General features: G+C 63.2%; 92 protein-coding genes (2 of these 92 only partly in view). 52 read left to right on the top strand and 40 right to left on the bottom strand.

Annotated elements, in window-relative coordinates; genetic code table 11:
• The 7 genes in view from HWV67_RS18850 to HWV67_RS18820 are tightly spaced (at most 9 nt apart) and all read right to left on the bottom strand, a layout consistent with a single transcriptional unit that may run on beyond the window.
• Positions 1-873 carry the 5' portion of an MFS transporter gene (locus HWV67_RS18850; protein ID WP_175652323.1) on the bottom strand. It extends 624 nt beyond the left edge of the window, so only the first 873 of its 1,497 coding nucleotides appear in the window; it begins with the start codon at positions 871-873; its stop codon lies beyond the left edge, outside the window.
• Positions 770-1,759, bottom strand: coding sequence for a prephenate dehydrogenase dimerization domain-containing protein (locus tag HWV67_RS18845; RefSeq protein WP_175652322.1), 990 nt, complete (start codon positions 1,757-1,759; stop codon positions 770-772). The genes HWV67_RS18850 and HWV67_RS18845 overlap by 104 nt, the downstream gene beginning before the upstream one ends.
• A gap of 2 nt (positions 1,760-1,761) precedes the next feature.
• A complete protein-coding gene (gene pabB / locus HWV67_RS18840; protein WP_175652321.1) occupies positions 1,762-3,771 on the bottom strand; it encodes an aminodeoxychorismate synthase component I in 2,010 nt (669 codons plus the stop codon).
• A 3-nt stretch (positions 3,772-3,774) separates the two neighbouring features.
• Complete coding sequence (locus tag HWV67_RS18835; RefSeq protein ID WP_175652320.1) at positions 3,775-4,083, bottom strand: chorismate mutase; 309 nt, start codon at positions 4,081-4,083, stop codon at positions 3,775-3,777.
• Positions 4,084-4,092: 9 nt separating this feature from the next.
• Positions 4,093-5,355 carry an aminotransferase class I/II-fold pyridoxal phosphate-dependent enzyme gene (locus HWV67_RS18830; RefSeq protein WP_175652319.1) on the bottom strand — a complete coding sequence of 421 codons (1,263 nt, stop codon included), beginning with the start codon at positions 5,353-5,355 and terminating at the stop codon, positions 4,093-4,095.
• Positions 5,352-6,197, bottom strand: a complete 846-nt coding sequence (locus tag HWV67_RS18825; RefSeq protein ID WP_175652318.1) for a N5-glutamine methyltransferase family protein — start codon at positions 6,195-6,197, stop codon at positions 5,352-5,354. Before HWV67_RS18825 ends, HWV67_RS18830 begins: the two co-directional genes overlap by 4 nt.
• A complete protein-coding gene (locus HWV67_RS18820; protein WP_175652317.1) occupies positions 6,194-7,624 on the bottom strand; it encodes an NAD(P)/FAD-dependent oxidoreductase in 1,431 nt (476 codons plus the stop codon). Before HWV67_RS18820 ends, HWV67_RS18825 begins: the two co-directional genes overlap by 4 nt.
• A gap of 541 nt (positions 7,625-8,165) precedes the next feature.
• Here HWV67_RS18820 and HWV67_RS18815 point away from each other — a divergent pair.
• Genes HWV67_RS18815 through pdeM form a run of 7 tightly spaced genes read left to right on the top strand, consistent with a single transcriptional unit; the run spans position 8,166 to position 15,530 of the window.
• On the top strand, positions 8,166-8,948 hold the full coding sequence (locus HWV67_RS18815; protein WP_095154911.1) for a transporter substrate-binding domain-containing protein: 783 nt from the start codon (positions 8,166-8,168) through the stop codon (positions 8,946-8,948).
• Between the two features lie 60 nt (positions 8,949-9,008).
• Positions 9,009-9,737 (top strand): ABC transporter permease, encoded by a 729-nt coding sequence (locus HWV67_RS18810; protein ID WP_095154910.1) that lies wholly within the window; start codon positions 9,009-9,011, stop codon positions 9,735-9,737.
• Positions 9,734-10,444, top strand: a complete 711-nt coding sequence (locus HWV67_RS18805) for an ABC transporter permease (protein ID WP_095154909.1) — start codon at positions 9,734-9,736, stop codon at positions 10,442-10,444. The genes HWV67_RS18810 and HWV67_RS18805 overlap by 4 nt, the downstream gene beginning before the upstream one ends.
• A gap of 8 nt (positions 10,445-10,452) precedes the next feature.
• Positions 10,453-11,568, top strand: a complete 1,116-nt coding sequence (locus HWV67_RS18800) for a succinylglutamate desuccinylase/aspartoacylase family protein (RefSeq protein WP_175652316.1) — start codon at positions 10,453-10,455, stop codon at positions 11,566-11,568.
• Between the two features lie 10 nt (positions 11,569-11,578).
• A complete protein-coding gene (locus tag HWV67_RS18795; protein WP_175652315.1) occupies positions 11,579-12,343 on the top strand; it encodes an ABC transporter ATP-binding protein in 765 nt (254 codons plus the stop codon).
• 60 nt (positions 12,344-12,403) lie between these two features.
• Positions 12,404-14,887 carry a ligase-associated DNA damage response DEXH box helicase gene (locus HWV67_RS18790; protein ID WP_175652314.1) on the top strand — a complete coding sequence of 828 codons (2,484 nt, stop codon included), beginning with the start codon at positions 12,404-12,406 and terminating at the stop codon, positions 14,885-14,887.
• Entirely contained in the window at positions 14,871-15,530 is a 660-nt protein-coding gene (pdeM, locus tag HWV67_RS18785) for a ligase-associated DNA damage response endonuclease PdeM (RefSeq protein WP_175652313.1), read from the top strand. The genes HWV67_RS18790 and pdeM overlap by 17 nt, the downstream gene beginning before the upstream one ends.
• Position 15,531: 1 nt before the next feature.
• On the opposite strand, the gene HWV67_RS18780 is transcribed toward pdeM, so the two are convergent.
• Together HWV67_RS18780 and dcd are read right to left on the bottom strand one after the other, a co-directional pair.
• Positions 15,532-15,762, bottom strand: coding sequence for a hypothetical protein (locus tag HWV67_RS18780; protein ID WP_095154905.1), 231 nt, complete (start codon positions 15,760-15,762; stop codon positions 15,532-15,534).
• Positions 15,763-15,861: 99 nt separating this feature from the next.
• On the bottom strand, positions 15,862-16,428 hold the full coding sequence (dcd, locus tag HWV67_RS18775; protein WP_042122772.1) for a dCTP deaminase: 567 nt from the start codon (positions 16,426-16,428) through the stop codon (positions 15,862-15,864).
• Between the two features lie 345 nt (positions 16,429-16,773).
• Between dcd and HWV67_RS18770 the strand changes: the two genes are divergently transcribed.
• Positions 16,774-16,983 (top strand): cold-shock protein, encoded by a 210-nt coding sequence (locus tag HWV67_RS18770; protein ID WP_010221054.1) that lies wholly within the window; start codon positions 16,774-16,776, stop codon positions 16,981-16,983.
• A 107-nt stretch (positions 16,984-17,090) separates the two neighbouring features.
• On the opposite strand, the gene apbC is transcribed toward HWV67_RS18770, so the two are convergent.
• The gene (gene apbC, locus HWV67_RS18765) at positions 17,091-18,185 is read right to left on the bottom strand and encodes an iron-sulfur cluster carrier protein ApbC (RefSeq protein ID WP_175652312.1); all 1,095 of its coding nucleotides are present in this window, start codon (positions 18,183-18,185) and stop codon (positions 17,091-17,093) included.
• A gap of 155 nt (positions 18,186-18,340) precedes the next feature.
• On the opposite strand from apbC, the gene metG reads away from it, so the two are divergent.
• From metG to HWV67_RS18730, 7 genes are all read left to right on the top strand, one after another.
• Positions 18,341-20,383: a methionine--tRNA ligase gene (gene metG / locus HWV67_RS18760; protein ID WP_175652311.1), complete on the top strand. Its 2,043-nt coding sequence runs from the start codon at positions 18,341-18,343 to the stop codon at positions 20,381-20,383.
• 90 nt (positions 20,384-20,473) lie between these two features.
• Complete coding sequence (locus HWV67_RS18755; protein ID WP_175652310.1) at positions 20,474-21,055, top strand: Rnf-Nqr domain containing protein; 582 nt, start codon at positions 20,474-20,476, stop codon at positions 21,053-21,055.
• Positions 21,052-22,035: an RnfABCDGE type electron transport complex subunit D gene (locus HWV67_RS18750; RefSeq protein WP_175652309.1), complete on the top strand. Its 984-nt coding sequence runs from the start codon at positions 21,052-21,054 to the stop codon at positions 22,033-22,035. The genes HWV67_RS18755 and HWV67_RS18750 overlap by 4 nt, the downstream gene beginning before the upstream one ends.
• Positions 22,032-22,643: an RnfABCDGE type electron transport complex subunit G gene (locus HWV67_RS18745; protein WP_175652308.1), complete on the top strand. Its 612-nt coding sequence runs from the start codon at positions 22,032-22,034 to the stop codon at positions 22,641-22,643. The genes HWV67_RS18750 and HWV67_RS18745 overlap by 4 nt, the downstream gene beginning before the upstream one ends.
• Positions 22,636-23,196 (top strand): Rnf-Nqr domain containing protein, encoded by a 561-nt coding sequence (locus tag HWV67_RS18740; RefSeq protein WP_175652307.1) that lies wholly within the window; start codon positions 22,636-22,638, stop codon positions 23,194-23,196. Before HWV67_RS18745 ends, HWV67_RS18740 begins: the two co-directional genes overlap by 8 nt.
• Positions 23,197-23,199: 3 nt before the next feature.
• Entirely contained in the window at positions 23,200-23,838 is a 639-nt protein-coding gene (gene nth, locus HWV67_RS18735; protein WP_175652306.1) for an endonuclease III, read from the top strand.
• A gap of 105 nt (positions 23,839-23,943) precedes the next feature.
• Positions 23,944-24,123: a PA3496 family putative envelope integrity protein gene (locus HWV67_RS18730; protein ID WP_095154898.1), complete on the top strand. Its 180-nt coding sequence runs from the start codon at positions 23,944-23,946 to the stop codon at positions 24,121-24,123.
• Positions 24,124-24,189: 66 nt separating this feature from the next.
• Here HWV67_RS18730 and HWV67_RS18725 read toward each other — a convergent pair whose 3' ends face one another.
• Positions 24,190-24,816 (bottom strand): response regulator transcription factor, encoded by a 627-nt coding sequence (locus tag HWV67_RS18725; RefSeq protein ID WP_095154897.1) that lies wholly within the window; start codon positions 24,814-24,816, stop codon positions 24,190-24,192.
• A 469-nt stretch (positions 24,817-25,285) separates the two neighbouring features.
• On the opposite strand from HWV67_RS18725, the gene HWV67_RS31780 reads away from it, so the two are divergent.
• Positions 25,286-25,813 (top strand): hypothetical protein, encoded by a 528-nt coding sequence (locus HWV67_RS31780; RefSeq protein WP_256680149.1) that lies wholly within the window; start codon positions 25,286-25,288, stop codon positions 25,811-25,813.
• Between the two features lie 29 nt (positions 25,814-25,842).
• Here HWV67_RS31780 and HWV67_RS18715 read toward each other — a convergent pair whose 3' ends face one another.
• Positions 25,843-27,060, bottom strand: a complete 1,218-nt coding sequence (locus HWV67_RS18715; RefSeq protein ID WP_095154896.1) for an argininosuccinate synthase — start codon at positions 27,058-27,060, stop codon at positions 25,843-25,845.
• Between the two features lie 128 nt (positions 27,061-27,188).
• Entirely contained in the window at positions 27,189-28,208 is a 1,020-nt protein-coding gene (locus tag HWV67_RS18710; protein WP_175652305.1) for a flagellar protein MotY, read from the bottom strand.
• A gap of 131 nt (positions 28,209-28,339) precedes the next feature.
• Here HWV67_RS18710 and pyrC point away from each other — a divergent pair, with 131 nt between their 5' ends.
• Together pyrC and rnt are read left to right on the top strand one after the other, a co-directional pair.
• Positions 28,340-29,386 (top strand): dihydroorotase, encoded by a 1,047-nt coding sequence (pyrC, locus tag HWV67_RS18705; protein WP_095154894.1) that lies wholly within the window; start codon positions 28,340-28,342, stop codon positions 29,384-29,386.
• Positions 29,383-30,051 (top strand): ribonuclease T, encoded by a 669-nt coding sequence (gene rnt / locus HWV67_RS18700; protein ID WP_095154893.1) that lies wholly within the window; start codon positions 29,383-29,385, stop codon positions 30,049-30,051. The genes pyrC and rnt overlap by 4 nt, the downstream gene beginning before the upstream one ends.
• Positions 30,052-30,110: 59 nt before the next feature.
• Here rnt and HWV67_RS18695 read toward each other — a convergent pair whose 3' ends face one another.
• Positions 30,111-30,713, bottom strand: a complete 603-nt coding sequence (locus HWV67_RS18695; protein WP_175652304.1) for a peroxiredoxin — start codon at positions 30,711-30,713, stop codon at positions 30,111-30,113.
• A gap of 227 nt (positions 30,714-30,940) precedes the next feature.
• Between HWV67_RS18695 and HWV67_RS18690 the strand changes: the two genes are divergently transcribed.
• Together HWV67_RS18690 and bfr are read left to right on the top strand one after the other, a co-directional pair.
• Positions 30,941-31,162, top strand: a complete 222-nt coding sequence (locus HWV67_RS18690) for a bacterioferritin-associated ferredoxin (RefSeq protein WP_175652303.1) — start codon at positions 30,941-30,943, stop codon at positions 31,160-31,162.
• A 208-nt stretch (positions 31,163-31,370) separates the two neighbouring features.
• Positions 31,371-31,841: a bacterioferritin gene (gene bfr, locus HWV67_RS18685; protein WP_095154890.1), complete on the top strand. Its 471-nt coding sequence runs from the start codon at positions 31,371-31,373 to the stop codon at positions 31,839-31,841.
• Positions 31,842-31,982: 141 nt separating this feature from the next.
• Here the strand turns inward: bfr and grxD are convergent, their stop codons facing one another.
• Positions 31,983-32,318, bottom strand: coding sequence for a Grx4 family monothiol glutaredoxin (gene grxD / locus HWV67_RS18680; protein WP_095154889.1), 336 nt, complete (start codon positions 32,316-32,318; stop codon positions 31,983-31,985).
• A gap of 91 nt (positions 32,319-32,409) precedes the next feature.
• Positions 32,410-34,518 (bottom strand): molybdopterin oxidoreductase family protein, encoded by a 2,109-nt coding sequence (locus HWV67_RS18675; protein WP_175652302.1) that lies wholly within the window; start codon positions 34,516-34,518, stop codon positions 32,410-32,412.
• Positions 34,519-34,913: 395 nt separating this feature from the next.
• On the opposite strand from HWV67_RS18675, the gene argF reads away from it, so the two are divergent.
• Together argF and HWV67_RS18665 are read left to right on the top strand one after the other, a co-directional pair.
• Positions 34,914-35,834 carry an ornithine carbamoyltransferase gene (argF, locus tag HWV67_RS18670; RefSeq protein WP_110971852.1) on the top strand — a complete coding sequence of 307 codons (921 nt, stop codon included), beginning with the start codon at positions 34,914-34,916 and terminating at the stop codon, positions 35,832-35,834.
• The gene (locus tag HWV67_RS18665; RefSeq protein WP_175652301.1) at positions 35,831-36,940 is read left to right on the top strand and encodes an ABC transporter ATP-binding protein; all 1,110 of its coding nucleotides are present in this window, start codon (positions 35,831-35,833) and stop codon (positions 36,938-36,940) included. The genes argF and HWV67_RS18665 overlap by 4 nt, the downstream gene beginning before the upstream one ends.
• 60 nt (positions 36,941-37,000) lie before the next feature.
• On the opposite strand, the gene ybaK is transcribed toward HWV67_RS18665, so the two are convergent.
• Positions 37,001-37,471 carry a Cys-tRNA(Pro) deacylase gene (ybaK, locus tag HWV67_RS18660; protein ID WP_095154886.1) on the bottom strand — a complete coding sequence of 157 codons (471 nt, stop codon included), beginning with the start codon at positions 37,469-37,471 and terminating at the stop codon, positions 37,001-37,003.
• A 297-nt stretch (positions 37,472-37,768) separates the two neighbouring features.
• Here ybaK and HWV67_RS18655 point away from each other — a divergent pair, with 297 nt between their 5' ends.
• The 11 genes from HWV67_RS18655 (at position 37,769) to HWV67_RS18605 (ending at position 49,971) form a co-directional block, all read left to right on the top strand.
• Positions 37,769-38,617 carry an MIP/aquaporin family protein gene (locus tag HWV67_RS18655; protein WP_175652300.1) on the top strand — a complete coding sequence of 283 codons (849 nt, stop codon included), beginning with the start codon at positions 37,769-37,771 and terminating at the stop codon, positions 38,615-38,617.
• Between the two features lie 57 nt (positions 38,618-38,674).
• Positions 38,675-40,174: a glycerol kinase GlpK gene (gene glpK / locus HWV67_RS18650; protein ID WP_175652299.1), complete on the top strand. Its 1,500-nt coding sequence runs from the start codon at positions 38,675-38,677 to the stop codon at positions 40,172-40,174.
• A gap of 127 nt (positions 40,175-40,301) precedes the next feature.
• Positions 40,302-41,057 carry a DeoR/GlpR family transcriptional regulator gene (locus tag HWV67_RS18645; protein ID WP_095154883.1) on the top strand — a complete coding sequence of 252 codons (756 nt, stop codon included), beginning with the start codon at positions 40,302-40,304 and terminating at the stop codon, positions 41,055-41,057.
• Positions 41,058-41,242: 185 nt separating this feature from the next.
• The gene (glpD, locus tag HWV67_RS18640) at positions 41,243-42,775 is read left to right on the top strand and encodes a glycerol-3-phosphate dehydrogenase (protein WP_175652298.1); all 1,533 of its coding nucleotides are present in this window, start codon (positions 41,243-41,245) and stop codon (positions 42,773-42,775) included.
• 378 nt (positions 42,776-43,153) lie between these two features.
• A complete protein-coding gene (locus HWV67_RS18635; RefSeq protein WP_175652297.1) occupies positions 43,154-44,077 on the top strand; it encodes a glutamate/aspartate ABC transporter substrate-binding protein in 924 nt (307 codons plus the stop codon).
• Between the two features lie 98 nt (positions 44,078-44,175).
• A complete protein-coding gene (locus HWV67_RS18630; protein ID WP_175652296.1) occupies positions 44,176-44,922 on the top strand; it encodes an amino acid ABC transporter permease in 747 nt (248 codons plus the stop codon).
• Positions 44,922-45,593, top strand: coding sequence for an ABC transporter permease subunit (locus HWV67_RS18625; RefSeq protein ID WP_175652295.1), 672 nt, complete (start codon positions 44,922-44,924; stop codon positions 45,591-45,593). Before HWV67_RS18630 ends, HWV67_RS18625 begins: the two co-directional genes overlap by 1 nt.
• Positions 45,590-46,324, top strand: coding sequence for an amino acid ABC transporter ATP-binding protein (locus HWV67_RS18620; RefSeq protein WP_175652294.1), 735 nt, complete (start codon positions 45,590-45,592; stop codon positions 46,322-46,324). Before HWV67_RS18625 ends, HWV67_RS18620 begins: the two co-directional genes overlap by 4 nt.
• Positions 46,325-46,390: 66 nt before the next feature.
• Positions 46,391-48,298: a sensor histidine kinase gene (locus HWV67_RS18615; protein WP_175652293.1), complete on the top strand. Its 1,908-nt coding sequence runs from the start codon at positions 46,391-46,393 to the stop codon at positions 48,296-48,298.
• Positions 48,295-49,620 carry a sigma-54-dependent transcriptional regulator gene (locus HWV67_RS18610; RefSeq protein ID WP_110971861.1) on the top strand — a complete coding sequence of 442 codons (1,326 nt, stop codon included), beginning with the start codon at positions 48,295-48,297 and terminating at the stop codon, positions 49,618-49,620. The genes HWV67_RS18615 and HWV67_RS18610 overlap by 4 nt, the downstream gene beginning before the upstream one ends.
• Before the next feature lie 24 nt (positions 49,621-49,644).
• The gene (locus HWV67_RS18605; protein WP_175652478.1) at positions 49,645-49,971 is read left to right on the top strand and encodes a GlpM family protein; all 327 of its coding nucleotides are present in this window, start codon (positions 49,645-49,647) and stop codon (positions 49,969-49,971) included.
• Here the strand turns inward: HWV67_RS18605 and HWV67_RS18600 are convergent.
• Positions 49,968-50,960, bottom strand: coding sequence for an alpha/beta fold hydrolase (locus HWV67_RS18600; protein WP_175652292.1), 993 nt, complete (start codon positions 50,958-50,960; stop codon positions 49,968-49,970). The genes HWV67_RS18605 and HWV67_RS18600 overlap by 4 nt on opposite strands.
• A gap of 202 nt (positions 50,961-51,162) precedes the next feature.
• Between HWV67_RS18600 and HWV67_RS18595 the strand changes: the two genes are divergently transcribed.
• Complete coding sequence (locus tag HWV67_RS18595) at positions 51,163-56,709, top strand: dermonecrotic toxin domain-containing protein (RefSeq protein ID WP_175652291.1); 5,547 nt, start codon at positions 51,163-51,165, stop codon at positions 56,707-56,709.
• A 149-nt stretch (positions 56,710-56,858) separates the two neighbouring features.
• Positions 56,859-57,776: a transcriptional regulator MetR gene (gene metR / locus HWV67_RS18590; protein ID WP_175652290.1), complete on the top strand. Its 918-nt coding sequence runs from the start codon at positions 56,859-56,861 to the stop codon at positions 57,774-57,776.
• A gap of 237 nt (positions 57,777-58,013) precedes the next feature.
• On the opposite strand, the gene HWV67_RS18585 is transcribed toward metR, so the two are convergent.
• Positions 58,014-58,412 (bottom strand): NUDIX hydrolase, encoded by a 399-nt coding sequence (locus HWV67_RS18585; RefSeq protein WP_095154871.1) that lies wholly within the window; start codon positions 58,410-58,412, stop codon positions 58,014-58,016.
• Between the two features lie 105 nt (positions 58,413-58,517).
• Here HWV67_RS18585 and HWV67_RS18580 point away from each other — a divergent pair, with 105 nt between their 5' ends.
• From HWV67_RS18580 to HWV67_RS18560, 5 genes are all read left to right on the top strand, one after another.
• A complete protein-coding gene (locus HWV67_RS18580) occupies positions 58,518-62,810 on the top strand; it encodes a DEAD/DEAH box helicase (RefSeq protein WP_175652289.1) in 4,293 nt (1,430 codons plus the stop codon).
• Between the two features lie 92 nt (positions 62,811-62,902).
• Complete coding sequence (locus HWV67_RS18575) at positions 62,903-63,799, top strand: hypothetical protein (protein WP_175652288.1); 897 nt, start codon at positions 62,903-62,905, stop codon at positions 63,797-63,799.
• 2 nt (positions 63,800-63,801) lie between these two features.
• Entirely contained in the window at positions 63,802-64,791 is a 990-nt protein-coding gene (locus HWV67_RS18570) for an MBL fold metallo-hydrolase (RefSeq protein ID WP_175652287.1), read from the top strand.
• A 69-nt stretch (positions 64,792-64,860) separates the two neighbouring features.
• Entirely contained in the window at positions 64,861-66,477 is a 1,617-nt protein-coding gene (locus tag HWV67_RS18565; protein ID WP_175652286.1) for an FMN-binding glutamate synthase family protein, read from the top strand.
• Between the two features lie 146 nt (positions 66,478-66,623).
• Complete coding sequence (locus tag HWV67_RS18560) at positions 66,624-67,748, top strand: OpgC family protein (protein WP_175652285.1); 1,125 nt, start codon at positions 66,624-66,626, stop codon at positions 67,746-67,748.
• 50 nt (positions 67,749-67,798) lie between these two features.
• Here the strand turns inward: HWV67_RS18560 and HWV67_RS18555 are convergent, their stop codons facing one another.
• Positions 67,799-69,217 (bottom strand): amino acid permease, encoded by a 1,419-nt coding sequence (locus HWV67_RS18555; RefSeq protein WP_175652284.1) that lies wholly within the window; start codon positions 69,215-69,217, stop codon positions 67,799-67,801.
• Positions 69,218-69,659: 442 nt separating this feature from the next.
• On the opposite strand from HWV67_RS18555, the gene HWV67_RS18550 reads away from it, so the two are divergent.
• The 3 genes from HWV67_RS18550 to HWV67_RS18540 all read left to right on the top strand — a co-directional run bounded on the left by HWV67_RS18550 (position 69,660) and on the right by HWV67_RS18540 (position 74,253).
• A complete protein-coding gene (locus tag HWV67_RS18550; RefSeq protein WP_175652283.1) occupies positions 69,660-72,815 on the top strand; it encodes a transglycosylase domain-containing protein in 3,156 nt (1,051 codons plus the stop codon).
• 116 nt (positions 72,816-72,931) lie between these two features.
• The gene (locus tag HWV67_RS18545; RefSeq protein WP_110972504.1) at positions 72,932-73,489 is read left to right on the top strand and encodes a PadR family transcriptional regulator; all 558 of its coding nucleotides are present in this window, start codon (positions 72,932-72,934) and stop codon (positions 73,487-73,489) included.
• Positions 73,486-74,253 (top strand): siderophore-interacting protein, encoded by a 768-nt coding sequence (locus HWV67_RS18540; protein ID WP_175652282.1) that lies wholly within the window; start codon positions 73,486-73,488, stop codon positions 74,251-74,253. Before HWV67_RS18545 ends, HWV67_RS18540 begins: the two co-directional genes overlap by 4 nt.
• Positions 74,254-74,259: 6 nt before the next feature.
• On the opposite strand, the gene HWV67_RS18535 is transcribed toward HWV67_RS18540, so the two are convergent.
• Together HWV67_RS18535 and HWV67_RS18530 are read right to left on the bottom strand one after the other, a co-directional pair.
• Positions 74,260-74,910, bottom strand: a complete 651-nt coding sequence (locus tag HWV67_RS18535; RefSeq protein ID WP_175652281.1) for a Pr6Pr family membrane protein — start codon at positions 74,908-74,910, stop codon at positions 74,260-74,262.
• 4 nt (positions 74,911-74,914) lie between these two features.
• Positions 74,915-75,148: a VF530 family protein gene (locus HWV67_RS18530; RefSeq protein WP_095154862.1), complete on the bottom strand. Its 234-nt coding sequence runs from the start codon at positions 75,146-75,148 to the stop codon at positions 74,915-74,917.
• 182 nt (positions 75,149-75,330) lie between these two features.
• On the opposite strand from HWV67_RS18530, the gene HWV67_RS18525 reads away from it, so the two are divergent.
• From HWV67_RS18525 to HWV67_RS18515, 3 genes are all read left to right on the top strand, one after another.
• Positions 75,331-77,388: a TonB-dependent receptor gene (locus HWV67_RS18525; protein ID WP_175652280.1), complete on the top strand. Its 2,058-nt coding sequence runs from the start codon at positions 75,331-75,333 to the stop codon at positions 77,386-77,388.
• A gap of 232 nt (positions 77,389-77,620) precedes the next feature.
• Entirely contained in the window at positions 77,621-78,958 is a 1,338-nt protein-coding gene (locus tag HWV67_RS18520; RefSeq protein WP_175652279.1) for a carbohydrate porin, read from the top strand.
• 44 nt (positions 78,959-79,002) lie between these two features.
• Positions 79,003-81,420 (top strand): glucose/quinate/shikimate family membrane-bound PQQ-dependent dehydrogenase, encoded by a 2,418-nt coding sequence (locus HWV67_RS18515; RefSeq protein ID WP_175652278.1) that lies wholly within the window; start codon positions 79,003-79,005, stop codon positions 81,418-81,420.
• Between the two features lie 60 nt (positions 81,421-81,480).
• On the opposite strand, the gene HWV67_RS18510 is transcribed toward HWV67_RS18515, so the two are convergent.
• Complete coding sequence (locus tag HWV67_RS18510) at positions 81,481-81,930, bottom strand: ubiquitin-conjugating enzyme family protein (protein WP_175652277.1); 450 nt, start codon at positions 81,928-81,930, stop codon at positions 81,481-81,483.
• Positions 81,931-82,111: 181 nt separating this feature from the next.
• On the opposite strand from HWV67_RS18510, the gene lon reads away from it, so the two are divergent.
• Together lon and HWV67_RS18500 are read left to right on the top strand one after the other, a co-directional pair.
• Positions 82,112-84,535 (top strand): endopeptidase La, encoded by a 2,424-nt coding sequence (lon, locus tag HWV67_RS18505; RefSeq protein ID WP_175652276.1) that lies wholly within the window; start codon positions 82,112-82,114, stop codon positions 84,533-84,535.
• A 107-nt stretch (positions 84,536-84,642) separates the two neighbouring features.
• Positions 84,643-85,041: a protease inhibitor I42 family protein gene (locus HWV67_RS18500; protein ID WP_175652275.1), complete on the top strand. Its 399-nt coding sequence runs from the start codon at positions 84,643-84,645 to the stop codon at positions 85,039-85,041.
• Here the strand turns inward: HWV67_RS18500 and HWV67_RS18495 are convergent.
• Together HWV67_RS18495 and HWV67_RS18490 are read right to left on the bottom strand one after the other, a co-directional pair.
• Positions 85,038-86,051: an alpha-xenorhabdolysin family binary toxin subunit B gene (locus tag HWV67_RS18495; RefSeq protein WP_175652274.1), complete on the bottom strand. Its 1,014-nt coding sequence runs from the start codon at positions 86,049-86,051 to the stop codon at positions 85,038-85,040. The genes HWV67_RS18500 and HWV67_RS18495 overlap by 4 nt on opposite strands.
• Entirely contained in the window at positions 86,048-87,259 is a 1,212-nt protein-coding gene (locus tag HWV67_RS18490; protein ID WP_175652273.1) for an alpha-xenorhabdolysin family binary toxin subunit A, read from the bottom strand. The genes HWV67_RS18495 and HWV67_RS18490 overlap by 4 nt, the downstream gene beginning before the upstream one ends.
• 234 nt (positions 87,260-87,493) lie before the next feature.
• On the opposite strand from HWV67_RS18490, the gene cmoA reads away from it, so the two are divergent.
• On the top strand, positions 87,494-88,237 hold the full coding sequence (gene cmoA, locus HWV67_RS18485) for a carboxy-S-adenosyl-L-methionine synthase CmoA (RefSeq protein WP_175652272.1): 744 nt from the start codon (positions 87,494-87,496) through the stop codon (positions 88,235-88,237).
• Positions 88,234-89,190, top strand: a complete 957-nt coding sequence (gene cmoB / locus HWV67_RS18480; RefSeq protein WP_175652271.1) for a tRNA 5-methoxyuridine(34)/uridine 5-oxyacetic acid(34) synthase CmoB — start codon at positions 88,234-88,236, stop codon at positions 89,188-89,190. The genes cmoA and cmoB overlap by 4 nt, the downstream gene beginning before the upstream one ends.
• Positions 89,191-89,284: 94 nt before the next feature.
• On the opposite strand, the gene HWV67_RS18475 is transcribed toward cmoB, so the two are convergent.
• The 4 genes from HWV67_RS18475 to HWV67_RS18460 form a co-directional block, all read right to left on the bottom strand.
• Positions 89,285-89,494, bottom strand: coding sequence for a hypothetical protein (locus HWV67_RS18475; RefSeq protein ID WP_175652270.1), 210 nt, complete (start codon positions 89,492-89,494; stop codon positions 89,285-89,287).
• A 107-nt stretch (positions 89,495-89,601) separates the two neighbouring features.
• Positions 89,602-92,766: a CusA/CzcA family heavy metal efflux RND transporter gene (locus tag HWV67_RS18470; RefSeq protein WP_175652269.1), complete on the bottom strand. Its 3,165-nt coding sequence runs from the start codon at positions 92,764-92,766 to the stop codon at positions 89,602-89,604.
• A gap of 19 nt (positions 92,767-92,785) precedes the next feature.
• On the bottom strand, positions 92,786-94,048 hold the full coding sequence (locus tag HWV67_RS18465; RefSeq protein ID WP_175652268.1) for an efflux RND transporter periplasmic adaptor subunit: 1,263 nt from the start codon (positions 94,046-94,048) through the stop codon (positions 92,786-92,788).
• Between the two features lie 70 nt (positions 94,049-94,118).
• Positions 94,119-95,387, bottom strand: coding sequence for a TolC family protein (locus tag HWV67_RS18460; protein WP_175652267.1), 1,269 nt, complete (start codon positions 95,385-95,387; stop codon positions 94,119-94,121).
• Between the two features lie 223 nt (positions 95,388-95,610).
• Between HWV67_RS18460 and HWV67_RS18455 the strand changes: the two genes are divergently transcribed.
• Positions 95,611-96,285 carry a heavy metal response regulator transcription factor gene (locus HWV67_RS18455; protein ID WP_095154847.1) on the top strand — a complete coding sequence of 225 codons (675 nt, stop codon included), beginning with the start codon at positions 95,611-95,613 and terminating at the stop codon, positions 96,283-96,285.
• Entirely contained in the window at positions 96,282-97,661 is a 1,380-nt protein-coding gene (locus tag HWV67_RS18450; protein WP_175652266.1) for a heavy metal sensor histidine kinase, read from the top strand. Before HWV67_RS18455 ends, HWV67_RS18450 begins: the two co-directional genes overlap by 4 nt.
• Positions 97,662-97,791: 130 nt before the next feature.
• Here the strand turns inward: HWV67_RS18450 and pdxJ are convergent, their stop codons facing one another.
• From pdxJ to HWV67_RS18395, 11 genes are all read right to left on the bottom strand, one after another.
• On the bottom strand, positions 97,792-98,535 hold the full coding sequence (pdxJ, locus tag HWV67_RS18445) for a pyridoxine 5'-phosphate synthase (protein ID WP_175652265.1): 744 nt from the start codon (positions 98,533-98,535) through the stop codon (positions 97,792-97,794).
• A 44-nt stretch (positions 98,536-98,579) separates the two neighbouring features.
• Positions 98,580-99,263: a DNA repair protein RecO gene (gene recO, locus HWV67_RS18440; protein WP_175652264.1), complete on the bottom strand. Its 684-nt coding sequence runs from the start codon at positions 99,261-99,263 to the stop codon at positions 98,580-98,582.
• A gap of 54 nt (positions 99,264-99,317) precedes the next feature.
• Positions 99,318-100,220, bottom strand: coding sequence for a GTPase Era (era, locus tag HWV67_RS18435; protein WP_095154843.1), 903 nt, complete (start codon positions 100,218-100,220; stop codon positions 99,318-99,320).
• Complete coding sequence (gene rnc, locus HWV67_RS18430) at positions 100,213-100,902, bottom strand: ribonuclease III (protein WP_095154842.1); 690 nt, start codon at positions 100,900-100,902, stop codon at positions 100,213-100,215. Before rnc ends, era begins: the two co-directional genes overlap by 8 nt.
• A gap of 241 nt (positions 100,903-101,143) precedes the next feature.
• A complete protein-coding gene (gene lepB, locus HWV67_RS18425; protein ID WP_095154841.1) occupies positions 101,144-101,998 on the bottom strand; it encodes a signal peptidase I in 855 nt (284 codons plus the stop codon).
• A 5-nt stretch (positions 101,999-102,003) separates the two neighbouring features.
• The gene (lepA, locus tag HWV67_RS18420; protein WP_095154840.1) at positions 102,004-103,803 is read right to left on the bottom strand and encodes a translation elongation factor 4; all 1,800 of its coding nucleotides are present in this window, start codon (positions 103,801-103,803) and stop codon (positions 102,004-102,006) included.
• Positions 103,804-103,947: 144 nt separating this feature from the next.
• Positions 103,948-105,255 (bottom strand): hypothetical protein, encoded by a 1,308-nt coding sequence (locus HWV67_RS18415; protein ID WP_175652263.1) that lies wholly within the window; start codon positions 105,253-105,255, stop codon positions 103,948-103,950.
• Positions 105,256-105,291: 36 nt separating this feature from the next.
• Positions 105,292-106,671: a hypothetical protein gene (locus HWV67_RS18410; RefSeq protein ID WP_175652262.1), complete on the bottom strand. Its 1,380-nt coding sequence runs from the start codon at positions 106,669-106,671 to the stop codon at positions 105,292-105,294.
• A gap of 70 nt (positions 106,672-106,741) precedes the next feature.
• Entirely contained in the window at positions 106,742-107,632 is an 891-nt protein-coding gene (locus tag HWV67_RS18405) for a hypothetical protein (RefSeq protein ID WP_175652261.1), read from the bottom strand.
• 75 nt (positions 107,633-107,707) lie between these two features.
• Entirely contained in the window at positions 107,708-111,745 is a 4,038-nt protein-coding gene (locus HWV67_RS18400) for an RCC1 domain-containing protein (RefSeq protein WP_175652260.1), read from the bottom strand.
• A 245-nt stretch (positions 111,746-111,990) separates the two neighbouring features.
• Positions 111,991-115,343, bottom strand: partial view of an RCC1 domain-containing protein gene (locus tag HWV67_RS18395; protein ID WP_175652259.1) — the 3' portion only. It continues 709 nt past the right edge of the window; 3,353 of the gene's 4,062 nt are visible here — the last part of the coding sequence; the start codon falls outside the window, past its right edge; the stop codon is at positions 111,991-111,993.

Here is a 115,343-nt window from a genome sequence, read left to right as displayed (position 1 = left end):
AAAGATGAAGCCGATCAGCAGCCCCAGGCTCACCAGGTTCACCGCAATGCACACGCTGAAGGAGGTGTTGCGGAACAGGCGCAGGTCCAGCAGCGGTTCTTCCAGGCGAAACTGCCGCCGCACGAACAACAGGCCCAGCCCCACGCCGGCCACCAGCAAGAGCAGGGCCTGGAGGTCGATGCCGGTCGTTGCACCATGCTTGAGCGCCAGCATTACGCCGGTCATGGCGCCGAGGCTGAGCAGGATGCTGAGGTAATCCGCCGAGCCTCCGGGCTGCCGTTGCGTTTCATTGAGCGACGGCGCCAGCACCAGGACCGGCAGCAAGAACGGCAAGGCCACGAGGAACACCGAAGGCCAGTCGAAAAACTGCAGCAGCACACCGCCCAGCAACGGCCCCAGGGCCGAACCGAGGGTCAGGCAGGTGGCCCAGACCGCCACGGCCACCCGCCGCTCTTCACGGTCGCTGAAGGCACTGCGGATCAGCGCCAGGGTCGCGGGCAGAATCATTGCCCCGAATATGCCCAGCAAGGCGCGTCCGCAGATCAGTTGCCAGGCGTGCACCGACAGCGCCAGCAGCAGCGAGACCACCGCGAACCCGCCGCACCCGATGAACAACATGCGCCGGTGGCCGACCCGGTCGCCGGTGCCGCCCATGGTCACCAGAAGGCCGGCCAGCACCAGCGAATAGGCATCGATCATCCACAGCTGGCCAGCAGCGGACGGGTTGAGCGCCACGGCAATGCGCGGCAACGCGAAATTGAGAATGGTGTTATCGATAGTCACCAGCAGAACGGGCAGCATGATCGCCAGCAACGCCAGTGCTTTCGTGCGGTTGCCGAGGATCGCGTACAACGGGCTCGCTGCTTCTTGCATGGAGTGCTTCTCCTTGAGGTGTATTCAACAACGTGAAGATTCCGGCACACGCCTGGCCGTAGTGTTCGACCCCAACGCCAAGGTAGCGGCGCACGGCGTCCAGTTCGACGCTGAAATTCTCCGGCGTGTCCTGCCGGCAGAACTGATGCAGCAGGTCCAGCCCCTTGGCCAGTTGTTCGCGCTGACGCGCGGCGTTGCGGTTGTGCTTCTGGATATCCCAGTAGGTCTCGGGCGGGTTTTGCAGGATGCGGGCGGCGAGGCTGAGCAGGGTTTTCATCGGCGGCGGCGCCAGCGCCGCGATCAGCGCCGGATCGCATTCGCTGTGTTGCAGGGCGACGGCGAAGGCGAGGATCGCCGCATGGGGCAGCGTCTGGCAGACCGCCATGGTGCGGTCATGCTCGTCGGGAGCCAGGCGGGTGACAAGCATGCCGCGCTCGACCAGCAGTTGCTCGAACCATTCACCCGCTTCGCTGCGCCCGCGCTCGCAGAGCACCAGCGGCCGCCCGCAGCAATCGAGGGTCGGCGAAAACATCGGGTTCAGGCCCAGCGACGGCACCTCGCAAAACAGCCGGGAGGCGCTTAGCTGGAACGGTGTCTGCACCGAGCAGGTGTTGACCAGCACCCGCAACGCAGGCATGGCACCGGCGTAACGCTCCAGCACCTGCAAGGCCGCTTCTTCCGGCAGAGCGATGATCAGCGTGGTAGCGGCCCTCAGCAGTTCCGGCGCCTGTTCGGTCAACAGCAGCGCGTCCATGACCCGCTGATCGAGGCCCGACGGTGCGGCCACCCGGTCGATGATGATCGGCGCATGGCCGGCGTCCGCCAGAAGGCCCGCCATGAAGTGGCCCACACATCCCGCGCCGCCAATGATCAGAGTTTTTTCCATGTTCATCCCTTGATGCTGTGAAACGGAACGCTCGCTTTCACCAGTGTTTCCTCCATTTCGTCGGCAGGGTCGGAGGCCGCGACGATCGCCCCGCCGATACCGAAAGTGGCCATGCCGTCCCTCACCACCGCCGTGCGGATGACCACACTCAGTTCGGTGTAGCCGTCCATCCCGATCCAGCCCAGGGCGCCAGAGTAAACGCCACGGGCGGAGGCTTCGAGCCGGTCGATGATAGCCATCGTGCGCACTTTCGGCGCGCCGGTCATGGAGCCACCCGGAAAGCACGCCTTGATGGCGGTAAAGGCATCGACGCCCGCACGCAGTTGCCCCTGCACGGTGGACACCAGTTGGTGGACCGACGAATAGCTTTCAATCGAAAAGGCGTCCGGGACCTCCACCGAACCCGCCACGCAGATACCGTTGAGGTCGTGCCGGACCAGGTCGACGATCATCAGGTTCTCGGCACGGTCCTTGGCTGACGCGGCCAGCTCTTCGCGCAGCGCCTGATCCGCCACGGGGCTGCTGCCGCGCGGGCGGGTGCCCTTGATCGGCCTGGAGCGGATACCGCCAGTGGCGTCGATCTTCAGGAAGGTTTCCGGCGAGGCACTGAGGATCGCGAAGGCACCGGTGTCGATATAGGCGCCGTAGGGCACGGGGCTGATAGCACGCATGCGCTTGTAAACAGCCAGCGGCGTATCCGGGCAGACCATACGGGCGCGATTGGTCAGGCAGATCTCGTACGACTCGCCTTCGGTGATTTGCGCCAGGCAGGCCCTGACTTTTTCCTGGTAGGCGCTTGAGCCGTCGGCGAGGTTCAACGCTGCCTCGGCCACCGGGCCCGGCGAAAACGCGGCGTCGGCGGCGCGGCTAACCGGCGGCACGGGCTTGAGCGCCAAACGCTCGCCCCAGAGGTGGCAGAGATAACCGACGCCAAGCTGGTGATCGAACACGATCATGTTTTTCGGCAGGTACAGCAGGCTGTCGGGCAGCGGCGAGACGTGCAGGTTTTCAGCGCCATTGAGCGCCTTGAGTTCATACCCCAGATAACCCACCAGCCCGCCACGAAACGGAAACGGCGCCTGCGGCCAGCACGCGGGACGCAACGAGGCGGTGACCCCGGCCATCAACTCGAAGAAGTCACCCGCCAGCGAGGTCTTCCCCGCCGGCCCTTCGATCGTCAGCAGCCGTTGCTCGACGTTATAGCTGAACACCAGCGCCGCATCGGGATCGCAGGCGCCCATCAGCGAGTAGCGCGCCCTGCTGCGCTCGGCCCGCTCGCTGTCGAGCCAGAACGCCGCCGTGCAGTCGCCGAACTGGTGTTCGAAGGTGGCCAGCGGATCGGCAGCGGGGTCCATCAGCCGATAGTCCGGAGCGAGCGTCGACGGGCCGCCCGCCAGGCGCAGGGCATGGGCCACCTGTTTCTCGATAGCGCCTTTCTGGCACTGCTTCACCATGCGCAGGAAATTGCCGAAGAGCCGCTTGCCGTGCTGCGAGTCGATGGACTCCGGATGAAACTGCACGCCCCAGACCGGGCGCTGCCGATGGGCCAGCGCCATGACCAGCCCACACTCGGAACGGGCCGTCACCTCCAGTGATTCCGGCACTTCGGTGCACACCAGCGAGTGGTAGCGCACCGCCGCGAAGTCCTGCTCGATACCTTCGAACAGGCCGGTGCCGGCGTGGCGGATCCGGGTCCTGTAACCGTGCACCGGCGCCGGTGCGTGCTCCACCTGCCCGCCGAAAAAGCAGTTGATGCCCTGATGCCCGAGGCACACGCCCAGCACCGGGAGACCGGCATGTTCCAGGACCTCCCGGCACACACCGAAATCCCCGGGGCGGCCGGGATGGCCGGGGCCGGGCGAGAGCACCACGGCGTCGTACCGGTCCAGTTTCAGTTGCGCCAGGCTGTGGGTGTTGGGCACCACCACCGGGTGCTCGCCGCAGACCTCATACAGGTACTGGGCGATGTTGTTGGTGAAAGAGTCGAGGTTGTCGATGATCAGTACGCGCATCGCTCATCCCTCGTCCTTTGCCGCGCTGGCCATGATCCGCAGTTCTTCATCGCAGGTTTCATCGATGATCAGACGGAACAACCGGTCGACATAGTCCGGGCGCAATTGCCTCGCGCTGGACAGCGAGCGCACCAGGTCAAGCGTCGAGCTGATGCGCTGCGGTTGCATCATCGAAATGCCATGGGCTGATTTCAGCCTGGCGATGCTTCGGCAGAGCTGCATTCGCTCGGCCAGCAGATCGACCAGTTGCCCGTTGATCCTGTCCAGTTGCGCCCGGTGCGAGCCCAGCACTACAGCGGCATCGTTCGACATGGTTCATTCCTACACGGCCTGCGCGTTCAGGTGCTGGTTGAGCTGCAGCGCCAGGGTGTCGATCTGGGCCGGGGTATGGGCGGCGGACACCGCGCAGCGCAGCATCGCCTTGCCGCTTTCGACGATGGGGTAGAACACCGGAAACATCACCAGTCCCGCCGTCCTCAATCCCTGGGCGGCAGTGACGCCCTGACGCTCGCTGGCGAACAGGGCACCGCGGATCGGCGCGCACAGGTCGGCGTTCATCATCGGCTGTGCGACGCTCTCATCCAGCCGCCGGACATTGCGCCACAGCCTCTGCTGTAACGTGTGGATGTCGGAAGACAGGTGAATCTGCGCGGCCGCCACGTTCGCCGCCAGCATGGGCACCGCGATGCTGTGACCGAACACCAGCGGGTTGGCCAGCGCCTGCAGTTGCCGGGCGTCGTAGCCGGGCCGCAGCACGATGAAGCCTCCCGCCCCACCGAACGCCTTGCTCAGGGAGCCGGCGATCAGGGTGTTGGCCGGCAGCCGGTGGCCCAGGTTTTCGAAGGCGTAGCCGGCGCCATGGCGCCCGGTGATCGAGATGCCGTGGGCGTCATCGACGTACAGGTAGCCGCCGTGGGTGCGCAGCCGTTCGCTTAGCCGGGCCACCGGCAGCAGGCCGGACATCGAGCCCACCCCGTCGATCAGCAGGACCGGTGTCACGCCCTGTTGGTCGCAGCCACGCAGCACCTCTTCGACGGCGTCGATATCCGCGGTGTCGACCCGGCATACCGGACCGAACTGCTCCAGCACCCCGCGCAAGACCTGCATCGAGGCGTGGGCCGTGCGATCCACCAGCCACATGACGCCCTTGTCGCGAACGGGATAGCCCTCCATCACCCCACTGCCCAGCAGCGGCAGGACGCCCAGATGGGCATTGCTGGTGGACGTGAAGACCGTGACGCTCGCCCCGTCGTAGATCTCCGACAGCAGTTGCTCCAACTGGCGCAGGTACACCGGACTCATCGCCCCGCGACTGGCCGACAGGTGGATGCCGATCCGCTCCAGCGCCTCCCGGGCGGCCAGGATCAGCGCCGGGTGACTTTCCAACCCGAGGTAGGAGCAGGACACGAACTCGGTACAGGTCGAGCCATCGGCCAGGGTCAGTTCCTTGCCCTTGCGCGAGACCACATCGAATCCGGTCAGGCCACCGGCGGCGGCCGTGCCCAGTGCATCGCTGGTTCGTTGATGGCGCAGCCCCATCCAGGTGTCGCCCTTGCCCGTGTTGTGCTTGCCGTATTGATTCATGCGCTTCTCCCTACGCTGAAAACGGAGGGTCCGGTCGCATCGCTGAAGTCATCGTCCACGCAATGACTGATCAACTGAAAACCGTGCCTCCTCATTAAGGTTTCAACCTGCTCCACCTGGGCCTCGCCGTGCTCGATGAGCAAGGCGCCCGCAGGCTTCAGCACGGTGCTGGCCAGCCGGGCCGAGGCCTCGATCAATTCGCCACCCTCGTCCCGGGCGTAAATGGCGCCCGGCGGGTGATGACAGCTCCACTCCGGTAACAGGTCGGTGTGCGGTGCGACGTACGGCGGGTTGGCGACGACCACATCGATCAGCCCGCAATCGTGTTCGAAGGGGGCGGCCTGGGTGATGTCCGCCGCCATCAGGCTAAGGTGGCGCTCGGCACCGAGCCGGCCGATATTGCGCTGCAGATAGGCCTGGGCAGTGGGGTCGGATTCAACGCAGGTCACCCGCGCGCCGCTCGCCGACCAGATCGACAACCCCAGCGCACCGACCCCGGCACACAGGTCATACACGCGAGAATGGGAATCCAGCCGCAGGTTGCGCTCGATCCAGCGCAGCATTGCCAGGCTCTGGCACCGGGGCACGAACGTCCCGCTGCCAACCGTCAGGCGCAGAAAGCCGAAATCGGCGTAACCGAGAATGTGCCCCAGCGGAATGCGCGCGCAGCGCTCCGCCACATCGGCGTGAAAAGCCTGCACCCGTTGCTCGTCGAAGCGCTCGACGCCGTACAAGTGCTTCGCCACCAGCGCCGCCGTATCGGCACCGGGATCCCAGACCCCGGCGTCGGCCAGTGCACGCAATGCCGTCGCGCGGTGCCCTGCGATCCATGCCGCGGTCATGACCACGCCTCGTAGTAACGGGCCAGTCGCTGGAACATCGAGGGGTACAGCCAGGAGAAGGCAATCAGCTCCGGCGGCGGCGTGAAGCTCGGGTGCAGTGCCTCGACCAGCCGGGTGTAGTTCTCGTTCATGCCGCGATCCAGCAGCGGCATCCAGTAGGGTTTGATATCCCAACGGTATTCGTAACCGGTGGCGAACATCTGCCGCACGGTTTCCGCGAGGGTGTCGGCGCGCGACGAGACCTGCAGCGGCGCCCGTAGCGGGGTGAAAGCCGACAGGTCGAGCTTGTTGTCGCGGCCCTCGATCTGGTCTGCGATCCAGGCCGCTAGCAACGGCGACTGGTGCAAGCCGTCACGGTAGGTACCGGTGACCATCCACAGGCCGTCGTATCCACACGGCCCTATCAACGGAAATCCATCGGCGGCGATCGGCCGGTTGCCCACCTGGATATCCACGATTTCCGCGTCATGCAGGTCGAGGTTGAGCTGGTCTACAGCGCAGTCGAGGAGGAACTGCACGTCGGAAACCAGGGCCTGGGTGCGCGGTTGTTCCGCGAGGATATTGGTGGCGCCGAGGTAGAGCAGGTCATCGCCCCGGGGCAGACAGTGCAAGCCACAGGCAAAGGCACGATTGGGCGTGCGGATCACGGTTTCAGGCAGTTTTTGCCCGGCCTTGGGCCGCAACAGCAGCGACACGCCATAGCCGGCGAACAGCGGCGGGATTTTGCGCCCCACGTCCTCCAGCTCGTCGAACAGGTCCAGTGACTGCACGCCCGCCGCCACCACTACGTGTTTTCCCGCGATAGAGCGGCCGTCATCCAGCATCACGCCGGTGGCGACGGCCCCTTCCACGAGGATCTTGCGGGCCGTTGCATCGATGATCGTGCCGCCGGTTCCCAGTAATGCCGTATCAAGTTTCTCCAGCAGTAAGTGGGGATCGATTGCGTTTTCATCCGGAATGAACAGCGCGCGCATCGGCCTGACCAGATCATTGGCCTTGATCCACTCAAGTTCATCCGGCGCCACCGAAGTGTGCAGTACCTGGAAGTCGCGCAGGCTCTGTTCAATGGCGGCATAGTTGGCACTGTCAACTTCCGCCATGCCCGCGGAGTTTAGAATTACATGCGTTCCACAAGCTGCCAGTAATCCCTTGTTATTGCTGCTGGCAGTTGAAAGGCGCTCTTCCCACTCGGCCCACAGGCTTTTCGCCTGTATATCCATGACCAACTTCAGGCGCCCATACTCCGAAGACAACAGTGTCTTGGTCACCTCACCGAAACAGCCATTCATCGCCCCCGCAGCCCGGGACGCCGCATTGCGCGGGGCAGTCTCGCCCACGCGGCAGACCGAAAGCCCCCTGCTAGCCAGTTCGAATGCAATGGAGCCACCAATCGCCCCACTCCCGACTACAACAACGTCGTACACCATGGTCATCTCCAACATTAATTTCAAAGAATAAAGTCAGATCCGCCAGTGTTCAGACAGGCAACAACCGCAGCCGGGAGGCACATTCACATCGGCCTTCTGGCCTCTCGCACATCAATAATAAAAACACTGCAAGCCTGGGCAGCACACCTCACGGGAGACCTTAAGAGACTCTGTTCCGGCCGACAATAAACAATCGGCTCGACCATGAACTTTGGGAGATGACCGTCACCCGTTTCGCACACGATATAAACAGTTCAAACATGCAGACTGTTTTAGTGAGTCACATGAGACCCGGCCACGCCGTGCTGCAAGACAGTGCAGTGAGAGGCTCGAACCGCGCGAGGCACGCACTGTAAAAACGCACACCGCCGCCAAACCGCTTTCCCCGCACGACAGGCACCGCCCGAGGTGCCCGGATAAAGCCTCCAGTGCAAGGTATCCCTCAGAGTGGTGCAAAACTTGCTATCACTGTGATGTCGGGCCGCGACCGGTAACGGTGCACGGCCACTCCAATATTTCGCCGCTTCTCAAGGACTACACGATGAAAAAAGCATGGCTGACGCTTTCCGCTGTTGCTCTGTGTCTGGCTGCCGGCAACGCCCTGGCCAAGGAGTACAAGGAGCTGCGTTTTGGCGTCGATCCTTCCTATGCGCCGTTTGAGTCCAAAGCCGCCGATGGCTCGCTGGTGGGCTTCGATATCGATCTGGGCAACGCGATCTGCAAGGAACTGAAAGTCACCTGCAAGTGGGTGGAAAGCGATTTCGACGGGATGATCCCGGGCCTCAAGGCCAACAAGTTCGATGGCGTGATTTCGTCCATGACCGTGACGCCAGCGCGGCAGAAGGTCATCGACTTCTCCGAGGAGCTGTTCTCCGGCCCGACCTCCTTCGTGTTCAAGAAAGGTTCAGGCCTGAGCGCCGATATCGCCTCGCTCAAGGGCAAGACCGTCGGCTACGAGCAGGGCACCATTCAGGAAGCCTACGCCAAGGCTGTGCTGGACAAGGCCGGGGTCAAGACCCAGGCCTACCAGAACCAGGACCAGGTTTATTCCGACCTGATCTCGGGCCGCCTCGATGCCTCGATCCAGGACATGCTGCAAGCCGAACTGGGCTTCCTGAAGTCGCCACAAGGCGCCAACTATGAAGTAAGCCAGCCGGTGGACAGCGAACTGCTGCCGTCGAAAACCGCAGTCGGTATCCGCAAAGGTAACAAAGACCTGCAGGACCTCCTGAACAAAGGTATCAAAGCGTTACACGCCGACGGCACCTACGCCGAGATCCAGAAGAAGCACTTCGGTGAACTGAACCTCTACAGCGGCAAATAACCGCCAACCGGTGCCCATCCCACGGATGGGCATCTTTTTTTCACCCCAAGGGTTCGCTTCATGTTCGACGATCTGCTTGCGCTGCTCGGGCTTTCGGCGTTCAGCCTGAAGGGCTTCGGCCCACTGTTGTGGCAGGGCACCTGGATGACCCTGAAACTGTCTTTCATGTCGCTGCTGGTCGCCGTTGGCCTGGGATTGCTCGGCGCCAGCGCCAAGCTCTCGGCACTGCGCATGCTGCGCCTCCCCGCCCAGCTCTACACCACGCTGATCCGCGGCGTGCCGGACCTGGTGCTGATGCTGCTGATTTTCTACAGCCTGCAAACCTGGCTCACCAGCCTCACCGATTACCTGGAATGGGAATACATCGAGATCGACCCGTTCGCTGCCGGGGTCATCACCCTGGGCTTCATCTACGGCGCTTACTTCACCGAGACCTTCCGTGGCGCGATCCTCGCCGTGCCACGCGGCCAGGTCGAAGCGGCCACGGCCTATGGGCTCAAGCGCATGCAACGCTTTCGCTTCGTGGTCTTCCCGCAAATGATGCGCTTCGCCCTGCCGGGCATCGGCAACAACTGGATGGTGATGCTCAAGGCCACCGCGCTGGTGTCGATCATCGGCCTCGCCGACCTGGTCAAGGCCGCCCAGGACGCCGGCAAAAGCACCTATCAACTGTTCTTTTTCCTGATCGTGGCGGCGCTCATCTACCTGTTGATCACCAGTGCCTCGAACATCGCCCTGCGCTGGCTGGAACGGCGCTATAACGTCGGCACCCGGGAGGCACTGCGATGATCGAACTGCTACAGGAATACTGGCGCGCCTTCCTCTACACCGACGGCACCCACATCACCGGCCTGGCCATGACCATGTGGCTGCTCAGCGCCTCGCTGGCGATCGGCTTCCTCGTCTCGATCCCGCTGTCGATCGCCCGGGTTTCGCGGCGTTTCTGGGTACGCTGGCCGGTGCAGTTCTACACCTACCTGTTCCGCGGCACGCCGCTGTATATCCAGTTGCTGATTTGCTACACCGGCATCTACAGCCTCGCCGCCGTGCGCGAACAGCCGCTGCTGGATGCGTTTTTCCGCGACGCGATGAACTGCACCATCCTCGCCTTCGCCCTCAACACCTGCGCCTACACCACGGAAATATTCGCCGGGGCGATCCGCGGGATGAACCACGGCGAAATCGAGGCCGCCCGCGCCTACGGCCTGCAAGGCTGGAAACTCTATGCTTACATCATCATGCCGTCCGCATTGCGGCGCTCGCTGCCGTTCTACAGCAATGAGGTGATCCTGATGCTGCACTCGACCACCGTGGCCTTCACCGCCACCGTGCCCGACATCCTCAAAGTGGCCCGGGATGCCAACTCGGCCACCTTCCTGACGTTCCAATCGTTCGGTACTGCGGCAATCATCTACCTGTGCGTCACTTTCGCCCTGGTCGGTCTGTTCCGCCTCGCCGAACGGCGTTGGCTGGCCTTCCTCGGCCCCGCTCACTAGGACTTTTCATGCACCACAAGACCCACGACCTTCTGGCCCCGGTCCCCGGCATTTCCCGCCAGATCCACAGTTTCCACTTCGGCCCGCGGGCCGGCGGCAAGATCTACATCCAGGCCTCGCTGCACGCCGACGAACTGCCCGGCATGCTGGTGGCCTGGCACCTCAAGCAACGCCTCGCCGAACTGGAAAGCCAGGGACGCCTGCGCCAGGAAATCGTCCTGGTGCCGGTGGCCAATCCGGTGGGCCTTGAGCAGGTGTTGATGGATGTGCCGCTGGGCCGCTACGAGTTGCAGAGCGGCGAGAACTTCAACCGGCGCTTCGTCGACCTGTCCGACCTGGTCGGTGACCAGATCGAAGGCCACCTGAACCAGGATCCGCAGCACAACGTCGCGCTGATCCGCGAGAGCCTGCGCCGCGCCCTGGCCGGACACCCGGCGCACACGCCGCTGCAATCCCAGCGCCTGACCCTGCAACGGCTGGCCTGCGATGCCGACATGGTGCTGGACCTGCACTGCGACTTCGAAGCCGTGAAACACCTCTACACCACGCCGGAAGCCTGGGCGCAGGTCGAGCCGCTGTCGCGCTACCTCGGGGTGCAGGCCAGCCTGCTGGCCACCGACTCCGGCGGGCAGTCGTTCGATGAGTGCTTCACCCTGGTCTGGTGGCAATTGCAGCAGCGGTTCGGCAAGCATTTTCCGATTCCGATGGGCAGCTTCTCGGTCACCGTCGAGCTGCGCGGCCAGGGCGACGTCAGCCATCCGCTGGCCCAGGCCGACTGCCAGGCCATTCTCGATTACCTGACCCACTTCGGCGCCATCGACGGCGAGCCGGCGCCGCTGCCGCCGCTGCTGTATCCGGCCACGCCGCTGGCCGGCGTCGAGCCAGTCGCCACGCCGCTGGGCGGGTTGCTGGTGTTTCATGTCAGCCCCGGCCAATACCTGGAAGCCGGGCAACTGGTGGCCGAGGTCATCGACCCGCTCAGTGACCGCGTGACCCCGGTGCATACCATCCAGCCGGGCCTGCTCTACGCCCGTTCGCTACGGCGCATGGCCACCGCCGGGATGGTCATCGCCCACGTCGCCGGCCGCGAGGCTTACCGAAGCGGTTATCTGCTGTCGCCATGAGGGCTTGTGCGTGTACAAACTGACCATCGAAGACCTTCACAAGAGCTACGGCGATCACAAGGTGCTCAAGGGCGTCTCGCTCAAGGCGAACACCGGCGACGTCATCAGCCTGATCGGCGCCAGCGGCTCGGGCAAAAGTACCTTCCTGCGCTGCATCAACTTCCTCGAACAACCCGATGACGGGCGCATGACCCTGGACGGCAAGGACATCCGCATGGTCCATGACCGTCATGGCCTGCATGTCGCCGACCCTGACGAACTGCAACGCCTGCGCACGCGGCTGGCCATGGTTTTCCAGCACTTCAACCTGTGGAGCCACCTCAGCGTGCTGGAGAACATCTGCATGGCGCCACGCCGCGTGCTGGGCGTGAGCAAGCACGAGGCCGAAGAACGCGCGCGCCGCTACCTGGACAAGGTCGGCCTGGCGCCGCGAGTCGCCGACCAGTACCCAGCGTTTCTCTCCGGCGGCCAGCAGCAACGGGTGGCCATCGCCCGCGCGTTGGCGATGGAGCCGGAAGTGCTGCTGTTCGACGAACCGACCTCGGCCCTCGACCCGGAACTGGTGGGCGAAGTGCTGCGGGTGATCCAGGGCCTGGCCGAGGAAGGCCGGACCATGATCATGGTCACCCATGAAATGGCCTTCGCCCGTCAGGTCTCCAGCCAGGTGATGTTCCTCCATCAGGGACTGGTCGAAGAACAGGGCACGCCGGCCGACGTGCTCGGCCAGCCGAAGAGCGAGCGGCTGCAGCAATTCCTGCGGGGCAATCTGAAATAAAACCAATGCGTCCGGCCAATGGTCTGTGAAGACACAGCCCTCATCGAGCCGGACGCGCCCATGCCAGTCAGCCCCAACCTCGCCGATGCCTGGTTCGCCGCCCGTGGCTGGACGCCGTTCGCCTTTCAGCGGCAGGTCTGGGCGGCGGTGGGCCGCGGAGAATCCGGCTTGCTGCACGCCAGCACCGGCGCGGGCAAAACCTACGCGGTGTGGCTGGCCGCCTTGCGCGCCTTCGCCGGCAAACCCGTCGTCACCGCCAAACGCCCGCAGCCCGCACCCTTGCAGGTGCTGTGGATCACGCCGATGCGCGCCCTCGCCGCCGACACCGCCCGCGCCCTGCAGGCACCGCTGGACGAGCTGGAACTGCCATGGAGCATTGGCGTGCGCAGCGGCGACACCGGCAGCGCCGAGCGCGCCCGCCAGGCCCGGCGCCTGCCGAGCGCGCTGATCACTACCCCGGAAAGCCTGACCCTGTTGCTGACCCGCGCCCAGGCCGAAGACGACTTCGCCAGCCTGCGCATGGTGGTAGTCGACGAGTGGCACGAATTGCTCGGCAACAAGCGCGGCGTGCAACTGCAACTGGCCCTCGCCCGCCTGCGCCGCTGGCATCCGCAACTGGTGGTGTGGGGGCTGTCGGCGACTCTCGGTAATCTTCCCCACGCCCTTGACGTGCTGGTGCCGGAAAACGGCCGGCTGATCGAAGGTCGCCAAGACAAACGCCTGCTGGTGGACAGCCTGCTGCCCGCCGCAATTGAACGTTTTCCCTGGGCCGGGCATATGGGCCTGAATCTGGTCGAGCCGGTCTGTCGGGAGATCGATGACTGCCACAGTTGCCTGGTCTTCACCAACACCCGCGCCCAGGCCGAACGCTGGTATCAGGCGCTGCTGGAAGCCCGTCCGCAGTGGGCCGGGCTGATCGCCCTGCATCACGCTTCGCTGGCCCGCAGTACCCGCGAGTGGGTCGAGCGCAGCCTCAAGGAAGGCGGGTTGAAAGCGGTGGTGTGCACTTCAAGCCTGGACCTTGGGGTGGATTTCCTGCCGGTGGAACGGGTTCTGCAAATTGGCTCGGCCAAGGGCGTGGCGCGGCTGATGCAGCGCGCCGGTCGCTCGGGCCACGCGCCGGGGCGGGCGTCGCGCATCACCCTGGTGCCGACCCACAGCCTGGAACTGGTGGAAGCCGCCGCCGCGCGCCAAGCCCTGGCGGCCGGGCATATCGAGGCACGACAATCGCCGCGGCTGTGCCTGGACGTACTGGTGCAGCATCTGGTGAGCATGGCGCTGGGCGCGGGCTTCAGGCCGCAGGAACTGCTGGAGGAAGTGCGCACCACCTTCGCCTTTCGCGACCTGCGCGACAGCCAGTGGCAATGGGCGCTGGATTTCGTCCGGCATGGCGGCAGCTCCCTCAGCGCCTATCCCGATTACCAGCGGGTCGAGGCCCATGCCGACGGGATCTGGCGGGTCGCCAGTGAGCGTTTGGCGCGACGGCATCGCATGGGCATCGGCACCATCGTCAGCGACGCAAGCATCCAGTTGAAGTTCTGGAGCAAGGGCGGCGGCGGCACCAACCTGGGCAGCGTCGAGGAAGCCTTTATCGCCCGCCTGCGGCCCAACGACGCCTTCGTCTTCGCCGGGCGGGTGCTGGAGCTGGTGCGGGTCGAGAACATGACCGCCTATGTGCGGCGCAGCACCGCGCGCAAGGCCGCACTGGCGCGCTGGAATGGCGGGCGCATGCCGCTTTCCAGCGAACTGGCCGACGCCTTGGTGGAGCAGCTCGATGCCGCCGCCAAGGGGCAATTCAGCGGCGCGGAAATGCAGGCCGTGCGCCCGCTGCTGGAATTGCAGGCCGCGTGGTCGGCGCTGCCGACGCAACACAGCCTGCTCGCGGAAACCTGGCACTCGCGGCAGGGCTGGCACCTGTTTCTCTACCCCTTCGCCGGGCGCATGGCCAACCTCGGGCTGGCCAGTCTGATCGCCTGGCGGGCGAGTCGCGAGCAGCCGCTGAGTGTGTCCATCGCGGTCAACGACTACGGCTTCGAACTGCTGAGCCCGACCGCCGTGGACTGGGCCAGCGTCCTGCCGGCAGCGTTGAGCGCCGACAACCTGCTCGAAGACGTGCTCGCCAGCCTCAACGCCGGGGAGATGGCCCAGCGGCGTTTTCGCGAGATCGCACAGATTTCCGGGCTGGTGTTCGGCGGCTACCCCGCCGCGCAGAAAAGCACCCGGCAGATCCAGGCCTCCAGCGGGCTGTTTTTCGAAGTGTTCCGCCGTCACGACGCCGACAACCTGCTGCTGGGCCAGGCACGGGATGAAGTGTTGCGTGAGGAGCTGGAAATCGAGCGGCTGCATCGCCAGTTGCTGAATATGAGCGGCCAGCGCCTGGACCTGCACGCGCTGCGCCGGCCGGGGCCGTTGGCCTTCGCGCTGGTGGTCGAGGGCATGCGCGAGACCATGAGCACGGAAAAGCTCGCCGACCGCATCGCACGGATGGTCGCCGACCTGGAAAAAGCTGCGGACGGGAGTCGCCGGAATGCACGAGCACTATGAAATCGAACTGTGCGGCGAGCGTCTGTGGCTGCTCGCCGATCGCGCGCTGTATTGGCCTGCGCGCAAGGCGCTGCTGCTGGCCGACGTGCACATCGGCAAGGCCGCCAGCTACCGTGCCCAGCATCAGCCGGTACCGCGCGGCACCACCGCGGCAACCTTGCAGCGGCTGGACGCCCTGCTGGCAAGTTACCCAAGCGAGCAACTGGTGGTGCTGGGGGATTTCATCCATGCCCGCCAAGGCCGCGCGCCGGCAACCCTGGCGCTATTGCAGGCCTGGCGTGAGCGTCACCCCGCGTTGCACATTCGCCTGATTCGCGGCAATCACGACCGGCATGCCGGCGATCCGCCGCCTAGCCTGGGCATCGAGATGCTGGACGAACCCTGGTTGCTGGAGCCCTTCGCCTTGCAGCACGACCCCGTGGCCCACCCGACCCATCCGGCGCTGTGCGGGCATGTGCATCCAGTCTGCGTACTGCATGGCAAGGCACGGCAAAGGCTGCGCCTGCCGTGCTTCGTGATCGACGAGCAAGTGAGCCTGCTGCCGGCGTTCGGCGAATTTACCGGCGGTTGGCGGGTAACCCCGGCCGCACCGGCCAGGATTTTCCTGGCGGGCGCCGGCCGGGTCTGGCCGCTGGCGCGCTGAATCAGGCTACCGGAGCGGGCGGCGGTTCATCGGGAAGGGTCGGTTCGCCGGGTTCCATCGGTGGGTTTTCACCGGGTTGCGGCGGTTGCGGAGTGTCCGGGTCGGGCTGGCCGGGGACACCGCCAGCGTGCATCGCCGGATGCGGATGGGCCAGCAGCGACCATACCGGCAGCCCGATGTGGTTGGGCTGCAGCACGGCCAGCTTGGCGCTGATTGCGGGATCGAGTTTCATTGGCTGCTCCTGACGAGGTCCGGCGCACGTCATGCGCGCCGGGACGGTTCATCTTCTTGGAGTGCCACAAGGCGGCGGAATTCCCACCAGTTCGTCGGTTCAGGTACGCGGCAGGGTGACGCCGCGCTGGCCCTGGTATTTGCCGCCACGGTCCTTGTAGGAGACTTCACATTCCTCGTCGGACTCCAGGAACAGCATTTGCGCCACGCCTTCGTTGGCGTAGATCTTCGCCGGCAGCGTGGTGGTGTTGGAGAATTCCAGGGTCACGTGGCCTTCCCATTCCGGTTCCAGCGGGGTGACGTTGACGATGATGCCGCAGCGGGCGTAGGTGCTCTTGCCCAGGCAGATGGTCAGCACGTTGCGCGGAATGCGGAAGTACTCGACCGTGCGGGCCAGGGCGAAGGAGTTCGGCGGGATGATGCAGACGTCGCTCTTGACGTCGACGAAGCTGCCGGCGTCGAAGTTCTTCGGATCGACGGTGGCCGAATTGATGTTGGTGAACACCTTGAATTCATCGGCGCAGCGCACGTCGTAGCCGTAGCTGGAGACACCGAAGGAGATCAGCTTGTCGTTGCCGTCATTACGCACCTGGCGCTCGACGAACGGCTCGATCATGCCGTGTTCCTGCGCCATGCGGCGAATCCACTTGTCCGATTTGATGCTCATGGCGGGGTGTCCTGAAGTAGCGTGGTGAAAAAGGTGAGCGGCATCTTACCGGGACGAGCGCCCGCTTCAAAGAATTAGCCTGCATCCGGCCGTCGATCCGTTAGTGGCGAATGGCTACAGGCCGCAAACGACGCCGTCAGTCATGAATTGTGCAAAAGCCGCGCAAGACCATTGGCACCTCGAAGAAAAACCGGTAAGGTGCCGACACTGTGCTGCACGCTGTCACTGAGAATCTCTACTCGATGCAAGATCTCGATCAACCATCCATGAATTTTCTGTCTTTTTGCACTCAGTCTCGGCCAGGGCGTTCCTGAGCCGGAAAACTTTTGTCCAAGGAGACAGACCATGTCCAATCGCCAAACCGGTACCGTTAAGTGGTTCAACGATGAAAAAGGCTTCGGCTTCATCACCCCACAATCCGGTGACGACCTGTTCGTACACTTCAAAGCCATCAAGGCTGACGGCTTCAAGAGCCTGAAAGAAGGCCAAGCGGTCTCTTTCATCGCTACCCGCGGTCAGAAAGGCATGCAAGCTGAAGAAGTTGAAGTTATCTAACTTCTGCTTCATCGCTTGAAAAAACCCCGCTCTCGAGCGGGGTTTTTTTATGGGCGATCGGTTCTTGCAAGCCCGCCGCGCAACAGCGCAGCGGGCCGGGCCAGCACTCAGTCGTCGCTGACCGTGATATTCGGCATCGCCGGGGCGGCCGCTTCCTGCAACACCAGGCGCGCACCCACCGAGCGGGCCAGTTCCTGATAGACCATGGCGATCTGGCTTTCCGGCTCGGCGATCGCGGTCGGCTTGCCGTTATCGGCTTGCTCGCGGATCAGCATCGACAGCGGCAGCGAAGCCAGCAGTTCGACACCGTACTGCGACGCCAGCTTCTCGCCGCCACCTTCGCCGAATAGGTGCTCGGCATGACCGCAGTTCGAGCAGATGTGCACGGCCATGTTTTCCACCACACCCAGCACTGGAATGTTGACCTTGCGGAACATTTCCACGCCCTTCTTCGCATCGAGCAAGGCCAGGTCCTGCGGCGTGGTGACGATCACGGAACCGGCGACCGGCACCTTCTGCGCCAGGGTCAACTGGATGTCGCCAGTGCCCGGCGGCATGTCGATCACCAGGTAGTCGAGGTTGTCCCAGGCGGTCTGGGTCACCAGTTGCAGCAGCGCGCCGGACACCATCGGGCCGCGCCACACCATCGGCGTGTTGTCGTCGGTGAGGAAGGCCATCGACATGACCTCGACACCATGGGCCTGCAACGGCACGAACCACTTCTGGTCCTTGACCTGCGGCCGCGTACCTTCGGCAATGCCGAACATCACGCCCTGGCTCGGGCCATAGATGTCCGCGTCGAGAATGCCCACCCGGGCGCCTTCACGGGCCAGTGCCAACGCAAGGTTGGCGGCGGTGGTGGACTTGCCGACACCGCCCTTGCCCGAGGCCACGGCGATGATGTTCTTGACGTTGGCCAGCCCCGGAATCTGTGCCTGGGCCTTGTGCGGCTCGATCACGCAATCGATGCTCACCTTCGCCGCGCTCACGCCGTCCAGCCCTTCGATCGCGGTCTGCAGCACCTGGGCCCAGCCGTTCTTGAACAGGCCAGCGGCATAGCCGAGTTGCATCTGCACGCTGACGCGGCCGTCCTCAATCTCGATGGCGCGGACGCTGCCGGCGCTGACGGGATCCTGGTTCAGGTATGGGTCGGTGTATTGACGAAGGACGGCTTCAACCGCTGCGCGAGTGACGGCGCTCATGGAGACTCCCGATAAAAAGACTGAGTAAAACAGGCCGCTATGCTAACCCGCGAGCCACCGCCGGGACGTCCACAGGGTGAAATATATTTCCCGGCGCTTTATAGTGGCCGATCACGTTTTCCTCCTGTTTAGCCGAATAAAGTAGCCGAGCCCCCATGTCCGAGCCACGCCAGATCCTTGTCACCAGTGCCCTGCCCTATGCCAACGGTTCCATCCACCTTGGCCACATGCTTGAGTACGTCCAGACCGACATGTGGGTGCGCTTCCAGAAACACCGTGGCAACCAGTGCATCTATGTATGCGCCGACGATGCTCACGGCTCGGCGATCATGCTGCGCGCGGAAAAGGAAGGCATTACCCCGGAACAGTTGATCGACGGCGTCCAGAAGGAACATGCCGGCGACTTCGCCGACTTCCTCGTCGATTTCGACAACTTCCACTCGACCCACGCCGAAGAGAACCGTGAGCTGTCCAGCCACATCTACCTGGCACTGCGCGACGCTGGCCATATCGCCACCCGTTCGGTGACCCAGTACTTCGACCCGGACAAGAAAATGTTCCTGGCCGACCGCTTCATCAAGGGCACCTGCCCGAAATGCGCGGCGGAAGACCAGTACGGCGACAACTGCGAGAAGTGCGGCGCCACCTACGCGCCCACCGAGCTGAAGAACCCCAAGTCGGCCATCTCCGGCGCCACTCCGGTGCTCAAGGACTCCCAGCACTTCTTCTTCAAGCTGCCGGACTTCCAGGCCATGCTCCAGGAGTGGACCCGCAGCGGCACCCTCCAGGACGCCGTGGCCAACAAGCTCGCCGAATGGCTGGATTCCGGCCTGCAGGAGTGGGATATCTCCCGCGACGCGCCGTACTTCGGTTTCGAGATTCCGGACGAGCCGGGCAAATACTTCTACGTCTGGCTGGACGCGCCGATCGGCTACATGGCCAGCTTCAAGAACCTCTGTGCCCGCCGCCCCGAACTGGACTTCGACGCCTTCTGGAACAAGGATTCCAAGGCCGAGCTGTACCACTTCATCGGCAAGGACATCGTCAACTTCCACGCCCTGTTCTGGCCTGCCATGCTGCAGGGCGCCGGCTACCGCAAGCCGACCGCGATCAACGTGCACGGCTACCTGACCGTCAACGGCCAGAAGATGTCCAAATCCCGCGGCACCTTCATCAAGGCCCGCACCTACCTGGATCACCTGTCGCCGGAATACCTGCGCTACTACTACGCGTCCAAGCTGGGCCGCGGCGTCGATGACCTGGACCTGAACCTCGAAGACTTCGTGCAGAAGGTCAACTCCGACCTGGTGGGCAAGGTGGTCAACATCGCCAGCCGCTGCGCAGGCTTCATCCACAAGGGCAACGACGGTGTGATGGTCGCGGGCGATGCTGCCCCGGAACTGACCGAAGCCTTCCTCGCCGCCGCGCCGAGCATCGCCGAAGCCTATGAGGCACGCGATTTCTCCCGTGCCATGCGCGAAATCATGGGCCTGGCCGACCGTGCCAACGCCTGGATCGCCGACAAGGCGCCATGGGCCCTGGCCAAGCAGGAAGGCAAGCAGGATGAAGTCCAGGCGGTCTGCGCCCAGGGCATCAACCTGTTCCGCCAACTGGTGATCTTCCTCAAGCCGGTATTGCCGGTGCTGACCGCCGAGGCCGAAGCCTTCCTGAACGTCGCGCCGCTGACCTGGAACGACCACCTGACCCGCCTGGAAAACCACAAGCTGAACCCGTTCAAGGCGCTGATGACCCGGATCGACCCGGTCAAGGTCGAAGCCATGGTCGAAGCCTCCAAGGAAGACCTGGCCGCCAGCCAGGCTTCGTCGGCGCCTGCCGGCAACGGCGAGCTGGCCAAGGACCCGCTGTCTCCCGAGATCGAATTCGATGCCTTTGCTGCGGTCGACCTGCGCGTTGCCCTGATCCTCAAGGCCGAAGCCGTAGAGGGCGCCGACAAGCTGCTGCGCCTGACCCTGGATATCGGTGACGAGCAACGCAACGTGTTCTCCGGCATCAAGTCGGCCTACCCGGACCCGGCCAAGCTCGAAGGTCGCCTGACCATGATGATCGCCAACCTGAAGCCGCGGAAAATGCGCTTCGGCATCTCCGAGGGCATGGTCATGGCCGCCGGCCCTGGCGGCGAAGAAATCTACCTGCTCAGCCCTGACAGCGGCGCCAAGCCGGGTCAGCGCATCAAGTAAAACCAACGCCCCGGCCTCACCCGCCGGGGCGTTCTCATTGAACCGTCATTGCCGGATAATGGCGTCCTGCACCCTGCCGCTGGCACCGCCATGACCGAACTGATCCTCGCCCTGATCGGCGCAGCGCTGATCAACAACATCGTCCTGCAACAGACGCTGGCGCTGGATCCCTTGCTGCGCCCGGACGACCGGACGAGCCGCCAACGCGTCCACGCGCTGGGGCTGGCAACGCTGGTGGCGATGACGCTGATCAGCACCCTCGGGCAACTGCTCCACCATTACCTCCTGCTGCCGCTGCAGCTTGGCTACCTGCGCCTGTTCGTCTTCCTGCCGCTCTGCGTGCTGAGCGCCGGGCCGATTCTTCATGGCTTGCAGCGCTGGCGGAAAAACCCGGCGTTCGACGGGCTCAAGCCGATGCTGATGGGCAATGCCGCGCTGCTTGGCCTGTGCCTGCAACTGGCCGAAGAACAGCGCGGCGTGCTGTTCAGCCTGGCGGTGGGCCTAGGCAGCGGGCTGGGCTTCTGGCTGGTGCTGGCGCTGTTCGATGACCTGCGCCAGCGCAGCCAGCATGACGATATTCCACTGGCTTTTCGTGGTCTGCCCATCGAGTTGATGGGTGCCGGGATCATGGCCATGGCTTTTCTCGGGTTCAGCGGATTGTTCACATCATGAGCGCTGTTGCTGATACCGACCTGCGCCTGCGCAGCGCCATGCGGCAGGTGCTACTGGCCTGTGCGCCGGGTGTGTTGGCGCTGTTCTGGGTCTACGGCTGGGGGGTGTTGTTCAATCTGCTGCTGGCTGGCAGCGCCGCCCTGCTCACGGAAGCGTTGTTGCTGCGCCTGCGCCAGCGCCCGGTGCTCGCCGCGTTGAACGATGGCAGCGCGCTGGTCAGCGGGACCCTGCTGGCGGCCGCCCTGCCCGCTCACAGCCCCTGGTGGCTACCGGTGATTGCCGCCGCCAGCGCCATCGCCCTCGGCAAGCAGCTTTACGGCGGCGTTGGTCGCAACCCGTTCAATCCGGCCATGCTCGGCTACGTCGTCGTGCTGCTCTCGTTCCCGGTGCAAATGACCCATTGGCCAGCGCCCCAGCCGCTGGACCTGGGCCACAGCCTGAATGCGCTGCTCGGCCTCGGCGAACGCCCCGACGCCTGGGCGCAGGCCACGGTGCTGGACGGTTTGCGCCAGAACAAGAGCCTGACCATCGATGAGCTGTTCGCCAGCCATCCGGGCTTTGGCCACTTCGCCGGCCGCGGTAGCGAATGGGCCAGCCTGGGCTTCCTGCTCGGCGGCCTGTTCCTGCTGCAACGCAAGGTGATCACCTGGCAGGCGCCGGTCGCCATGCTGGGCGCACTGTTCGTGATCAGCCTGTTCTGCTGGAACGGTTCGGGGTCAGATTCCAACGGCTCGCCGCTGCTGCACCTGCTGGCCGGCTCGACCATGCTGGGCGCGTTCTTCATCGTTACCGAACCGGTCAGCGGCCCGAAAACCCCGTGGGGGCGGCTGCTGTTCGGTGCGGCGGTGGGCGTGCTGGCCTACCTGATTCGCACGTGGGGCAATTATCCGGACGGCACCGCCTTTGCCGTATTGCTGATGAACCTCTGCGTACCGGCGCTGGACCGCTGGGCGGAGCGTCGCCAAACGGAGGCGACATGAGCGCGCGCAGCGTCGTGCTGATCGCCGTCCTGGCGCTGCTGGGCGTGGGTGCCAGTGTCACCTGGCAACAGCTTTTGGCCCCACGCATCAGCGCAGCCGAAGAACACCTCAAGGCACGCACCTGGCTCAGCGTGCTGCCCGCAGGCAGCTACGATAACGAGCCGCTGCGACAGCCACTCACCCTCCCCGACCCGCAGCTGGCCCAAAGCACCCTGCTGGGCGGCTATCTCGCCACCCTGGCCGGCAAGCCCACCGCGGTGGTGCTGCACAGCCGTGTGCAAGGCTATGCCGGCCCCATTCAACTGTTGATCGCCATCGGCCCTGATGGCCGGGTGATCTCCAGCCATGTCCTGCAGCATCAGGAAACCCCCGGGCTCGGCGCTCGCCTGACAGAACCTGGCAACCGCTGGCTGCAGGGTTTCGATGGCCACAGCCAGGCCAACACGCCAGAGGCAGCCTGGGCCCTGAAGCGCGACAACGGCCGGTTCGACCAGTTGGCCGGCGCCAGCGTGACCTCCCGGGCGGTGATCCACGCCATCCAGGACGCCCTGCGCTACTTCGACGAACACGCCCAAGGCTGGCTGACGGAGGGCCCCGCCCATGAATAGGTCCTGGCTGGCAGCCCTCAGCCTGGCGCCACTGCTCGGCGCGAGCCAGACACTGCTCCAGGCCAGCGCCATGGCCGGGCTTACCCTGTCGGCGGTGCTGGTTCATCTCGCCGGCATGACACCCCTGCGGCGCTGGCTCGATGGGGTCGCGGGCGAGATCACCAGCATTCTGGTCGCCGCTACCCTGGTCACGTGCCAGACCCTGGCCCTGCACGCCTGGGGCCTGGACATGCGCAATGCGCTCGGCATCTATCCAGAACTGATCGCCCTGCAGTGCCTGCTCGTCGAACAAAGCCTCGGCAAGACCGGGCAATGGCGCAAGGCTTGCGCATTGCTGGGTGGGTTCTGTGTGTTGTACCTGCTGCTCGGCACGGCGCGCGAACTGCTGGCGAGCGGCACCTTGCACCTGACATCCATCAGCGGGCCGGACATTACCGGCCTGCGCCTGGCCAGCCTCGCACCCGGCGCCCTGCTGCTGCTCGGCGTGCTGCTGGCCCTGATCAAACGAGCCTGTCCGAAACAGGCCACACCAGACCGTGAAGGAAATAGCTGATCCATGAATGCCGCCAAACGCCTGGAGATTTTTCGCCGGCTACACGAAGACAACCCCGAGCCGAAAACCGAGCTTGCCTACAGTTCGCCCTTCGAGCTGCTGATCGCAGTGATCCTCTCCGCCCAGTCCACCGACGTGGGCGTCAACAAGGCCACCGCCAAGCTGTACCCGGTCGCCAACACGCCCGCCGCGATTCATGCGCTCGGTGTGGAAGGCTTGTCCGAGTACATCAAGACCATCGGTCTGTACAACAGCAAGGCGAAGAATGTCATCGAGACCTGCCGGATTCTGGTGGAGCAACATGGCGGTGAAGTCCCGCAAACCCGCGAAGCGCTGGAAGCTTTGCCGGGCGTGGGCCGCAAGACCGCCAACGTGGTGCTCAACACCGCATTCCGGCAACTGACCATGGCCGTGGATACGCATATTTTCCGGGTGAGCAATCGCACCAACATCGCCCCTGGAAAGAATGTTGTGGAAGTGGAGAAGGCATTGTTGAAGTTCGTTCCCAAGGACTATCTGCTGGATGCGCATCACTGGTTGATCCTGCTTGGCCGTTATGTGTGCCAGGCGCGCAAACCCCGTTGCGGAAGTTGCCGGATCGAAGACTTGTGCGAGTACAAGCACAAGACCTCCGACGATTGAGAACATAGTGAAAACCTTCACAGGGTGATTGAAAAAATCTTTTTTACCCGCTTCAGGAATATCGTTATAAGGAGCGCGAATGGCCCTCTTGTAACGGAGTGACTCATGAGCACTGAAAAAGAAGACCTTGATGTTGATGACGAAGCCCCGGCGTCCGACGAGTTTGTCAACGACACCCCGGTTGAAGCTGCAAAAACCAATCTGAGCAAGCGCCGCACCATCGACAACCTGCTGGAAGAACGCCGTTTGCAAAAGCGACTGGCTGATTACGACTTCGATCTTTGAGACGTTACGGGCCTGGAAAAACAAAAGCCTCCATTGCGGAGGCTTTTTGCGTTTTGGGGGAGGCGGTCAGACCAGGCCGTTGCGCTGCGCCAACTCGATCAGATCGACCAATGAGCGAGCATTGAGCTTGAGTAACAGACGCGTCTTGTAGGTACTTACCGTCTTGTTGCTGAGAAACATGCCGTCGGCGATCTCCTTGTTGGACTTGCCCCGGGCCAATTGCTGCAACACCATCATTTCCCGCCCTGACAGACGCCCCACCATGTCCGCCTCGCTGGAACCGCCGAGATTGGCGCGTACCGAGTGCAGCGCCTGGTTGGGAAAGTAGCTGTAGCCCGAGAGCACGGCCTTGATTGCACTGAGCAGCTCGGTAAGGTCCTGCTGCTTGCACACATAGCCTGCAGCTCCCGCCTGCATGCAACGCATCGAAAAATGTCCCGGCGCCTGGGAAGTCAGTACGAGCACCTTGATGACGATTCCATTGGCCGTGAGGCGACCAATCACCTCAAGCCCGTCAAGCTTTGGAATCCCGATATCCAGAATCACGATATCCGGCAAATGCTCCCTGGCCAGTTGCAGCGCATCCACCCCGTTATCCGTTTCCCCAATCACTTCATAACCATGCCGATCCATCAGCATGCGCACGGCCAAGCGAATGACCGGATGGTCATCGACGATCAGCACTTTATTCATGGGCAAGATCCATTCTTTACTATTCGACTTGTTAGAAGCCCGCACAATAGCCCAGTCAGCTTGTTCATTGCAGGGCGTATGTTCTGAACACCCGCACACTCAGACATGGACTACAAAAATAAAAGAAGCTTCTTACAGAAGATTCCTACAGGCAGCGTATTTACCGTTATTGCGAACCTTAATTTGAAGATCAAAAAAGGCATCTCTGGATGCTAGCCTCGCGCGCAGAAAATATCGCTACGAATAACGGAAAAACATATGAAGGAAATATCCTTAATATTCGCCAAACAAGTCCTAGTGACAGACCGTTCACGCCGCAAGGAAACAAATTCCCCCTGAAATGCTTCTTCAATAAGACCCATCACCCTGTGATTGCTGGATCCCATTTGCGGCACACTGCGTCCGCGCCCCTTGTACTCCCTGCCCGAGAGCCGGCAGACGAACGCTCACCGCACGCAGAGATCTCACCATGAGCAGCCAGGAACCGAAAAGCCCGCTGACCACTATCGCTATCTTCGCCGGCATTATCGAAGCGTCGGCATTGGCCTCGTTACCCTTTCTCGGGGAAAGTAGCCAGAGTATCTACACGTGGTTCCTGGTCGGTTTTCCGCCTTTTCTCACGCTATTGTTCTTCCTTACACTCAACTTCAATACCAAAAGTCTGTACGGCCCCGATGAACATTCGGGCACAACGGAAACACCTGAAACCAATAACGTTACACAAGAGCCATCGCCCATAACAAGTAGCTCAACAACTCCGCTATTACTTCCGCCCGCAGCTTCGCAAATATCTGAAGTTACAATATCGACGGTTATCATTTCCGGACCCAACACCCAGGTCCTACTCGAACTACTGGCCCGACATGCTGTAACGCGGCCAAGTTCGAACCGCCTGATCCTGCAAAACCTGGAGGCCGGCACTCACACAACCATCATTACCGAGTGGCCCAACAATCACTCGCCACCTTCGGATGGGCAAAAAAAACCCCGGCACTAGTGCCGGGGTTCTTTATCAACGAGGCGCGATCAGACCAGCGAACGACCTTTGTTCGCAGCGATCCGCATACGCAGGGCGTTGAGCTTGATGAAGCCCGCCGCGTCCGCCTGGTTGTAGGCACCGCCGTCTTCTTCGAAGGTGGCGATGTTGGCATCGAACAGCGAATCGTCGGACTTGCGGCCGGTAACGATGACGTTGCCCTTGTACAGTTTCAGGCGAACGACGCCGTTCACGTTGACCTGGGAAGCGTCGATCATTTTTTGCAGCATCAGACGCTCAGGGCTCCACCAGTAGCCGGTGTAAATCAGGCTGGCGTACTTCGGCATCAGCTCATCTTTCAGGTGAGCGACTTCGCGGTCCAGGGTGATCGACTCGATGGCGCGGTGGGCGCGCAGCATGATGGTGCCGCCCGGGGTTTCATAGCAGCCACGAGACTTCATGCCGACATAACGGTTCTCGACGATGTCCAGACGGCCGATGCCGTTGGCGCCGCCGATGCGGTTCAGTTCGGCCAGAACGGTAGCCGGGGACATCTCGACGCCGTCGAGGGCGACGATGTCGCCGTTACGGTAGGTCAGTTCCAGGTAGGTGGCCTGGTCAGGGGCGTTCTCAGGCGAGACGCTCCAACGCCACATGTCTTCCTCGTGCTCGGTCCAGGTATCTTCCAGGACACCGCCTTCGTAGGAAATGTGCAGCAGGTTTGCATCCATCGAGTACGGCGACTTCTTCTTGCCATGACGCTCGATCGGGATGGCGTGCTTCTCGGCGTAGTCCATCAGCTTCTCGCGGGACAGCAGGTCCCACTCGCGCCATGGAGCAATGACCTTGACGCCCGGCTTCAGCGCGTAGGCGCCCAGCTCGAAACGAACCTGGTCGTTACCCTTGCCGGTAGCGCCATGGGAAATGGCGTCGGCGCCGGTTTCGTTGGCGATTTCGATCAGGCGCTTGGCGATCAGCGGACGGGCGATGGAAGTACCCAGCAGGTACTCGCCTTCGTAGACGGTGTTGGCGCGGAACATCGGGAACACGAAGTCTCGGACGAACTCTTCGCGCAGGTCATCGATGTAGATCTCTTTGACGCCCATGGCCTGAGCCTTGGCGCGGGCCGGCTCGACCTCTTCGCCCTGACCCAGATCGGCGGTGAACGTCACCACTTCACAGTCGTAGGTATCTTGCAGCCACTTGAGAATCACCGAAGTATCAAGGCCGCCGGAATACGCCAGTACGACCTTTTTTACGTCCGCCATGCCATCACTCCACGGGGTTGTACGGAAAACCCCGGATTCTACCGCTCTTGGTGCGGAATTTACAGTGGGGCGACAGCTTGTGACGACAAAGCGACAGGAACTGTCGTGAGCGCGACGGACGGTCGCACTCAGGACTTCAACGACGTTTTGCCTGGCGTCAGCTGCGTGGCGGGGGCATTCGACTTCGCCGGCGCCACCGGGGTTGCCGCAGGCGCCGAGGCCGCCGGTGCGGCGGGAGCAGGAGCTGGCGTCGGCGCTGGCGCTGCGGGTTTCTCCGCTGCTGGCGTTTCGACCGGGGTCACGCGGTCCAGCTCGATATTCACCCGCCGGTTGCGCGCACGGTTGCCCGCCGAATTGTTGGCTGCAAGCGGATAACGCTCGCCATGGAAACGCACGACGATGTTGCTTTCCGGCACGCCATGGGCCTTGAGGTATTCCATCACCGCCAGCGCACGACGGCGGGACAGGTCACGGTTGGTCAGGCGGTTGCCGCTGTTGTCGGAGTGGCCGTCCAGCTCGATATGGTTGACGGTGGGGTCAGCCTTGAGGAAGTCGAGGATCACGTCCAGGCGGGCGCGGGCATCGGCGTCCAGGTCGATGCCATTGCCGGGGAACCCGATGCGCGCCTGGCGGATCTGGTCGAAGTTCATCGGCAGCAGCTTGGCGGTGCAGGCCTGGTAGTCAGCGAAGGCCTTGTTGAACTTCACCGGCAGCAGGCGGACTTCCATGGTCCGCCCGGCTTCCCCGGCGTAGTTGCGGACCACCGTGCTGCGACCATCCATCAGTCCGTTGATCAGGCGGCTGGCCTGGCCCTGAGAGCTGTTGAACAGCACGCCGCTGCCGGACATGCGGATCGACCCCAGGTTGATGTCGCCGCGCCCCGGCTGCCACGGCGCGGCCGCAGCCAGCAGGGTCGCCGACCCGGCGCCGAGCATGTTGCTGGACGAGCGCAGGCGGAACGTCGCCTGCTCGCCGGCGCGACGCACGAACTCGCCGCTGCCGAAATCGGCAATCGGCTGGATCAGGCGACACTCGAACTGATCGCCTTCGACCTTCCACTCGATATTTTCCACGCGCGTCTGGAACGTGAGCGCGGCGGCCGGAAGGCTGACGAAGATGCTGAACAGGGCTAGATAACGCTGGCGCACGGGCGGCTCCACAAAATTCTTTCGACTTACCAGCAGGCTATCGGACGGCTTTGGCAAAACTTGATAGCGAGTGCTCGGCCCAGGCTTTTCCGGTAGCATTCGCCCAGAGTTCGAACCGCCTGGAATCCCCAATGTCCGACCGCCTGACCCTCCTGCGTCCCGACGACTGGCACATCCATCTTCGCGATGGAGCCGTCCTGCCTCACACCGTCGCTGACGTGGCGCGCACCTTTGCCCGCGCCATCATCATGCCTAACCTGGTCCCGCCGGTACGCAATGCCGACGAAGCCGGCGCCTATCGCCAGCGCATCCTTGACGCCCGTCCGGCCGGCAGCCGCTTCGAGCCACTGATGGTGCTGTACCTCACCGACCGCACGCAGCCGGAAGAAATCCGCGCCGCCAAGGCCAGCGGCTTCGTCCATGCTGCCAAGATGTACCCGGCCGGTGCCACCACCAACTCGGATTCCGGCGTTACCAGCATCGACAAGATCTCCCCGGTGCTCGAAGCCATGGCCGAAGTCGGCATGCTGCTGCTGGTGCACGGTGAAGTGACCCGCAGCGAGGTCGACGTGTTCGACCGCGAGAAGCTGTTCATCGACGAGCACCTGCGTCGCGTGGTCGAGCGTTTCCCGACGCTGAAAGTGGTCTTCGAACACATCACCACCGCCGACGCCGCGCAGTTCGTCAGCGAAGCCCCGGCCAACGTCGGTGCGACCATCACCGCCCAGCACCTGCTGTACAACCGCAACCACATGCTGGTTGGCGGTATTCGCCCGCACTTCTATTGCCTGCCGATCCTCAAGCGCAATACCCACCAGGTCGCCCTGCTCGACGCCGCCACCAGCGGCAACAGCAAGTTCTTCCTCGGCACCGACTCGGCACCGCACGCCCGTCACGCCAAGGAAGCCGCCTGTGGCTGCGCCGGCTGCTACACCGCCTATGCGGCGATCGAGATGTACGCCGAGGCTTTCGAACAGCGCAATGCCCTGGACAAACTCGAAGGGTTCGCCAGCTTGCACGGCCCGGCGTTCTACGGCCTGCCGGCGAACACCGACACCATTACCCTGGTCCGCGAAAGCTGGACCGCACCCGACAGCCTGCCCTTCGGTGAGCAGACTGTCGTCCCGCTGCGCGCCGGTGAGCAACTGCGCTGGCGCCTGCTGGAGGAAAACGCGTGAGTGACGATCAGTTCGACGACCAGGAAGGTCTTGGCGGTGGTTCGCGCCACCCGATGGCAGAACGTTTCCGTGGCTATCTGCCCGTCGTGGTGGATGTCGAGACCGGCGGCTTCAACAGCGCCACCGACGCGCTGCTGGAAATCGCTGCTGTGACCATCGGCATGGACGAAAAGGGCTTCCTGTTCCCGGAACACACCTATTTCTTCCGCGTCGAGCCCTTCGAAGGCGCCAATATCGAACAGGCGGCCCTGGAATTCACCGGGATCAAGCTCGATCACCCGCTGCGCATGGCAGTGAGTGAAGAAGCCGCGCTGACCGATATCTTCCGCGGCGTGCGCAAGGCGCTGAAGGCCAATGGCTGCAAGCGGGCGATCCTGGTCGGCCACAACAGCAGTTTCGACCTCGGCTTCCTCAACGCCGCCGTAGCGCGCACCGACATGAAACGTAACCCGTTTCATCCGTTCTCCAGCTTCGACACCGCCACCCTCGCCGGCCTCGCCTATGGCCAGACCGTCCTGGCGCGAGCCTGCCAGAGCGCCGATATCGACTTCGATGGTCGCGAGGCGCATTCCGCCCGCTACGACACCGAGAAGACCGCCGAGCTGTTCTGCGGCATCGTCAACCGCTGGAAAGAAATGGGCGGCTGGCACGATTTCGACGAGTGAGTCGTTTTCAACGCACAAAAAAACCGGCCACATGGGCCGGTTTTTTTATGCGTGGCGGATTACAGCTTGCCAGCGTTCTCGCTCAGGTAAGCAGCAACGCCTTCTGGCGAAGCGGTCATGCCTTTGTCGCCTTTTTTCCAGTTGGCAGGGCAGACTTCGCCGTGCTCTTCGTGGAATTGCAGGGCGTCGACCAGACGCAGCAGCTCGTCCATGTTACGGCCCAGTGGCAGGTCGTTGACGATCTGCGAACGGACGACACCGTTGGTGTCGATCAGGAACGCGCCACGGAAGGCTACCCCGCCTTCGGACTCAACGTCGTAGGCTTTGCAGATTTCGTGGGAGATGTCGGCTGCCAGGGTGTATTTGACCTGGCCGATACCGCCGTTGTTGACCGGGGTGTTACGCCAGGCGTTGTGGGTGAAGTGCGAGTCGATCGAGACGCCGATGACTTCGACGTTGCGCGCCTGGAAGTCAGGGATGCGGTGGTCCAGCGCGATCAGCTCGGACGGGCAGACGAAAGTGAAGTCCAGCGGGTAGAAGAACACCAGGCCGTACTTGCCCCTGATAGCCGAAGCCAGGTTGAAGCTGTCGACGATTTCGCCATTGCCCAGTACTGCGGCGACGGTGAAGTCCGGGGCTTTTTTGCCAACGAGCACGCTCATTCGATTTCTCCTGATGGTGTGAAACTAACTACGCAGGCGATCGAAGTCGCCTGACACGAGTTGGGCATCATACACCGCGCTGCGCGGGACGCCGAGTAATGGCGATCAGACAGTTTTACCTACCGGCGGTCGCTCTATCTCGCGGCTCACAAGAAGAGTTTTGACAAGCATTCTCATTAACATTAAGCTTCGTTCCATTGAGTCCGCCACCCTGATGGTCTTCTTCTATGTATGTGTGTCTTTGTGTTGGTGTAACCGACGGACAGATCCGCGATGCGATCTATGAAGGATGCTGTAGCTACAAGGAAGTCCGCGCCGCCACCAACGTGGCCAGCCAGTGCGGCAAGTGTGCGTGTGTTGCCAAGCAGGTCGTCCGCGAGACCCTGACTGAAATCCAGGCCAGCCAGGCTGCTGCCCTGCCTTATCCCGTGGAATTCTCCGCCGCCTGAAAAAATCTTTTCCCCATTTATAAAGAACCGGACCTAGTGTCCGGTTTTTTTATTCCCATAATTCAACTAGTTAGGTGTAAAACGCGGAACACAAACATTCTTATTCCGATTAATTTTCACTTATTATTCAATAACTTAGGTTTGACAGAGAAAGTTGCCAGGCTCAAACTCCTGCTTATTGGCACACTTGAAGAGCAGGACCTCAATCATGAAAGGCGACGTAAGCGTCATCCAGCATCTCAACAAGATCCTCGGAAACGAGCTGGTCGCGATCAACCAATACTTCCTGCATGCGCGCATGTACGAAGACTGGGGCCTGGAAAAACTCGGCAAGCACGAATACAAAGAATCCATCGACGAGATGAAACACGCTGACAAACTGATCAAGCGTATTCTCTTCCTCGAAGGCATCCCCAACGTCCAGGACCTGGGCAAGCTGCTGATCGGCGAGCACACCCGCGAAATGCTGGAATGCGACCTGAAGATCGAGCAGAAAGGCCTGATCGACCTGAAAGCCGCCATCGCTCACTGCGAAACCGCTGGCGACTTCGGCAGCCGCGAACTGCTGGAAGACATCCTCGAGGCCGAGGAAGAGCATATCGACTGGCTGGAAACCCAGTTGAGCCTGATCGACAAGGTTGGCCTGGAAAACTACCTGCAATCGCAGATGGGTGAATAAAGCAGCCGCGAGCTTCCAGCTTCGAGTTGCAAGATAAAAGCGCCGCGCGCCTTCAAGGCCCGCGGCGCTTTTTTTCATTCAGAGGCACCAGATATGAAAAAGCCCCGCATCGCGGGGCTCTTCATGACGGCTGGCAGGTACTCAGGCTTCGGAAGCCTTGGCCTTGGCAGCAGCTTCTTTGATCAGGGTCTGCAGCTCACCGTTGGCGGCCATCTCGATCATGATGTCGCTACCGCCGACCAGCTCACCGGCCACCCACAGTTGTGGGAAGGTTGGCCAGTTGGCGTACTTCGGCAGGTTGGCGCGAATTTCCGGGTTCTGCAGGATGTCCACGTAAGCGAACTTCTCGCCGCAGCCCATTACGGCTTGCGCCGCTTTTGCCGAAAAGCCGCACTGCGGGGCATTCGGCGAGCCTTTCATGTAAAGCAGAACGGTGTTGTTGGCGATCTGCTCTTTGATTGTTTCGATGATATCCATGAAGCACCTCGGCTGAACTTTCCGACCTGGTTGTCGGCACGGTGGCGAATTGTATCGGAAAGCCGAGCATGACGCTCGGCCTTGCCGACAATCATGCAGCAACCACCTCCACGGGCACACCGTTGAGCACTGCATTGCCGGACAGTGCGTCGAGCAGACGGTCATCGGTCAGGTCGTTGGCGCTGGCCCCGGACTGTGTCCGCGCGATGTCCAGCAACACGCCGGGGCGGGCGTGACCGAAACCGTGGGGAAGACTGACCACGCCAGGCATCATGTCGGTACTGGCCTGCACGTCCACCTCGACGCTGCCGACCCGCGAGGTCACCCTCACCCGCTGCCCATCCTGCAACTGGCGCCCGGCCAGATCCTCCGGGTGCATCAACAACTGGTGACGGGGCTTGCCTTTGACCAGCCGATGAAAGTTGTGCATCCAGGAGTTGTTGCTGCGCACATGGCGTCGGCCAATCAGCAGCAACTGCGCGGCGCTGGGTGGTTGTTGCGCGGCAAAGCGCTGCAGGTCGGCGAGGATCTCCGGCGGGGCCGCTTCAATGCTCGCGCTGGCGGTTTTCAGGCGCCCTGCCAGATTGGGCTGCAAAGGCCCCAGATCGATGCCGTGCGGATACTGGTCGAGAGTTTCTACCGACAGGCCGAACGCCGAACCTTCACCATAGCGGCCACCGCGAAGGCCCAGGTCGATCATTTGTGCGGGCGGCAAGGTCGGCTTGAGTGGTTTGTCGCTGATCGCCGCGAAGGCCCGCGCCAGGCCGACGAAAATCTCCCAGTCATGCAACGCGCCCTGGGGCTTGGGCAAGATCGCCCGGTTGAAGCGGGAAACGTTGCGCACCGCGAACAGGTTGAACGTGGTGTCGTAGTGATCGTTTTCCAGTGCGGAGGTCGATGGCAGGATGAGGTCGGCGTAGCGCGTGGTCTCGTTGATGTAGAGATCGATGCTGAGCATGAACTCCAGGCCGTCCAGCGCTTGTTCGAGCTGTCGGCCATTGGGCGTGGACAACGCCGGGTTGCCGGCCACGGTCACCAGCGCGCGTACCTGTCCTTCGCCTTCGGTGAGCATTTCCTCGGCCAGGGCTGACACCGGCAGCTCGCCGCCATACTCAGGCAGCCCGGAGACCCGGCTCTGCCACTGATTGAAATGCCCGCCGCTGGTTGTCGCCACCAGATCCACCGCAGGTTCGGTGCAGAGCGCGCCGCCGACGCGGTCGAGGTTGCCGCTGACCAGGTTGATCAACTGCACCAACCAGTGACAAAGCGTGCCGAACGCCTGGGTCGACACCCCCATGCGTCCATAACACACCGCCTTGTCCGCCGCCGCGAAGTCCCGCGCTAGTTGCCGGATCAGCCCCGCATCGATACCGCACAGCAGGCTCATGATCTCCGGCGTGAACGACTGCAGGGCCTCGCGAACCTGATCCAGGCCGTTGACCGGCAAATGCGTCACGCGGGTCAGGTTTTCCTCGAACAGGGTGTTGAGCACGCCACAGAGCAGCGCCGCGTCGCCTCCCGGACGGACGAACAGATGCTGGTCCGCCATCGCCGCGGTTTCGCTGCGCCGCGGATCGACCACCACCAGCTTGCCGCCGCGCGCCTGCAATGCTTTCAGCCGCTTCTCGACATCCGGCACGGTCATGATGCTGCCGTTGGAGGCCAGCGGGTTGCCGCCGAGGATCAACATGAAATCGGTGTGGTCGATGTCCGGGATCGGCAGCAACAGGCCGTGCCCGTACATCAGGTAGCTGGTCAGGTGATGCGGCAATTGATCGACCGAGGTCGCGGAAAAGCGGTTGCGGGTCTTGAGCAGGCCCAGGAAGTAGTTGCTGTGGGTCATCAGCCCGTAGTTGTGCACGCTCGGGTTGCCCTGGTATACCGCGACGGCATTCTGGCCGTGGCGCTGCTGAATGTCGTACAGCTTGCGCGCGGCCAGTTCGAAGGCTTCTTCCCACGGAATCGGCAGCCATTGGTCGCCCACGCGCACTACCGGCCCGCGCAGGCGATTGGGATCGTTCTGAATGTCCTGCAGCGCCACCGCCTTGGGGCAGATGTGGCCGCGGCTGAAACTGTCGTGGGCATCGCCCTTGATCGAGGTAATACGCGGGACGCCGCCCTCGTCGGTATCGAGCTCGAAGGTCAGGCCGCAGATGGCCTCGCACAGGTGACAGGCTCGGTGGTGCACGGTCTTGGTCATGGCCGCCTCTTGTTCTCGGATCGGGGGGAGTGCCGTCCCCGACTATGGCCCCGGCATGCGCGGGCTGCCAGCGACCTTCGCGGCGTGAATCCCCGTCCATCAGGAGGAACGATGGTTCCAGATGGCCGACAAAGCCTTGTCGCTTCATTGCCAAGCCCGTCTGGGGCAGTGTAAAAAGCTCTCTTGCTCTGGAAAAAGAAGCAGACCAACGGCTCGCGCAAATCCACGGCTCACGCCATGGATGCAGCCCCACTTGGTAAGACGCGACATTTAATTATAGTATTGCGCCTTCCCCTATTTCGTCGCCCCGTGCGGCTTTCGCCGCAGGTCTCATCCGTGTTTCCGAAAAACCGGTTTTTGCTGATCTGCGGTCTGTTGCAAAAAGGTAGTCAATGATGAGCGCTAGGCACTTTCTCTCCCTGATGGATTTCACCGCCGAAGAACTGGTCAGTGTGATCCGCCGAGGGATCGAGCTGAAAGACCTGCGTAACCGCGGCGTACTCTTCGAGCCCCTGAAAAACCGCGTGCTGGGCATGATCTTCGAGAAATCCTCGACCCGTACCCGGCTGTCCTTCGAAGCCGGCATGATCCAGCTCGGCGGCCAGGCCATCTTCCTGTCCCCGCGCGATACCCAACTGGGCCGTGGCGAGCCGATCGGCGACTGCGCCATCGTCATGTCGCGCATGCTCGATGCGGTGATGATCCGTACCTTTGCCCACAGCATCCTCACCGAATTCGCCGCCAATTCGCGGGTTCCGGTGATCAACGGCCTGTCCGACGACCTGCACCCGTGCCAGTTGCTGGCCGACATGCAGACCTTCCTCGAACACCGCGGCTCGATCCAGGGCAAGACCGTGGCCTGGATCGGCGACGGCAACAACATGTGCAACAGCTATATAGAAGCGGCCATCCAGTTCGACTTCCAATTGCGCATCGCCTGCCCGGAAGGCTACGAGCCGAACCCGAAATTCGTCGCCCAGGCCGGTGACCGCGTGCAGATCGTCCGCGATCCGAAGGAAGCAGTGCGTGATGCCCACCTGGTCAGCACCGATGTCTGGACTTCCATGGGCCAGGAAGAGGAAACTGCACGGCGCCTGGAGCGGTTCGCGCCTTATCAGGTCAACCGCGCACTGCTCGACCTGGCAGCCCCCGATGCCCTGTTCATGCACTGTCTGCCTGCCCACCGTGGCGAGGAAATCAGTGTGGACCTGCTCGACGACCCTCGTTCGGTCGCCTGGGACCAGGCGGAAAACCGTCTGCATGCACAGAAGGCGCTTCTCGAATTCCTTGTTGAACCGGCCTATCACCACGCATGAGTCGTCCCCTATTGCTCAACCTGCGCAACCTCGCCTGCGGCTATGGCGAGGCGCGCATCGTCCAGAACCTCAACCTGCACCTGAACGCCGGTGACATCGGCTGTCTGCTTGGCTCCTCGGGTTGCGGCAAGACCACCACCCTGCGCGCCATCGCCGGCTTCGAGCCGATCCACGATGGCGACATCCAGTTGGCTGGCGAGACCATTTCCAAGGCCGGGTTCACCCTGGCTCCGGAGAAGCGCCGGATCGGCATGGTGTTCCAGGACTACGCGCTGTTCCCCCACCTGACGGTGGCGGAGAACGTCGCGTTCGGCATCGGCAAACACCCGCACAAACAGCAGGTGGTCAAGGAGATGCTCGAACTGGTCAAGCTCGACGGCCTCGGCGGGCGCTACCCGCACGAGCTTTCCGGTGGCCAGCAGCAACGGGTCGCCCTGGCCCGCGCCCTGGCACCCGAGCCGCAGTTGCTGCTGCTGGACGAACCCTTCTCCAACCTCGACGTGGAACTTCGCCGGCGCCTCAGCCACGAAGTCCGCGACATCCTCAAGAGCCGCGGCACCAGTGCGATCCTGGTGACACACGACCAGGAAGAAGCCTTCGCCGTCAGCGACCATGTTGGCGTCTTCAAGGAAGGCCGGCTGGAGCAGTGGGATACGCCCTACAACCTGTACCACGAGCCGGCGACCCCGTTCGTTGCGAGCTTCATCGGTCAGGGCTATTTCATTCGCGGCCAGTTGCTCGACCCGGAGACGGTCCAGACCGAACTCGGCACGCTGCGCGGCAACCGCGCTTATGCGCTACCGGTCGGCAGCGCAGTGGATGTGCTGTTGCGGCCCGATGACATCATCCATGCCCCGGACAGCACCCTGAGCGCGCGGATCAACGGCAAGAGCTTCCAGGGCGCCTCGACGCTGTACCGCCTGCAACTGGGCACCGGCACCCAGCTCGAAGCGATCTTCCCAAGCCATATCGATTACCAGATCGGCCAGGACGTCGGGATTGCCGTTGCGGCGGATCACCTGGTGCTGTTCGCTGCTTCAGGCAGTGTCGAAGCCAGATTGCCGGACGGCGAGAGCGGCGTACGCCGATACGGCTCGGTAAGCTGATACTGATACAAAAAAGGCCGCCACAATCGTGGCGGCCTTCTCGTTTGGGCATCCCCGTTTCTATTCGCGACCGATATCCGCGAACTTGCCCTGGGTATGTTCGGCAAGCACCGCAGCAGCCAGTTCCACCTCCAGCCCACGCCGTCCGGCGCTGACATGAATCGTCTCGTGAGCCTCGGCCGATTGGTCGATAAAAGTGCGCAGACGTTTCTTCTGACCCAGCGGGCTGATTCCGCCCAACAAGTAGCCCGTTGAACGCTGCGCCGCGGCGGGGTCAGCCATTTCGCACTTCTTCACACCCGCCGCCTGGGCCAGTGCCTTCAGATCGAGGCTGCCGCCCACCGGCACCACCGCCACCAGCAACTCGCCCTTCTCGCTGCTGGCCAGCAGGGTCTTGAACACCCGTTTGGGGTCCAGACCCAGTTTTTCAGCAGCCTCCAGGCCGTAGGACGCGGCCTTGGGGTCGTGTTCATAACTGTGAATGCGGTGTTCGGCGCGAACTTTCTTCAACAGGTCCAGAGCAGGGGTCATGCGGGGCTCCAACATTCGTTCTGTATTCGGCGGCTACTGTAGGACAAATCGTGTGCCACAACCATTGGCCTGTAGGACACGAACATGACAACTCGTAGGCCGACAGTCAGATTATGAATGACAGTTCACTTTCGACCTTTGACATCAGCGTTTCTTGTCTATATTTTTTCGAATCTGAATATTGGTGATGCCCTTATAAGGTGCATTTCTATCGTCTGCCTGACCGAAATGGGGATTTCGCTCGGGTTTCTGTCGAGCGCTCACTGCGCCTCACAACAACAAAAACCGAGGTAACGAATGACGACTGCTCTACAACAACCGACGTTGTCCAGCCAATGCATGGCCGAATTCTTCGGCACCGCACTGTTGATCTTCTTCGGTACTGGCTGTGTTGCCGCGCTCAAGGTGGCGGGTGCCAGCTTCGGCCTGTGGGAAATCAGCATCATCTGGGGGGTGGGCGTCAGCATGGCGATCTCCCTCACCGCCGGTATTTCCGGCGCGCACCTGAACCCCGCCGTGAGTATCGCGCTGTGCCTGTTCGCCGGTTTCGAGAAGGGCAAGCTGCCGTTCTACATCGTCGCCCAGATCGCCGGCGCCTTCTGCGGCGCGGCGCTGGTCTACACGCTCTACAGCAGCCTGTTCTTCGATTACGAACAAACCCACCAGATGATTCGCGGCAGCCAGGCCAGCCTCGAGCTGGCCTCGGTGTTCTCCACCTACCCGCACCCGGCGCTGTCCACCGGCCAGGCGTTCCTCGTTGAAGTGATCATCACCGCGATTCTCATGGCCGTGATCATGGCCCTCACCGATGACAACAACGGCCTGCCGCGCGGCGCCCTCGCCCCACTGCTGATCGGCCTGCTGATCGCCGTGATCGGCAGCGCTATGGGCCCGCTGACCGGCTTTGCGATGAACCCGGCGCGTGATTTCGGCCCCAAACTGATGACATTCCTGGCTGGCTGGGGCGAAGTAGCCTTCACCGGCGGCCGTGATATTCCCTACTTCCTCGTTCCGGTTTTCGCGCCGATCATGGGAGCGAGCCTTGGCGCCGCCCTGTACCGCGGCGTGTTCGCTCGCAGCCTGCCCAGCGCCGCTGCCAGCACCCCGACCGACGACAAGACCCAGGGCAAGACCCAGACTTCCTGATCCGCACGCGGACAGAACTGCCCTGACTCCAACCTATTTCACTGCAAGGCCAACGACATGACAGACCGTCAGAACAAGAACTACATCATTGCCCTCGACCAGGGCACGACCAGTTCGCGGGCCATCATTTTCGACCGCGATGCCAACGTGGTCGGCACCTCCCAGCGCGAGTTCGCCCAGCACTACCCGCAGGCCGGCTGGGTCGAGCACGACCCGATGGAAATCTTCGCCACCCAGAGCGCAACCATGGTCGAAGCCCTGGCCCAGGCGGGCATCAGCCACGACCAGGTCGCCGCCATCGGTATCACCAACCAGCGTGAAACCACGGTGGTCTGGGACAAGGAAACCGGTCGCCCGGTGTACAACGCCATCGTCTGGCAGTGCCGACGCAGCACCGAGATCTGCGAACAGCTCAAGCGCGACGGTCTGCAGGACTACATCCGCGAAACCACCGGCCTGGTCACCGACCCCTACTTCTCCGGCACCAAGCTCAAGTGGATCCTCGACAACGTCGAAGGCGCCCGCGAGCGCGCCGAGCGCGGCGACCTGCTGTTCGGCACCGTCGATAGCTGGCTGATCTGGAAATTCTCCGGCGGCAAGGTTCACGTCACCGACTACACCAACGCCTCGCGCACTCTGCTCTTCAACATCCACACGCTGCAGTGGGATGACAAGATGCTGGAAGTCCTGGGCATCCCGCGGCAGATGCTGCCCGAGGTGCGTTCGTCCTCGGAAATCTACGGCAAGACCAAGAGCGGTATCGACATCGCCGGTATCGCCGGCGACCAGCAGGCTGCGCTGTTCGGCCAGATGTGCGTGGAGCCGGGCCAGGCCAAGAACACCTACGGCACCGGCTGCTTCCTGCTGATGAACACCGGCGACAAAGCCGTGCAGTCCTCCCACGGCCTGCTGACCACCATCGCCTGCGGCCCGCGTGGCGAAGTGGCCTACGCGCTGGAAGGCGCGGTGTTCAACGGTGGCTCCACCGTGCAGTGGCTGCGCGACGAACTGAAGATCGTCAACGACGCCCACGACACCGAGTACTTCGCCAGCAAGGTCAAGGACAGCAACGGCGTGTACCTGGTGCCGGCCTTCACCGGCCTCGGCGCGCCCTACTGGGACCCGTACGCCCGTGGCGCCCTGTTCGGCCTGACCCGCGGGGTCAAGGTGGACCACATCATCCGCGCCGCACTGGAGTCGATCGCCTACCAGACCCGCGACGTCCTCGACGCCATGCAGCAGGATTGCGGCCAGCGCCTCAGCGCCCTGCGCGTGGACGGCGGCGCGGTCGCCAACAACTTCCTGATGCAGTTCCAGGCCGACATCCTCGGCACCTGTGTCGAGCGTCCGCAGATGCGCGAAACCACCGCCCTCGGCGCCGCCTACCTGGCGGGCCTGGCCTGTGGCTTCTGGAGCGGTCTGGACGAATTGCGCGGCAAGGCGCTGATCGAGCGCGAATTCACCCCGCAACTGGCTGAAGCGGAGAAGGAAAAACTCTACAGCGGCTGGCTCAAGGCGGTTGATCGCACGCGCGACTGGGAACCCCACGAAGAGTAAGCAGTGCGTACAGGGCGCATCCGCAATGGATGCGCCCTGTGCTACGCGGCTGCCGCACTCAGGCTGGTCCCCGGCTACTTCCTACGGCATCATTGCAGCATTTTTCGGCCGCCCCTGAAGGACGCCAATGAATCTGCCTCCCCGCCAACAACAAATTCTCGAACTGGTCCGCGAACGCGGCTACGTCAGTATCGAAGAAATGGCGCAATTGTTCGTCGTCACCCCGCAAACCATCCGCCGCGATATCAACCAACTGGCGGAGGTCAATCTGCTGCGGCGCTATCACGGTGGCGCGGCCTACGACTCCAGCATCGAAAACACCGCCTACGCCATGCGCGCCGACCAGATGCGCGATGAGAAACAGCGCATCGCCGAAGCCGTGGCCCAGCAGATCCCCGATAACGCCTCGCTGTTCATCAATATCGGCACCACCACCGAGTCCATCGCCCGCGCCCTGCTCAACCACAATCACCTGAAAATCATCACCAACAACCTGCATGTCGCCTCGATCCTCAGTGCCAAGGACGACTTCGAAGTGCTGCTGGCCGGCGGCAATGTGCGCCGCGACGGCGGTGTGGTGGGCCAGGCCAGCGTCGACTTCATCAACCAGTTCAAGGTCGATTTCGCCTTGGTGGGCATCAGCGGCATCGACGAAGACGGCAGCCTGCTGGACTTCGACTACCAGGAAGTGCGCGTTTCCCAGGCGATCATCGCCAATGCCCGGCAAGTGATCCTCGCCGCCGACTCCAGCAAGTTCGGCCGCAACGCCATGGTCCGCCTCGGCTCTATCAGCCTGATCGACTGCCTGGTGACCGACCAGGCCCCCGTCGCCGCCCTGAGCCAGTTGCTCAACCAGAACAAGATCCGCCTCGAAGTGGTGTGACGGCTCCGCAACCGCCATCGCAAGGGTGGCGGTTTCAATGTTCGGTTTTTTTCACTTATTTGTAACCAGATCAGTATTTTCTATGGAAAGTCACTGGTCGGCGGCTTTCCGTTCGGCTAACATTTTCGAATACGAACATTAATGTTCAGAAAAGATACCAGAACGACTTTACAAGAGGCCGCGCCGTGTCCAATTCCAGCTCCCCCATCCTTGCCGAAATCTATGACGTTGCCGTCATCGGTGGTGGCATCAATGGTGTCGGCATCGCCGCCGACGCTGCCGGACGCGGTCTTTCGGTGTTCCTGTGCGAAAAGGACGACCTCGCCAGCCACACCTCGTCGGCCAGCAGCAAGCTGATCCACGGCGGCCTGCGCTATCTCGAACATTACGAATTCCGCCTGGTGCGCGAAGCCCTCGCCGAACGCGAAGTGCTGCTGGCCAAGGCCCCGCACATCGTCAAACCGATGCGTTTCGTTCTGCCGCACCGCCCTCACCTGCGTCCGGGCTGGATGATCCGTGCCGGCCTGTTCCTCTACGACAACCTGGGCAAGCGCAAGCAACTGGGCGCCTCGCGCAGCCTGCGCTTCGGCCCGGGCAGCCCGCTCAAGCCAGCCATTACCCGCGGTTTCGAATACGCCGACTGCGCGGTGGACGATGCCCGCCTAGTGGTGCTCAACGCCATGGCCGCCCGTGAGCGCGGCGCGCACATCCTCACCCGCACCCGCTGCCTGAGCGCGCGGCGCAGCGGCAAGCTGTGGAACGTGCAGGTCGAACGCGCCGACGGCAGCCAGCAGACCATCCAGGCCCGCTCGCTGGTCAACGCCGCCGGTCCGTGGGTGGCCAAGTTCATCAAGGATGACCTGAAGCTCGACGCGCCCTACGGCATCCGCCTGATCCAGGGCAGCCACCTGATCGTACCGAAGCTGTACGAAGGCGAACATGCCTACATCCTGCAGAACGAAGACCAGCGCATCGTGTTCTGCATTCCTTACCTGGAACGCTTCACCCTGATCGGCACCACCGACCGCGAATACAGCGGCGACCCGGCCCAGGTGGCAATCACCGAAGCCGAAACCGACTACCTGCTCAATGTGGTCAACCAGCACTTCAATCATCAACTCAGCCGGAGCGACATCCTCCACACCTATTCCGGTGTGCGCCCGCTGTGCAACGACGAGTCGGACAACCCGTCGGCGGTGACCCGCGACTACACCCTGGCGTTGTCCTCGGACAACGGCCAGGCACCGCTGCTGTCGGTGTTCGGCGGCAAGCTGACCACCTACCGCAAGCTGGCCGAATCGGCCATGGGCGAACTGGCCCCCTGGTTCACCCAGATGACCGGAAGCTGGACCGCAAGCGCGCCGCTGCCTGGCGGTGAAGGCATGAGCACGCCGCAAGCCCTATGCGACGAAATCCTCGCCCGCCACGGCTGGCTGCCTGCGGCCCTGGCCAACCGCTGGGCGCTGACCTACGGCAGCCGCACCTGGGCGCTGCTGGAAGGCGTGCAGGGCCCGGAAGAACTGGGCGAAGCCATCGGTGGTGGCCTGTTCAGCCGTGAAGTGGATTACCTGTGCCGCGAAGAATGGGCGCTGAATGCCGACGACATTCTGTGGCGTCGCAGCAAACTGGGGCTGTTCCTGAGCGCCTCGGAACAACAGGCGCTGCGTGAGTATCTGCAGCAGGTCGAGCTGAAGCGTGGTCGGGTGCAGGCTGCCTGAGTCAAGCGAAGGCTAGGCCTAATACCGATCGATTAACGTTTCCAGCCTCTTTTGGGGCCGCTTTGCGGCCCTTCGCGAGCAAGCTCGCTCCCACAAGGATCCTGACATTTCCAACGATGCCGCACGAGCCGTGCAATCGTTCGGCTTTCCGAACGCAACCCCTCCTAAGATTCGGCCTACCGTACACAACCCCCTGTCAAACGCCCGTCAAATAACCCTGCTATCCAGTAAAACCGGGCCTTGATGACCGAAGTCAGCGCCTGGCACGACTCATGCTCTACACTCAGTACCCGAATGCGCAAACGCTTTATTGCAGTGTTCGCTGAACGAAACGGCCGACAACGGCCTCATAAAAAAAACAACGTCGAGGAAAATTAGATGCGTATCGTTCGTCATCTGTTGGGCGCCGCTATCGCGGCCGCTGTGATCGCTTCGCCCGTCATGGCCGAAGAACTGACCGGCACCCTGAAGAAGATCAAGGACTCGGGCACCGTTACGCTGGGGCATCGGGACGCTTCCATTCCGTTTTCTTACATCGCCGACGCTTCGGGTAAACCGGTCGGTTACTCCCACGACATCCAGTTGGCCATCGTCGAGACCCTGAAAAAGGATCTGGACCTTCCCAACCTGAACGTCAAATACAACCTGGTCACCTCCCAGACCCGCATCCCGCTGGTACAGAACGGCACCGTTGACGTCGAGTGTGGTTCCACCACCAACAACGTCGAGCGCCAGCAGCAGGTCGCCTTCTCGGTCGGCATCTTCGAAGTCGGTACCCGCCTGCTGACCAAGGTCAAGGACGGTGCACCCGCCTACAAGGACTTCCCGGACCTGGCCGGCAAGAACGTGGTGACCACCGCCGGTACCACCTCCGAGCGCATCCTCAAGGCCATGAACGCCGACAAGCAGATGAAGATGAACGTCATCTCGGCCAAGGACCACGGCGAGTCGTTCCAGATGCTCGAATCCGGTCGCGCTGTCGCCTTCATGATGGACGACGCCCTGCTCGCAGGCGAAATGGCCAAGGCCAAGAAGCCGACCGACTGGGTCGTTACCGGTACGCCGCAATCCTATGAAATCTACGGCTGCATGGTCCGCAAGGACGACGCACCGTTCAAGGCTGCGGTCGACAAGGCCATCGTCGCGCTCTACAAGTCGGGCGAGATCAACAAGATCTACGACAAGTGGTTCCAGCAGCCAGTCCCACCAAAAGGTCTGAACCTCGGCTTCCCGATGAGCGATGAACTCAAGGCGCTGATCGCCAACCCTACCGATAAAGCCGCGGACGACAAGAAGTCCTGAATCCCGTCTAGTTAGTGTCTAACCTTTCATCCGAGGGCGTGCGCGCCCCCGGATGCTCGAAGGTGCCCGTGAAACAACTGATCTGAGGGGAGACCCCGATGAATTACAACTGGGACTGGGGCGTATTCTTCAAGTCCACCGGCGTGGGCGACGAGACCTACCTCGACTGGTACATCACCGGTCTGGGCTGGACCATCGCCATTGCGATCGCCGCCTGGATCATCGCGTTGCTGCTGGGCTCGGTCCTCGGCGTCATGCGCACCGTACCGAACCGCGTGGTATCGGGTATCGCCACCTGCTACGTGGAACTCTTCCGTAACGTACCGCTGCTGGTGCAACTGTTCATCTGGTACTTCCTGGTGCCCGACCTGCTGCCCGAAGGCCTGCAGGAATGGTTCAAGCAGGACTTGAACCCGACGACCTCGGCACTGATCAGCGTGGTCATCTGCCTCGGCCTGTTCACCGCCGCACGGGTCTGCGAACAGGTCCGCACCGGCATCCAGGCCCTGCCCCGCGGTCAGGAAGCTGCCGCCCGCGCCATGGGTTTCAGCCTCTCGCAGATCTACAGCAACGTGCTGCTGCCCCAGGCCTACCGGATCATCATTCCGCCGCTCACCTCGGAGTTCCTCAACGTCTTCAAGAACTCGTCGGTCGCCTCGCTGATCGGCCTGATGGAGCTGCTGGCGCAGACCAAGCAGACCGCCGAATTCTCCGCCAACCTGTTCGAAGCCTTCACCCTCGCGACGCTGATCTACTTCACCCTGAACATGGGCCTGATGCTGCTCATGCGTGTGGTCGAGAAGAAAGTCTCGGTACCGGGCCTGATTTCCGTGGGAGGTAAGTGATGGAACTGGACTTCAGCGGGATCATTCCCGCCCTGCCGGGCCTCTGGAACGGCATGCGCATGACCCTGCAACTGATGGTCATGGGCATCGTCGGCGGTATCGTGCTGGGTACGCTCCTGGCGCTGATGCGGCTGTCATCGAACAAGCTGATGTCGAACCTGGCCGGTGCCTACGTCAACTATTTCCGCTCCATCCCGCTGCTGCTGGTGATCACCTGGTTCTACCTGGCGGTGCCGTTCGTGCTGCGCTGGATCACCGGCGAAGACACCCCGATCGGCGCGTTCACCTCCTGCGTCGTGGCGTTCATGATGTTCGAGGCGGCGTACTTCTGCGAAATCGTCCGTGCAGGCGTGCAGTCGATCGCCAAGGGCCAGATGGGCGCGGCACAAGCGCTGGGCATGACCTACGGCCAGACCATGCGCCTGATCATCCTGCCCCAGGCGTTCCGCAAGATGACCCCGTTGCTGTTGCAACAGAGCATCATCCTGTTCCAGGACACCTCGCTGGTTTACACCGTCGGTCTGGTGGACTTTCTCAACTCGGCACGGGCCAGTGGCGACATCATCGGACGCTCGAATGAGTTCCTGATCTTCGCCGGCGCCGTGTACTTCGTCATCAGCTTCTCCGCTTCCTTCCTGGTCAAGCGTCTGCAGAAAAGGATAACCGTATGATTTCCATCAAGAACGTCAACAAGTGGTACGGCGACTTCCAGGTACTGACCGACTGCAATACCGAGGTCAAGAAAGGTGAAGTGGTGGTGGTCTGCGGGCCGTCCGGCTCGGGCAAATCGACCCTGATCAAGTGCGTCAACGCGCTGGAACCGTTCCAGAAAGGCGACATCATCGTCGACGGCACCTCCATTGCCGACCCGAAGACCAACCTGCCGAAGCTGCGCTCGCGGGTGGGCATGGTGTTCCAGCACTTCGAGCTGTTCCCGCACCTGACCATCACCGAGAACCTGACCATCGCCCAGCGCAAGGTGTTGGGTCGCAGCGAGGCCGAAGCCAGCAAGAAAGGCCTGGCCCTGCTCGACCGCGTAGGCCTCAGCGCCCACGCCAAGAAGCACCCCGGCCAGCTTTCCGGCGGCCAGCAGCAGCGCGTCGCGATTGCCCGCGCACTGGCCATGGACCCGATCGTCATGCTGTTCGACGAACCGACCTCGGCCCTGGACCCGGAAATGGTCAGCGAAGTACTGGACGTCATGGTCCAGTTGGCCAACGAAGGCATGACCATGATGTGCGTGACCCACGAAATGGGCTTCGCCCGCAAGGTCGCCAACCGGGTCATCTTCATGGACAAAGGCAACATCATCGAGGACTGCACCAAGGAAGAATTCTTTGGTGAGCAGAGCGTGCGCGACCAACGTACCCAACACTTCCTCAGCAAGATCCTGCAGCACTAAGCAGACCGCAGCCCGCTGTCCGGTGTTCGCCGGGCAGCGGGCGCTGGTCGTCATAAGGCCACTGTGATGAAATGCGACCCCACGCTCTTTCGCCCAGCCAAGCCTGCCCTTGCCGTGAAACCCCGCCTGATTCGCCAGCTCATCATTCCCCCACTGATCCTCTTGCTGACGATCGGCCTGGGCGTCGCCGGCTTCATGGTCAGCGAGCACAACGGCATCCGCACCTTGAGCGACAACGGCGAGCGCCAGCTCGAGCTGCACGCGCGCACCGTCGAAAGCGAAATCAGCAAGTACACCTACCTGCCCAGCCTGCTGGAGCTGGAAGACAGCGTCTCGAAATTGCTGACCGAACCGGATGGCGAACACCGCCAGGTGGTCAACGAATACCTCGAAGGCCTGAACCGGCGCAGCCGTAGCCGGGCGATCTTCGTCCTCGATACCAGCGGCCGGGTCCAGGCCTCCAGCAACTGGCGCGACGTCGACAGTTTCCTCGGCGAAGACCTGTCGTTCCGCGCCTATTTCCAGGACGCCGTACGCGGCCAGCCGGGACGTTTCTACGGGATCGGCAGCACCACCGGCGAGCCCGGCTACTACCTGGCCCACGGTCTTGAAGAACACGGCAAGATCATTGGCGTGGCGGTGATCAAGGTTCGCCTGGAACCCCTCGAAGAACGCTGGCAACGCGCCCGCCTGGAAGCCTTCGTCAGCGACGAGAACGGCATCATCATCCTCTCCAGCGACCCTGCCCGGCGCCTGAAGTCGGTACGTCCGCTGAACCCCGAGCTCAAGGAACGCCTGGCCCGCAGCCTGCAGTACTACTGGTTCTCGCTCAACGAGCTGCAACCGCTGGGGCGGGAAAAGCTCGGCGACGACCTGGAGAAACTCACCTTCCCGGCCAACGCCCGGCTCGACGACGGCACCCATGAAGTGGCTTACCTGGCGCAGACTCGCCGCCTGGTCGACACGCCCTGGCACTTCACCCTGCTGACGCCGCTGCAGGACCTGCGCCGCGAATCGATCATCCAGGGTGTTCTGGTGGCCGTGGCCTTCGCCCTGCTGGCCATTCTCGCCATCGCCTGGAACGAGCGGCGCAAGGTGATCGCCACCCGCCTGGCTGCCCGCGAGGCGCTGGAAGAAGCCAATAACCAGCTCGAACGCAAGATCGCCGAACGCACTGCCGACCTGCGCGCCAGCAACGACCGCCTCAAGGCGCAGATCCGCGAACGGCGTCAGGCCGAGCAGACCCTGCGCCACGCCCAGGACGAACTGGTGCAGGCCGGCAAGCTGGCGGCCATCGGCCAGATGTCCACCAGCATCGCCCACGAACTGAACCAACCGTTGGCCGCGCTGCGCACCTTGTCCGGCAACACCGTGCGCTTCCTCGAACGCGGCTCGCTGGAAATCGCCAGCGCCAACCTGCTGACCATGAACGACCTGATTGACCGCATGGGCCGCATCACCGCCAGCCTGCGTTCCTTCGCCCGGCGCGGCGACGACCGTGGCCAGGCGTCGCTGAGCAAGGCGGTCGAGGCCACCCTGCAAGTGCTCAACGCGCGGATCGAAGGCTGCCACCTGAAGCTGCACAGCAACTACAGCGATCAGCAACTGGCCATCGACCAGACCCGCCTCGAGCAGATTCTCGTCAACCTCATCGGCAACGCCCTGGACGCCATGGCCACGGTGCCGTTGCCGCAGCTCTGGCTGGAGGGCGAACGCCACGACGACAAGTACCGCCTGCGGGTCCGCGACAATGGCCACGGCATTGACGACGAGGCCCGCAAGCACTTGTTCGAGCCGTTCTTCACCACCAAACCGGGCGAGCATGGCCTCGGCCTGGGCCTGACCCTGTCCGCCAGCCTCGCGGCTGCGGCCGGCGGCAACCTGAGCGTCGAGCACCCCGCCAGCGGCGGCACCGCGTTCGTCCTCAGCCTGCCGCTGGTCAAAACCGCCACTGAACCCGCCGAGTCCTTATGAATTCATCGCCCCTTACCGTCCTGATCGTCGAAGACGACCCGCATGTGTTGCTCGGCTGCCAACAGGCGTTGGCGCTGGAAGACATCGCCAGCGAAGGCGTGAGCAGTGCCGAACAGGCCCTGGAACGGATCGGCGACGACTTCGCCGGGATCGTCGTCAGCGACATCCGCCTGCCCGGCATCGACGGCCTGGAACTGCTCAGCCGCCTCAAGGCCCGCGACAGCAGCCTGCCGGTGGTGCTGATCACCGGCCACGGCGATATCGACATGGCCGTCGGCGCGATGCGCAATGGCGCCTACGACTTCATGGAAAAACCCTTCTCGCCGGAACGCCTGGTCGACGTGGTGCGTCGCGCCCTCGAACAGCGCGGGCTGGCCCGGGAAGTCTTCGCCCTGCGCCGTCAACTGGCCGAGCGCAGCACCCTGGAAGGCCGCATCATCGGCCGCTCGCCGGCGATGCAGAACCTGCGCGAGCTGATCGCCAACGTCGCCGACACTTCGGCCAACGTGCTGATCGAAGGCGAGACCGGCACCGGCAAGGAACTGGTCGCCCGTTGCCTGCATGATTTCAGCCGGCGCCAGTCCCAGCCATTCGTCGCCCTGAACTGCGGCGGCCTGCCGGAAAACCTGTTCGAAAGCGAAATCTTCGGCCACGAAGCCAACGCCTTCACCGGTGCCGGCAAGCGGCGCATCGGCAAGATCGAGCACGCCAATGGCGGCACGCTGTTCCTCGATGAAGTCGAGAGCATGCCGATCAACCTGCAGATCAAACTGCTGCGGGTGTTGCAGGAGCGGACCCTGGAACGCCTCGGTTCGAACCAGAGCATCGCCGTGGATTGCCGGGTGATCGCCGCGACCAAGTCCGACCTCGACGCCCTCGGCCAGAGCGGCCAGTTCCGCAGCGACCTGTATTACCGCCTCAACGTCGTGACCCTGGAACTGCCGCCGCTGCGCGAACGCCGCGAAGACATCCTGCAACTGTTCGAACACTTCCTCCAACTGTCGTCCCTGCGCTTCGACCGCGAGGCGCCGCAACTGGACAGCCAGACCCTGTCGCGCCTGATGAGCCATGACTGGCCGGGCAACGTGCGCGAACTGCGCAACGTCGCCGAGCGCTTCGCCCTGGGCTTGCCGGCGTTCAAGAAGAGCGGCACCAGCCCGTCCCAGGGCGTGGGTTTTGCCGAGGCGGTGGAAGCCTTCGAACGCAACCTGCTCAGCGACGCGCTGCAACGCACCGGGGGCAATCTCAGCCAGGCCAGCCAGGAGCTGGGCATGGCCAAGACCACCCTGTTCGACAAAGTGAAGAAATACGGCCTCGGCTGACAAGGCGGAAACCACATGGACCTGATACTCAAAGCCTGTCTTGGCGCCGCCGTGGTGGTGATCCTCGCGATGCTGGCCAAGACCCGCAATTACTACATCGCCGGGCTGGTGCCGCTGTTTCCCACCTTCGCCCTGATCGCCCACTACATCGTCGGCAAGGGCCGCTCGCTGGACGACCTGAAGACCACCATCGTGTTCGGCATGTGGTCGATCATTCCGTACTTCGTCTACCTCACGGCGTTGTATTTCCTCGTCGACCGCCTGCGCCTGGAGGCCTCACTGGCCTTGGCCGCACTGGCGTGGCTGGTGGCGGCGGCGATTCTGGTCAGCGTTTGGGTGCGCCTTCACTAACGCTGAGCAAGATGGCTGAAATTATTCCGGTGCGCCTGTAGATACGGCAGCACCGCCGCCAACAGCGCCGCCTTGAACGGCTCCTGGAAACGGTGGGCCAAGCCCGGAATCAACGCCAACTGGCTGCCCTGGATGTGCGCCGCCAGATGCACCCCGTGCATCACCGGCAGCAACGGATCGGCGGTGCCATGCACCACCAGGGCCGGGACCCGCAGGCGATTGAGCAGTTCGACCCGGCTGGGTTCGGCGAGAATCGCCATGATCTGGCGCTTGACCCCTTCGGGGTTGAACGCGCGGTCGTAGGACACCGCCGCCTGCTGCAACAACACTTGACGATCATCCTGCACCCGCGGGCTGCCCAGCGCCGCCAGCAAATCCGCCTGCTGCTCGATCGCCACCTCGCGGTTGGGCGCACCGCGTCGCGCCAGTTGCTGGATCAGTGCCGCACTCGGCGCCGGCAGGCCCTGGGCACCGGAACTGGACATGATCAGCGTCAGGCTCTCGACCCGCTCCGGCGCCATCGCCGCCAGGTGCTGGGCAATCATCCCGCCCATGCTCACGCCCAATACATGAAAGCGACTTTCGCCCAGGTACTGCATCAGTTCCAGGCCGTCTTCGGCCATGTCTTCGAGGGTGTAGGGCGCGCTCACCGACAGGCCGAGGCGATAGCGCACCAGCTCGTAGGTCAGGCTGGCATCGGCGGGCGGCTGGTTCCAGCGCGACAGGCCGACATCGCGGTTGTCATAGCGAATCACCCGGAAGCCCTGCTTGCACAGCGCCTCGACCACTTCATCAGGCCAGTGGATCAATTGCCCGCCCAGGCCCATGACCAGCAGCAAGGCCGGATCGGTACTGCGCCCGACGCTCTGGTAGGCCAGGCTGACCTGCTTGAGTTCGGCCTGTTGCACAGGCGCATGCACGTCGCAGCGCGGCGCGGCGAACGACGGAAAGGCGCTCAGCAGCGCCAGAAGAAATAAATAGAACCGCATGGAAAAACACCGAAAACGAAATCCCCAGTAGAGCGCGAGTGTGATGATGTTTGTGCCGGCGCGCTGCCACAGTTCCGTGACAATTTCATGAACCTCGCCGAGCGGATACCTATGTACCGCCCGTCGTCCCCCGGCTTGACCTCAAATCCGCCGACCACAGCCGCCAATACGGCCTGTTTTCGCCGAACCCGAGGTAAACCCGATGCCCACCCCAGACCACGCCGACACCCGGAACGTGATCGACTTCGCTTTTGAACGGAATCCCGACGCGCCCTTCATACAGGATGAAAACCTGTATTCCAGCGCCTCGGCACAGTGGCGTGAATGCCGTGAACGCATGCTCGAATTGCTCGGCGGGCTCCCTGCAATCCGTGCCGCGATCAGGCAGCAGATCAAGCAACGCTGGGACCTGGACAGCCAACTGGCCGGCCTGCGCTTTCACACCGGCCAGCGCCTGTACCTTGATGAAGCCAGCGTATTCGTCCTGCAGTTTCCTCATCTGGATCCGGCCCTGGACCAGGCCAGTGAAGTCTTCGGACTGCCCGCCGCTCACGCGCTGCATGGCTTGTCGCCGATGGCATTGCTGGAAACGCTCAAGCGCCTGGAACTCGGCGAGAGCCTGAATGAGCAATGGATCGCCTACTGGAATGGCCGTGCGACCGGCACGGCGCTGTCCCGGCGCAGTTGGGCGGCCCGGCAATACCACGCGCACTTCCAGGCGGCCGGCGATATCGCCGTGGCCGAGGGCACGCTGACCGTCCGCCAATGGCAAGCGCTGCAAACCGCGCTCCCGCGTCCCGATAGTTCGGCCGTGCCCGCGGGTTTCGAGACACTGCACCTGACCCTGGCCGATGGCAGCCGCTTGAAGCTGCCGGGTGCCTTGGTCTGCACCAGCGACAGCGAGCGAATTTTGTACCTGCCGTCATACACCCCGGCGATGCAGGTGTTTGCCACCCGCGCAGCGATGGAACGCAACCTTCTGGACCGTCAGCGGCGACTGTGGCCCTACACCGGCAACGAGCTTCGACCGCGCAACACGGTCGGCTACCAGTTACAGGACGCACCGCTGGATGCCGCCTTCCGGCAATTGATGAGCCAGCTGCGTGCTTGCCACCTCACACCCCTGCATGAGAACAGCGAGCCCGACCCGGGCTCTGCCGCAAGCGCCCCCCTCGCCGCCGCCGACGCCTACGACAACGCGCGGGCGACAAACGCCCTGTTCGCCGAACTGCCCGGCCTTGCCCCCCTGACCAACGATGGCGAATCCCCCCGCCCCACCGACTTTGGCAACCTGTACCAGGACATTCCGCTCAGCACCCGCCTGGCCATGATCGAGCAGCAACTGCAAGCCTTCGAAAGCCTGGCAGGCGAACAGGACGATCACGATTCGCCCACCCTGCAAACGCTCAGGGAAGCGCTCAACGCCTTGTCGATGGCGCAGAGCCGCGCGGACATCGCCGCCGCCTCATTGCTCGACACCGAGGCGCTGCACGACCTGCGCAGTTGGTCACAGGACGCCTACGCGGAGCTGAAACAGGCGCGCCAGGACGGCCTGCGCGCCGAGGCCGCGATCCAGTACGCCATGAATCAGCTCGGTGACGACGAGCGGGAAATGCTCGACGCAGTGCTCCTGGCCCCCACTGCCGACCAACGCAGCGCCTCGGTGATTACCGCGACGCTGACCCTGCAAACGACCGGCGACGACCAACAGCTTCAGTCGCAGCCACTGGACGGCGTGGTGGTCATTGCCCACGGCAACGGGCCGTACGCCGTGGTGACAGACCGCCCGCTGTTGTTGTTCTGGCCCGGCAGCGCGGGCGGCTTGCAGCGGTTCGCGTCCGTCATGGCGCTGGAGCGCGAACTCTTCAAACTGTCGATCGGTAGCGACGAGCGCAAACTGTTGCTCACGCCCTTGGCCGGGGATGCTCTGGAACATGGGCTGCAACGCCAACTGGCCCGTTGCGAGCAGGCTGCGCTCGAACTGCACCAGCACTTATTCCCACGCGACGAAGCGCAGTACAAGACCGCACTGGAGGAACTGCGACGCACCGTCCTCGATGAGCTGAACGTCCCCGTGAACACCGCGCGGGACCTGGCCTATGAGCGCTTCCTCGAACAAAACCGATCCCTGGCCCTGAACCGCGGCCAACCCGAATGGCTACGTCATCTACCCCCTTCCGAACGTCAGTCATTCAGCGCCCTGATCAAGGCCTTCCTGCCCGCCGCGCAACGCTCCCAGGCCCTGCTGGAGCGTGACCTTCCGCGCCGCGAGGATTTCGCCGCGCGCCAGGTCACGGACCGCCTTGTCCGCGACTTCGCCCTCGGCAGCGCCGTGCAGGTTCAGCTCGACGTGCCCGACTCGACCCATTTCACGAAGGACACAATCCCAGGCTCAGGCGCTCCGGGGACACCGCTCAAGCTGGTGCTGATGCCCAGCAAAAGCAGAAGCCTGATCAGCCTTCAGGAACTGGCCCTGGGCAATATCGACCACGACCTGACCAACCGTCTGCAATTCATGGGGCTGGTGCTTACCGGGGGAGATCCCGCTGATCGCTCCACGCTCGCCTCCGGCCTGGATGTCGCCTACTTGCAGCGCTTCGTCACCGAACTGGACCTTGCCGGCCTCTACGAGCAGCGCATCCGCGATGCGCTGCTGGGCACTGTGGACGCCCCACTGTTCCATCAGCAATACCGTGAGGAATGCCTGCTGGCGCCGGTCCAACTGATGCTGGCAATTCGCGGCCAGGCGGCCCTTCATCAGCGCCATATCACTCAGGCCGGGCTGGACATCCTGTCGCTCGCCACCGATGCCAGCTCACCCGAAGCGTTCAATACCGGCGGCAAACGCGTCAGCCTGTTGCCGGCGATGCTGATGCCGGGCGGTGAAGACACCGGCGACCGCAACACGCCGCTGTCCGGCGTGACGTTTATCCATGACAGCGTCAGCGGAGTGACCCTGCTGTATTTGCCGGACAGCCCGGATGCCATTTTCCTGCGCCAATATGACGGCCTGGAAACTGCCCGAGTCGCGCTGTTCAACCTGGCGTTCGACAGCAACATGGCGGCGTACCTGGCCGACCGGGCGCTGGAGGGCGACATGGACTACCACATCAGCCGGATCAACGAGGCCTGCACTCGCCATTTCCAAGGGTTGATCGGCATCGAGCAAGCCTGGCCGGCCACCACCTCGCTGGCAGCGCAGCAACTCAACGCGCACCTGGGCCGCCTGGTCCTGGCACACCGCAGCACCTCGCGCTCCAACCGCGAACTGCGTCTGGAACTGGCGGCGCTGGAAAGCGGGAAGGTCTTCGACTACCTGAAAATGGCCCTGGGCATGCTGCCGTTTGTCGGTGTGGTGATCGCCGCCTACGACGCCTGGGCCAGTGCGAACCGGGCCGTGACCGCGTTTCTGCACAACAACGCCGCCGAGGGCCTGGACGCGCTTGAATCGCTCTTGCAGTCGTTGATCGACGCGGCCATGGACCTGCTGCCCGGCGCGGCCATCAAACCGGGTCCGGCGCGGGCGCTGATTCGCCAACGACAACTGAAGCAACTGGTCGGCAGCGGCCATCTGCGTCCCGCGCCGGGCGGGCGCCGCCGTACCGCCGTGGACAGGTTCAGCGGCTACGAATACGGGGGTGAATCGTCCCTGGCCGGGCTGACGCCGGGCACCGAAGGCATCTATCGCGGTATCTATCGCCACCCCCAGGGGGATTTCATCATCAACAGCGGCCGGGTTTATCCGGTGCTATTCGATGCAGGCCGGCATACCTGGCGGCTGACCGGCAAAGCAGACTCCGCCTACAAACAGCCCATCGCCCTCGATGGCTTTGGAAACTGGGACACCCATGGCGCGCTCTACGGCGTCAATGTCATCAGCCCTGTGGCCGGGGGTGGCGCCGCGCTCGGGCGTCTGGCCGAGTTCGCCGACCCGCTGTGGCCCGCGGCCATTCGTCAGCACCTGCCGCGCTGGTGGACCGACCCGGTCCTGCGTCGTCAGCAAGCACTGAAAAGCAGCGTCGACGCCAAGCTCTACGAATTGCAGACCATCAACTCTGGCACCCAGGAGCGGCAGAACCGCTTCAACCAGATGGTCGACCCGGAGGCACGCAACGCGTTGACCCTCGAATTGCGTGACCGTTACGTGAAGGAAAGAGCCATCGGCTCCGAGTTGTACCCCGAGTTGGAGGCGCTGATGCAGTTGAGCACTGGCAACAATCGGACCCGGCTGAAAGCGCTGCAAAGCCGTGTTGCCTGGTTGCAGGTCGATCGCCGGCTCAACGAGCTGAACATCATAAAACCCTGGGCGCTGGAGCATCTGGCGCGAATCGATGAGATTGGCCGCGAGATAGAAACCACCCCCACCCTCGACATTCCGCGCCACCTGCAACTCCTGCAACAACGCAAACAGGTGCGCCTGAAACTGGTGAAGAAACTCGACCAGGTCAGCAAGGTGATGCACGAGGCCGAAATCTGGAACAAGCGCATCACCGTTGCCGAACAGCGTGCCAACGTGCAGGAGGACATGGAGGTGGTGCAGCAGAAATTCAGCCAGTCCACCACCGAGCTGCTCAAGGTCGGCAACTACCTGGAAATCGTCAACCGTTACGAAGCGGTCGTGGATACGTCCTGGTTTCTGCTGCAACAGCGCATCGCCGGAAGCCGGATCAGGCTTGACCGGGCATTGAACAATCAGCTCCATCTGACCGAAGTTCGCACCAGCGCCGTCCTGCGCGAGCGGGTACTGCGGGACTGCCTCGAAACCTATCAGGACTACCACCGCGACTTTCTCGCCTGGAACGCCAGCTATCCGCAGTTCTTCGAGCAGCGCCATGTCCAGCCGTTTCTGGACGGACTGCGCTACACCGCTGAACTGGCCGAGCGCTGGAGAAAGAAGTCCGCGTTTCCCACGCACACACGCCAACCCGGCCCGGCACAACCGGCACGCCGGCTGTTCGAAACCGAGGACAACCAGGTGCTGATGGGCATCGAGGAAAATGCCGACCGGCAGCGCCGCATGACCATCCCCGGCATCAACAACAACACCGAAATCTATGTGGAAGGCCAGCAGGGCCGCTGGCGGCTGGAAAATCCCAGGCCCGCGCCCGCGAGCGCACCCGCTGACCTCAATCAACTCGTACGCGAAGCCCGGGAGCGACTGGACAACCTCCCCGCCTACACCGCCAAGGTGCAGGGTTACGCCCGCAAGAACATGCTGCCGGTGGACCTGGAGCACATGCTGGTCAGCGAAGCCGGCGAGCTGCGTACCCGCGCCACGCTTATCGCCGAACAGGACCCGCAGGCGTCACTGCCCGACACGCTGCGGGCCAGGGCGGATGAACTGGTGATTCAGGGGCAGGCGCTGCGCATCCGCCAGACGCTGGCGAGCAAGACCCCGAGCGAAGGGATGCTGGACTACCTGCTGGAACACCAGTCGGTGGACATCATCAAGGTCGGCGAAATGACCCAACTGACCAAACGCGCCGAGGGTCGTGCCGAATACCTGCTGGAGTACGAAATACGCGACCTGACCCGCAACCCGCCGGGCCCGCTGTGGTACGCGCACTTTCACTACACCTCGGCGAGCCCCGGGTTCGACAGCTTCGCCAAGGCCCATCTGAAAATTCCTGAGCAGCGCCGCCGCGGCCTGCAATGGCAACAAGGCCAGGGCGAGTCGGCCGAGCGGATCTGGCGTGGCGATATCGGCAGGGTGCTGGCGCGCAAGCACTTTGCCGCGCTGTTCGACTGAGCGTCGGGGGCTAGGACGGGCCGCTGCCGAGCGGTCCGGCTTGCTGCCCTCTCGCTGTCGCCGACAACGTTGTGGTCGACAGCCTCGTCATCATGAGACAAACTCAACCAATTCGACTTTTAATCAAATATTACTCATGGAGAAGCCGGGTGCTCGAAATCCGCCATTTGAAGACCCTGCACGCCTTGCGCGAGGCTGACAGCCTGGTCGACGCCGCTGACCGCCTACACCTGACCCAGTCGGCGCTCTCGCACCAGTTCAAGGAACTGGAAGAGCGCCTGGGCATGCAATTGTTCGTGCGCAAGACCAAGCCGATCCGCTTCACCAGCGCCGGCTTGCGCCTGCTGCAACTGGCCGACGCCACCCTGCCGCTGCTGCGCGGTGCCGAGCGCGATATCGCGCGGCTGGCGGGCGGCACTGCCGGGCGCCTGCACATGGCGATCGAGTGCCACAGTTGCTTCCAGTGGCTGATGCCGACCATCGACCAGTTCCGCGATGCCTGGCCGGAAGTCGAGCTGGACCTGGCCTCGGGCTTCGCCTTCGCCCCGCTGCCGGCGTTGGCCCGCGGTGACCTCGATCTGGTGGTGACCTCCGACCCGGTGGACCTGGCCGGGATCACCTACGTCCCGCTGTTCACCTACGAAGCCATGCTGGCCGTGGCCAACCAGCACCCGCTGGCGGCCAAGCCGTACGTGGTGCCGGAAGACCTGGCCAAGGAAACCCTGATCACCTACCCGGTGGAGCGCGACCGCCTGGACATCTTCACCCGCTTCCTCGAACCGGCCGACGTCGAACCGGCGCAGGTGCGCACGGCGGAACTGACGGTGATGATGATGCAACTGGTGGCCAGCGGCCGCGGCGTCTGCGGCATGCCGCACTGGGCGCTGCACGAATACAGCTCGCGGGGTTATGTGAAGGGCAAGCGCCTGGGCGACAAAGGCCTGTTCGCCACGCTGTACGCCGCGATCCGCACCGACATGCTGGACGCACCGTACATGCGCGACTTCCTGCTGACCGCCAAGGACACCTCGTTCTCCACCCTCGATGGGGTGAGTGTGGTCAGGTAACACGGAACCTGTAGGAGCGGCCGTTAGCCGCGATGGGCCGCACAGCGGCCCCAAAACCATCCAGCACGAGATGGCTGTCTGCATACGGCATTTTTGTCGACGTTGAGGATCGCTGAATGTGAGACCCCAACCGGCCAGAAACAGGTTGCTGGATGGATTTAGGGCCGCTGCGCGGCCCTTCGCGGCTAACAGCCGCTCCCACCGAATTGTGAGTGGCCGACGCGTTGCGATTGCCTGTCAAACGCCTCGGTAGAGCGGCAGGATCAGGTCCCGCGTCAACGGCGCCAGCACCAGCCGCTCGGCCGCCTCGGCATCCACCCACAGGGCTTCCTCGATTTCCGCCGCTGGCACCACGGTCTCAGCGGTGTCGACGCGGAACAGCTCGCACACCACTTCGAAGCCCGGCTCATTGGCGGCCGGCGCGCTGAAGTTGCCGAGATAGCCGGCCTGCTCCTGATCGATGCGCAGCCCCAGCTCTTCGAACAACTCCCGCGCCAGCGCCGCCACCGGCGCTTCGCCCGCCTCGATCTTGCCGCCTGGCTGCATGAACGCCTGGGTGCCGCGCTTGCGTACCAGCAAGGTGTGCCCGCGCGGGTCGATCAACAGGGCGGCGGCGATGCGGATGGTCTTGCTCATGGCGACAGCTCACAGCGAAAAAAAGGCCGGCAAGGATCCCACGGTCATGCCGCAACTGACCAGTGGCCCCTTGCAAGCATCCAGCGCAGGACGCATAAACAGGGGATGAATCTGCCCGCCCACAACCATCCGGTGCTGGACATCTTCCACCCGGCTGTCCGCCACTGGTTTCGCCGCCATTTCCCGACGGTGACGGCCGCGCAGGCGCAGGCCTGGCCGCTGATCCGCAACGGTGAATCGCTGCTGGTGGCGGCGCCGACCGGTTCCGGCAAGACCCTCACCGCCTTTCTCGCGGTGCTCGACGAGCTGTTCGAACAGGGCCTGGCCAACGACGGCCAGTTGCCGGATGAAACCCGGGTGGTCTACGTCTCGCCGCTCAAGGCGCTGTCCAACGATATCCAGATCAACCTGCAGAATCCGCTGGCCGGCATCAGTGCCGAACTGGAACAGCTCGGCCTGCCGGTTCCCGCCATCCGTACCGCCGTGCGCACCGGCGACACCCCGCAGAAAGAACGCAGCGCCATGCGCCGACAGGCACCGCACATTCTGGTGACCACGCCGGAGTCGCTGTATGTGCTGCTCGGCTCGGAGTCCGGGCGCAAGGGCTTGGCGACCGTGCACACGGTGATCGTCGATGAAATTCACGCCATCGCCGGCAACAAACGCGGCAGCCACCTGAGCCTGACCCTGGAGCGTCTTGAATCCCTGTGCGGCAAGCCGCTGCGGCGCATCGGCCTGTCCGCAACACAGCGGCCGGTGGAACGTGTGGCTGAGTATCTGGTGGGCACGGGACGCACCTGCGCGGTGGTAGATATCGGTCACGCACGCCAACGCGACCTGGCCATCGAAGTCCCGCCGCAACCCCTCGGCGCGGTGATGGCCAACGATGTCTGGGAGCGTGTCTACGACCGCCTTGCGGTGCTGGCCCGCGAACACCGCACCACCCTGGTGTTCGTCAACACCCGGCGCCTGGCCGAGCGCCTGGCCCGGCACCTCAGCGAACGCCTTGGCCGCGAAGCGGTGGCGGCGCACCACGGCAGCCTGGCGAAAGAAGCGCGGCTGGACGCCGAACAACGCCTCAAGCGCGGCGAGCTGCAAGTGCTGGTCGCCACCGCATCGCTGGAACTCGGCATCGATATCGGCGAAGTCGAACTGGTCTGCCAGATCGGCTCGCCCGGCTCCATCGCCGCCTTTTTGCAGCGCGTCGGCCGCTCCGGTCACCAGGTCGAAGGCACGCCGAAAGGTCGTCTGTTCGCCACCACCCGCGACGACCTGATCGAATGCGTCGCCCTGCTCGACTGCGTGCGTCGTGGCGAGCTGGACGAGTTGCATGTACCGCAAGCACCGCTGGACGTGCTGGCCCAGCAGATCATCGCCGAGGTCAGTTGCCAGCCGTGGACAGAACAGGCGCTGCTCGACTGTTTCCGCCGCGCCAAACCCTACGCCGACCTCGACGAAGCGCATTACCAGGCGCTGCTGCGCATGCTCGCCGAAGGCTACAGCGGTCGCCAAGGTGTGCGCGGCGCCTACCTGCACCGCGACGCCGTCAGTGGCGAATTGCGGGGGCGGCGTGGCAGCCAGCTAACGGCCCTGACCAGCGGCGGGACCATCCCCGACAACGCCGACTACGCGGTGATGCTGGAACCCCAGGCGCTGAATATCGGCAGCGTCAACGAAGACTTCGCGGTGGAAAGCATCGCCGGCGATATCTTCCAGCTCGGCAATGCCTCGTACCGCATCCTGCGCGTCGAGGCGGGCAAGGTGCGGGTCGAAGATGCCCAGGGCCTGCCGCCGAACATCCCCTTCTGGCTTGGCGAAGCGCCGGGGCGCAGCAATGAACTGTCCCGCGCCGTCGCCCGCCTGCAAGGCGAAATCGATCAGTGCCTGGAAGACCATCAGGGCCGCGAACAGCCGCTGCTGGACTGGCTCGGCACGACCCTCGGCCTCGGCGCGGACAGCGCCGCGCAACTGTTCGATTCCCTCGGCCGGACCCGCCAGGTCCTCGGCGCCCTGCCGTCCCAGGACACCCTGGTGATGGAGCGCTTTTTCGATGAGTCCGGCGGCACCCAACTGATCATCCACTCGCCATTCGGCAGCCGCATCAACCGCGCCTGGGGCCTGGCCCTGCGCAAGCGTTTCTGTCGCACCTTCAACTTCGAATTGCAGGCGGCGGCCAGCGAGGACGCGATCATCCTTTCGCTGTCTGCCGGCCACAGTTTCCCGCTGGAAGACGTCTGGCGCTTTTTGCCCAGCGCTAGCGCCGAGCAGGTGCTGATCCAGGCGGTGCTCGACGCGCCACTGTTCGGCGTGCGCTGGCGCTGGAACGCCGGGGTCGCCCTGGCCCTGCCGCGCTTTGCCGGCGGCAAGCGGATCGCCCCGCAGATCCAGCGCATGCGCAGTGAAGACCTGACCGCTGCGGTGTTTCCCGATCAACTGGCGTGCCTGGAAAACCTCGCCGGCGAGCGCGAAGTCCCCGAGCACCCGCTGGTGGAACAGACCCTCGATGACTGTCTGCACGAAGCCATGGATGCTGACGGCTGGCTGGCCCTGTTGCGGCGTATCGAAAGTGGCGATATTCGCCTGATCTGCCGCGACCTGCCCGCGCCTTCGCCCCTGGCGGCAGCGATTCTCAATGCCCGCCCCTACACCTTCCTTGACGACGCGCCGCTGGAAGAACGCCGCACCCAGGCCGTGCTCAACCGGCGCTGGAGCGAGCCGCAAAGCGGTGACGAACTGGGCGCCCTCGACCGCGACGCCATTGCCGCCGTGGCGCTGGAAGCCTGGCCGGCACCGGGCAACAGCGACGAAATGCATGAAGCGCTGATGAGCCTGGCAGCGATCAGCGACGCGGAAGTGGTCGCCAATCCCGGCTGGGCGCAGTGGCTGGGGGCGCTGGCCGAAAGCGGTCGCGCCTGCCATCTGCAAGTCGCGGACGGTGCCGGTCTGTGGCTCGCCCGCGAGCGCCTGAACGGGCTGCTGGCGGTGTATCCGCACGCCGAACTGCAACCCGCCGTCACGCCACTGCCGGGCTTCGATGCCGTGGTGGATGAAGACAGTGCCGCGCTGGAACTGCTGCGCGCGCGGCTGAGCGGCTTCGGTCCGCTGACCCCGGAACAGATTGCCGCGCCCCTGCACCTGAACATCGCCGTCATCCAGCAGGCCCTCGCCCGCCTGGAAGGCGAAGGCTATGTCATGCGCGGCCAGTTCCACCCCGATGAGCCTCGCGAGCAATGGTGCGAGCGGCACCTGCTGGCGCGTATACACCGCTACACCATCAAGCGCCTGCGCCGGGAAATCGAGCCGGTCAGCCTGCAGGATTTCATGCGTTTCCTGTTCGACTGGCAACACCTGTCCAGCGCCAGCCGCCTGCAAGGCAACGCCGCCCTGGGCGAAGTGCTGGAGCAGTTCGAAGGCTACGCGGCGGCGGCCGGCGCCTGGGAAAGCGACCTGCTGCCCGCGCGCCTTGGCGACTACAGCCCGCGCTGGCTGGACGAAGCCTGTCGCGCCGGCAAGTTCACCTGGGCGCGCCTGGCGCCCAACGGCAAAGCCGCCGCCAGCACCCTGCGCAGCACGCCGCTGGTGCTGCTGCCGCGCAGTCGCCTGGGCATCTGGCAAGGGCTCGGTCAGCCATTCGACATCGACGCGCTGTCACCGCGCGCGCAAAAGGTTCACAGCGCCTTGAGCCAGCACGGCGCGTTGTTCTTCGACGAACTGCGCGACGACGCTCACCTGCTGCCCACCGAACTGGAGAACGCCTTGCAGGAGCTGGTGGCGGCCGGACTGGTCAGCGCCGACAGCTTCGCCGGCCTGCGCGCGCTGATCACCCCGGCCAGCAAACGCCAGGCCCACAGCAGCCGACGCGGCCGCGGGCCGCTGTTCGGCGGCATGGACGACGCCGGGCGCTGGGCGCTGCTGCGCCGCAGCGCGGCGTCTGACGACAGCGAAGCCGTCCGCGAGCACATCGCCCGGACCTTGCTACGTCGCTACGGCGTGGTGTTCTGGCGCCTGCTGGAGCGCGAAGCCGACTGGTTGCCGAGCTGGCGCGAATTGCTGCGCACCTTCCACCGCCTGGAAGCCCGCGGCGAAATCCGTGGCGGCCGCTTCGTCAGCGGCCTGGCCGGCGAACAGTTCGCCCTGCCGGAAGCCATCGCCGTGCTGCGCGGTGTGCGCCGGCGTCCGCTGGACGGCAGCCTGGTGGCGGTCAGCGGCAGCGATCCGCTCAACCTCAGCGGCAGTTTGCTGCCCGGCAGCAAGGTCCCGGCACTGGCCGGCAATCGCCTGCTGTACCGCGACGGACTGCCAGTGGCGGCGCTAGTGGCGGGGGCAATGCAGTACTGGCCGGAGGTCGCGGACGAGGATCATGCGGCGCTGCGCGACCGCTTGATTCGCGGCGCCTGAAGCTGACTCATTGGCATCATTTTGACAGCACCGCATTCTCCGGCTAATAGAAATGTAATCTTTCCTTCGCCTCTTGATGACAGGGACGTCTCATGCGCAAGCTCTTCGCCGTTGCTCTGGTTTCCCTCACTACCTGCGGCCTGCTGGCACTGTCGGGATGCTCCTCCAGCCCCGATATCCACGTCCTCGATATTGGGCAAACCAACTACGAGGCCGTCAGCAACCTCAAGGCTGCCGACGCCTCCGCCACAGTCGGGTACGTCGTCGACGGCCATTTCTACACCGCAGGCTATGTCGCGTACCTGGCCGGCTACGACAGCAGGACGTCCCTGGAACTGGCCTGCTCGACCCAGGCCCCTGACGAGATATTCAAGCTCAATGCCGTTCCAGTTTCGTTCTGGATCATCGGCCCAACGTACCGGCATCAGGTGGTCAACGGACTTCATTCACTGCACGGAGGGGACACGGCTGCGGTGATGACGCGCAGGGCCGTGCTCAAGCAGATGATCAGCGAATCGGCAGCCTCCACCACCACGCCCAAATGGCAGACCGGATTCCTCATTCATGCCTTCGGCGACAGTTACGCCCACGTTCACCACAACCCGCCCGAAGCCTACGGCGAAGGAGTGGGGCATCTATTCGACAGCCTTTCACGCAACGACCCGGACGCCATTTTCATCAATGACAACCACGTTCGCTACGTCGAGTACGTGCGCGAGCTGTTCGAAGCGCTTTCGCAAGCCAGGCAGCCTGGGAAAGCTGCTTCCCCCGCACTCGACACCTTCATCGGAAACATCAAAGCCGAGGCCGAAAAGGGCGAAGACAAAGAGAAGAAGGTCACGATCGTGATGAACGACGGGCGCCTTGGACACGACCCAGAGACTGCGCGAAAAGCCTGCAAGGATATGATCATCGACGACGCCCAGATCAGGCCTTTCCTGCAGAACCTCAGCAAGCGGCTGGATGAGGCGCAACGCGCCGGGAGCTGAACATGCGTTGGCAAATTCTTATCCTGGCGTTACTACTGGGCTGTACCACCCCACGGGACCAAGGCGTCGAGTTGTCGCGGGCGCAGGTGTCCGAGGGGCCGAATATCAGGTATCTCGGGGTCGGTGGCTGGCTGCTCCAATGGAAGGATGAAGGACTGCTGTTCGCGCCGTCATTCACCAATCCTCCTTTCTACCGGTTGCCTTTCAATACCACAGCCGATCCCGCCCGGATCGACGAACTGATGCCGGAAGCGCCCCGTACGAGCATGATCCTCGTCGGGCACGGACACTACGATCACTTGCTGGATGTTTCGCACATTGCGCAGAAACAGGCGCCTTTGGCCACGATATACGGCTCGGAAAACGTGAAGCACATGTTGGCCTCGACACCCGCTGGAAGCCGCGTGCAAACCGTGGAAAAAGAACTGAGTGCCGATTGGGTCCATCCGGGAGGCTGGATCACGTCCAAGCCAGGTCATATCCGGATCATGCCCATCAGGAGCGAGCACGCACCTCACTTCGCCGGTTGGCATCTTGTGCCCGAAGGCAGCTACACCCTAGACCGTGACCACCTGCCCAGATCTGCCTGGACCTGGAAGGGGGGACAGGCAATCGCTTGGCTGGTGGACCTGCTGAACGACGAGGGCAAGCCGGTCTTTCGCATCCACTATCAGGATTCCGCCGCCAACCCGCCTTTCGGCTTCCCACCGGTACTTGCGGACGGCAAATCGATTGACCTGCAGATACTCTGCGCGGGCAGTTGGACCCAAGTAGACAACTATCCGACCCGGTTGCTCCAGGTCACACGCCCCCGCCTGATCGCCATCGGTCACTGGGAAAACTTCATTGGCGGAGATCTGAAGAACCCGACGATCATCCCGTTTCTTGACCTCAAGGGTTTGGTAAAAGCTGCGGAAGAAGCAGCACCGAACACAGAAACCCTGGTACCCGCACCGTTTTCCGACATCCCGCTGAACCTGAATCCCTCATGACTGGCTTCATTTCCTTATCGGCTATATGGTTAACGGCTTGCCTGACCGTGCCAATACAAAGGAAACCGTATGAGCCTGTCACTTCTGAGCCGCTACGCCTTCTTCGCTGCCTGCGTCCTGTTCACCCTCGCGAGCCTGCCGTTTTTGCACCATGAATGGCTCTGGCCCTTCACCCTCGCCACCGCGATTCTCAGCCTGATCGGTCTGTTCGACCTGCTACAGAAGCGCCATGCGGTGCGCCGCAACTCCCCGATCCTCGGCAATATCCGCTACCTGGTCGAAGGCATTCGCCCGGAGATCCGCCAGTACCTGCTGGAGTCCGACAGCGATGCCCTGCCGTTCTCCCGCGCGCAGCGCTCGCTGGTGTACGCGCGGGCCAAGAACGAAGGGGCCGACAAGCCGTTCGGCACCCTGATCGATGTCTATCAGTCCGGCTTCGAGTTTATCGGCCACTCCATGCGCCCGGCACCGCTGAGCGATCCGTCGGCGTTCCGGGTCATCGTCGGCGGGCCGCAATGCACCCAGCCGTATTCGGCGTCGGTGTTCAATATCTCGGCGATGAGCTTCGGCTCGCTGAGCGCCAATGCCATCCGCGCGCTGAACCTCGGCGCCAAGCTGGGCAACTTCGCCCATGACACCGGCGAAGGCAGCATCAGCCCTTATCACCGCGAACACGGCGGCGACTTGACCTGGGAACTGGGCAGCGGCTATTTCGGCTGCCGCACCGCCGACGGCCGCTTCGACCCCGAGCGTTTCGCCGAACAGGCGCGCAACCCGCAGGTGCGGATGATCGAAATCAAGATGAGCCAGGGCGCCAAGCCCGGCCACGGCGGCATCCTGCCCAAACACAAGGTGACCGAGGAAATCGCCGAGACCCGTGGCGTGATGATGGGTGAGGACTGCGTTTCGCCGTCGCGGCACAGCGCCTTTTCGACGCCAATCGAGATGATGCATTTCATCGCTCAACTGCGTGAACTGTCCGGCGGCAAACCGGTGGGCTTCAAGTTCTGCCTGGGCCATCCGTGGGAATTCATGGGCATCGCCAAGGCGATGCTGGAGACCGGCATCCTGCCCGACTTCATCGTCGTCGACGGCAAGGAAGGCGGCACCGGCGCGGCGCCAGTGGAGTTCACCGACCATATCGGCGTGCCGCTGCGCGAAGGCCTGCTGTTCGTGCACAACACCCTGGTCGGGCTGAACCTGCGCGACAAGATCAAGCTCGGCGCCAGCGGCAAGATTGTCAGCGCGTTCGACATCGCCAGCGTGCTGGCCATCGGTGCCGACTGGGCCAACGCCGCGCGCGGCTTCATGTTCGCCATTGGCTGCATTCAGTCGCAGAGCTGCCACACCAACAAATGCCCGACCGGCGTCGCCACCCAGGACGGTCTGCGCCAGCGCGCCCTAGTGGTGCCGGACAAGGCCCAACGGGTGTTCAACTTCCACCGCAACACCCTCAAGGCCCTGGCCGAAATGCTCGCCGCCGCCGGCCTCGACCACCCGGCGCAACTGGAGGCCAAGCATCTGGTGCGGCGCAAGTCCGCCACCGAGATCAAGCTGTTCTCGCAACTGCATGTGTTCCTGAAGCCGGGCGAGTTGCTCAGCGGCGAGGTCAGCGGCGAGTTTTACCAGCACATGTGGGCGATGGCCCGGGCAGACAGTTTCGAGCCGAACGCCGAGGCCGCGTGAGAGACATTCGGTAACACGCCGTCGTTGCAATATCCGGCAAAACTCCCCACCCTCCGCGCCACTGATCGGCAAAGGTCAGCGGCGCGGAACCGCAGATCGCCTGCGCTGATCCTCTACTGAAACACCCTTCTTCAAGAGCCTTCATCATGATTAACGGGCGCGATCACCGGATCGACTTTTTTCGAGGGCTGGCGCTGGTCTTCATCTTCTGGGACCACATCCCCGGCAACCCGCTGGCCAACCTCACCGTGCGCAATTTCGGCTTCAGCGATGCGGCAGAAATCTTCGTCTTCCTCGCCGGCTACGCCGCAGTGCTGGCCTACGGCAAGATTGCACTGCGCGACGGCTGGGTCGTCGCCTGCGTACGCATCCTGCGCCGCGCGTGGGTGCTGTATGTGGTGCACATCTTCCTGCTGGTGCTGTTGATGGGCATTGTCTTCGTTGCCAACAGCCACGTTGAAACCCGCGACATGATCCAGGAAATGGGCCTCTATTATTTCCTCGGCAATCCGCAGCAGGCGCTGGTGGACGAGTTGTTGCTGCGCTTCAAGCCCAACCTGATGGACCCGCTGCCGCTGTACATTCTGCTGCTGCTCGGGCTGCCGCTGGTGCTGCCGTTGATGCTGCGCCGGGCGGAATACGTGGTGGGCTTTTCCGTGGCGCTGTACCTGATGGCGCCGATGTTCCAGTGGAACCTGGCGGCGCAGGAAGGCGGCGTGTGGTTCTTCAATCCGCTGGCCTGGCAACTGCTGTTCATCCTCGGTGGCGCGGTGGCGATCCATTCCCAGCGCGAGCATCCGCCAGAGCTAAGGCCGGTGTGGAGGCAGCCGTTGTTCATGGTCGCTGCGGGCTACTTGCTGCTGTGTGCGCTGATCGCCTTGTCGTGGCGTTGGCCCGAGGTGCATGACGCCTTCATGCCGAAGGTGCTGGCCGAGTGGCTGTACCCGATCAGCAAGACCAACCTGTCACCCGCGCGGCTGCTGCACTTCCTGGCCCTTGCCTACTGCACCGCACGTTTGTTGCCCGCTGGCGCATGGCTGGAAAACTGGCTGGCGCGGCAGAGCTGCCGGATGGGCCGGTATTCGCTGGAAGTGTTCTGCTTCGGCGTGTTGCTGGCGCCGCTGGCGGACATGGCCAACGCGCTGGGCGATGAACATTGGTCGATGCAGGTGTTCAGTGCACTGGTGGGGGTGGGATTGATGATGCTGCTGGCGGTGTGGCTGGACTGGAACAAACGGCTGACGCGGGTGGTGCCGGCCCCCGCCGCCTGATCTGTGCAGGAGCGCCCGGGCAAGCGCGCTCCTGCAGGTTTTTTTCGATGTTATGCGGCCGGGCGTACCAGCCCGCCTTCTTCACCCTTCGGGGCCAGCTTGAACCCGTAATACAGGGCCGTCAGCAACACCAGGAACGCCGGGCCGATATACAGCGCCACGCGGGTGTCTTCGAAGTACGCCATCAAGCCCACCACCAGCACCAGGAACGCCAGCGCCAGATAGGAGCTCAGCGGCCACAGCCACATGCGGTATTGCAGGCGGTCGCGCTCGGCGTCGCTCAGGCCGGCGCGGAATTTCAGTTGCGCCAGCAGGATCATCGCCCAGGTCCAGATCGCGCCGAAGGTGGCAATCGAGGTCACCCAGACGAAGACTTTTTCCGGCACCAGATAGTTGGCCAGCACGCCCAGCAGCAAGGCGGCGATGGACAGCAGCAGCGCATTGCGTGGCACGCCGTTGCGCGAGGTGCGGGCGAAGGCGGCCGGGGCCTGGCCGTTCTGCGCGAGGCTGTAGAGCATGCGCCCGGTGCTGAAGATGCCGCCGTTGCAGGACGACAGCGCAGCGGTGATCACCACGAAGTTGATGATGCCGGCGGCGGTCTTGATGCCGAGGCGCTCGAACGTCATCACGAACGGGCTGCCCTGGCTGCCGATTTCGTTCCACGGGTAGATCGACAGAATCACGAACAGCGCGCCAACGTAGAACAGCAGGATGCGCCAGAACACCGAGCCGATGGCCTGGGGGATGGTCTTCTGCGGGTTGCGCGCTTCACCGGCGGTGAGGCCGATCATTTCCACGCCGAGGTAGGCGAACATCACCATCTGCAGCGACATCAGCACGCCGGTCACGCCGTTGGGCATGAAGCCGCCGTTGCTCCACAGGTTGCCGATGCCCAGCGCGACACCGTCGTTGCCGAAGCCGAAGGCGATGACACCGATGCCGCCAATGACCATGGCGATGATGGTGACGATCTTGATAAGGGCGAACCAGAACTCGAATTCACCGAAGGCCTTGACCGCGATCAGGTTGATCGCACCCATGCTGCCCAGCGCCGCCAGGGCCCAGATCCAGCGCGGGACGTCGGGGAACCAGATGCCCATGTAGATGGCCACGGCGGTGATTTCCGCAACGCAGGTCACCAGCCACAGGAACCAGTAGTTCCAGCCGGTCAGGAAGCCGGCCAACGGGCCGAGATAATCTTGTGCGTAACGGCTGAAGGACCCGGCCACCGGGTTGTGCACGGCCATTTCGCCGAGCGCCCGCATGATCACCAGGATCGCCAGGCCACCAATGATGTACGACAGCATGATCGCCGGACCGGCCATTTCAATGGCCTTGGCGGAACCGAGGAACAGACCGACGCCGATGCAGGCGCCAAGGGCCATGAGGCGAATGTGGCGTTCGCCGAGTTCCCGTTTGAGTGGACCGCCCTGGACGGTCTCGGCAGGAGAAGGGTTGCCGACTGGCATGGTGATACAACCTCATTTTGTTATTGGATATGAGCAATCACGCAGGCAGACGCATCGCCGATAGGCAGGACGCGGTGCCTCGCCGGGCTCGACCTTGTGGGTGAGCCCGTCCGCGGGCAGTCAAGGTGCCGGCAGAGCGAAAGGGCCAGCAGTATAGGGAGGCGAAAGCAGGTGTTTTCACTGTAAACACCTGGATATTTGGCTGGAAGTCTCGGCTAAAACGGCTTTTGTGGAGTGGCTTTCACCGCACAAGCGCGGATCGCTCAGGGGCTAGGGGGAATTTGGCACCAAAATAGGGCGGCCCATATTACGAGCAAAACCTATGATTTCTGACTCGTTTTTAGGAAATAGCTGACAGCCCTCAACAATTTTTTCACCGCCTCCGGTCAGCGTCTAAGCTTCAGGCAGGTAAGACGAAAAAGACAAAACCAGGCTTAAGACTATGGGCGCACAGTGGCACTCAGATCACGGAAATACCCTAGCCCCCGCAGAAAATTCGGAAGAAACGCCGCCGCCTCGCCGCTCCCGCCTACGCTACTTGTGGTGGTTGATCGCCCTGATCGTGTTGATCACGCTGGCGTTGCTGGCCTATGCCGCGGCCAAGGAAATGCAGAGTTCCCGCCTGCAATCCCGCGAGTTCAGCAAGTTCGCCGCGACCCTGAGCTACTCGATGCACAAGGGCCCCACCGACGCCATGGTCTACCCCGGCGAAGGGCCGTTCGATAAGCGTCTGGGCTATAGCGCCCTCGGAGAATTCATTCCTCGCCTGCTGAAGCGGGACTACGTGGTGGTGGAGCAGACTCGCTTCTCTCCAGCACTGATGAACTACGTTGATCGCGGCTTTTTCGTACCCTACACCGAGAAAATTCAGGCCGGCCTGAGCATTACCGACTGCAAGGGCGATGTGCTCTATCAGTACCAGTACCCGCAACACCTTTACCCGGACTTCGCCTCTATTCCGCCGGTGATGGTGCACAGCTTGCTGTTCATCGAGAACCGCGACCTGCTTGATCCCAACGACCCCAACGGCAACCCGGCGGTGGACTGGCCGCGCTTCGCCAAAGCGGCCTACACCCAGATCGCCAAGTACCTGGCCCTGCCCGGCCAGTCGGCGGGCGGCAGCACCCTGGCCACCCAACTGGAGAAATACCGCCACTCGCCGGACGGCCTGACGGCGTCCGGCGGCGAGAAGATCCGCCAGATGATTTCCGCCAGCGTCCGTGCCTACCAGGACGGCCCGCAAACCCTGGAAGCACGGCAGCGTATCGTCCGCGACTACCTCAACAGCGTGCCGCTCTCGGCGGTGCCCGGCCACGGTGAAGTGCACGGCATGGCCGAGGGCTTGCGCGTCTGGTACGGTGCCGATTTCGCCGAGGTCAACCGCCTGCTGGCTTCCACCGCAACCGATCCGGAAACCCTCGCCGCCCGCGGTCTGGCCCTGCGCCAGGTACTTTCGTTGATGATCGCCCAGCGCCGCCCTTCGCACTTCCTGGCCAAGGGCCGCAATGAACTGGCGGTGCTGACCGACAGCCACATCCGCCTGCTGGCAGCGGGCAACATCATCGACCAGCCACTGGCCGACGCCGCTTTGGCCAGCAAGGCGATTTACCGCGACTGGGTGGCCCAGCCGACCATCGTGCCGATCGTCACCAACAAGGGCATCAGTGTCGCCCGCAGCCGTCTTTCGAGCATGCTCGCGCGGCCGCTGTACGACCTCGACCGCCTTGATCTGTCGGCCACCAGCACCTTGCAATCGGGCTTGCAGACCCAGGTCAGCGACTACCTGAAGAACCTCGCCGACCCGGCCTTCGCGGAAAAAATGGGGCTGTTCGGCGAACGCTTGCTGACCCCCACCAGCACCACCCAGGTGCGCTACAGCTTCACTCTGATGGAGCGCACCGCCGACGGCTCGCGGGTGCGGGTGCAGACCGACAGCACCGACCAGCCCTTCGACATCAACGAAGGCAGCAAGCTGGAACTGGGCTCCACCGCCAAGCTGCGGGTGCTGACCAGTTACCTGGAAATCATCTCCGAGCTGCATGACCGCTACGGCGGCATGTCGGTGCCGGAACTGAAGAAAGTCGAAGTGACCGACGTCGACTTCATCACCCGCTGGGCCATCGACTACCTGATCCAGAACAAGGACCGCAACATCACCGCGATGCTCGATGCCGCGCTGGAGCGCAAGTATTCGGCCAGCCCCGGCGAGGCGTTCTTCACCGGTGGCGGCCTGCATGTGTTCAACAACTTCCGCAAGGAAGACAACGGGCGCATTCCGACGCTGAAAGACGCCCTGCGCGAGTCGATCAACCTGCCCTTTATCCGGCTGATGCGTGATCTGGTGCGTTACAGCACCTACCAGGCGCCGGGCAACAGCTCCGCGCTGCTCAAGGACGATGCCGAGCCACGCCGTCAGGAATATCTGGCGCGCTTCGCTGACCGCGAAGGCACCGATTTCCTGCGCCGGTTCTGGAAAAAGTACCAGCGCAAGACCTCCCAGGAACGCCTCGACACCTTCCTCGACGGCCTGCGGGCGACCCCGATTCGCCTGGCCGCCGTACACCGCTACCTGTTCCCCGAAGCGGACCAGAGCACCTTCAACGCCTTCGTCCGCGCCCACATGAAAAAAGAAGGCCTGGTCAGCAAGCCGCTGGCCGGCAAGAAAGATCCGCTGAGCGACGGTCGCCTCGAAGACCTGTACCTCGCCTACGGTCCCGGCAAGTACGACCTGCCTGACCAAGGCTTTATCGCCAAGTCCCACCCGCTGGACCTGTGGCTGGTCGGCTATCTGCTCAAACACCCGGGCGCGAGTTTCCAGGAGGCTGTGCTGGCCAGCCATTTCGAGCGTCAGGAAGTCTACGGCTGGCTGTTCAAGAGCAAGCACAAGGGCGCCCGCGACAGCCGCATCCGCACCCTGGTGGAAGTCGAGGCATTCCTCGATATTCATGCGCGCTGGAAACGCGTTGGCTATCCGTTCGACCACCTGGTGCCGTCGCTGGCCACCGCCATCGGCAGCTCCGGCGACCGTCCGGCCGCCCTCGCCGAACTGGTCGGGATCATCCAGAACGATGGTGTGCGCCTGCCGGTGCTGCGGATCGACACCCTGCACTTTGCCGCTGGCACCCCTTACGAAACCAGTCTGGCCGGTAACCCGGACCGCGGCGAGCGGGTGCTCTCGGTGGAAGTGGCACAGGCGCTGCGCGGGGCGATGTCGCAAGTGGTCGATGCGGGTACGGCGCGGCGGGTGTCCGGGGCGTTCAAGCTGGATGACGGCACCGTGCTGACCATGGGCGGCAAGACAGGCACCGGCGACAACCGCATCGAGAGTTTCGGCGCGGGAGGCCGGCTGATCGGCTCGCGTTCGCTGAACCGCACGGCGACCTTCGTGTTCTACCTGGGCGATAACCACTTCGGCACCCTCACCGCCTTCGTCCCGGGTCGTGCTGCGGAAGCGTTCAAATTCACCTCGGCGCTGCCGGTGCAGGTGCTCAAGGGCATGGCGCCGATTCTTCTGCCGTACCTGAAACCGGGCGGCAACACCCTCTGCGCGCCGCCGCTGATGGCTGAGCCGGGGTCGAGTGTTACCCAGGCAAATTGAGTTCTCCGTCGTCCTTTTAAACCCTATGGGTCCTGACCAAACCAATCTCCTGCTTGCAATAAGATATATCTTGAGTAATATCTTGAGACATATCGTAAGCACACAGGAGAAACCTCATGCGCGATTTCCCCCACGGCCCCCGCGAATCCGAGGGCTTCGAACGCCGTCGCGAACGCGGCGACCGAGGCCCCCGGGTCTTCGCTCCGGGTGACCTGAAACTGCTGCTGTTGGCGATGCTCGCCGAGCAGCCCTGCCACGGCTACGACCTTATCCGCCAGATCGAAAGCCTGTTCGACGGCAACTACAGCCCGAGCCCGGGCGTGATCTATCCGACCCTGACCTTTCTCGAAGAAAGCGAACTGATCAGCGGCGAAATCGACGGCAGCAAGAAGCTCTACCGCGCCACCGACGCCGGACGCCAATCCCTCGAAGACCAGGCCGTGGCGCTGGACGGCGTGCGCATGCGCATCGAAGTCAGCAAGCGCTCGCTGCGCGGGCACGACCGTCCGCCGGAGATCCACGAAGCCGTTCACAACCTGCGCCATGCCCTGCAGATGCACAGCGGGCGCTGGAACCCACAAGAGATAGAGCGGGTGCGCAACTTGCTCAACGAAACCGCGAAAGCCATCGTTGCCGGCCCGGCAACCTCCCCTTCCCAGGAGCCATCCGAATGACTGTTAGCGAAAACACCATCCACCGCGTCATGCACGAGATCAAACACCGCCAGTTGACCGTGCTGCGAGTCGTCGACCTGACTCCGCGCATGCGCCGCATCACCCTTGGCGGCGCGCAACTGCAAGGCTTCATCAGCCTCGGCAGCGATGACCACGTCAAACTGCTGTTCGCCAACAACGCCGAAGAACAGGCGGCGATGGACGCCCTCACCCTGCCCAAGGAAGGCGTGAAGCCGACCATGCGCGAATACACCCCGCGGCGCATCGACCTGGTCAACAACGAGCTGGACCTGGACTTCGTCCTCCACGGCGACGGCCCTGCGTCGACCTGGGCCGCCCAGGCCGAACCTGGCCACAGATTGAACATCGCCGGCCCACGCGGCTCGCTGGTAGTGCCGGATATCTTCGACAGCTACCTGCTGGTGGGCGATGAAACCGCGATCCCGGCCATCGGTCGCCGTCTGGAAGAGTTGTCGGCCGGCCGCAAGGTGCTGGTGCTGGTGGAAATCGAAGACGCGCAAGAACGTCAGCCGCTGCCGAGCAAGGCGGACGTCGAGGTGATCTGGATTGAGCGGCACAAGCAGAATGTGCTGGAGGTATTGGCCGAAGTGAGCCTGCCGCAGGGCGAGCTGTACGCCTGGGTGGCGCTGGAAAAAGGCCTGACCCGCAAGGCCAAGGCGCTGCTGCTGGAAGAAAAAGGCGTGTCGGAAGACCGCCTCAAGGCCGCCGCTTACTGGCGCCTGGACGGCACCGCCGACGACTGACGGAAATCAGGGATGCGTCCTGGCCCGCGCCAGGCGCTTTCCCTGCCAGCGGTCCAGGCCAATGACACACAGGCCAAGGACGATAAACGCGCCGAGCATCGTCAGCGCATTGAGCAGTACCTGCGGGTAACCCAGGCTTGCCACATCGATGAACGGGTACGGATAGAACCCGACCCAATGGCCGCGCAGCAACGTGTAGCCGAAATACCCCAGCGGGTACAGCAACCAGGCCGCCAGATGCTTTAGCCGCAAGGTGCCCTTCTCCACCCGCAGCCACCAATACCCCGCGAACAGCGCCGGCATCACGTCGTGCAGCAGGCCGTCCGCCAGCCATTGCCAGCCCTCGGGTTGCCAGAGATGGCGCAGCAACAGGCTGTAGGCCACAGCGACGAAGACAATGCTGACCAGCACGCCGGAACCCACCCACGGCGACAGCCAGAACCGCCGCGCCGCCGACTCACGGCCAAACGCCGCCTGGGTCAGCACGGTCGCGACCAGCACATTGCTCAGCACGGTGAAAAAACCGAAGACGTTGACCAGCCCGCCCAACAGGCTGGCCTGGTCCTGCCAGCGCGCCCACAGCACCAGGTACAACTGAATCGCCAGGCCGAACCAGCCGAGGCAGGCTGCCGCGCCGGTCCAGTGTCGCGCGGTCATCGACTCACTGCCCGCGTTTGATATCGCGCAGCATCTTCAGGTACAGGCTTTCGACTTTCTCACGGGCCCACGGCGTCTTGCGCAGGAAGGTGAGGCTCGACTTGATGCTCGGATCGCTCTTGAAGCAACGCAGGTCGATGCGTTGCCCCAACCCGTCCCATTGGTAGTGCGCCACCAGGGCGGTGAGGATGTTTTCCAGTGTCACGCCATGCAGCGGATTCTTGTCAGCGGCGCTCATGCCTGTCTCCAGCAAAACAAAGGTGCGCACCTTAGCCCAGGTGTCGGCGCGCGTCTGCCTCTTTCATCCGGATCGAGGCTTTCAGGAGTCTAGCTGGCGGGATGCGTCACGACAGGGATTGCATTTTGATTTCACGGCAATGTTATAGTGTAACGATAAATGACCTCTGCCAAGGACCTTGCATGCGTTACCTCCCGCTCCCCCTTTCACCCCTTGCCGTCGCCCTCTGGCTTGCCAGCTCACCCAGCCAGGCGCTGGAATTGCAACCTCAGGTAGTCACCGCCAACCCGCTGGGCAATGCGCAACTGGCCACGCCGAGCAGCGTGCTGGAAGGTGACCAGTTGCTGCTGCAACAGAAAGGCAGCCTCGGTGAAACCCTCAACAACCAGCCCGGCGTGTCTTCGACCTGGTTCGGCCCGGGCGCCAGCCGGCCGATCATTCGCGGTCTGGACGGCGACCGCATTCGCCTGCTGCGCAACGGCGTCGGTGCGCTGGACGCGTCCGCGCTGTCCTACGACCACGCCGTTCCGCTGGACCCGGTGAATGTCGAGCGTGTGGAAATTGTCCGCGGCCCCGCCGCCCTGCTCTACGGCGGCAGCGCCATCGGCGGCGTGGTCAACACCTTCGATAACCGCATTCCCACCGAAGCCATCGAAGGCATCCACGGTGCCGGCGAACTGCGCTACGGCGGCGCCGACACCACCCGCAGTTCCGCCGGCAAGCTGGAAGCGGGCGACGGCCGTTTCGCCCTGCACCTGGACGCCAACAGCCGTCAGTTCAATGACCTGCGCATTCCCGGTTACGCGCAGAGCGCGAAGGTCCGCGACGCCGACGAACCCGGCAGCCGTCATCGTCTGGAAAACAGCGACGGACGCCAGGACGGCGGCGCCATCGGCGGTTCCTACACCTGGGAGCACGGTTACACCGGCTTGTCCTACAGCCGCTACGATTCCAACTACGGCTCGGTGGCCGAACCCGGCGTGCGTCTGGCGATGGAGCAGGATCACTACGGCTTCGCCTCGGAAATCCGCGACCTGGACGGCCCGTTCAGCTCACTGAAATTCGACCTCGGCTACACCGATTACCAGCACCGCGAACTGGAAGAAGGCGAGGTTCACACCACCTTCAAGAACAAGGGCTACGAGGCCCGCGTCGAAGCCCGGCATCAGCCGCTGGGCCCGGTGGAAGGGGTGATCGGCGCGCAGGTCAGCCGCAACGAATTCTCGGCCCTGGGTGAAGAAGCCTTCGTCCCGCAGACCGATACCAACAGCGTCGCGCTGTTCCTGCTGGAACAGTGGCAAGCCACCGAGCGCCTCAACCTGAGCCTGGGCGGTCGCCTGGAACACACCCGGGTCGATCCCGACAGCAAAGGCAGCGAGCGCTTCGCCGAGGCCGACAGCGCCAGCAGCTTCACCGCCGCCAGCCTGTCTTCCGGCGCGGTGTACCGCTTGACCCCGGTATGGTCGCTGGCCGCGAGCCTGGGCTACACCGAGCGCGCGCCGACCTTCTACGAGCTGTACGCCAACGGCGCCCACGTCGCCACCGGCAGCTTTGAGGTGGGTGATCCAAACCTGTCGAAAGAAAAAGCCATCGCCAGCGACCTCGCCCTGCGCTTCGACAACGGCACGCACAAAGGCAGCGTCGGGGTGTTCTACAGCCACTTCAGCAACTACATCGGCCTGCTTGCCAGCGGTGAAATGCGCGAAGGCCATGACCACGGCGACGACGATCACGACCATGATGATCACGATCACGACCATGACCACGAAGGCGACGTGCCCGAGTACCTCTACCGCGGCGTGCGCGCACGCTTCTACGGCATCGAGGCGCAGGACCGCTGGCAACTGCTGGAAAACCACTACGGCAGCTTCGCCCTGGAACTGTCCGGCGACTACACCCGCGCGAAGAACCTCGACACCGGCGAAGACCTGCCCCGCATCGCCCCGCTGCGCCTGAACAGCGGGCTGCTGTGGAACCTCGATCGCTGGCAGGCGCGAATCGACGTGCAACACGCCGCCTCGCAGCACCGCAAGCCGGCCAACGAAACCAGCACCGATGGCTACACCACCCTGGGGGCGAGCCTCGGCTACCGCTTCAATGTCGGGGAAAGTGAGTGGCTGGCGTTCGTTCGCGGCGAGAACCTGACGGACCAGACAGTGCGCTATGCCAGCTCGATCCTGCGGGATATCGCGCCGGCAGCCGGGCGCAGTGTGGAAGTCGGTTTGCGTGCAACGTTCTGACCTTTTGCAGGCCTTCGCGGTGGTTCGCCGCGAAGGCCTGCCAGCGGGATTGTTACCAATCCCACAACACTCCATCGTCACGCCTCGCCTTTCCAATCCCCGCGATCCTCTATATCCTCCCCGCCCCAAGCTGAAACGCTTAATCCACTAAAAATCACGGCACAATCCTGGCGATCTCTACCCGTCGGGACATTTGCCGTTTTTTTCAACAATCAAAAGATAGCGCTATCTCATGCCTCGTTTCCCTGCTCCCCGCCTCCTCGCCGCGCCGCTGTTGTGCGCTTTCGCCGGTGCCGCCCACGGCGCTTCGCTGTTCGATACAGACTCGCCGTGGATGCTCGGCGACTGGAACGGCAGCCGCAGTGAACTGGCCGAACGCGGCTACGACTTCAGCCTGACCTACACCGGGGAAATGGGTAGCAACCTGCGCGGCGGTCATGACCACGACAGCACCGCCCGCTACAGCGACCAGTTCGGCTTCGGCATCCACCTGGACCTGGAAAAAATCCTCGGCTGGCATGACGCCGAGTTCCAGTTGACCGTCACCGAACGCCACGGCAACAACATCAGCAACGACCGCATCAACGACCCGCGCGTCGGCGGCTTCACCTCGGCCCAGGAAGTCTGGGGACGCGGCCAGACCTGGCGGCTGACGCAGATGTGGGTCAAGCAGAAGTACTTCGACGGCGCGCTGGACGTGAAAGTCGGCCGCTTCGGCGAAGGCGAAGACTTCAACAGCTTCCCCTGCGACTTCCAGAACCTGGCGTTCTGCGGTTCCCAGGTCGGCAACTGGGTCGGCGACAGTTGGTACAACTGGCCGGTCAGCCAGTGGGCGGCGCGGGTCCGCTACAACCTGACGCCCGAGCTGTACGCGCAGATCGGTGCGTTCGAACAGAACCCGTCCAACCTCGACCGGCAGAACGGTTTCAAACTCAGCGGCAGCGGCACCCAAGGCGCGATGTTTCCGCTTGAACTGGTCTGGAGCCCGGAAGTCAGAGGCCTCAAAGGGGAATATCGCGCCGGCTACTACTACAGTAATGCCAAGGCAAACGATGTTTACCGCGACGACGACGATCACGCTGCGGCAATGAGTGGCCAGGCCTACGCCCGTCATGCGGGCAAGCACGGTTTCTGGCTGGGGGCGCAGCAGCAGGTGACGTCGCTGGCAAGCGACCATTCCCGTGGCCTGAGCGTTTTCGCCAATGCCACGCTGCACGATAAGAAGACCAATGCCATCGACAACTATGTTCAGGCAGGTGTGGTGTACAGGGGGCCGTTCGATGCGCGTGCCAAGGACGACATCGGCTTCGCCCTCGCCCGCGTGCACGTCAACCCCGCCTACCGCAAGAACGCCGAGACGCGCAACGCCGTCGCCGGCCTCACTGATTACGATGATTCCGATTTCCGTCCGGTCCAGGACACCGAATACAGCGCCGAGCTGTATTACGGCATTCACCTGGCCGACTGGCTCACCGTGCGCCCAAACCTGCAGTACATCCGCCATCCAGGCGGTGTCCACGAGGTGGACGACGCGCTGATCGGTGGCCTGAAGATCCAGAGCAGCTTTTAACCGGCCCCCGGGCCTGACGTTTTCAACATGATGGAGAACTGACGATGAGCACTGAGGGTGCCCTGAGTAGAACCCGCTGGTTACCGAGACTGCTCGGCGTACTGCTGTTGCTGATGGGCATGGCCCTGGTGGCCGGCGGTATCAAGCTGATGCAGCTCGATGGTTCGCTGTATTACCTGATTGCCGGGATCGGCTTCGCCGTGTCCGGCATCATGCTGCTGGCGCTGCGCAAGCATGCCCTGGGCCTGTATGGTCTGGTGTTGCTGGGCAGCACCGCCTGGGCACTCTGGGAAGTCGGCCTGGATTGGTGGCAACTGGTGCCGCGCCTGGCCCTGTGGTTCGCCATTGGCGTGGTCTTGCTGCTGCCGTGGGCGCGGCGTCCGCTGCGTGGCCTGGCCGGTCAGCCGGCACGCATCAACATCGCCCTGCTGAGCCTGGCCGTCGTCGCCTCCGGCGCCACCGCCATCGCCAGCCAGTTCACCTACCCCGGTGAAATCAAGGGTGAGCTGGGTCGCGACACCACCACCCTGGGCAGCACCGCCCCGGACATGCCCGACGGCGAATGGCAAGCCTATGGTCGCACCGAATTCGGCGACCGCTACTCGCCACTGCGCCAGATCACCCCGACCAACATCTATCAGTTGGAAGAAGCCTGGCGCATCCGCACCGGCGACCTGCCCACCGAAAACGACCCGGTTGAACTGACCAACCAGAACACTCCGCTGAAGGTCAACGGCATGCTCTACGCCTGCACCGCCCACAGCAAGGTGCTGGCCCTGGACCCTGACACCGGCGCGGAAATCTGGCGCTTCGACCCGCAGATCAAGAGCCCGTCCGGCTTCAAGGGCTTCGCCCACATGACCTGCCGCGGCGTCTCCTACTACGACGAAAACAGCTACGTGAACGCCGACGGCAGCCCGGCGCCGAAAATCTCCGAGGCCGGCCAGGCCGTGGCTCGCGCCTGCCCGCGTCGCCTCTACCTGCCAACCGCCGACGCCCGCCTGATCGCGCTGAACGCCGACAACGGCAAGGTTTGCGAAGGCTTCGCCAACCAGGGCGTGATCGACCTGACCCAAGGCATCGGCCCGTTCACCCCTGGCGGCTACTACGCCACCTCGCCGGCCGCCATCACCCGCGGCCTGGTGATCATCGGTGGTCACGTCACCGACAACGAATCGACCAACGAGCCGTCCGGCGTGATTCGCGCCTTTGACGTCCACGACGGTCACCTGGTGTGGAACTGGGACAGCAACAACCCCGACCAGACCGCACCGCTCGCACCCGGCAAGACCTACAGCCGCAACTCGGCGAACATGTGGTCGCTGGCCAGCGTCGACGAGAACCTCGGCATGGTCTACCTGCCGCTGGGCAACCAGACTCCAGACCAGTGGGGCGCCGACCGCACCCCGGGCGCGGAGAAGTTCAGCGCCGGCATCGTCGCCCTCGACCTGGCCACCGGCAAAGTGCGCTGGAACTACCAGTTCACCCACCACGACCTGTGGGACATGGACGTCGGCAGCCAGCCGACCTTGCTCAACCTGAAGACCGCCGACGGCATCAAGCCGGCGCTGATCGCCCCGACCAAACAGGGCAGCCTGTACGTGCTCGACCGTCGCGACGGCAGCGCCATCGTGCCGATCCGCGAGATCCCGGCACCGCAAGGCGCGGTCGAAGGCGACCACACCGCACCGACCCAGGCCCGCTCCGACCTCAACCTGCTCGGCCCGGACCTGACCGAACAAGCCATGTGGGGCGCCAGCCCGTTCGACCAGATGCTCTGCCGCATCCAGTTCCGCCAACTGCGCTACGAAGGCCAGTACACCCCGCCGTCGGAGCAGGGTTCGCTGGTCTATCCGGGTAACGTCGGCGTGTTCAACTGGGGCAGTGTGTCGGTGGACCCGGTTCGGCAGATCCTGTTCACCAGCCCGAACTACATGGCCTTCGTCTCGAAAATGGTGCCACGCGCCGCCGTTGCCGAAGGCAGCAAACGCGAAAGCGAGACCAGCGGCGTGCAGCCGAACGCCGGTGCTCCGTACGCGGTGACCATGCACCCGTTCATGTCGCCGCTGGGCGTGCCGTGCCAGGCCCCAGCCTGGGGCTATGTGGCCGGTATCGACCTGCTGAGCAACAAAGTGGTGTGGAAACACAAGAACGGCACCAGCCGCGACAGCTCGCCGATCCCCATCGGCCTGCCGATCGGCGTGCCGAGCATGGGCGGCTCCATCGTCACCGCCAGCGGCCTGGGTTTCCTCAGCGGCACCCTGGACCAGTATCTGCGGGCCTATGACGTCAACACCGGCAAGGAACTGTGGAAATCCCGCCTGCCGGCAGGCGGTCAGGCCACCCCGATGACCTACACCGGCAAGGGCGGCAAGCAGTACGTGCTGGTCACCGCGGGCGGTCATGGTTCGCTGGGCACCAAAATGGGCGATTACATCATCGCTTACAAATTGCCGAACTGAATGCGGCTGAGGCCCTATCGCCGGCTTGCCGGCGATAGGGCCCTCAAAACCACCGCAAACCTACATGGCAAACTTCCGCGTCCACTCCCGCGCCTTCCGGTCGAACTCCACCCGCATCCGCAGATACTCCCCCGCCGCCTCCAGCCGCAACGCCCCTCGCGGATCCGGATCGACCAGCAACGCACTGATGCTCAACATCACCTTCGCCAGGGTCAGCGCCGGGGTCCAGTTTTCGTCCAGGATATCCAGCCCGACCTCGCCGTCCTCCCCGATATTGGGATGCCACACGGGCGTCTTGAAGCGCAATTTCGGCGGATGATTGGGGTAATCCGGCGGAAACTGCACATAGAGGAAAAACACCCCGCCTTCATACGGGCTGCTCGACGGTCCCATCAACGTCGCCTGCCAATGAAACGGGTCGTCCCCAACCGGCCCCGCGCTGCAATTGGCCGGTGGATCCTTGCTGAAATCATGTAGTTCGCGGTTGATGCGCTTGAGTGCAACGTCCATCGCCTTACCTCCCTGTCCAGTGGTTAACCGACAAACCGTCACAGTAGCATTTGGCGATCACTGCACTAAGCTTCGATCGGCATCGACCGTCCGGTCAGACTCTCCGACAAAATCCGTCAGGCATTGAAACCACCCACCTACCGCCCCATCTAAGCACCATAGTCATTCACGCAGGTGCCCCATGAGCGACCAGCAGGATCTACCGGAACACCCAGACGAATACGCCGAAGTCGAACATCTCGAAGATCACGATCCCACCGGCCAGACCCTGGCATTGCCCGGCCAACAGTTGCCGGACAAGGTCTACGTCATCCCGATCCACAACCGCCCGTTCTTCCCCGCGCAGGTGCTGCCGGTGATCGTCAACGAAGAACCGTGGGCGGAAACCCTGGACCTGGTGGCGCAAAACCCGCACCACTCCCTGGCCCTGTTCTTCATGGACACGCCGGTCGAAGACCACCGTCATTTCGACACCTCGGCCCTGCCGCTGTACGGCACGCTGGTCAAGGTGCACCACGCCAGCCGCGAGAACGGCAAGCTGCAATTCGTCGCCCAGGGCCTGACCCGGGTGCGCATCCGCACCTGGCTCAAACACCACCGTCCGCCGTATCTGGTGGAAGTCGAATACCCGCACCAGCCCGCCGACCCCACCGACGAGGTGAAGGCCTACGGCATGGCGCTGATCAACGCGATCAAGGAGCTGCTGCCGCTCAACCCGCTGTACAGCGAAGAGCTGAAAAACTACCTCAACCGCTTCAGCCCCAATGATCCGTCGCCGCTGACCGACTTCGCCGCAGCCCTGACCTCGGCCACCGGATTGCAGTTGCAGGAAGTCCTCGACTGCGTGCCTATGCTCAAGCGCATGGAAAAAGTCCTGCCGATGCTGCGCAAGGAAGTCGAAGTCGCGCGGCTGCAAAACGAGATTTCCGCCGAGGTGAACCGGCAGATCGGCGAGCACCAGCGCGAGTTCTTCCTCAAGGAACAGCTCAAGGTCATCCAGCAAGAGCTGGGCCTGACCAAGGACGACCGCAGCGCCGACCTCGAACAGTTCAAGCAGCGCCTGGAAGGCAAGACCCTGCCGCCCGCCGCGAAGAAACGCATCGACGAAGAAATGGGCAAGCTGGCGATCCTCGAAACCGGCTCGCCCGAATACGCCGTCACCCGCAACTACCTGGAATGGGCCACCGCCCTGCCCTGGGGCGTGTATGGCACCGACAAGCTCAGCCTCAAGCACGCACGCAAAGTGCTCGATCAGCACCACGCCGGGCTGGACGACATCAAGGAACGCATCCTCGAATTCCTCGCCGTGGGCGCCTACAAAGGCGAGATCAGCGGCTCCATCGTGCTGCTGGTGGGCCCGCCGGGCGTGGGCAAGACCAGCATCGGCAAGTCCATCGCCGAGTCCTTGGGCCGGCCGTTCTACCGCTTCAGCGTCGGCGGCATGCGTGACGAGGCCGAGATCAAGGGCCACCGCCGCACCTACATCGGCGCCCAACCGGGCAAGCTGGTGCAGGCGCTGAAGGACGTGGAGGTGATGAACCCGGTGATCATGCTCGACGAGATCGACAAGATGGGCCAGAGCTACCAGGGCGACCCGGCCTCGGCACTGCTGGAAACCCTCGATCCGGAGCAGAACGTCGACTTCCTCGACCATTACCTCGACCTGCGCCTGGACCTGTCCAAAGTGCTGTTCGTCTGCACCGCCAACACCCTCGATTCGATCCCCGGTCCGTTGCTCGACCGTATGGAAGTGATCCGCCTGTCCGGCTACATCACCGAGGAAAAACTGGCGATCGCCAAGCGCCACCTGTGGCCCAAACAACTGGCAAAAGCCGGCGTGGCCAAGACCAGCCTGAGCATCAGCGACGCGGCCTTGCGCACGGTGATCGAGGGCTATGCCCGCGAAGCCGGGGTGCGGCAACTGGAAAAACAACTGGGCAAACTGGTGCGCAAGGCCGTGGTTCGCTTGCTCGACGAACCAGACGCCGTGATCAAGATCGGCCCGAAAGACCTCGAAGCGGCACTGGGCATGCCAGTATTCCGCAGCGAGCAGGTGCTGGCCGGCAAAGGTGTGATTACCGGCCTGGCCTGGACCAGCATGGGCGGCGCCACCCTGCCGATCGAAGCGACCCGCATCCACACCTTGAATCGCGGCTTCAAGCTCACCGGGCAACTGGGTGACGTGATGAAGGAATCAGCGGAAATCGCCTACAGCTACGTCAGTTCGCACCTGAAGCAATTTGGCGGCGATCCGACCTTCTTCAACGAGGCCTTCGTCCACCTGCATGTGCCGGAAGGTGCCACGCCAAAGGACGGCCCGAGCGCCGGGATCACCATGGCCACCGCCCTGCTGTCACTGGCCCGTGACCAGTCGCCGAAGAAAGGCGTGGCGATGACCGGCGAGATGACGCTGACCGGGCATGTGCTGCCGATTGGCGGGGTGCGGGAGAAAGTCATTGCGGCGCGGCGGCAGAAGATCTTCGAACTGATCCTGCCGGAAGCCAACCGCGGCGACTTCCAGGAACTGCCGGACTACCTCAAGCAGGGGCTGACCGTGCATTTCGCCAAGCGTTTCGGTGATGTGGCGAAGGTGATGTTCGCCTGATAGTGACCTGTGGGAGCGGGTACGCCCGCTCCCACAGCACCAGTAGAACCTGAACGTCCATCCGGTTTAAGCTCCGAGCCCATACCCACTCGCGCTCCGGAGCGATCATGACTATCCGCCGTACCGCCCTGCTGTTGGGCGTGAGCCTGCTGGCCGCCTGCTCGCGCGATGCCGTGCAGCCCGAAACCCTTATCGTCGAAAGCCAAGGCGAGTGCCCGATCCGCCTGAGCGTCGGTCAGGCCCTGACCCTCACACTCCCGAGCAACCCCAGCACCGGCTACCGCTGGCTGCTGCAGAATCCCGCCAACAGCGTACTCACCGCCCTCGGCCCCGAGGTCTACAGCAGTGGCGACACCGACGGCATGGTCGGCAGCGCCGGCCAGTCCACCTGGCGCTTCCGTGCCCGTACCGCCGGCAGCGGCCATCTGTTGCTGGTTTACCAGCAGCCGTGGGCGCCCGAGGTCAAACCCGAGCGCACCTTCGACTGCCAGGTTTCAGTACGCTAGACCGCTTCGTAGAGGCGACGCACTCCCAGCAGGTAGCGCGTCATCGCCGCCAACCTGCGCGCCAGCGCTTCCAGGCTGGTCTGCTGCTGCATCACGGCGACCTGCGTGGCCCAACTGCGCAGCAGGATCCGTCCTTGCTCCAGCCACTGGTTTCGTAGATCGCCCAACAGCATCACGTTGGGCAACTGCCTCAGTTCGCGCTCCAGTACCGCCTGTTTCGCTTCCCAGTCGAGCAGTTCCCGGCGGATGGCATCGCGCTCGTTCAACAGGCGGTTACGCACGCGGGTCAGGTCGAGCAGTTTTCGCCCCTCCATGACACCCGACAGATTGTTCACGAAGGTCTTCGACGCACTCAGCAACAGGTCGGGACTCACCCCCTTGCCGGCAAGCGCCTTGGTGACTTGCTCGATCTCCAGCTCCGTTGGAATCAGGCCCTTGAACACCTTGGACAGGCTCGGCACATCGAACGCGTCGATCACCACGGTGATGTCGGCAATTCGCGACTCAAGGCTGTCCATGCGCCCGCGCTGACTGGCCATGGCCTTCTGCAGGTTATCGCGCTGTTCGGTGAGGCTGGCGGCACGCTCTCCGGCGGCCGGCAACCTGAGCGCTTCAAGTGCGCGCAACTGCTCCTCGATCTCCAGCCCCTTGCTCTGCAGGCGCTCAACATCGCGTTGCGCATCCTGCTCCAGCTCGCGCTCACGATTGCGCTGGACGATGTCACGCTGTTCGTTGCTCTGCGCCGGCAGGCGGCGGGCTTCTTCCAGGGATGTGCAGAGATCGTCCCAGGTGTGGTTGCGCAGCAGGATCAGCGTACTCAGCACCTGATCGTTGAGCATCCGGTCTGTTTTCAGTACCGCACTGGCAAGGCCCTGCGCGCTTTCAACGAACATCGGCAAAAGCCCCTGGGTGTCGTTGTTGATAACGTCCAGGATGCGTTCTCGCAGGGAGACCATTTTCGCCACAGCGGGATAGGGAAAGTCATCCACGGGGGTGATGGAGGTGTTCATCGGTTGGCTCCTTGGCGGCTGATCTGATCCAGCGTTTCGTTGAAGATCCGCGACAGTTGTGCGGAAAGACCGCGAATGCTTTCCCATGGCCGTACCACCCGCTCGAAGCGGTGGATGAACGTCGCCAGCTTGATGTCGGTATCGATCCGGCGCATTTCCTCCTCCGACTCCTCGACGTACACGCCCAACATGCTCCAGATGTCCTCCAGGTTCTTCGCCGCCGTCTGCACCTCGGTCAGGCGGAATTTCAGGTCGGCGATCTGCAGTGAGGTCTTCTCGAAGCTGCCGATCATCGGGCTGATGGCCGCGATCTTCTGCGCCAGCGCATCCCGCTGGCCTATCAGCTCATTTTTTTCCGCACGAACCTGCTCGGCCTGCGCGCCATAAATGCCGCCGGTAATCGCCACCCCGATCAAGCCAAATGCCAGCCCGGAAAACGCATACCCCACCAGCGCCTGATACTCGGCACTCTTCTGTGCGATCAGGCCATCCATGGGCTCGATTTGCGCGCGCAGCTCACTGATCTTCTTCTCCGCATCAACATTCTTCAGCCGCTGCATCAACCAATCAATTTCCGGGCGCAACTGCTTCACTACCGCGTCGGTGAACCAGATCGCCCGCTCCTTGACCGACGCGATGTCCTGCTTGGCCTCGTCGATGTCCTCCCGGATAAACGAGAGGTAAACCTCGACATTGACGATCTGCGCCTGATCCTTGCTGTCCAGCGCACGGTACGGCAGGTGCTGGAGCGTGACGTCATCCATCACCTCACCCAGGCGTTCGCTGAGCAGGCCATAGGCGCTCGTGCTTTTCAGCGCGCTGAGCAGGTGGTCGCCCTGGGCGAGGAACTCTTTGGCGAACTGTTCAAGCTGGGTGCTCAGGCGCTTGGACTCACGCTCGATGATGTCCCACGCCTCGGCATGCCGGCGCAGGCTGGCGTAATGCCTGACCACCAGGTTGGCATCGAGCCCCAGAAGCGCGAAGTTATGGCCTTCGCTGATTTCCTCGGCACTTTTCGGCAGGCGGTAGACGTACTCCACATACCGCTTGATCGACCTCAGGTTGTCGGCGGTGAAAATCAACGCCGGCTGCATCCTGTTGTTTTCAGTACGCCTGGCAATGACATCGAAATACTGTTTCGGAACGAACTCGGCCCGCTGCTGGCTATCCAGCGCCTGCAGCGATTCATTCTGTTCATGGGTGATCATCGGGTGTGTCCTCATCAAAGCGTCCTTCCCGGACCTGATTGCTGTCATGAACGGCATGACAGGAGGACCACCCTAAGTACCTGCCCGCACTATTGGAGCCGCCGCGTTCCGGGCTGGCTGGCGGAAACATCCTTTAGATGCGGCCGAAGACGGGCGCTGGTCCGGTAACTCATAGGCATCGCTTCCCCACTTGGCTAGAATGTCGCCCCGTTTCGACCATCCCGTGTACATACCGTGAGCCAAGAACCCGACCGTCTATTCGCCGCCGCGCTGGAGCAGGTGCCCGACTTCACCTTCAACGAAGATGTCGTGCGGGTCTTCCCCGACATGATCAAGCGCTCGGTGCCCGGCTACCCGACCATCGTCGAGAACATCGGCGTGCTCGCCGCGCAGTTCGCCCGACCGGACACCCTGCTCTATGACCTCGGCAGCTCCCTCGGCGCCGTCACCCAGGCGTTGCGCCGGCATGTGCGCAGCGAAGGCTGCCGGGTACTGGCGGTGGACAACTCGCCAGCCATGGTCGAACGCTGCACCGAGTACCTCAAGGCCCAGGACGCCATGTACCAGGAGTTGCTGCCGGTACAGGTGATCGAAGCCGACATCACCGCCCTTGAGCTGCAACCGGCGTCGGTGGTGGCGATGAACTTCACCCTGCAGTTCGTCGAACCGGCCGCGCGCCTGGCCCTGCTCGGCAAGATCCGCCAGGCCCTGGTGCCGGGCGGTGCGCTGATCCTCTCGGAAAAACTGCGCTTCGAAGAGCCGGAGGAGCACGCACTGCTCACCGACCTGCACGTCGCCTTCAAGCGCGCCAATGGCTACAGCGAACTGGAACTCGCCCAGAAACGCAGCGCCATCGAAAACGTGATGAAACCCGACAGCCTTGAAGAACACCGCGAACGCCTGTTGGCCGCGGGCTTCTCCAAGGTGGTGCCGTGGTTCCAGTGCCTGACCTTCGCCTCTCTGATTGCCCTGCCATGATCGATCTTTCTCCTCTCGTCCGCCGCATGGCGGGCACGCCCCTGGCGCAATGGTCCCAGGGCCTGCAAGCGCAACTCGACAGCAAACTGGAAAAAGGCCATGGCGACCTGGAGCGCTGGCAAAGAGCGCTGGATGCCCTGCCGGCCCTGACTCCGAGCGACGTCGACCTTGTCAACGGCCTGCGCCTGGACTTCGACTGCGACGACGCCGCCCGCGAACAGGCACGCAGTGCCCTGATGGGCCTGTCGCCGTGGCGCAAGGGGCCGTTCGACCTGTTCGGCGTGCATGTCGATACCGAATGGCGTTCGGGCTGGAAATGGTCGCGGGTGTCGCCGCACCTCGACCTGCGCGGCAAGCGCGTGCTGGATGTCGGCTGCGGCAATGGCTACTACCAGTGGCGCATGCTCGGCGCCGGCGCCGACAGCGTGATCGGTGTCGATCCCAACTGGCTGTTCTTCTGCCAGTTCCAGGCGGTGCAGCGCTACCTGCCGGAGCTGCCGGCCTGGCACCTGCCCTTCGCCCTCGAAGACCTGCCCGCAGCACTGGAAGGCTTCGACACGGTGTTCTCCATGGGCGTGTTCTACCATCGCCGTTCGCCCATCGAGCACCTGCTGGCGCTCAAGGACTGCCTGGTCAAAGGCGGCGAACTGGTGCTGGAAACCCTGGTGATCGAAGGCGACGAAAACCAGGTGCTGGTACCGGAAGACCGCTACGCGCAAATGCGCAACGTCTGGTATTTGCCATCGGTACCCGCGCTGGAGCGCTGGTTGCGCCGGGCCGGATTCCAGGATGTGCGCTGCGTGGATGTCAGCGTCACCAGCGTGGAAGAACAGCGCAGCACTGACTGGATGCGTTACCAGTCGCTGAGCGACTTCCTCGACCCGAACGACCATAGCCTGACCATCGAAGGCCTGCCGGCGCCACGTCGGGCGGTGTTGGTGGCACGCAAGTAAGGGTTGTTCTTCAGGATCAGCCACAAAAAAGGGCGCCCCAAGGGGCGCCCAAAACATTCACCTCGCAAAGGAGTTGTGGAGCGGTGAATGGCTGTTACTTGCTATTGCCTTTCGGCGTGCGCTGATCGCTCTGGGCAACCTGCTCGGTCTTTGGCGCCTTGTCGCCTTTGTCACCCCAAAGCTGCTGCTGGCTTTCCTTGAATTGCTGGACGAACAACCGGGCCCGCTCGGCGCCGCCTTCGGCCATGACGCTGGTGCTGCCCAAGGTGAGCGCGGCGATCAGTGCGTATTTGCTGAAGTTCATGGATCTGACCTCGTGAATGAATTCACAGCGATCATAAGGACGCCCGCCTAACGGCAAGGTGAGCCGCACATTACAGTGCTGCAAGGCTCGCCAGCGGGCGTCATCGATCAGGTTCTGGCCTCCTCCCGTTCCGCGTCTTCCAGCGCTTCATCCTTGCGATGGGCGCGGTAATACAGCGCCGGCAGCACCAGCAGGGTCAGCGCCGTGGACGAGAGAATCCCGCCGATCACCACCGTCGCCAATGGCCGCTGCACCTCGGCGCCGGTGCCGGTAGCCAGGGCCATCGGGATAAAGCCCAGCGATGCCACCAGCGCCGTCATCAACACCGGCCTCAGGCGAGTCAGCGCACCTTCATCGATCGCCTGGCGCAACGGCATGCCCTGCTCGCGTAGGCTGCGGATGAAGGCGATCATCACCAGCCCGTTGAGCACCGCCACACCCGACAGGGCGATAAAACCGACGCCTGCGGAAATCGACAGCGGAATGTCCCGCAACCACAGCGCCACCACCCCACCCGTCAGGGCGAAGGGAATGCCGGTGAACACCAGCAGGCCGTCCTTGAGGTTGTTGAACATCATGAACAACAGGGCGAAGACCAGCAGCAGCGCCACCGGCACCACCACCTGCAGGCGCTGTGCCGCTGACTGCAACTGCTCGAACTGACCGCCCCAGTTGGCCCAATAGCCCGCAGGAATCTGCACCTGAGCATCGATCCGCTCCTGCGCATCGGCGACGAACGAGCCGATATCCCGGCCGCGCACGTTGGCGCTGACCACCACCAGGCGCTTGCCGTCCTCGCGGCTGATCTGGTTGGGGCCCTGCACCAGTTCCACCCGCGCCACGTCGGCCAGGCTGATGAAGCCGATCTGTGCACTGCCGCCGCTGGCCGGCACCGGAATCAACATCCGCGAAGTACCCTGGATATCGGTACGCAGCTCGTCCGGCAGGCGCACTACCAGATCGAAGCGGCGGTCGCCTTTATAGAGGATCCCGGCCTTTCGCCCGCCCACCGCCACCGCGATGCTGTCCTGCACATCGCCAACGTTCAGCCCGTAGCGGGCCGCCTTATCGCGATCGACATCGATGGTCAGCACCGGCAGGCCGCTGGTCTGCTCCACCTTCACCTCGGATGCGCCCGGCACGCCTTGCAGGGTGCTGGCGATCTGCGTGGCGGTGCGGTTGAGCACGGCCATGTCATCGCCGAACAGCTTCACCGCGACATCGCTGCGCACCCCGGAAATCAACTCGTTGAAGCGCAACTGGATCGGCTGCGACAGCTCGTAATTGCTGCCGGGAACGCGTGCCGCAGCGCGCTGGATATCGGCGATCAACTGCTCGCGGGACTTGCCGGGATCCGGCCACTGCGCCTTCGGCTTGAGCATCACGTAGCTGTCGGAAATGTTCGGCGGCATCGGGTCGGCGGCGATCTCGGCAGTGCCGGTGCGGGCGAACACTCGCTGCACTTCCGGCACCTGTTCCAGCACGCTGCGCTCGAGTTGCTGCTGCATCTGCACCGACTGGCTCAAGCTGGTGCCGGGTACGCGCAGCGCCTGCAAGGCGAAGTCGCCTTCGCTCAGGCTCGGCACGAATTCACTGCCCATGCGCCCGGCCAGCACGCCGGACAACAACACCATCACCGCGGCCAGGCTGAACGCCAGCGGGCGATGGTCCATCACCCAGCGCAACAGCGGCGCGTAGCCACGCTTGGCGCCGCGCATCAGGGCGTTTTCTTCTTCCTTGACCTTGCCGGTGACAAACAGCGCCAGGGCCGCCGGCACGAAGGTCACCGACAGCAGCATGGCGCCAAGCAAGGCGATGACCACGGTAAAGGCCATGGGGTGGAACATCTTGCCCTCGACACCGCTCAGGGCAAAGATCGGCAGGTACACCACCATGATGATCAGTTGCCCGTAGATCAGCGGCCGGCGCGCTTCGCGGGACGCGGCGAAGACCTCCCGCAGGCGCTCGGCACGGGTCAGCAGGCGACCATGGTGCTGCTGGGCGTGGGCCAGGCGACGGATGGCGTTCTCGACGATCACCACCGCGCCGTCGACAATGATGCCGAAGTCCAGCGCGCCCAGGCTCATCAGGTTGGCGCTGACCTTGTTGCTGAACATCCCGGTGAAGGTGAACAGCATCGACAGCGGAATCACCATGGCGGTGATCAGCGCTGCGCGGATATTGCCGAGGAACAGGAACAACACCGCGATCACCAGGATCGCGCCTTCCACCAGGTTCTTCTTCACCGTGGCGATGGCTTTGTCCACCAGGTCGGTGCGGTCGTACACCGTCACGGCCTTGACCCCGGCCGGCAGCGTCTTGTTGATCTGCTCAAGCTTCTGCGCCACCGCTTGCGACACGCTGCGGCTGTTCTCGCCGATCAGCATAAACACCGTACCGAGCACCACTTCACGGCCATTTTCGGTGGCCGCGCCGCTGCGCAGTTCGCGACCGATACCGACCTCGGCCACCGACCGCACGCGGATCGGTGTGCCGTCGACGTTGGCCAGGACGATGTTGGCGATGTCGTCGATTCCCGACAGTTGCCCCGGCGCGCGAATCAACAGTTGCTCGCCCTGGCGCTCGATGTAGCCGGCGCCGACGTTGGCGTTGTTGCGCTCCAGCGCGGTGAGCAGGTCATTGAGCGTCAGCTTGTAGGCAGCCAGGCGCTTGAGGTCGGGCGCAATCTGGAACTCCTTGGCGAAGCCGCCGATGCTGTTGATCTCGGCCACGCCACGCACGTTGCGCAGTTGCGGCTTGATGATCCAGTCCTGGATCTCGCGCAGGTCGGTAGGGGTGTAGAGACTGCCATCCGCCTTGCGTGCGCCCTCTTCGGCTTCCACCGTCCACAGGAAAATCTCCCCCAGGCCAGTGGAAATCGGCCCCATGGCCGTCTCGACGCCCTCGGGCAATTGCTCGCGGGCCAGTTGCAGGCGCTCATTGACCAGTTGCCGGGCGAAGAACAGGTCGGTGCCGTCCTCGAAGATCACCGTCACCTGGGACAACCCCGAGCGCGACAGCGAGCGGGTCTGCTCCAGGCCGGGCAGGCCGGCCATGGCGGTTTCGATGGCGAAGGTGATGCGCTGCTCGGTTTCCAGCGGCGAGAAACCGTCTGCCGCGGTGTTGATCTGCACCTGGACGTTGGTGATGTCCGGTACCGCGTCGATGGGCAGTTTCTGGTAGCTGGCCAATCCCAGCCCGGCCATCAGCAGCACACCGAGCAGCACGATCAGGCGCTGCTCGATGGCGAATTGAATGATGCGTTCGAACATGACGATTACCCGTGGCGGCTCAGTGAGAGTGCTCGGCGCTGGCCTTGCCCAGTTCCGACTTGAGAATGAAGCTGCCCTGCGCGGCCACTTGCTGGCCGGCCTGCAGGCCGCTCACCTGGACGAAGCCCTCGGCGGCCACGCCCGGCTGCACCGGCTGGGCAGCGAAGCCTTCGGCGTTGCGGACGAACACCACGGTTTTATCCTCGACGGTCTGCACCGCTTGCTCGGGCACGGCGAGGGCATCAGCCAGGCGCTCGGTCGGCCCCTGCACCGCCACGAACAACCCCGGACGCCAGGCACCCCGCGGGTTGTCCAGGGTCACCCGGACCGTGGCGGTGCGCGTCTGCTCGCCCAGCAAGCTGCCGACATGGCTGATGGTGCCGCTGACCTGCTCGCCGAGGTCGCTCGCCACTACCGTGACCGGCATGCCGACCCGCACCGAGGCCAGGTCACGCGGGGCCACGCCGAAGGTCGCCCAGACTTTCGACAGGTCCGACAGGGTGAAGGCGGCGCTGTTTTCACTGACCACTTCGCCGGGCACCAGATGCTTTTCCACCACCTGTCCGGCGAACGGCGCGCGCAATTCGTAGCGATTGCCGCCGGCCAGCACCACGCTGCCGCTGAGGGCGCTGATTTTCTGCCGGGCATTGGCCGCGGCGATCTCGGCCTCCTGCAAGGTCTGTCGGGCTTGCAGGTAATCCTGCTCGGCGGAAATACCCTCCTCCCACAGGTCCTTTTCCCGCGCCAGAGTGCTGCGCGCCATCTCCAGCCGACGCTGGCTGGCCGCCAGTTCACTGCGCTGCTCGGAGACTTGCGGGCTGGCGATCACCGCCAACAGTTCGCCGGCCTTGACCTGCTGACCGAGGCTGACCGCCACCGACTCGACAACGCCAGCCGCGCGCGGCACCAGATGGGCCGTGCGGTCTTCGTCGAAACGGACCTCGCCCGGCAGGTGCAGGCTGCGGCTCAGGGTCCGCACCTCCACCGTGGCCAGTTCGATTCCGGCCACGGCAATCTGCTCGTCGCTCAGCCGCACATGGCCTTCCTCGTCCTCGCCTTCAGCGCCTTCTTCGCCATGCCCATGGCCGGCTTCAGCCTCGTCGCCGTGGCCTTTTTCTTCATGCTTCTCGTCGCCATGGCCTTCTTCGCCATGTTCATCGTGCCCTGCGGCGCGGGCCGGTTGCTCCGCATGCGGAGCGGCGATCCGTTGCCCGAGCACGGTGCCCAGGCCGAGCCCGAGCACCAGCGTCACGGACAGCAGCGTGATGGTTTTCCTGTTCATGCAAATTCCTCGGCAAAGGCGCGACGGGCCGAAGCCGGCCGCGCGCAGTCAGATTCGAAACGTGGGGGAATCAGAGCGGGGTGCCGGTCAGGTCACCGAAGATCCGCTGGATGCGGGCCTGGGCGTCGGTGCCCGACGCCTGCGCCGCGAGGTATTGGGTGCGTGCCTCGACCAGCGTGCGCTGGGCGTCGAGCACATCGAGGAAGCCAAACTTGCCGCGCTCGAAACCGCGGGTGGCGACGTCCACCGCCTGTTGCGCGGCCGGCAGGATCGACGTTTCGAACGAGCGCACTTCGTGACCGGCGCTTCGCCACTGGGCAAGGGCCTGGACCACTTCACTGCGCACCCGCAATTCCGTGCCATTGCGCAGGTCGCGCGACTGGTCGGCACGGCGCGCGGCGGCCAGCACATTGCCCTGGTTGCGGTCGAATAACGGCAGCGGCACCGAGACCCCGAGCACATTGACCCGCTCGCGCTCGGCGCGGTCGTACTGGCTGCCGATGCTCAGGGTCAGGTCCGGAATCCGCTGGCTACGGGCCACGCCCAGGGCCGCTTCGCTCTGGTCGATCTGCAGGCTGGCGAGGCGCACGTCAGCGGTCTGTGCGAGTCGATCAAGCAATGGTTCGGACGCGGGCACCGGCGACAAGCCTTTCGTCAGCGGTTCGACCCGGTCAAAACCGGCCTGGGCGATACCGATGGCGGCGGCCAACTGCTGATGGGCAACCGTGACGGCCTGCTCCGCCCGCTGCTGCTCCAGGCGTACCTGCGACACCTGCACCTGCGCCCGGGTCGCCTCGATGGGCGATGCAGTGCCGGCCCGAACACGGCCCTGCACCACCTGCAACCCGCGCTCGGTCAGGCGCAACGATTGCCCGGCCAGTTCCAGTCGTTCCTGGGCGCGGGCGGCGTCGTGAAAGGCCGCGGTGACGTCGGCATGCAGGGCGTTTTGCCGGCGCTCCAGTTCCAGCGCCGCCACCGCCTGATCGCGCTCGGACAAGGCGATCCGCGCGCCGCGCTTGCCGCCCAGCTCGATCGGCTGGCTGAGGGTGACGGTCGTGGTCTGGCTGCGGCGGCGGGTGTCTTCGACTTCCCAGCTCAACTCCGGGTTGGGCAGCACACCGGCCTGGATGCGCTCGCCCGCAGCGATGTCGGTGCCCCAGCGCGCAGCGGCCAGCTCCGGGCTGAGTTCCCGGGCGCTGCGCAAGGCGTCATCCAGCGTCAAGGTCGAGGCCAGGCTGACCGGGGCCAGCACCCACAGCGCCAGACTCAATGGCAGCGACCAGCCCCGCCCTTTTCGCGGACCGCGGCTGGCTTGCCCGGTGGTGATTGTGCAACGCATGGCTGTACTCCCCTGCGCCCTGTCGCAGGCCGGCAGGGCGGCTGACTTTTCGGAGCGAGCCACTCTAGGGAGGGGGCTTTATCGTCAAGGTGACTGAATTATTACAAATCTGTTATTTGAGCCTTGCCCCCCTACCGCCTGGCTTACCATGCCGATCGCCGCTTGACCCTAAAGTGACTTCAGGGTCGAGAATCGCTCCCTTTTCCGCCATGCCGAGAACCTCATGCGCCTGCTCATCATCGAGGACGAAGTCCGCACCGCCGACTACCTGCAACAGGGTCTCTCCGAAAACGGCTACGTGGTCGACTGCGCCCGCACCGGCCCGGATGGCCTGCACCTGGCCCGGCAGCAGGCCTATGACCTGATCATTCTCGACGTCAATTTGCCGGAGCTGGATGGCTGGAGCGTGTTGCAGCGCCTGCGCGCCCATTCCGCCACGCGGATCATGATGCTCACCGCCCACGGCCGGCTGTCCGACCGGGTCAAGGGCCTGGACCTGGGCGCCGACGACTACCTGCTCAAGCCCTTCGAGTTTCCCGAGTTGCTGGCCCGCGTCCGCACTCTGCTGCGGCGCAGCGAGCAATCGCTGCAACCCACCACGCTGAAAGTCGCCGATCTGGAACTCGACCCCGGTCGCCACCGCGCCTGGCGTGGCGGCCAGCGCATCGACCTGACCGCGAAGGAGTTCTCCCTGCTGCACCTGCTGATGCGCCAGAGCGGCGACGTGCTGTCGCGCACGCAGATCATTTCGCTGGTCTGGGACATGAATTTCGATTGCGACACCAATGTCGTCGAAGTCTCGATCCGGCGCCTGCGGGCGAAGATCGACGACCCGTTCGAAGACAAACTGATTCACACCCTGCGCGGCGTCGGCTACGTGCTGGAAGCCCGCGAATGAGAACCACGCGGCTCTCGCTGCGCCTTGGCCTTAGCGTGATTGTCATGGGCGCGGCGCTGGTGCTGCTGCTGGCGGCGCTGGCCGTGGTGGCGCTGGAGCACGAACCGGACAACCGCGCGCGTGCGCAGTTGGCGCGCAAGATGGGCCAGATCGAACACAGCCTGAATGTCGACCTCAAGGTCGCTGACCTGCGCGCCCGCGCCCATCCCCTGCTGGATGTGGTGATGGGCCATGACAACCTGAGCCTGAGCGTGGCCGCACGCCATGGCCGCCACCCGGAACTGCTCAGCCTCGGCCCGCCGCTGGAGGCCCCGCCAGACAGCATCGTCGTCGGGCCCGCGCTGTCCTTCACCCAGTGGCGTGATAGCCAGGACAATCCGCTGCTCTCCGCCGCCCGCGCCATGCGCCTGCAGGACGGCACGGCGGTGCAAGTGCTACTGACGGTCAACCGCAGCGACGACCTCGACCTGCTCCAGGCCTACCTGCGTTCCACCGTGTTGGCGTTGCCACTGCTGCTGCTGCTGATCGGCGTGTGCGCCTGGAAACTGGTGCAAGGCGGCCTGGCGCCATTGCGCCGCTTCGGCCATATCGCCGCGCAAGTCTCAGCGCAGGACCTCAGTCACCGTCTGCCGGAAGAAAAGCTGCCCCGAGAGCTGCGGGAACTGGCGCACAGCATCAACATCATGCTCGACCGGCTGGACGGCGGCGTTCAGCAACTGGCGCAGTTCTCCGATGACCTGGCCCACGAACTGCGCACGCCCATCAGCAACCTGATGGGCAAGGCCCAGGTGACCCTGAGCCGCGAACGCCCGACCGAGGACTACCGGGTAGCGCTGGAAGACAGCATCGAGGAACTGACCCGGCTAAGCCGGATCATCACCGACATGCTGTTTCTCGCTCAGGTCGATCAACCGCTGACGCACGTGCAACTGACAACGGTGGCGCTGGGTGACGAAGCACGGCGGGTCGCCGAACTGTTCGACCTGAGTGCCGAAAGCAAGGATATCGAGCTGAAGGTACGCGGCTGGGGCACGGTGCAGGCCGACCGCCTGATGCTGCAACGGGCGCTGTCGAATTTACTTAGCAATGCCATTCGCCATAGCCCGGCGGGGCAAGTGGTCGAAATCGGCATCGAAGCAAAAAATGACGGAATGCACTGCTGGGTGCAGAACGGCGGGCCGGGGATCGCGGCGGAGCATTTGCCCCATCTGTTCGAGCGGTTCTATCGAGTGGGCTGCGGGCGTTCGCGGCAGGATGGCGGGACGGGGCTGGGGCTGGCGATCGTCAAGTCGATCATGCAGGTGCATGGTGGGCGGGTCGAGGTGAGCAGCAAGGTGGAGGGGCCGACGCGGTTCAGTCTGGTTTTTCCGGGGTGAATGGTTTGAGGCTGCTTTGCAGCCCTTCCCGACGGTTAGTCGGTTCGCCAAGCTCGCTCCCCCCAAGCAACACCCTGGCTCAGTGGGAGCGAGCTTGCTCGCGAAGGGTCGCCAAGCGACCCCAATGCGATCAACCCCGGCTAGCCGCCAGAATCAAAGCCTTCATCTCAGCCACAGCCCCCTTGAACCCGACGAACAACGCATGCGCCACCAGCGCATGACCAATGTTCAGCTCATTGATCCCTTTGATCGCCGCGACCGCCTCGACGTTGTGGTAATGCAGACCATGCCCGGCATTGACGATCAGGCCCTGGCTCAAACCAAACGCCACGCCATCGGCAATGCGCTTCAGCTCATCGGCTTCTTCAGCAGGGGTGTGGGCATCGGCATAACGGCCGGTGTGCAGCTCGATCGCCGGCGCGCCGACACGACGCGAGGCTTCGATCTGGCGCTCATCGGCGTCGATGAACAGCGAGACTTCCGAGCCGATCCGCGACAAGCGCTCCACCGCCGCCTTGATCCGCGCTTCTTGGCCTGCCACGTCGAGGCCGCCTTCGGTGGTCAGCTCCTGACGGGTTTCCGGGACCAGGCAGATGTGCGCCGGACGGATGTGTTCGGCGAACACCATCATTTCTTCGGTAACGCCCATTTCGAAGTTCATGCGCGTCTGCAGCACGTCCTTGAGCAGCAGCACGTCGCGCTCCTGAATGTGCCGGCGGTCTTCGCGCAGGTGCACGGTGATCCCGTCGGCACCGGCCTCTTCGGCATCCAGCGCGGCCTTGACCGGGTCGGGGTATCGGGTGCCACGGGCCTGGCGCAGGGTCGCCACGTGGTCGATGTTGACGCCGAGAAGGATGCGGTTGCTGTGGGTCACGAAGAAACTCTCCTGGAAATTGAGCCCGACAGCATACGACGAGCTTAGCGCTTGCGAAACAGTTCGCGGCTGACCAGCGGACGACCGCCCAGATGAACCGCCAGCGCCTGGCGCATCAGGCGTTTCGCCGCGGCGAGAGCGCCCGGCGCCTCCCAGTCGGCTTCGGCCATGGCGGCGAGGTCAGCGCCGGTGAACAGACCGGGTTGCAGCAGGTACACCCGCTCCAGTCCGGCATCCACTTGCAGGCGGTACCAGCCATCCGGCGCGAGTGGATCGCCGTTGATGTCGTGGTCCAGGGCGAAGGCGTAGCCCAATTCATCCAGCAGCCGCCATTCGAACGAGCGCAGCAGCGGTTCCAGCGGACGCCCCGCGCCGAGGGCCTGCAGTGTCGCGGCGTAGTGCTCGAACAAGGCGGGATGAGGGTCTTCCGCCGGCAGCAGGCGGATCAGCAGTTCATTGAGGTAGAGCCCGCTGAACAGCGCATCGCCATGCAGCCAGGCGGCCACGCCGACGCTGTCCAGCCGTCCGACGTTCTTCAGCTCGCCACGCCCGCGCAGCTCGACCTCCAGCGGAAGGAACGGCCGCGCCAGGCTGCCGCCCTTGCCGCGGGCACGACGCAGCACCGCGCGCACGCGCCCTTCGGGAGTGAGGAAGTCCACCAGCGCACTGGTTTCCCGGTAGGCGCGGTTGTGCAGAACGTAGGCCGGTCGGGCCTCTGGTTGTTCCATGATCGGCTTCGGGAAAAGTCGGCCCGATACCGGACGGTATCGGGCCTTGGGGGATTACAGGTCGCCGTAGCCCAGCGAGCGCAGCGCGCGCTCATCGTCGGACCAGCCGCCTTTGACCTTGACCCAGAGGTTGAGCATCACCTTGGCGTCGAACAGCACTTCCATATCCTTGCGCGCCTCGGTGCCGATGCGCTTGATGCGCTCGCCCTTGTCGCCAATGATGATTTTCTTCTGGCCATCACGCTCGACCAGGATCAGGGCATGGATGTGCAGCACAGCACCCTGCTGCTTGAACTCTTCGATCTCGACGGTGATCTGGTACGGCAGCTCGGCACCGAGCTGGCGCATGATCTTTTCGCGGACCAGTTCGGCGGCCAGGAAGCGGCTGCTGCGGTCAGTGATCTGATCTTCCGGGAAGAAATGATCGTTTTCCGGCAGGTGCTTGGCGATCAGGCCTTCAAGCGACTCGAGGTTGTGTCCCTGCTGGGCGGAAATCGGCACGATTTCGGCATTCGGCAGTTGTTCCTGCAGCCATTGCAGGTGCGGGATCAGGTCGGCCTTTTCCTCGATCCGGTCGGTCTTGTTGATCGCCAGGATCACCGGGCCCTGCACGTACTGCACACGCTCCAGAACCAGTTGGTCTTCGTCGGTCCAGCGGGTACGGTCGACCACGAAGATCACCACGTCGACGTCTTTCAACGCCGCCGAAGCGGTCTTGTTCATGTAGCGGTTGAGCGCCTTTTCGTTGCTCTTGTGCATGCCGGGGGTATCGACGTAGATCGCCTGGATATCACCCTCGGTCTTGATCCCGAGCATGTTGTGACGGGTGGTCTGCGGCTTGCGCGAGGTGATCGCCAGCTTTTGCCCGAGGATATGGTTGAGCAGCGTCGACTTGCCTACGTTGGGACGGCCGACGATGGCGACATAGCCGCAACGGGTAGTGTTTGTATCAGTCATTGCCATTCTCCACGCCCAGGGCGATCAGTGCCGCTGCGGCTGCAACCTGCTCGGCGATACGCCGGCTGACACCTTGCCCCCGGCTTTTTTCGGTCAACAGGGTCACTTCGCACTCGACGAAGAACGTCCGGCAATGCGGCTCGCCCTGGATATCCACCACTTCATAGCGCGGCAGGTCGCAGGCCCGCGACTGCAGGAACTCCTGCAAACGGGTTTTCGGGTCTTTGTTGGTGTCGACCAGGGTCAGGCTCTCGAACTCGCCGGCCAGCCATGCCAGGACGCGCTCACGGGCGATCTGCATGTCGGAATCGAGGTAGATCGCACCGATCAGCGCCTCGAGGGCATCGGCCAGAATCGACTCGCGGCGGAAACCGCCGCTTTTCAGCTCACCCGAGCCCAGGCGCAGGTACTCGCCAAGGTCGAAGCCACGGGCCAGCACGGCCAGGGTCTCGCCCTTCACCAGGCGGGCACGCAGACGCGACAACTGGCCTTCGCGGGCCTGAGGGAAGCGTTCGAACAAGGCTTCGCCGGCGACGAAGTTGAGGATGGCATCACCCAGGAACTCCAGCCGCTCGTTGTTGCGACCGGCGAAGCTGCGGTGTGTCAGGGCCAGCAGCATCAGCTCCTGGTTCTTGAAGGTGTAGCCGAGCTGATGCTCGAGGCGGCTCAAGGAAACGCTCACGGTGTACCCACGCGAAGTTCGTGGTCGATGGTCAGCGGCGACGCCTGGGCGCCGGTGCCGCACGGTTCAATCCGGCCGGCGGCCGTCGAAAATAAAGCGTTGTTCAAATGCAGATCCTGAAAGACGGTGTGGATTCATGCCTGCTGGCCTGGATGGCTGGGAACCACTTGCGCAGTCCCTCGATACAGCCTATGCCAGAAAAGCACTCGGCGCCGTCCCGAAGGACAGCGCCGTGAAGGTGCTACTTGATCAGCCCTACCCGCGACAGACTCGGGAAGTGGCTCAGTTTCGGTTCTGGCCAGCTCATCCAGACGGCAAAGGCCTTGCCGACGATGTTCTGGTCCGGGACCATGCCCAGCAGTTCCTTGGGAATCGAAGGATCATCCCAGTAACGGCTGTCGTTGGAGTTGTCGCGGTTGTCGCCCATCATGAAATAGTGCCCGGCGGGCACCACCCACTGCTGGTCCGGCGGCATGCGGTAGCGACTCATCTCCTTGCGGATCAGGTGCTCGGCCTCACCGAGTTTTTCCTTGTACAGCTCGGCGCTGCCCAGGGTGCCCGGCTCGGCGCCGACCAGTTGCTCGGCGATAAGCTCGCCGTTGACGTACAGGCGCTTGTCGCTGGTGTAGCGCACCTGGTCGCCCGGCAGACCCACCACACGCTTGATGTAGTTGACGTTCGGGTCGCTCGGGTAGCGGAACACCATTACATCGCCACGCTGTGGATCACCCACCTCGATGACTTTCTTGTCGATCACCGGCAGGCGGATGCCATAGGAGAACTTGTTCACCAGGATGAAATCGCCCACTTCCAGGGTCGGCTTCATCGAGCCCGACGGGATCTGGAACGGTTCAACCAGGAACGAGCGCAGCACCAGCACGATGAACAGCACCGGGAAGAACGATTTGCCGTACTCGACCAGCAACGGCTCCTTGTTCAACTGCTCGACCACCGCCATCTCGGGCTGGGTGACGCTGCCCTGATAGTTGGCGATCGCCGCACGCCGGCGAGGTGCCAGGAACAGCAGATCGATCAGGGCCAGCAGCCCACACACAGCGACAGCAATGACGAGCAACAGCGGGAAATTTAGTGACATAGGACCTAACTATCCAACCTGAGCACGGCGAGGAAGGCTTCCTGTGGGATTTCCACGTTGCCGACCTGTTTCATGCGTTTCTTACCGGCCTTTTGTTTCTCGAGCAGCTTGCGCTTACGGCTCACGTCGCCACCGTAACATTTGGCCAGTACGTTCTTTCTGAGTGCCTTGACCGTGGTCCGCGCCACAATCTGCCCGCCAATGGCGGCCTGGATTGCCACGTCGAACATCTGCCGAGGGATCAGCTCCTTCATCTTCTCGGTCAACGCGCGACCTTTATAGTGCGCGTTGTCACGGTGCACGATCAGTGCCAGGGCGTCGACCTTGTCGCCGTTGATCAGCACGTCGAGCTTGACCAGGTTGGCCGACTGGTAGCGATCGAAATGGTAGTCCAGCGAGGCATAGCCGCGGCTGGTGGACTTCAGGCGGTCGAAGAAGTCCAGTACCACTTCGTTCATCGGCAGGTCGTAGCGTACCTGTACCTGCGAACCGAGGAACTGCATGTCGCGTTGAACGCCACGCTTCTCGATGCACAGGGTGATGACGTTGCCCAGGTGCTCCTGGGGTACGAGGATGGTCGCGGCGACGATCGGCTCGCGGAAATCCTCGACCGACGACACGTCCGGCAGCTTGGACGGGTTGTCGACGTGAATGGTTTCGCCGGTCTTGAGCTTGACCTCGAAGATTACGCTCGGCGCGGTGGTGATCAGGTCCAGGTTGTATTCGCGCTCCAGGCGCTCCTGGATGATCTCCATGTGCAGCATGCCGAGGAAGCCGCAACGGAAGCCGAAGCCCAGGGCATCGGAGCTTTCCGGCAGGTACTGCAGCGAGGAGTCGTTCAGGGTCAGTTTCTGCAACGCATCACGAAAATCTTCGAAATCGTCGGAACTGACCGGGAACAGGCCGGCATAAACCTGCGGCTGAATACGTTTGAAACCTGGCAGCACATCGACATCAGGGGTCGAGCTCAAGGTCAGGGTGTCGCCCACTGGCGCGCCGTGAATGTCCTTGATGCTGGCAATGATGAAGCCCACTTCACCTGCCTTGAGGTCGGCGGTGGCAGTGTGTTTCGGGGTGAAGACACCGACGCTGTCCACCAGGTGGATCTTGCCGGTGGACTTGACCAGGATCTTGTCGCCCTTCTTCACGCGGCCATGACGCACGCGCACCAGGGAGACGACGCCCAGGTAGTTGTCGAACCAGGAGTCGATGATCAGCGCCTGAAGCGGGGCTTCGATATCGCCGGTCGGTGCCGGAATGGTCTGTACCAGACGCTCCAGCACTTCATCGACGCCCATGCCGCTCTTGGCCGAGCAGGCAACGGCGTCGGTGGCATCGATGCCGATGATCTTCTCGATTTCGTCCTTGACGCGGTCCGGGTCAGCCTGGGGCAGGTCCATCTTGTTCAGGACCGGCATGACTTCCAGGCCTTGCTCGATGGCGGTATAGCAGTTGGCGACCGACTGGGCCTCCACGCCTTGACCCGCGTCGACCACCAGCAGCGCACCTTCACAGGCCGCCAGCGAACGGCTGACTTCATAGGTGAAGTCAACGTGGCCGGGGGTGTCAATGAAGTTCAGCTGGTAGGTAACGCCGTCATTGGCTTTGTAATGCAGGGTGACGCTGTGGGCCTTGATGGTGATCCCGCGCTCGCGCTCGAGGTCCATGGAGTCGAGAACCTGCGCTTCCATCTCGCGGGCACTGAGGCCACCGCACATCTGGATGAAGCGGTCGGCCAGCGTCGACTTGCCATGGTCAATGTGGGCGATGATGGAGAAATTGCGGATATGACTCAAATCACTCACGGATCAACACTCAAAAAGGCTGCAGGCCGGACGCCCGCCGAAAAATAGCCGGGAATTGTACCTGATGCCGAAGGCTTATGGGAGATTCCGTTCGCCGCCCATCCGTCGTCTAACGGTATGGGCGGCGGTGTGCGAAGCGATGGCTCAGAAGCCCTGCTCACGCGGTTCGAAGGTGAAAACGGCCCCCGGCGCAGCCGTGAGGTCGATCTTGACCACAGGCATGAACTTGCCGGTCACCTGGTAATAATCCCTCTGGATGTACTGGGCGCCGACCAAGCCCGCAGCGCTCTGCGCCCAATTGTAGAAAAACGCTTCCAGCGGAATTTGCAGGGGAATATCCAGGGGCCAGGGGGCAATGATGATTTCGTTCCACATCCCTGCTGCCCAGCTCTGGCCGATACGCACGTCTGTGTTGAGCTGAAACGCCTGCGCATCAGGGCCCAGGCTGCAATCCCTCCCGTAGTTGGTGCCATAGTGAGCACGGTAGTCAGCCAACGTCTTGATGCCCTTCAAACTGCAATCGGGCCGACACCGATCAGCACCAGAGGTCCCCGCATCGCCGGGGTAGGCGCAACGCAATGTGACGGGGTGGCTGGCTGGAATGCTCAACTCGCGAAAGATGAACCCTTGCCCATAGAAGATTATCTGCGCCCCGACATCAGCCCGCAGATAAGAGAACGACACACCGTTATCTCTGATCGCATCGGGCTTGGGGTTCCAGGAATGCGGTGGGCCAGGCACCGTTCCGCGGATCAACACCCCGTTGCAGTCATAAGACCCTGCCCCGTCAGCGCAGGCAGGGGCCGTATCGTCGTAGCGCCGGTTGAGTCGATCGGCCACCTGATAGCCGCTGTACAACTGCTCGCGCGCATCGAAACCGAACAACTGGCCCTGGCTGTCGTTGACCTGTAGCCGCAACACCGGCAGCCAGTCGCCCGTGGCCTCGAAGTACGCCCGCTGGTCCCGCAGCGCCGCCTCCAGACCTTGCGGTTGCCCGGGGACATGGAACACGCCGATCAACGGCAGGCGCTGTGGCCCAACCCCGTCCCAGTTGCGCACCAGCAATTGCGGCGGCCGGCTCATGCCGTCGTCGCCCAGCAGTTGGTAATCCTTGTCCTGACCGATGGCAGTGAAACGGTCACTGAACAGATAGCCGCTCGGTTGCGCCAGTGGCGTACCAGGCACATCGCGGCGCAGGTAATCGAATTGCTCGGCGCCCCGGGCGACTGCCTCGGGGCTGTGAGTCCAGAACGGCTTGGCATCCTCTGGCCGAACCTGCTTGACCATCACGCCGCTGCAGTAATACACCGGGAAGTTGCCCACGCAGCGCTCGGGCGTCGCCTGATACGCCTGATTGAGCAGGGTCGCGATTTCCGGGCCGTTCAGTGCCGCTGCCGGCAGAGTTACAACCAGCAAGCTCAGCACACACAACAGGCGAACCAGGAGCGTCATAGCCACCTCCGTTTCGTTGTGTTTGAAACAGCCCCCTCAAAAGCCCTGGTCTTGCGGGTAATAAAGAAACCGCGAACCCAGGGGCGCCGTGAGATCGACCCGCACGATTGGTTTGAACCTGCCAGTGACCTGAAAATAATCGTTCTGGATGTATTGCGCCCCCGTCAGGCCGGCCGGCCCGATATAGGTGAACCCGTCGCTGTAACCTTCCCGGGCATGACGCCCCGCCGCCAGGAGGGAGCTGGACTCAAGGTAAAAGAAGGCCTCGATCGGCAATTCGGCAGGAATGTCTTGCGGCCAGGCGCCGATGATCAGCTCGGTGTGCCCCGACGCCCAGGTCTGTCCCTTGCGCACATCGGTGTTGAGCTGGATTTCCGCAGGCGTATCGCCAAAGGTGCAACTGGCGCCAGGGCTGGGGCCATAGGCCGCTTGCCAGCTCGCTACCGTGCTGATGTTTTGCGACGTGCAGGAAGCCCGGCAACTATCAGCGATCCCTGAAGTCCCCGCATTGGCGGGATAGGCACAGCGGAATCGGACTGAATGCGCCGAAGGCTTGCCCAGTTCGTGGAAGATCAGCCCGGGGCTGACGACCACCTGGACACCGTTATCCGCGCGCACCCAGGCAAACGACACGCCATCGCGCGCCACCGAATTCGGGCTGGGGTTCCAGGCATGAAAGCCCGCCCCATAACCAGTGCCGCGAATGAACACCCCATTGCAATGGATTGCCGAGCGCCCGTCGTAGCAGGTGCTCGCGGTATCGGCATAACGCCGGTTGAGGCGGTCGGCCACCTGATAACCGCTGTATAACTGCTCGCTTGCGTCAAAGCCGAATGACTGTCCTTGATCGGCAGCGGTTGCCATCCGCAAGACCGGCAACCAGATGCCCGTCGCGGTGAAGTAGGCGTGCTGGTCCCGCAGGGCCGCCCTCAATCCCTCCGTCGTGCGGCGATGGTACAGCGCTTGGATCGGCAGTTGCGCCGGTGCGGTCTCGGCCCAATTGCGCACGAGCAGCTCCGGCGGACGGTTCATGCCGTCGTCGCCGACCAGTTGGTAATCCTTGTTCTGGCCGATGGCGGTATAACGATCGGCAAACAAGTAGCCGTTGTCCTGCACCAGACCGGTGTTGGCAATGTCACGCCGCAGATAATCGAAACGCTCAGATCCCCGGGCCACGGCATCGGGGCCGTGGGTCCAGAAGGGCTGGGGATCGCTGGGCAGGACCTGCTTGGCCATCACGCCACTGCAAAAATAAGCCGGATACCCTCCCACACACTGAACGGGGGTACTGGCATAGGCCTGATTCAACTGGGCTGCCAACTGCGGTCCACTGAGGGTCTGGGCGTGCAGCGGGCCAAGACCAATCGACAGGCAAAGCGCCAGCGCACCGCATAAATGCAGCAGAAATCTGGACATGTCATTCCATCCTCGAACCTCGCTGCCGAAGCGCGAAGGTCTTTATCGATTCACTGAGGTTTTCCGCGCTTCAACTACTCTGCGAAACACCCACCGCCTGTAAGTAGTTGAATTCACCCGTACCCGCCGAGCTGACGTCCCCCGTATTCAAGTCAAGGGTGTAGGCAGTACCAGCGCCGATAAACATCCCCCACGCCGGATAGTCCGGCAGGCCATGCTCAAGCCCCGCATTGAGCGGATAGAACTGCATAAAACGGGAGAAATCAGCCAGCGACGGCTGGACCAGACCGGTCTGTGTACACAGTTGTTGGGCGCCTTCCCAAGTGACAGCACTGCTAAGCACATGGAATTCACCGATGCCGGTAACCGTCAGCACATAGCTATCCGGACCGTTCGCACTGCCAGATGCAGTGATAGTGGTTTGTCCATTGCACCGCGCAATAACGATCCCGAAGGCGTCGACCGTGGCGATCTTCTCGTCGCTGCTGCTATAGCGGGTGGCGCCCGGCATGACCCGCTGCATCCGGGCAAATGGCGGTATCTCCTTGGGTGGCCGCGCTTCGGAGTTGATGTAGAGCACCTGGTAATTGTGCGGCGCAAGGTCAAACTCGAAGGCCCCACCAAACCCCTGCCCCAGTTTGAATTCCAGCGGGTGCGAAGCCCCGACACCCGTCACGCTGTAATACACCTGCACGTCCTTGTCACGGTTAGCGACCAGCGCGTCTTTCGGGATAGGCAGGTTGATATCCCGCCCGTGCGGTCCTATCGGCCAGGTGGTCTGGTAAAGGATTTGCCCCTGCACCTCCTGCAAAGACAGCGTGAGGGTCTCATCGTCCCAACTTACGGGGACATTGGTGATACGCGCCATCGCTCCGGACTCCGGAACGCTGGCCGGATCCAGCATGCCATCAACGACGCCATCGACACGGGGCGCCGGCAAATCCTGTTCGATCGAGTTCATGGTCAAGAATCCTCTCTACGCCCCCTGATGCCTCCACAGGCATCAGGGGCACGATGATGGCTGACAGTCGAAGCCTCAGGCGCTCGCGATACGTTGCGCGTCGATAACGGTTTGTGCTTCGGCAGGGCTGACCGTACGTCCCGTCGTGACTTTCTGAACGAGCTCCGGCTGTTGTGCGCTGCTATCGCCGCCCCCTGCCGCGACACCCCACGTCACTACCCGACCATCCGAGGTCAGCGCCGTAAAACCATGGGTGTTGGCATAGACCGCCCGCACGTTGACCAACTGCGCCGCCACACTGGAAATGTCCCCGCCTGTAGCCCCATCACCCCACGCGACGACGGTGCCATCCCGGCACAGCGCAGCGAAGCTCCAGGAGCTGCCCACCACTTGGACGATATTCGACAACCGGGCGATAGGCTCGGGAACAGTCCCGCCATTGTCCACATGGCCCCAAGCGACAACATGCCCATTGTTCAGCCGGGCACAGAACGCATGCCAGGTGCTGGAGACCTCCACGACATTGGTCATGCTTTTGATATTTTCCGGCACCGTTCCGCCGTGCGTATCAGCGCCCCAGGCGCGGACCGCGCTGGTATCCAGCAGGATGCTGAACGCCTGTGCAGTGGCAGCCCCCAGCGCCTTGACGTTGGTAAGCTGGGCAATTTCCGTCGGCACCGCACCACCGTAAGTCTCACTGCCCCACGCAATCACACTCTGCGAGCCGCCGCCGTCCCGCAGCGCGGCAAAGGCTCCGTAGTTGCCGGTTATTTGCACGATATCGCTCATTCCCTCCTGCCCAGGCAGCAACACCCCGCCGTGGGCTGCATCGCCCCACGCCATGATATGGCCGGTGGCACGCAGCGCCGCAAAGGCCATTCCTGCCCCGCACAACTCGACATAATCGGTGTACTGCAAGACCTCCGGCGAAACCGGAACGCCCGAACCTGCCGTGCCCCACGCAAACAGACGTCCGTCACTCTTCTGCCCGACGAATGCGCCGGAATTGCTTCTGACCTGAACGTAATTCCCGGTCTCGCCAGGCGGCATGACACCACCGCTGCCGGCAGTTCCCCAGCACACCACATGACCGTTACGCCGACGCGCCGCATAGGCGCTACTGGTACAGGAGACCTCGACGATATCCTTGATGGTGATCAAATTCGGGTCCAGTACCCCGCCATGGGCCGCGTTACCCCAACCCACCACATCGACTTCTTTCTCAGAGCCCACCGTCACCTCATCACGCATGGCGATGAACGCTGCTGCACCGGTGACTGCGCTGTCGACACCATTGCCGATGATATTGGCCGGATTGAGCAGTACCGCGTCACTGGTGGTGCGCACATACAGCTTCAGCCAGGGTTTGTTGTCGAACCAGCGGGTCTTGGCCGTCCAGATCTCGCTGTCTTCATAACGCCACTCGGCCAGCACCGGCTGCAGGGTGGTGTTATGAAAGGCGCTGAGCATTCGTGGCGCACTGGATGCGCGATAAGAGCTTGCACTGAAGCGTGCACCCATGACCCGCAACGGGCCAGAGCCGACCTGGCGGTTGACAGCATACGCATTGACCGGCGAGTCCTCGACCGGCCCGCCGCCACTGCGGGTAACTTCATATTTGAGGTGAATGACCTGCCCAACATTGGCGTTGATCACCGCATAAGGCACGACGACCCGCACCGGCTGCCCTGCTCCGCCAACCGGCACCACATAGGGAATTTCCACATCGCCACCCGGCGCGGAGCCGACCACCGCCACTGTCACCCGATCACCTTGCTGGAAGTGGGCGGAAGCAGGGATGAGCACCGTCGCGCCGGCCGTCACGTCGTCCGGATTGAGCTGGTTATCGTCAGTGGCCTCGACAAATTCCGGAAGCGGTAGCGCTGCACTTTGCACCGATAACGTCAAGGCGCCCGAGTCCCGTACTCCATCTGCACCGAAAACCTTGTAGGAAACCACAACATTGCCATCGGCATTAGCCTGCACATACTCGTAGCCAACGAGCAGGTCGAATGGCTTACCGACATCAATTTCTTGCACCAAGCGATTCACTGTTGTCACACCGCCGGGCTTGCTGCCGTCCCAGTGCACTTCCACGTCGTCGCCAAACTGGAGCTCCGCCTCTATAGGAATCTGCACCGTGGCGCCGCGGATAGCATCGGATGGATTGAGCACATCGTCCTTGGCTTCCAGCACCACCGGCAGAGGCAGGCTGCCTTGCTGTTCGCCAATCGAGAACGTGGTAGGCGCGGAGGTACGGGTTGGATCGCCGTCGCTTTCGACACGGTACGAAACTGTCACCTCGGCCCCGAGGTTTTCCTCAACCTGTTCACGATTCATGTAGAACACCACTTCCTTGCCCACCATAAGCGCATTGATCGGCATGAAATCGGTGTAGTTGGGACCCTCGCTGGCCTTCCAGACCATATACACCGTTTGCCCCTCCACCATGTTGGGATAGGGCGGGATCACTATTTCCAATTGGGCGGGCAATGTCTCCGGATCAAGCATCCCGCCCTGGGCCGCTGGACGGGTGGAGGGTGCCGGCAATTCGAACTGCGCCTCGCCCACCATCAGCAGTTCCCGGTCGGACTCCAGCAACTGGCCGCCTCCGGCCTTGCCCAGCGAGTAATAAACACTGACTCGCCCCCCGTTCAGGGGCTTGACATAGGCGTCTCCGTCAATCGTGAAACTCATCGGCTTGCCCGCCGTTCCACCACTGACGCCGCGCTGGGCGGTATACAACAGCGGGCTACCGTTGGAGTGGGTACCCAGCCAGGTCAGAATTACGACATCACCCGCCTCCAGCGCAGCACCCGGCACGACGACGGTCGCCGAACCCAGCTCCGGATCGAGTACGCCACCCTCAGCTTCCGTCACCGTGGGCTTGGGCAAGCGTTGCTCCACCCCGAGAAAGGTTGCGAAGGCACGCTTGGAAACCCCGGCCGGGCTGCCGTTACGGGTAACGGTATAGGAGGCAATCCCACGACCACGGGCCAATTGCTTCAACTCGGCGTTGGGAATATCAAAGGTCAAGACTGCCGGGACCCGGTTCACCGTCTGCGGGTCCGGTTCAACAATGATGTCCTGGCCCTGCGCCGTCGTTCCGACCCACTTCAGGGCAACGACATCGCCCTTTTCCAATGAACCGTCACGCTCCACCATCACATCGATGTAGAGGTCTTCGTCGCCCAGTTTGTCGAGGTCAATGACATCGTAGGGGTCCGCATCAAGATCGGGGTTGGCAATCAGTGGGGCATCGAACAGGCCAGTGCCGACCTCCACCGCCACATAAGTGCGTACCGACCAGTCGCTGGATTGGTTATGCACCTCATCCATCACCCGATAGACCAGCACCAGATCATCACTGTCGCCTGCAGCCAGGATCATCTCCTTGCTGACCAGGATATCTACCGAGCCTCTTTGTGCTTCCGCCTCTGTCACCTCATGCACAACCAGCTCTCCACCCCAGCTCAGGGTGATCTTGTCGTACTGACGCATATTGGGGTAACTGCTGATAGTGACCTTGACCCCGTCCTCGGCTGCGTCCTCATCGATGATTCCGTTTGCAGGCAGGTCCGGTTTGGGGGCCGGCAAGTTCTGATGGCCCGGCAAATCCGGCTCTGGATCAACCCCGCCTGGAAACTCCGTGCGCACGAAAATGTCGATTGGCGCAGACTCGCCACCGTTGCCACCGCCGGCGCGGGTTACCGTGCAGTACAGGCTGTTCACGCCCTCCGGTACTTTGTTGGTGGCTATATACATCGGGAAGTTCTTGCCGAGGTGCTCCTTCAGCACCACATTCGACGCCACCGGAGTGCTTTCATTACCCCAGAACACGTTGATCCAGTCGCCCTCGAGCATATTGGAATACTGCTGGATCACCACCAGCAAGCCCGAGGCATTGGCATGCGCCAGGTGATGGTTGACGCCGCCATCTGCATCGCCGGTCATTACCGGTGTGATCATGCCAGGAATATAAATGGGGTCGAGATTGGCACTGTCGCTACGACCAGGCTTGGCCTTCAAGCGGCGGTTGTACTGCGCGAGTATTTCGCCAAGGGCATTTACTGCGACCGCTTGATGGTTGGCAATGTGCTCATCGATGGTCATGAGTATTCTCCAGATCCTGTCGGGCCCGAGGGGTGTGCCAGCGGCGCGAACGGGGCTGAGAAGATTGAAGAGCCAAATGCATCAGGCGCACAACTGACAAAAATATCAGGTCGACCGCGGCGCCCTGGCGAAATGCAACGAATTCAAGGCGTTGCTCCACTGCCCGAAAACGCGGCTTCCCGTGAATGAAGAAACACCACACCTGCCGCCGCTCAGGCGCCAGGTGCGGTTGATGGGGAAAAAGGTCAGACGGGCCCGGCCCCCCGTAAATCTGTCGATACACCGACGGCAACGCTCTTCAGGGTTTCGGTATGGCCGGTTGTGACCTTGTTTCTCAGTTCTTCCTGCACTTCGCTGCTATCCCCGCCCCCAAGCAACGCCCCCCAGGTCACGACATGACCCTCTGATGTGAGCGCGGTAAAACCGTTGCTGTTGGCATAGACAGCACGCACATTGACCAACTCCGCAGCTACCAGCGCAGTGCTTCCTCCGAACTCGGGATCTCCCCAAGCGACAACGGTACCGTCACGACACAGCGCCGCAAAACTCCTGGCCGAGCCCGCGACCTGGACAATGCCGGACAATCGGGCGATGGCCTCAGGCACCCGCCCACCAGCGTCCGAATTGCCCCACGCCACGACATGTCCGTTGCTCAGCCGGGCGCAGAAGGCATACCAGGTACTGGACACCTCCATGACAGTGGTCAGGCTCTGAATGAGTGTCGGCACCTGGCCGCCATACGCTGCATCTCCCCAACCACGGACTTCCCCGGTAGCGAGCAGTATTGCGAAGGCCGACAGGGTGGCAGCCCCTAACGCCCTGACGTTCGCAAGTGCTGCGATCTCTGGCGGCACATGACCACCGTAGCCTTCATGCCCCCACCCAATCACGCTGCGGGCACCACCCGCCTCGCGCAATGCCACAAAAGCGGCATGAGAGGCAGACAACTGGATGATGTCACTCAAGCTGTCCTGGCCAGCCCCGAGAACCCCGCCAAGGTCCGGCTCGCCCCACGCTACGATCTGTCCGGTTGCACGGCGTGCCGCAAAGGCGCCTCCTCCGCCACACAACTCGACGTAATCACGATGCTGGGACACCGCCACTGGAATGCTCGCACCCAGTTTGGCGATCCCCCACCCGACCAGCCGGCCGTCATTCTTGAGGCCCACAAACACATGCCAGCCAGCACGGACCTGAACGAAGTCGCCTGCTTCCTCGGGAGCAAGGCTACCGCCCTCGGCAGGATTGCCCCAACACACCACCTGCCCATTCCGCCTGCGGGCCGCATAGGCACAACCGGTGGCAGAAACCTCGACGACGTCCTTGATGTCCATCACGTTCGAATCCAGTTTCCCGCCACAGTCGGGATTACCCCAGGCAACCATATCGACGTGCGTTTCAGCACCGACACTCACCTCATCGCGGATGGCCACGAATGCGGCGGTACCGGCAGCCGACGTATTCCAACCGTTGCCGATGACATTGGCCGGATTCAAACCCACCGCATCGTTGGCGTTGCGCACATACAGCTTCATCCAGGGTTGATCGTCGAACCAGTGTGTACGGAGGAGCCACTGACTGCTCCCCTCGTAGCGCCATTCGACCGGCATCGGCAGTCGGCTATCGAGATGAAAGGCGCTGAGTGTCCCCGGCGAACTTGACGCACGATAGGTGCACGTAGTGAAGCGTGCCCCCATGACAAGGATCGGTCCGCTGCCGATCTCCCGGCTGACCGAGTAGGTGCGCGTATCTGACTGTTCCACCGGCCCACCGGCTGCGCGGGTGATTTCATAACTCAGGTCAAAACCCACGCCGCTGCTGGCTTTGACCACGTCGTACGACACGGTCACGGTTAGCGGCTGACCCGTGCCGTCAGCGGGCACGGTGCAAGTGAGGTCAATACTGCCGCCGCTGGCCGTGCTGACGACGCTCACCTTTACTGCATCCCCACTCCGTAAACGCGCAGAGGCATCAATGCGCACCGTAGCGCCTTGTTGAACATCATAGGGGTTGAGCGTGTCAGCCACGGCCTCGTCGATGGCCGGCAGTGGCAGCACAGCACCCTGCACAGAGAGGGTGATTGGCGCCGACACCTTGATGGTTCCCCGCCTCTGGAACACTTCGTAGTGCACCACAACCTTGCCGCTGGCATTGGCGATCACGTACGGGTAATCGATCATCAGGTCGAATGGTTGGCCGATGTGGTCCTCTTGCACTAGCCGGCTCACCGTTGTCACCCCGTCGGGTTCCCTGCCGTTCCAGTACACCTCCACGTCATCACCAAACGCGAGATCCGCGTCGGCGGGAATTCGCACCGTGACGCCCCTGGTTGCATCGACCGGGTCCAATGCACCGTCCAGTGCCTCAACCACCACAGGTAAAGGCAGGCTGCCTTGCGGCTCACCAATGGTGAACTCGGCACAAGCAGAAGGACGGGTAGGCTCAGAATCGCTTTCGACGCGGTACGAAACCCTCACATGCGCCCCGAGATTTCCCTCAACCTCACCTCGGTCCATGGAGAAGATCACTTCTTTGCCGAGCATGTGCGAAGTGATGGGCATGTAGTCGGTGTAGTTGGGGCCCGTGCTGGCCTCCCAGATCATATGGACGGTTTGCCACGCCGCCATGTTGGGATAAGGCGGCACCACTACCAGCAGTTGCTCTGGCAACTCATCCGGGTCGAGTATCCCGTTCTGGGCAAAAGGGCGGGTGGAAGGCGCCGGCAGCTCGAACCGGGACTCCCCCACCCTCAGTTGCGAACGTTCTGATTCCAGTGTCTGATCACCACTGAGTTTGAACAGCGAGTAGTAAACGCTGACATGACCGCCATTCAGCGGCTTGATGCAGGTTTCCCCGTCAATGATGAAGCTCATCGGTTTACCGGCCGTTCCACCGCTGACGCCCCGCTGTTCGGTGTGCAGCAGCGGGCTACCGTTGGAACGGGTCCCCAGCCAGGTCAGAACTACAGCGTCCCCCGCCTCCAGGGCAGTGCCCGACACAACAACGGTTGTCAGGGTCAACGCCGGATCGAGAACGCCACCTTCCGCTTCGGTCACTGTGGGTGCTGGCAAGCGCATCTCGACCCCGAGGAAGGTCACGAACGCGCGCTTGGATGTCTGATCCTCCTGACCGATACGGCTGACCGTATAAGAGGCAACCCCGCGCCCTCGAGAAAGCTCACGTACGTCGGCATTAGGAATCGCAAAAGTCAGTACTGCCGGACTCCGGTTTACGGTCTGCGGTGCGGGCTCAACGGTAAAGTCCTGGCCTTGTGTCGTTGTGCCGACCCACAGCAGGGTGACCACATCGCCCACCCGCAATGACCCGCTGCGCACCACCATCACGTCGATATAAAGGTCTTCATCGCCCAGCGCGTCCAGGTCGATCACGTCGTAGGGGGTCGCCTCGTAATCCGGGTTGGCGATCAGCGGGCCATCGAACAGGCCGGAGCCGACCTCTACCGCCACGTAGGCCCGCAGCGACCAGTCGCTGGACTGGTTATGCACCTCATCCACGACCCAATAGACCAACACCAGTTCGTCACTGTCACCCGCGTTGAGGATTACCTCCCTGGGCACCAGGATCGTGGCGGCACCGC

The organism is Pseudomonas sp. Marseille-P9899 (assembly GCF_903166565.1).
Taxonomy (GTDB): domain Bacteria; phylum Pseudomonadota; class Gammaproteobacteria; order Pseudomonadales; family Pseudomonadaceae; genus Aquipseudomonas; species Aquipseudomonas huaxiensis.
This window is presented reverse-complemented; position numbering and strand designations above follow the sequence as displayed.

Excerpts from the sequence above, each read along its gene's own strand:
- HWV67_RS18490 (WP_175652273.1), bottom strand. The coding sequence starts at position 87,259 with ATGATCACCCATGAACAGAATGAATCGCTGCAGGCGCTGGATAGCCAG.
- HWV67_RS18495 (WP_175652274.1), bottom strand. The coding sequence starts at position 86,051 with ATGAACACCTCCATCACCCCCGTGGATGACTTTCCCTATCCCGCTGTG.
- HWV67_RS18740 (WP_175652307.1), top strand. The coding sequence starts at position 22,636 with ATGAATAGGTCCTGGCTGGCAGCCCTCAGCCTGGCGCCACTGCTCGGC.
- HWV67_RS18510 (WP_175652277.1), bottom strand. The coding sequence starts at position 81,930 with ATGGACGTTGCACTCAAGCGCATCAACCGCGAACTACATGATTTCAGC.
- apbC (WP_175652312.1), bottom strand. The coding sequence starts at position 18,185 with ATGAGCGCCGTCACTCGCGCAGCGGTTGAAGCCGTCCTTCGTCAATAC.
- HWV67_RS18770 (WP_010221054.1), top strand. The coding sequence starts at position 16,774 with ATGTCCAATCGCCAAACCGGTACCGTTAAGTGGTTCAACGATGAAAAA.
- HWV67_RS18565 (WP_175652286.1), top strand. The coding sequence starts at position 64,861 with ATGAGCCTGTCACTTCTGAGCCGCTACGCCTTCTTCGCTGCCTGCGTC.
- HWV67_RS18745 (WP_175652308.1), top strand. The coding sequence starts at position 22,032 with ATGAGCGCGCGCAGCGTCGTGCTGATCGCCGTCCTGGCGCTGCTGGGC.
- HWV67_RS18805 (WP_095154909.1), top strand. The coding sequence starts at position 9,734 with ATGATCGAACTGCTACAGGAATACTGGCGCGCCTTCCTCTACACCGAC.
- HWV67_RS18550 (WP_175652283.1), top strand. The coding sequence starts at position 69,660 with ATGGGCGCACAGTGGCACTCAGATCACGGAAATACCCTAGCCCCCGCA.
- HWV67_RS18415 (WP_175652263.1), bottom strand. The coding sequence starts at position 105,255 with ATGACGCTCCTGGTTCGCCTGTTGTGTGTGCTGAGCTTGCTGGTTGTA.
- HWV67_RS18780 (WP_095154905.1), bottom strand. The coding sequence starts at position 15,762 with ATGAAACTCGATCCCGCAATCAGCGCCAAGCTGGCCGTGCTGCAGCCC.
- dcd (WP_042122772.1), bottom strand. The coding sequence starts at position 16,428 with ATGAGCATCAAATCGGACAAGTGGATTCGCCGCATGGCGCAGGAACAC.
- recO (WP_175652264.1), bottom strand. The coding sequence starts at position 99,263 with ATGGAACAACCAGAGGCCCGACCGGCCTACGTTCTGCACAACCGCGCC.
- HWV67_RS18450 (WP_175652266.1), top strand. The coding sequence starts at position 96,282 with ATGAGAACCACGCGGCTCTCGCTGCGCCTTGGCCTTAGCGTGATTGTC.
- HWV67_RS18500 (WP_175652275.1), top strand. The coding sequence starts at position 84,643 with ATGACTATCCGCCGTACCGCCCTGCTGTTGGGCGTGAGCCTGCTGGCC.
- lon (WP_175652276.1), top strand. The coding sequence starts at position 82,112 with ATGAGCGACCAGCAGGATCTACCGGAACACCCAGACGAATACGCCGAA.
- HWV67_RS18675 (WP_175652302.1), bottom strand. The coding sequence starts at position 34,518 with ATGACCAAGACCGTGCACCACCGAGCCTGTCACCTGTGCGAGGCCATC.
- HWV67_RS18545 (WP_110972504.1), top strand. The coding sequence starts at position 72,932 with ATGCGCGATTTCCCCCACGGCCCCCGCGAATCCGAGGGCTTCGAACGC.
- HWV67_RS18750 (WP_175652309.1), top strand. The coding sequence starts at position 21,052 with ATGAGCGCTGTTGCTGATACCGACCTGCGCCTGCGCAGCGCCATGCGG.
- ybaK (WP_095154886.1), bottom strand. The coding sequence starts at position 37,471 with ATGACCCCTGCTCTGGACCTGTTGAAGAAAGTTCGCGCCGAACACCGC.
- HWV67_RS18810 (WP_095154910.1), top strand. The coding sequence starts at position 9,009 with ATGTTCGACGATCTGCTTGCGCTGCTCGGGCTTTCGGCGTTCAGCCTG.
- nth (WP_175652306.1), top strand. The coding sequence starts at position 23,200 with ATGAATGCCGCCAAACGCCTGGAGATTTTTCGCCGGCTACACGAAGAC.
- HWV67_RS18715 (WP_095154896.1), bottom strand. The coding sequence starts at position 27,060 with ATGGCGGACGTAAAAAAGGTCGTACTGGCGTATTCCGGCGGCCTTGAT.
- HWV67_RS18645 (WP_095154883.1), top strand. The coding sequence starts at position 40,302 with ATGAATCTGCCTCCCCGCCAACAACAAATTCTCGAACTGGTCCGCGAA.
- HWV67_RS18620 (WP_175652294.1), top strand. The coding sequence starts at position 45,590 with ATGATTTCCATCAAGAACGTCAACAAGTGGTACGGCGACTTCCAGGTA.
- HWV67_RS18560 (WP_175652285.1), top strand. The coding sequence starts at position 66,624 with ATGATTAACGGGCGCGATCACCGGATCGACTTTTTTCGAGGGCTGGCG.
- HWV67_RS18410 (WP_175652262.1), bottom strand. The coding sequence starts at position 106,671 with ATGTCCAGATTTCTGCTGCATTTATGCGGTGCGCTGGCGCTTTGCCTG.
- HWV67_RS18475 (WP_175652270.1), bottom strand. The coding sequence starts at position 89,494 with ATGAACTTCAGCAAATACGCACTGATCGCCGCGCTCACCTTGGGCAGC.
- HWV67_RS18400 (WP_175652260.1), bottom strand. The coding sequence starts at position 111,745 with ATGACCATCGATGAGCACATTGCCAACCATCAAGCGGTCGCAGTAAAT.
- bfr (WP_095154890.1), top strand. The coding sequence starts at position 31,371 with ATGAAAGGCGACGTAAGCGTCATCCAGCATCTCAACAAGATCCTCGGA.
- HWV67_RS18725 (WP_095154897.1), bottom strand. The coding sequence starts at position 24,816 with ATGAATAAAGTGCTGATCGTCGATGACCATCCGGTCATTCGCTTGGCC.
- pyrC (WP_095154894.1), top strand. The coding sequence starts at position 28,340 with ATGTCCGACCGCCTGACCCTCCTGCGTCCCGACGACTGGCACATCCAT.
- HWV67_RS18585 (WP_095154871.1), bottom strand. The coding sequence starts at position 58,412 with ATGAGCAAGACCATCCGCATCGCCGCCGCCCTGTTGATCGACCCGCGC.
- HWV67_RS18540 (WP_175652282.1), top strand. The coding sequence starts at position 73,486 with ATGACTGTTAGCGAAAACACCATCCACCGCGTCATGCACGAGATCAAA.
- grxD (WP_095154889.1), bottom strand. The coding sequence starts at position 32,318 with ATGGATATCATCGAAACAATCAAAGAGCAGATCGCCAACAACACCGTT.
- HWV67_RS18470 (WP_175652269.1), bottom strand. The coding sequence starts at position 92,766 with ATGTTCGAACGCATCATTCAATTCGCCATCGAGCAGCGCCTGATCGTG.
- HWV67_RS18600 (WP_175652292.1), bottom strand. The coding sequence starts at position 50,960 with ATGCGGTTCTATTTATTTCTTCTGGCGCTGCTGAGCGCCTTTCCGTCG.
- glpK (WP_175652299.1), top strand. The coding sequence starts at position 38,675 with ATGACAGACCGTCAGAACAAGAACTACATCATTGCCCTCGACCAGGGC.
- HWV67_RS18800 (WP_175652316.1), top strand. The coding sequence starts at position 10,453 with ATGCACCACAAGACCCACGACCTTCTGGCCCCGGTCCCCGGCATTTCC.
- HWV67_RS18530 (WP_095154862.1), bottom strand. The coding sequence starts at position 75,148 with ATGAGCGCCGCTGACAAGAATCCGCTGCATGGCGTGACACTGGAAAAC.
- HWV67_RS18615 (WP_175652293.1), top strand. The coding sequence starts at position 46,391 with ATGAAATGCGACCCCACGCTCTTTCGCCCAGCCAAGCCTGCCCTTGCC.
- HWV67_RS18655 (WP_175652300.1), top strand. The coding sequence starts at position 37,769 with ATGACGACTGCTCTACAACAACCGACGTTGTCCAGCCAATGCATGGCC.
- HWV67_RS18830 (WP_175652319.1), bottom strand. The coding sequence starts at position 5,355 with ATGAATCAATACGGCAAGCACAACACGGGCAAGGGCGACACCTGGATG.
- HWV67_RS18595 (WP_175652291.1), top strand. The coding sequence starts at position 51,163 with ATGCCCACCCCAGACCACGCCGACACCCGGAACGTGATCGACTTCGCT.
- HWV67_RS18515 (WP_175652278.1), top strand. The coding sequence starts at position 79,003 with ATGAGCACTGAGGGTGCCCTGAGTAGAACCCGCTGGTTACCGAGACTG.
- HWV67_RS18405 (WP_175652261.1), bottom strand. The coding sequence starts at position 107,632 with ATGAACTCGATCGAACAGGATTTGCCGGCGCCCCGTGTCGATGGCGTC.
- HWV67_RS18790 (WP_175652314.1), top strand. The coding sequence starts at position 12,404 with ATGCCAGTCAGCCCCAACCTCGCCGATGCCTGGTTCGCCGCCCGTGGC.
- cmoB (WP_175652271.1), top strand. The coding sequence starts at position 88,234 with ATGATCGATCTTTCTCCTCTCGTCCGCCGCATGGCGGGCACGCCCCTG.
- HWV67_RS18535 (WP_175652281.1), bottom strand. The coding sequence starts at position 74,910 with ATGACCGCGCGACACTGGACCGGCGCGGCAGCCTGCCTCGGCTGGTTC.
- pdeM (WP_175652313.1), top strand. The coding sequence starts at position 14,871 with ATGCACGAGCACTATGAAATCGAACTGTGCGGCGAGCGTCTGTGGCTG.
- HWV67_RS18755 (WP_175652310.1), top strand. The coding sequence starts at position 20,474 with ATGACCGAACTGATCCTCGCCCTGATCGGCGCAGCGCTGATCAACAAC.
- HWV67_RS18460 (WP_175652267.1), bottom strand. The coding sequence starts at position 95,387 with ATGCGTTGCACAATCACCACCGGGCAAGCCAGCCGCGGTCCGCGAAAA.
- HWV67_RS18730 (WP_095154898.1), top strand. The coding sequence starts at position 23,944 with ATGAGCACTGAAAAAGAAGACCTTGATGTTGATGACGAAGCCCCGGCG.
- HWV67_RS18695 (WP_175652304.1), bottom strand. The coding sequence starts at position 30,713 with ATGAGCGTGCTCGTTGGCAAAAAAGCCCCGGACTTCACCGTCGCCGCA.
- HWV67_RS18455 (WP_095154847.1), top strand. The coding sequence starts at position 95,611 with ATGCGCCTGCTCATCATCGAGGACGAAGTCCGCACCGCCGACTACCTG.
- HWV67_RS18845 (WP_175652322.1), bottom strand. The coding sequence starts at position 1,759 with ATGGAAAAAACTCTGATCATTGGCGGCGCGGGATGTGTGGGCCACTTC.
- HWV67_RS18835 (WP_175652320.1), bottom strand. The coding sequence starts at position 4,083 with ATGTCGAACGATGCCGCTGTAGTGCTGGGCTCGCACCGGGCGCAACTG.
- HWV67_RS18525 (WP_175652280.1), top strand. The coding sequence starts at position 75,331 with ATGCGTTACCTCCCGCTCCCCCTTTCACCCCTTGCCGTCGCCCTCTGG.
- HWV67_RS18580 (WP_175652289.1), top strand. The coding sequence starts at position 58,518 with ATGAATCTGCCCGCCCACAACCATCCGGTGCTGGACATCTTCCACCCG.
- HWV67_RS18825 (WP_175652318.1), bottom strand. The coding sequence starts at position 6,197 with ATGACCGCGGCATGGATCGCAGGGCACCGCGCGACGGCATTGCGTGCA.
- HWV67_RS18815 (WP_095154911.1), top strand. The coding sequence starts at position 8,166 with ATGAAAAAAGCATGGCTGACGCTTTCCGCTGTTGCTCTGTGTCTGGCT.
- HWV67_RS18610 (WP_110971861.1), top strand. The coding sequence starts at position 48,295 with ATGAATTCATCGCCCCTTACCGTCCTGATCGTCGAAGACGACCCGCAT.
- argF (WP_110971852.1), top strand. The coding sequence starts at position 34,914 with ATGAGCGCTAGGCACTTTCTCTCCCTGATGGATTTCACCGCCGAAGAA.
- HWV67_RS18520 (WP_175652279.1), top strand. The coding sequence starts at position 77,621 with ATGCCTCGTTTCCCTGCTCCCCGCCTCCTCGCCGCGCCGCTGTTGTGC.
- HWV67_RS18690 (WP_175652303.1), top strand. The coding sequence starts at position 30,941 with ATGTATGTGTGTCTTTGTGTTGGTGTAACCGACGGACAGATCCGCGAT.
- HWV67_RS18820 (WP_175652317.1), bottom strand. The coding sequence starts at position 7,624 with ATGGTGTACGACGTTGTTGTAGTCGGGAGTGGGGCGATTGGTGGCTCC.
- HWV67_RS18570 (WP_175652287.1), top strand. The coding sequence starts at position 63,802 with ATGCGTTGGCAAATTCTTATCCTGGCGTTACTACTGGGCTGTACCACC.
- pabB (WP_175652321.1), bottom strand. The coding sequence starts at position 3,771 with ATGCGCGTACTGATCATCGACAACCTCGACTCTTTCACCAACAACATC.
- lepB (WP_095154841.1), bottom strand. The coding sequence starts at position 101,998 with ATGTCACTAAATTTCCCGCTGTTGCTCGTCATTGCTGTCGCTGTGTGT.
- HWV67_RS18665 (WP_175652301.1), top strand. The coding sequence starts at position 35,831 with ATGAGTCGTCCCCTATTGCTCAACCTGCGCAACCTCGCCTGCGGCTAT.
- HWV67_RS18575 (WP_175652288.1), top strand. The coding sequence starts at position 62,903 with ATGCGCAAGCTCTTCGCCGTTGCTCTGGTTTCCCTCACTACCTGCGGC.
- metG (WP_175652311.1), top strand. The coding sequence starts at position 18,341 with ATGTCCGAGCCACGCCAGATCCTTGTCACCAGTGCCCTGCCCTATGCC.
- HWV67_RS18635 (WP_175652297.1), top strand. The coding sequence starts at position 43,154 with ATGCGTATCGTTCGTCATCTGTTGGGCGCCGCTATCGCGGCCGCTGTG.
- HWV67_RS18625 (WP_175652295.1), top strand. The coding sequence starts at position 44,922 with ATGGAACTGGACTTCAGCGGGATCATTCCCGCCCTGCCGGGCCTCTGG.
- HWV67_RS18555 (WP_175652284.1), bottom strand. The coding sequence starts at position 69,217 with ATGCCAGTCGGCAACCCTTCTCCTGCCGAGACCGTCCAGGGCGGTCCA.
- HWV67_RS18630 (WP_175652296.1), top strand. The coding sequence starts at position 44,176 with ATGAATTACAACTGGGACTGGGGCGTATTCTTCAAGTCCACCGGCGTG.
- era (WP_095154843.1), bottom strand. The coding sequence starts at position 100,220 with ATGACTGATACAAACACTACCCGTTGCGGCTATGTCGCCATCGTCGGC.
- HWV67_RS18465 (WP_175652268.1), bottom strand. The coding sequence starts at position 94,048 with ATGAACAGGAAAACCATCACGCTGCTGTCCGTGACGCTGGTGCTCGGG.
- HWV67_RS31780 (WP_256680149.1), top strand. The coding sequence starts at position 25,286 with ATGAGCAGCCAGGAACCGAAAAGCCCGCTGACCACTATCGCTATCTTC.